The organism is Pseudomonas sp. B12(2026) (genome assembly GCF_057767015.1).
This window is the reverse complement of sequence record NZ_CM173430.1, coordinates 2,187,088-2,298,472: the sequence shown is the minus strand read 5'-3', so window position 1 is coordinate 2,298,472 and position 111,385 is coordinate 2,187,088. Positions and strand designations below refer to the sequence as shown.

Below are 111,385 nucleotides of genomic sequence, written 5' to 3'. Positions count from 1 at the left end.
ACGGCCGAGGCGCTGTACATCCTCGGCGACTTCTTCGAAGCCTGGATCGGCGACGACGGCATGGACGAGTTCCAGCACGCCATCGCCCGCGCCCTGCGCGAACTGTCCGACAGCGGCACGCGCATCTACCTGATGCACGGCAACCGCGACTTCCTGATCGGCCAGGGATTCTGCCGCGAAGCCGGCTGCACGCTGCTGCGCGACCCCAGCCTGATCGACCTGGGCGGTGAAAAGATCCTGCTGATGCACGGCGACAGCCTGTGCACCCTCGACGCGGCCTACATGAAGCTGCGCCGCTGGCTGCGCAACCCGCTCTCGCTGTTCGTCCTGCGCAACCTGCCGCTGGCCACCCGCCACAAGCTGGCGCGCAAGCTGCGCAAGGAAAGCCGCGCGCAGACGCGGATGAAAGCCAGCGAGATCGTCGACGTCACCCCGGCGGAAGTGGAGCGCGTCATGCGCGACAAGGGCGTGCGCATCCTGATCCATGGCCACACCCACCGCCCCGCCGTCCACGAACTGGAGATCGACGGGCGCCCCGCACGGCGCATCGTCCTCGGCGACTGGGACAGCCAGGGCTGGGCCCTGGAAGCCGACGACCAGGGCATGCGGCAGGCGCCCTTCCCGCTCTGAGCCACCAGGCCACCGCAATGGTGGCCTTCCGACGTTAACCCACCCGCACTGCCAGACATTTCCCCTTGACCTGCACCAGCCGCCTTGCGCAGCATCGCCGGTTTGCTCACTCAAGGAAGAAACATGTTCAGCAAGGGAAACCTCATCAAGTTCGGCGCCCTGCCCCTGGCGCTGGTCGCCGCCGCGTTCATCCTGTTCAACGGGGTCTTCTTCTATAACGAAGCCGGCTACATGACCCACGTGCGGACCATCTTCGGCGACGAGAAGATCGTCGACGACGTCGGTTACGCCACCAAGTGGTTCGGCCGTGCCACCACCTGGAAGAAGGCCATCAGCGTGCAGTCCGTGCTGGTCATGGACGAGAACGACAACAACCCGGACAACGACGCCCTGGGCGCCACCATCGAAGCCTTTCCCATCGTCTTCCTTGGCAACGTCGACGCCAAGGTCGAATCCTCCGCGCGCTTCCGCCTGCCCGGCGGCGACCAGTTCCTGAAAATGGCCCAGGAATACCGCAACCCGGACAACTTCATCCGCACCGCGCTGGTCCCGGCGATCAAGGAGACCCTGCAGGCCACCGCCTCGCTGATGACCGCCGACGACTACTACGCCGGCGCGCGCAGCGAATTCGCCGCGGAGTTCGAGAACCAGCTCAACGACGGCCTGTACCTGATCAAGCGCAAGGAAGTCCGCGGCCCGCGCGGCGCCATGCCGCACCAGACCGCAATCCTGCAGGCCGGCACCGAACAGGGCAGCTTCGGCGACAACAACGCCAGTCAGTTCGTCACCGAGAAGGTCACCGACGCCAAGGGCATCCCGGTGCGCAAGCAGCAGCAGTTCCGCAAGTTCGGCGTGGAAGTGGTGGAGGCGCGCATCACCAACGTCGACCCGAACCCGCAGTACAAGCAACGCATGGTCAAGGTCCAGCAGGCGCTGGCCGAACTGGCCGTGGCGCGCCAGAACCGCCTGAAGGAAGAGGAAGAGAAGCTGCTGGTCACCGCCCGCGGCGAGAAGGAAGTGGAAGCCAAGCGCCAGGAAACCCTGCGCGACCAGATCGAGCGCACCACCCAGGCGGAAACCGAGAAGCAGTTGGCGGTGATCAACGCCGAGCGCGAGAAGCAGCGCGCCGAGATCGAAAAGCAGACCGCCGAACTGCTGCGCGACAAGGCCACCGTCACCGCGCAGGCCACCAAGATCACCGCTGACGCCGAGGCCTACGCCCGTGAAGCGGTGATCAAGGCGGACGGCGCGTTGCAGCCCAAGCTGGACGCGCTGATCGCCATCAACAAGGTATGGGCCGAAGCCGCCGCCCAGGCTCCGGTGCCCAGCGTGATGATGGCTGGCGGGCAGACCGGCGCCAGCAGCCGCCAGGACGAGATCGGCCAACTGATGGGGGTGCTCGCCACCAAGGCCGCACGCGACCTGGCGCTGGACCTGAAGGTGAAGGACTGATGCAGGACCTGTAGGAGCGAGCTTGCTCGCGAACCAGCCCAGCACCAAAATCGCCGGGATATTCGTTCGCGAGCAAGCTCGCTCCTACAAAAGAAAAAGAAAAAGCGCCCATCGGGCGCTTTTTTCATTCCAGCAGGCGGGGCGGATCAGGCCGCCAACTCGGCGGGCACGCCGCTGTGGAAGCGGAATTCGCTGTCCGGCGACTGGATCAGTCCGGCTTCCACCTCGCGGATCTCCGCGATTCGACGGTCGATATCGGCGTCATCGCCATAACGCCGCGCCAGGCTCAGGTAGCCCTGGAAATGCCGCGCCTCGGACTTCAGCAGCGAGCCGTAGAACTTGGCCAGATCGGCGTCCAGGTAATCCACCAGCGCGGCGAAGCGCTCGCAGCTGCGGCACTCGATGAAGGCGCCGACGATCAGGGTATCCACCAGCTTGTGCGGTTCATGGTTGCGCACCGTGGCGCGCAGGCCGGAGGCATAGCGGCCTGCGGAGATCGGCCGCAGCGCGATGCCGCGCTTCTTCAGGATCGCCAGCACCTGCTCGTGGTGGCGCAGCTCCTCGCGGGCCAGGCGCGACATGAAGTTCACCAGCTCCTCGTGGGCGCTGTACTTGGCGATCAGCGCCAGGGCGGTGCTGGCGGCCTTGAACTCGTTGTTTTTGTGGTCGATCAGCATCACCGCCTGGTCCCGCAGCGCGGCCTCCACCCACGCATCCGGCGTGGCACAACCGAGGAATTCCCTGATTTCAGACAGCATGCTCGAGACTCCACCGACTCATCGCACCGGCGCGTCGCTGGCCGGTGTCACAAAGGCGGAGCATTATACGAATGCCGTCGCGCGGAGCCAGCGTCCACCCTTGATATGCCTCAACGTCATGACGGCGATATCGCGACTACAGTTGTTCCACATAAACAACGCGCACGAAGGGAGACGATCATGCAAGCCATCCGTAGCATCCTCGTAGTCGTGGACCCCGACCAGCCGGACGGTCTCGCCCTGAAGCGGGCGCGGCTGATCGCCAGCGTCACCCAGTCCCACCTGCACCTGCTGGCCTGCGAGAAGCGCGGCGACTTCAGCGCGGCGCTCGAGGAACTCTGCCAGACGTTGCGCCAGGAAGGCTTCAGCAGCTCCAGCCGGCAAGCCTGGAAGGACAGCCTGCAGCAGACCATCATCGCCGAGCAGCAGGCCGAAGGCTGCGGCCTGGTGATCAAGCAGCACAGCCCGGACAACCCGCTGAAGAAGGCGCTGCTGACGCCCGACGACTGGAAGCTGCTGCGCCACTGCCCCGCGCCCGTGCTGCTGGTGAAAACCAGCGAACCCTGGACCGGGCGCAACATCCTCGCGGCGGTGGACGTGGGCAACAGCGACATCGAGCACCGCACCCTGCACTCCGGCATCGTCAGCAACGCCTATGACATCGCCGGACTGGCCCACGGCGAGCTGCACGTGATCAGCGCCCACCCCTCGCCGATGCTCTCGGCCGCCGACCCGACCTTCCAGCTCAGCGAAACCATCGAGGCGAAGTACCGCGAGGCCTGCCGGGCGTTCCAGGCCGAATACGGCGTCGACGACCAGCACCTGCATATCGAAGAGGGCCCGGCCGACGTGCTCATCCCGCGGGCCGCGCACGACCTGGCGGCCGCCGTCACCGTGATCGGCACCGTGGCGCGCACCGGCTTCTCCGGCGCGCTGATCGGCAATACCGCCGAAGTGGTGCTGGATGCGCTGACAAGCGACATCCTGGTGCTCAAGCCGGACGACATCATCGCCCACCTCGAAGAGCTCGCCGCGCAGCCGTGACGCATCCGTAGGAGCGAGCTTGCTCGCGAAGCGCCCAGCCCCGGAGCCGCCGGGAAAATCCGTCCTACGAAAGACAAAAAAGCCGCCCATCGGGCGGCTTTCTTATTGCAGAGCGAAGATCAGCCCCGCGACTCCAGCCCTTCGGCCAGGAAGCCGGGCGCGATGTAGCGCTCGTAGTGCGCCTCGGAAAGAATGAAGAACTCCCTGTCGATGGCATCGCGCAGTTCCGGCAGCGGCCAGTCGCGGAACTCCGGCAGCAGTGCCAGGCCGTAGGCCTCCAGCTGGTTGATCATCCGCGAGCCGCGGGCGATCAGTTGGTAGGCCCAGCAGTACGGCGACTGTTCGGCAACGTAGCGGATCTGCCGCTGCTCCAGCTGGGCGCGCAGGCGCTGCGGGTCGAAGACTTCCAGCTTGGCCATCATCACCTGGGTCAGCAGCGCCTCCAGGCGGCTCCACACCGAGCGTTTCTCCTCGTCGCCATAGCGGTTCCAGTTCACCACCTCATGATGGAAACGCTTGCAGCCGCGGCAGACCAGATCGCCGTAGACCGTCGAGCAGAGCCCGACGCAGGGGGTTTTGATGCGCTGAGAAGACATGCTGTGACGAGTACAAAGGCAAAGCGGCATCTTAGCCCTTTGTCTAGGCGAGATCACCCTTCCCGCGGCAGCAAACCGGCTTACCAACCCCGGCTTTTTCCATTAGAATCCCTTCGCCTTTTTGGCGTCATTGTCCGAAAGAAGCTGTTTTCAAAGCGTCACGAAGCACAGATTCCGGCAGCCGCGCGGTCTGGGCGCCCCCCTCAAGCGTTCAGACCCATCCGTCCCTGGCCACACCGGCGTAAAACTTTGAAAACAGCTTCTGCCCGGAGATCGCCGGTGCCGTCGTAGGTCAGTGGATTACCGTCCACCATGCCTGACGAATGGATCGGAGAGGTCTCCTGGATACGCGTCCTCCGGGACCACTGATGAGGGAAAAACTGTGCTTGAAGCCTACCGCAAACACGTAGAAGAGCGTGCCGCCCAGGGCGTCGTGCCCCAGCCGCTGAACGCCGAGCAGACCGCTGGTCTGGTCGAACTCCTGAAGAACCCGCCGGCCGGCGAAGAAGAATTCCTCCTCGATCTGATCACCAACCGCGTGCCGCCGGGCGTCGACGAAGCCGCCTACGTCAAGGCCGGTTTCCTCTCCGCCGTCGCCAAGGGCGAAGCCACCTCCCCGCTGCTGAGCAAGACCCGCGCCGTCGAGCTGCTGGGCACCATGCAGGGCGGCTACAACATCGCCACCATGGTCGAGCTGCTGGACAGCGCCGAGCTGGCTGAAGTCGCCGCCGCGCAACTCAAGCACACCCTGCTGATGTTCGACGCCTTCCACGACGTCGCCGAGCGCGCCAAGAAAGGCAACGCCGCCGCCAAGGCCGTGCTGCAGTCCTGGGCCGAAGGCGAGTGGTTCAAGGCCCGCCCGGCTATCGCCGAGAAGCTGACCCTGACCGTGTTCAAGGTCCCCGGCGAAACCAACACCGACGACCTGTCCCCCGCTCCGGACGCCTGGTCGCGCCCCGACATCCCGCTGCACGCCCTGGCCATGCTGAAGATGGCCCGCGACGGCATCGAGCCGGTCCAGCCGGGCGCCGTCGGTCCGCTGAAGCAGATCGAAGCCGTCAAGGCCAAGGGCTTCCCGGTCGCCTACGTCGGTGACGTGGTCGGCACCGGTTCGTCCCGCAAGTCCGCCACCAACTCGGTGCTGTGGTTCTTCGGCGACGACATCCCCCACGTTCCGAACAAGCGCGCTGGCGGCTTCTGCTTCGGCACCAAGATCGCCCCGATCTTCTACAACACCATGGAAGACGCCGGCGCCCTGCCGATCGAATTCGATTGCACCAACCTGGCCATGGGCGACGTCATCGACGTGTACCCGTACGAAGGCAAGGTCGTGCGTCATGACAGCGGCGAAGTGGTCACCACCTTCGAGCTGAAGACCCCGGTCCTGCTGGACGAAGTCCGCGCCGGCGGCCGTATCCCGCTGATCGTTGGCCGTGGCCTGACCGAGAAGGCCCGTGCCGAGCTGGGCCTGGCTCCGTCCGACCTGTTCAAGAAGCCGGAAGCGCCGGCCGACAGCGGCAAGGGCTTCACCCTCGCCCAGAAGATGGTTGGCCGCGCCTGCGGTCTGGCCGAAGGTCAGGGCGTACGTCCGGGCACCTACTGCGAACCGAAGATGACCACCGTCGGTTCCCAGGACACCACCGGCCCGATGACCCGCGACGAGCTGAAAGACCTGGCTTGCCTGGGCTTCTCCGCCGACCTGGTGATGCAGTCCTTCTGCCACACCGCCGCCTATCCGAAGCCGATCGACGTCAAGACCCACCACACCCTGCCAGACTTCATCATGACCCGCGGCGGTGTCTCCCTGCGTCCGGGCGACGGCATCATCCACAGCTGGCTGAACCGCATGCTGCTGCCTGACACCGTCGGCACCGGCGGCGACTCGCACACCCGCTTCCCGATCGGCATCAGCTTCCCGGCCGGTTCCGGCCTGGTCGCCTTCGCCGCTGCCACCGGCGTGATGCCGCTGGACATGCCGGAATCGGTCCTGGTGCGCTTCAAGGGCAAGCTGCAACCGGGCATCACCCTGCGTGACCTGGTCCATGCGATCCCCTACTACGCCATCCAGGCCGGCCTGCTGACCGTCGAGAAGAAGGGCAAGAAGAACATCTTCTCCGGCCGCATCCTCGAGATCGAAGGTCTGAACGACCTGACCGTCGAACAGGCCTTCGAGCTGTCCGACGCCTCCGCCGAGCGTTCGGCTGCCGGTTGCACCATCAAGCTGCCGGAAGAAGCCATCGCCGAGTACCTGAAGTCCAACATCACCCTGCTGCGCTGGATGATCGGCGAAGGCTACGGCGACGCCCGCACCCTGGAGCGCCGCGCCCAGGCGATGGAAGCCTGGCTGGCCAACCCGCAACTGCTGGAAGCCGACAAGGACGCCGAATACGCCGCGGTCATCGAGATCGACCTGGCCGACGTCAAGGAACCGGTACTCTGCGCGCCGAACGACCCGGACGACGCCCGTCTGCTGTCCAGCGTCCAGGGCCGCAAGATCGATGAGGTCTTCATCGGTTCCTGCATGACCAACATCGGTCACTTCCGCGCTGCCGGCAAACTGCTGGACAAGGTCAAGGGTGGCATTCCGACCCGTCTGTGGCTGGCTCCGCCGACCAAGATGGACGCCCACCAGCTGACCGAGGAAGGCTACTACGGCATCTACGGCAAGGCTGGCGCGCGCATGGAAATGCCGGGCTGCTCGCTGTGCATGGGTAACCAGGCTCGCGTACAGACCGGTTCGACCGTGGTCTCCACCTCGACCCGTAACTTCCCGAACCGTCTGGGCGACGCCACCGACGTGTTCCTGGCATCCGCCGAGCTGGCCGCCGTCGCTTCGATCATCGGCAAACTGCCGACCGTCGAGGAGTACATGGCCTACGCGAAGGACATCGACAGCATGTCTGCCGATATCTACCGCTACCTGAGCTTCGACCAGATCGCCGAGTTCCGCGAAGCCGCAGCCAACGCGAAGATCCCGGTCGTCCAGGCCTGAGTGATCCCCGCGTGACGAAAAGCCCCGCCCTGTGCGGGGTTTTTCTTTTCCGGCGCCCGCGTTAGAGCGGGCGGCGCCTGGCTCACGATGGGCCTAATACTTATTGACCGTTGCGACCGCGGCCCGCGCGGCTATGGTGACAGCAGGCCCTGCCGATATCCCTTGCTCAGGTGCCCTTGATGGAACCCTCCAGAGGTGCGCTCCCTTCCTCTGCGCCCCGCCCCTGTGGCGGGGCTTCTTTTTTCCGCCGCGCCTGGCACACCCCTTGCTGTGAGCCCTGCAACAGGCAGCCCAACGGCGGGCCCTGAAAGACGATGGCGTCGCCCCCGTCCATCGACGGCCGGTGGAGCGACGCCCTTTGCCTTCAGAGGTGGACATGATCGACAGCACAAGCGGCCGACCGGACAGCCTGGCCTGGGTCGCCGGTTCCGACGCGCCGGAGAAGAGCGTACTGAACCTGGGCTTCATGGCCCTCACCGATTCCGCATCCCTGGTGGTCGCCGCCACCCAGGGCTTCGCCCAGCCCCACGGCCTGACCCTCAACCTGCAGCGGCAGAGTTCCTGGGCCGGCCTGCGCGACCGCCTGCTCAGCGGCGAGCTGGACGCGGCGCAGGGCCTCTATGGCCTGATCTACGGCATGCAGCTCGGCCTGGGCGGTACACCGGCCACCGACATGGCCGTGCTCATGGGGCTGTGCCAGAACGGCCAGTCGATCAACCTCGCCGCGCCGCTGATGCGCGACGGCGTGACCTGCGCCGAAGCACTCCGGCACCACGTGCGCCACAACGGTGCAGCGCTGACCCTGGCGCACACCTTCCCCACCGGCACCCACGCGCTCTGGCTGTATTACTGGCTGGCCAGCCACGGCATCCACCCGCTGCGCGACGTGCGCTCGCTGGTGGTGCCGCCGGCGCAGATGGTGGCGCACCTCAGGGCCGGGCGCATCGACGGCTTCTGCGCCGGCGATCCGTGGGGGCCGCTGGCGGTGGACGAAGGCCTGGGCTTCACCCTCGCCACCAGCCAGCAGATCTGGCCGGACCACCCGGAAAAGGTGCTGGGCACCACCCGCGCCTTCGTCGAGCAATACCCCAACACCGCCCGCGCGCTGGTCATGAGCATCCTCGACGCCAGCCGCTTCATCGAGGCCAGCGCGGACAACCTGCGCGGCGCCGCCCGCCTGATCAGCAGCGAGGAATACGTCGACGCCCCGCTCCCCAGCATCGAGCCGCGCCTGCTCGGCCACTACCAGGACGGCCTCGGCCACGCCTGGCAGGATGCCCATCCGCTGCGCTTCTTCAACGACGGCCAGGCCAACGTCCCCTGGCTGTCCGACGGCATCTGGTTCATGACCCAGTTCCGCCGCTGGGGCCTGCTGCGCGAGGACGTCGATTACCTCGGCATCGCCCGCCAGGTCCAGCGGCTCGACCTGTACCGCGAAGCCGCCGGCGCCGTGGGCGTGCCCGTGCCGCGCGCCGAGATGCGCGCCTCGACCCTGATCGACGGCCGCGTCTGGGATGGCAGCGATCCGGCCGGCTATGCCCGCGGTTTCGAACTGAACGCCCTGGCGGAGCGAGGTTGAGCATGCTGCGCGTCCTGCTGATCAACGACACCCCGAAGAAGGTCGGGCGCCTCAAGGCGGCGCTGGTGGAGTCCGGCTTCGAGGTGGTCGACGAATCCGGCCTCACCCTCGACCTGGCGCAGCGCGTGGAAGCCCTGCGTCCGGACGTGATCCTCATCGACACCGAATCCCCCGGCCGCGACGTGCTGGAACAGGTGGTGCTGGTCAGCCGCGACCAGCCCCGCCCCATCGTCATGTTCACCGACGAGCACGACCCGCAGGTGATGCGCCAGGCCATCCGTTCCGGGGTCAGCGCCTACATCGTCGAGGGCATCCAGGCCCAGCGCCTGCGGCCGATCCTCGACGTCGCCATGGCCCGCTTCGAGAGCGACCAGGCGCTGCGCGCGCAGTTGCAGGCGCGCGAACAGCAGTTGGCCGAGCGCAAGCGCATCGAACTGGCCAAGGGTCTGCTGATGAAGATGAAGGGCTGCTCCGAGGAAGAGGCCTATACCCTGATGCGCCGCCAGGCCATGGGCCGCCAGCAGAAGCTGGTGCAGGTGGCCGAGCAGATCATCGCGATGCACGAGATGCTCGGCCACTGACCGGCCATCTGCCAGCGGCGGCACCCCGCGATCAGAACGCCAGCCGGCCTGCTGGCCCCCGCCCGCGCGATCGCTGCGTATCCTCCCTGCGCCGCGCGACACGTCGTGCGGCCATCCTCGCTTCCATTGCATGACCATGGAAGTCCGCAGTGCGACCCGCCGGCCAGGAACCCGCCGGTCGCGCCCGAACCCCTCGCGAGCGAGACAGCATGATCGACCTTTCTACCTGGAACCTGAGTGTCCCAACCGATCCCCGCCCCACCGAAATCACCACCCAGCAACTGCTGAACGGCTACCAGAGCAGCTACTTCAAGCGCGTCGACGACAGCGTCGTGTTCTGGGTCCCGGTCACCGGCTCCCACACCGAAGACAGCACCTACCCGCGCACCGAGCTGCGCGAGACCAAACGCGACGGCAGCCTCTACAACTGGTACTACACCGGCGGCGACAACGAACTGCGCGCCACCCTCAGCGTCAACCGCGTGCCCTCGGAGAACAAGGTCATCATCGGCCAGATCCACAGCAAGTCGCCCACCAGCGGCGACGGCGAGCCGCTGGTGAAGCTGCAGTACCACTACGACCCCGACACCAAGACCGGCAGCATCGAAGCCCTGGTGCGCAACCACCCGGATGACAGCGCCAGCAAGAACATCCCGCTGCTCACCGATGTGCGCCTGAACGAGCGCCTCACCTACAGCCTGCGCGTGACCTCCACCGGCCAGATGGGTCTGCGCGCGGAAACCTCCGATGGCGAGAAACAGTACTACCGCCAGGCGCTGAGCTCGACCTGGAGCAAGCAGCTGCTCTACTTCAAGGCCGGCGCCTACATCAACGACAACAAGGGGCCCGACGATGAAGGCGCCCGCGTGACCTTCTACCACGTCAACCTGGCGCACTGACGCACTCGCTCAGCCCGCCGCCCATTCAGCCCGCCAATGGCGCTGCGAAACCGGCGGCGGGCTCCGTACAATGGCGCATCCCCCGTGATCCGAGAGCGCCCCATGGCCCGCCTGAAACTGGAATTTCCCGACGAACGCTTCCTCTACAGCACCCGCCTGACCGTGCGCGTCACCGACATCAACGGCGCCAACCACCTGGGCAACGACTCGATGATCTCGATGATTTCCGAGGCCCGCGCGCGCTTCCTGTTCGACCACGGCATCCGCGAGACCGGCATCATCGTCACCGATCTGGCCACCACCTACCGCGCCGAGGCCCATGCCCGCGACCAGCTGCTGTTCGAGGTCGGCGTCATGGACTTCAACAAGTACGGCGGCGACATCATCTTCCGCATCAGCCGCCCGGCCGACGACACCCTGGTGGCCATGGCCAAGTCCGGCTTCGTGTTCTTCGACTACCAGGCCGGCAAGGTCATGCCGATTCCCGCGGCGTTCCGTGACACATTTCCCAATGTGAACTGGATCGCCTGAGCCGCACCCGGCACGGATACTGGCCACGCGCTATACCTCTGGAGCCGCGAATCCCACTTCATTCGAACCGCGGCGCCATCAGAGGAGAACTCCCAATGCCGTCCTTCCTTCGGGTGGGCGCGCTGTCCAGCTGTCTGTGCCTGCCGATCCTGACCCTGTCCGCGCCGAGCCCGGCGGCGGACACCGATCCCCTGCAACGCGGCCGCTATCTGGTGCAGATCGCCGGCTGCAACGACTGCCACACCCCCGGCTACGCCATGGCCCCCGAGAAGGTGCCGGAAAGCGCCTGGCTCACCGGAGACCAGCTGGGCTGGAGCGGCCCCTGGGGCACCACCTACCCCAGCAACCTGCGCCTGTACATGCAGGGCTACAGCGAGGAACAGTGGCTGGCCACCGCGCACCAGGCGAATTTCCGTCCACCCATGCCGTCCCATGCGCTGCGCGTGATGAGCGACGACGACCTGCGCGGCATCTACCGCTACGTCCGCCAGCTCGGGCCGGCCGGCCAGAGCGCCCCGGCGTACCTGCCGCCGGGCAGCGCGCCCAAGGGGCCGGCGGTGGTCTTCCCCTCCCCGCCCTCGCCCTGAAACACCGCCCCAACGGGGAGCACGCCCGGCTTCCGGGCGCCCCGCTGGGGCACGGCGAACACCTCAAGACCTGCGTCAACTCGTTGGTTTTAAAAGACTTTTTACTCTTGGCCCATACCTTGCTGCACGCAGGGCGATGGTAGTCAACGGCGATTACCCGACTTCGACAAAGGCGTCGCATCCACACCCGCGCACAGCGGTGGGTGGAGCGACGCCTTTTTCGTTTGCCCCGGCGCAGGGGCTGGCAGCACCGGCAGCCGCCAAGGGCGTGCCTGACCGGGGTACTCAACCGTTGCTGACGAGGTGTTCGATGAACACGAGTTTCTGGAAAGCCGGCCATGCGCCGACCCTGTTTGCCGCCTTCCTGTATTTCGACCTGAGCTTCATGGTCTGGTACGTCCTCGGCCCGCTGGCGGTGCAGATCGCCACCGACCTGCAACTGACCACCCAGCAGCGCGCGCTGATGGTCGCCACGCCGATCCTCTCCGGCGCCATCCTGCGTTTCCTCATGGGCCTGCTGGCCGATCGCTGGTCGCCCAAGAGCGCCGGGCTATTCGGCCAGGTCACCGTTATCCTCACCCTGTTCGGCGCGTGGCAGCTGGGCATCCACAACCTTGAGCAAGCGCTGGTCCTCGGCGTACTGCTGGGCATGGCCGGCGCCGCCTTCGCCGTGGCGCTGCCGCTGGCCTCGCAGTGGTACCCGCCGCAACACCAGGGCAAGGCCATGGGCATCGCCGGCGCGGGCAACTCCGGCACCGTGCTCACCGCGCTGTTCGCCCCGGCCATCGCGGCCGCCTTCGGCTGGCAGAACGTCTTCGGCTTCGCCCTGATCCCGTTGCTGGCCGCCCTGGCGGTGTTCGCCCTGCTCGCCCGCAACGCCCCGGAGCGGCCCGCGCCCAAGGCGGTGGGCGACTACCTGAAGGCGCTGGGTGACCGCGACAGCTGGTGGTTCATGTTCTTCTACAGCGTGACCTTCGGCGGCTTCCTCGGCCTTGCCAGCACCCTGCCCGGCTACTTCCACGACCAGTACGGCCTCGACCCGGTGAAAGCCGGCTACTACACCGCCGCCTGCGTCTTCGCCGGCAGCCTGATGCGCCCGCTGGGCGGCGCCCTGGCCGACCGCATCGGCGGCATCCGCAGCCTGCTGGTGATGTACACCGCCGCCTCGATCTGCATCGCCGCCGTGGGCTTCCACCTGCCCAGCGCGGTGGCGGCGCTGAGCCTCTTCGTCACCGCCATGCTCAGCCTCGGCGCCGGCAACGGCGCGGTGTTCCAGCTGGTGCCGCAGCGCTTCCGCCAGACCATCGGGGTGATGACCGGGCTGATCGGCATGGCCGGCGGCATCGGCGGCTTCTGCCTCACCGCCGGCCTGGGCGCGATCAAGCAGGCCACCGGCGACTACCAGCTCGGCCTGTGGCTGTTCGCCAGCCTCGGCGTGCTCGCCTGGTTCGGCCTGCACGCGGTGAAGGCGCGCTGGCGCACCACCTGGGGCAGCGCCGCCGTTACCGCGGCGCGGGTGTAGCCATGACCTGTAGGAGCGAGCTTGCTCGCGAAATGCTTGATGCCGGAGTCGCCGGGAAAACCGTTCGCGAGCAAGCTCGCTCCTACGAAGAGCTGTGCCTGAGCTTCGCCCAGGCCAGCGCCACCGGCCCACGCGACGAGAACCAGGACGCCCTGCGGGTGGTCACCCCGCCCGCAGGGCTGGCGGCGAGCAAGGGACACCTGTTCGCCATCGCCGACGGCGTCAGCCACTGCGCCGACGGCGGCCTGGCCGCGCGCCTGACGCTCCAGGCGCTGGCCGCCGACTACTACGCCACCCCCGAGACCTGGGCCGTCGCCCAGGCCCTCGACCGCCTGCTGATCTCGCAGAACCGCTGGCTGCAGGCCAACGGCGGCGGCCAGCCGCTGCTCACCACCCTCACCGCCCTGGTACTGCGCGGCCGGCGCTTCACCCTCGCCCACGTCGGCGACTGCCGCCTGTACCGCTGGCACGCCGGGCAGCTGGAATGCCTGACCCTGGACCACGTCTGGGAGCAGCCCGGCATGCAGCACGTGCTCAAGCGCGCGCTGGGCCTCGACCAGCATCTGGTGGTGGACTACCGCGACGGCGAGCTGGAGGCCGGGCAATGCTTCCTGCTGGTCAGCGATGGCGTCTGGGCCGCGCTCGGCGACAACGCCATCCAGCGCCTGCTGGAAGACGCGCAATCGCTACAGGCCTGCGCCGACGCCCTGGTCAGCGCCGCGCACCTGGCCGGCAGCCAGGACAACGCCAGCGCCCTGCTCCTGCGCGTGGACGAACTGCCCCCCGCGAGCCTGGGTGACGCCCTCGCCCAGCTCGAGCACTGGCCGGCGCCACCGGCATTGCGGGACGAACAGGAGTTCGAGGGCTGGCAGGTCGCGGGCAAACTGGCCCAGTCCCGCCAGTCGCTGATCTACCGCGTGCGCGACCGGCAGAATCGTCCCTGGCTGCTCAAGACCCTGCCGGCGGCGCTGCGCGACTCGCCCGAGGCCGCCCAGGCCCTGCTGCTGGAGGAATGGTTCCTGCGCCGCGTGCAGGGCCGCTACTTCCCCGAACTGCACAGCCTGCCGCAACGCCAGCACCTCTATTACGTGATGCGCGAATACCCGGGGCAGACGCTGGACGAGCACCTCAGGCTCAACGGCCCGCTGAACCTGCCGGACTGGCTGGACATCGCCCAGCGCCTGCTGCGCGGCCTGGGCCAGCTGCACCGGCGCAACATCCTGCACCGCGACATCAAGCCGGAAAACCTGCACCGCGCCGACGACGGCGAACTGCGCCTGCTGGACTTCGGCCTGGCCTACTGCCCTGGGCTGTCCCGCGACGAGGCGCACGACCTGCCCGGCACGCCCAGCTACCTGGCCCCCGAAACCTTCCAGGGCGCCGCGCCGGATGTCCGCCAGGACCTCTACGCCGCCGGGGTCGCGCTGTACCGGCTGCTCTGCGGGCAGTATCCCTACGGCGAGATCGAAGCCTTCCAGCACCCGCGCTTCGGCACGCCCGCGCCGGTCAGCCGCTACCGCCCGGACGTGCCGGCCTGGCTGGACGACTGGCTGGCGCGGCTGATCGCCGTGCAGCCGCAGCAGCGCTTCGAGACCGCCGAGGAATGCCTGCTGGCCCTGGAACAGGGCGAACGCCAGGCACCGGCACGCCCGCGTCCGCTGCTGGAACGCGAGCCGCTCAGGGTCTGGCGCGGGGTTGCGCTGGCGTCCCTGGCGATCAACCTGGGGCTGATCCTCTGGCTGCTGCATCGCGGTTGAGGCCGCACCAGATCGGTTCAAAACGCATCAGCGCAGTGCAGCCCCCCGGCCGGACACCCGCACTGCCCAGCCGCAAAGCCCGGAAATCAGGGGCCCGAGCAAGTTGGCACAGCCCCTGCAATAGCCTTGGCAACAATCTATAAAAGCGCGTCCCTCAACGAAGAGGCTCGCACTTCCCGATCGATCGGGACTTGGACAAAGGCGTCCTCGCCGGGCAACCGGCGGGACGCCTTTTTTGTTTTCCGCGATTGCGTGACGGAGCCCTGACATGAAAAAGCTCAAGCTCGTACTGATCGGCAACGGCATGGCCGGTGTGCGCACCCTCGAAGAACTGCTGAAAGTCGCGCCCGACCTCTACGACATCACCGTGTTCGGCGCCGAGCCCCACCCCAACTACAACCGCATCCTGCTCTCCCCCGTGCTGGCCGGCGAGCAGGCCTTCGAGGACATCGTCCTCAACGACCTCAACTGGTACAGCGAAAACGGCATCCGCCTGCTGCTCAACCGCAAGGTCACCCGCATCGACCGCCACCGCCGCAAGGTCTACGCCGAGGACGGCAGCGAAGCCGAGTACGACCGGCTGCTGATCGCCACCGGCTCCACCCCGTTCATCCTGCCGGTGCCGGGCAACCGCCTGCGCGGCGTGATCGGCTACCGCGACATCGCCGACACCCAGACCATGATCGACACCGCCGGCAGCCACAGCCACGCGGTGGTCATCGGCGGCGGCCTGCTCGGCCTGGAAGCGGCCAACGGCCTCAAGCTGCGAGGCATGGACGTCACCGTGGTGCACCTCTCCGACTGGCTGCTGGAACGCCAGCTGGACCGCACCGCCGGCAAGCTACTGCAGGGTGCGCTGGAATCGCGCGGCATCCACTTCCGCCTGAACACCCAGACCGAGGAACTGATCGACGACGGCAACGGCCGCGTCTGCGCCGTGCGCTTCAAGGACGGCGAAGTGGTCGCCGCCGACCTGGTGGTGATGGCCGCCGGCATCCGCCCCAACACCGAACTGGCGGAGAAGACCGGCCTGCCCTGCAACCGCGGCATCCTGGTCAACGACACCCTGCAGACCTACGACCCGCGCATCTACGCGCTCGGCGAATGCGCCAGCCACCGCGGCATCGCCTACGGCCTGGTGGCGCCGCTGTTCGAGCAGGCCAAGGTCTGCGCCAACCACCTGGCCATGCTCGGCTTCGCCCGCTACCAGGGCTCGGTGACCTCCACCAAGCTCAAGGTCACCGGCATCGACCTGTTCTCCGCCGGCGAATTCATGGGCGGCGAAGGCACCGAGACGATCACCCTCTCCGACCCCATCGGCGGCGTGTACAAGAAGCTGGTGATCAAGGACGACGTGCTGGTCGGCGCCTGCCTCTACGGCGACACCGCCGACGGCGGCTGGTACTTCCGGCAGATCCGCGAGAACCACAACGTCGCCGAGATCCGCGAGCACCTGATGTTCGGCGAGAGCAGCGTTGGCGATGCCGGCCACCAGGGCCAGAACAGCGCTGCCAGCATGCCCGACAGCGCCGAGGTCTGCGGCTGCAACGGCGTGTGCAAGGGCACCATCGTCAAGGCGATCCAGGAGAACGGCCTGTTCAGCGTCGACGAGGTGAAGAAGCACACCAAGGCCGCCAGCTCCTGCGGCTCCTGCGCGGGGCTGGTGGAGCAGATCCTGATCAGCACCGTGGGTGGCGCGGCGGACGTGAAGCCCAAGAGCGAAAAGGCCATCTGCGGCTGCAGCGACCTCAACCACGGCCAGGTGCGCAAGGCGATCCGCGAGCATCACCTGATTTCCCTGAGCGCCGCCATGCGCTTCATGGACTGGCGCACCGCGGACGGCTGCGCCACCTGCCGCCCGGCACTGAACTACTACCTGATTTCCACCTGGCCGGGCGAAGCCAAGGACGACCCGCAGTCGCGCCTGATCAACGAACGCGCCCACGCCAACATCCAGAAGGACGGCACCTATTCGGTGGTCCCGCGCATGTGGGGCGGCGTCACCAGCGCCGCCGAGCTGCGGCGCATCGCCGACGTCGCCGACAAGTACCAGGTGCCGATGGTGAAGGTCACCGGCGGCCAGCGCATCGACCTGCTGGGCATCAGGAAGGATGACCTGCCGGCGATCTGGAAGGAGCTGGACATGCCCTCCGGCCACGCCTACGGCAAATCCATCCGCACCGTGAAGACCTGCGTGGGCAGCGAGTTCTGCCGCTTCGGCACGCAGAACTCGACCCAGCTGGGCATCGACCTGGAGCACGACCTGTTCAACATGTGGTCGCCGCACAAGGTCAAGCTGGCGGTCTCCGGCTGCCCACGCAACTGCGCCGAGGCCGGCATCAAGGACATCGGCATCATCGGCGTGGATTCGGGCTGGGAGCTGTACATCGGCGGCAACGGCGGGATCAAGACCGAGGTGGCGGAGTTCTTCGTCAAGCTCAAGACCTCCGACGAAGTCCGCGAATACAGCGGCGCCTTCCTCCAGCTCTACCGCGAGGAAGCCTTCTACCTCGAACGCACCGTGCACTACCTGCAGCGGGTCGGCATGGAGCACATCCGGAAGGCCGTGCTGGAAGACGCCGAGAACCGCCAGGCACTCAACGCGCGCCTGCAGTTCGCCCTCTCGCTGGAGCAGGACCCGTGGCAGGAGCGCATCGCCCAGCCGCCGCTGAAGAAGGAATTCGAACGGATTCCGCTCAAGCAGCTGGAAACCGCCTGAGTGCACGCCGGGCCCCGCCGCCGGGGTCCCTCCCAACGCATCGCTGGAGACATCCCATGAACTGGTTCGACATCTGCGCCCTGGACGACATCAACCCGCTGGGCTCGCGCGTCATCGCCGGCCCCAAGGGCGACATCGCGATCTTCCGCACCGCCGACGACGAAGTCTTCGCCCTCGACGACCGCTGCCCGCACAAGGGCGGCCCGCTGTCCCAGGGGCTGATCTACGGCAAGCGCGTGGCCTGCCCGCTGCACAACTGGCAGATCGAGCTGGAAAGCGGCGAAGCCGTGGCCCCCGACCAGGGCTGCGCCCATCGCCACGAGGTGAAGGTCGAGGACGGCCGCGTGCTGCTGGCACTGCGTACGTCAGTCGCCAACTGCGCCTGAGTCAGCCAGCGAGGCCCGTGCCATGAACCCGAACCGTCGCACCACCGCATCCACCTGCTGCTACTGCGGCGTGGGCTGCGGCGTACTGATCGAACACGACGACGAGCGCATCCTGGGCGTGCAGGGCGACCCGCGGCATCCGGCCAACTTCGGCCGCCTGTGCAGCAAGGGTTCGACCCTGCACCTCACCGGCGACCCCGCCGCCCGCGCGCATTTCCCGGAACTGCGCCTGGGCAAGGCACTGGCGCGCAGCCGCACCGACTGGGACACCGCGCTCGATCACGCCGCCGGCATCTTCGCCGAAACCCTCCGCGAGCACGGGCCGGACAGCGTGGCCTTCTACGTCTCCGGCCAGTTGCTCACCGAGGATTACTACGCCTTCAACAAGCTGGCCCGCGCCCTGGTCGGCACCAACAACATCGACAGCAACTCGCGGCTGTGCATGTCCTCGGCGGTGGTCGGCTACAAGCGCAGCCTCGGCGCCGACGCCCCGCCGTGCAGCTACGAGGACATCGAGCTGGCCGACTGCGTGATGATCGCCGGCAGCAACATGGCCTACGCCCATCCGGTGCTGTTCCGCCGCCTGGAAGAAGCCCGCGCGCGGCGCCCGGAGATGAAGCTGATCGTCATCGACCCGCGCATCACCGACACCGCCGAGCAGGCCGACCTGCACCTGGCGATCCTGCCCGGCACCGACGTCGCGCTGTTCCACGGCATCCTGCACATCCTGCTCTGGGAAGGCTGGATCGATCGCGCCTTCATCGACGCCCACACCGAGGGCCTGGACGAACTGAAAGCGCTGGTGCGCGACTACGGCCCGCTGGCCGTGGCGGAAATCTGCGGCATCGCCGTCGATGACCTGCAGCGCGCCGCGCAGTGGATCGGCCAGGCACCGGCCTTCCTCTCGCTCTGGTGCATGGGCCTGAACCAGTCCAGCGCCGGCAGCGCGAAGAACAGCGCGCTGATCAACCTGCACCTGGCCACCGGGCAGATCGGCCGCCCCGGCGCCGGTCCCTTTTCCCTCACCGGCCAGCCCAACGCCATGGGCGGCCGCGAGACCGGCAGCCTGTCCAACCTGCTGCCCGGCCACCGCGAAGCCGGCAATGCCGGGCACCGCGCGGAAGTCGCCGGCTACTGGGGCGTCGAGCAACTGCCGGAGAACCCCGGCCTGAGCGCCATCGAACTGTTCGACGCGGTGCGCGACGGGCGCATCAAGGCCCTGTGGATCGCCTGCACCAACCCGGCGCAGTCCCTGCCGGACCAGACCCGCGTGCGCGAAGCCCTGGCCGCCTGCCCCTTCGTCGTCGTCCAGGAAGCCTTCAGCACCAGCGAGACCTGCCAGTACGCCGACCTGCTGCTGCCCGCCGCCAGCTGGGGCGAGAAGGAAGGCACGCTGACCAACTCCGAGCGACGCATCAGCCATGTGCGCCCGGCGGTTCCCGCCATCGGCGAGGCGCGGGCGGACTGGGCCATCGTCAGCGACTTCGCCCGCCGCCTGGAGCAGCGCCTGCGCCCAGGCGAAGCGAGCCTGTTCGACTTCGATTCGCCTTCCGCGCTGTTCGACGAATACAAACTGCTGACCCGCGGGCGCGACCTCGATCTTTCCGGCATCGATTACGCGCTGCTGGACAGCCGTGGTCCGCAGCAATGGCCGTTCCCCACCGGCGCCACCAGTGGCTCCGAGCGCCTGTATGGCGACGGCCAGTTCCCCACCGCCAACGGCCGCGCCCGGCTGATCGCCGAGCCCTACCGCGCGCCCAAGGAAAAGCGCGATGCGCGCTACCCGCTGATCCTCAACACCGGCCGCCTGCGTGACCAGTGGCACGGCATGACCCGCACCGGCACCGCGCCGCAGCTGTTCGGCCATGTCGAAGAAGCCATGCTCGGCCTGCACCCGGACGAACTGCGCCGCCGCCGCATCAGCGACGGCCAGCTGGTGCGCCTGCACAGCCGCCGTGGCGAACTGGTGCTGCCGGTGCAGGCCGACGAACGCCTGCGCCCCGGCCAGGCCTTCCTGCCGATGCACTGGGGCGACCGTTTCCTCAAGGGCCTGGGGATCAACGTGCTCACCCTGCCGGCGCTGGACCCGCTGTCCCGCCAACCCGAACTGAAACACGCCACGGTGGAAGTCAGCCGTATCGAACTGCCCTGGCAGTTCTTCGCCCTGGTGGAAGGCGATGTGCAGAAGCGCTTCGACGCCCTGCGCCCGCTGTTCGACAACCTGCGCTACGCCAGCTTCAGCCCCACCGGGCGCGAGCGGCCGGCCCTGCTGATCCGCGCCGCGCACCATGAGGCGCCGTGCGCGGAATGGCTGGCCGCCATCGATGCACTGCTCGACCTCAACGAGGGGCCGGTGATGGCCTATGACGATCCCCGCCTCTCGGTCGGCAAGCGCGTGCGCATCGAGCAGTCGCGCATCGTCGCCCTGCGCCTGGCCGGCGAAACCGCCGCCCGCGCCTGGCTGCGCGAACTGTGGAAGGAAGGCCGCGCCGACCAGGAACTGCGCCGCTGGCTGCTCGCCCCGCTCGGCGCGGCGCCGGGCAAGGCCGGTGCCGCCGCCGACAAGACCCTGTGCAACTGCCTGAACGTCAGCCAGAAGCGCATCCAGGCTGGCATCGATCAGGGCCTGGACCTGGACGGACTCAAGTGCGAACTCAAGTGCGGGACCGCCTGCGGCTCCTGCGTACCGGAAATCAAACGTCTGCTGGCCCGGCGTCCGCTGGCAGCGTCGGCCTGAGCTACGCCGCGAACACGGCAGCCCGAGGAGAAGGATATGAGTGGAAAAGTCTGGCTGATCGGCGCAGGTCCGGGCGATCCGGAGCTGCTGACCCTGAAGGCGGTTCGCGCCCTGGCGCAGGCCGAGGTGGTCCTGATCGACGATCTGGTGAATCCGGCGGTGCTGGAGCATTGCCCGACGGCGCGGGTGATCCCGGTGGGCAAGCGCGGCGGCTGCCGCTCCACGCCGCAGGACTTCATCCACCGGCTGATGCTCCGCCATGCCCGCCAGGGGCGGCGCGTGGCGCGCCTGAAAGGTGGCGATCCGTGCATCTTCGGGCGCGGCGGCGAGGAAGCCGAGTGGCTCCGCGCGCGGGGTGTCGAGTGCGAACTGGTCAACGGCATCACCGCCGGGCTGGCAGCGGCGACCCAGTGCGACATCCCCCTGACCCTGCGCGGCGTGAGCCGGGGAGTGACGCTGGTGACCGCGCACACCCAGGACGACAGTCCGCTGAACTGGCGCGGCCTGGCGGAAGGCGGGACGACCCTGGTGATCTACATGGGCGTGGCGAAGCTGGCGGAAATCCGCGATGGCCTGCTGGAAGGCGGAATGCACGCCGACACGCCGGTGGCGATGATCGAGAACGCCTCCCTGCCCAACCAGCGCGAGTACCGCAGCCTGCTGAAGGAGATGCTCGACGACGCCCGGCGCTTCGCCCTGAAAAGCCCGGCGATCCTGGTCATCGGCGAAGTGGCCGCCGCCACGCAGCAGGTCGCGCGGGCCCGCAGCGCCTGAGCCGGCAGCTTTTCGCAGGCAAAGAAAAACCCGGCCAAGGCCGGGTCTTTCTCAGGAGCTCAGACCAATTACTTGGACTGGGCTTCTACTTCGGCTTCTACGCGACGGTTGATGGCGCGGCCTTCAGCGGTTGCGTTGTCAGCAACCGGGCGGCTCTCACCGTAACCAACAGCGTTCACGCGGCCGCCTTCAACACCGTACTCGTTGACCAGTACGTCACGAACGGCGTTGGCACGACGCTCGGACAGCTTCTGGTTGTAGGCGTCGGTGCCGACGGAGTCGGTGTGGCCTTCAACGGTGGTGCTGGTGGACGGGTATTGCTTCATGAAATCAGCGACGTTCTTGATGTCGGCGTAGCTGTTTTCCTTGACCTTGGACTTGTCGAAGTCGAACTTCACGTCCAGCTGGACGCGAACGACTTCAGCAACGGCCGGGCAGCCGTTGGCGTCAACGGTGACGTTGGCCGGGGTGTCCGGGCACTTGTCGACGTTGTCGCAGACGCCATCGTTGTCGGAGTCGGAGCAGACTTCAGCAACCGGCTCCGGAGCCGGGGCGGCGGTCTTGCCACCACCGAAGTTCATGCCGACGCCCAGGCCAGCCATCCACTCGCCCTGGTGGCCGTTCTGGCGCTGTTCCAGGCCGTACTGACCGTCCAGGCTCGCCTTGGCATAGAAGTTCTCGGTGAAGTAGTACTTCAGACCGGTCCCGATCATGGCCATGGTCAGGTTCTGACGGCTGCCGTTGGCGTCGCTGATGTTGGTCAGGCTCTGGTGGCCGATACCTGCCGACACGTACGGACGCAGGTTGCCGGCACCCGGGGTACCGAAGTGGTAGATGGCGTCCAGAGTGCTCAGGTTGCCATGAACCTTCTTGTTGCCGGTCTCGTAGGTGCCACGAACGTCGTGGTACTCACCGTAGGACAGGGCCAGCTCGACGTCGTCGGTCAGGAAGTAGCCAACCGAACCGCCGTACAGGTCCGCGTTCTTCATGTCGCGGGTGCTGTCAGTGAAATAGCGCTTGCCGAAGGCCTCGACCTCGACCGCGCCCTGGCCTTGAGCGAAGGCGTTCATAGCGGAAGCGGCGATTACAGAGCCGACAACGACGCCAAGGGTGTTCTTCAGTTTCATCCGTTAAATCCCCATCTTGGTGGTCAATAAGTTATTCAGCCATAGGCTGTACAACTTGGCTGGCAAGTTTATCAGAACTTCCCGGCCATAGAGACAATATTTACCAAACTAAGATTCCGTCACACCGGAAAACTTTTCGCGCAGTCGATCGAGTGCACGCTTATAGCGCATCTTGGTAGCGCTCAGCCCCATGTGCATGATGTCCGCGATTTCCTGGAACTCCAGTTCCGCCACGAAGCGCAGCACCAGGATTTCCCGATCAATGGGATTGACATGCACCAGCCAACGATCTAGCCCGCCGCGCTCCTCCACTTTCGGGGCCTTCTCTTCGGAGGCCTCCTCAATCGGATCCAGACTCAGCGCATCGAGCAATCGGCGTTTGCGCCGTTCCTTCCGATATTGGGTAATGCACTCGTTGTAAGTGATGCTGTAGAGCCATGTCTTGAACTTCGATTTACCCTCGAAGTTCTTCAAACCATACAGAACCTTCAACATGACCTCTTGACACACATCATCGGCGTCCCGGTCATTGCCCAGATATCGGGCGCAGACATTGAACAGCGTGCGCTGGTAGCGGCGCATCAGCTCTTCATAGGCCCGGGTCACGTGGAACAGTTCCACGTGAGAGCGCTCCACCAGCTCCTCGTCGGTGAGCTGGCGCGGGTCGTAGCGCAAGGGCAGTGATTGCGGCGTATTCAAGTCGGGTCGGGCCAGGTCATGTCAGCGACCGATGCGCTCCAGGGAAGCGGCATCGGCGATCGGTCATCATCTCAGCGACTGGTCACGCGCTGATCGAGCAGGATGCGGTTGGCGATGGACACCAGCTCCCCCTCCTCCGTCAGCAGGATAGTCTTGATGGTCCCAATTTCCTCGATGATGCCTTCGACATCCGCGACTTTCACTTGCTGCCCGACCTGATACAGCTCACGCACGTAAATGCCCGCGATGATCTGGCCGGCGACTTCGCGGCTGCCCAGCCCGAGGGCGAGCGCCGCCGCCAGGCCGATGGTGATCAGCACGATGGCGATGATGTAGTTGAGCAGGTCGGTCTTGACCTCGAGCTGGCCGATGGCCACCGAGATGCTGATGATGATGACCAGCCACTGGGCGACGCGCCCCAGGCCGCTGGAGTATTCGAGGCCGACACCGTCGGCCGCGCCGCGCACCAGGCTGTTGGCCAACTGGGCCAGGAGGATGCCGACGATCAGCACCAGCGCCGCGCCGAAGACCTTCGGCAGGTACAGCGCGAGCATGTCCAGGGTGGCGGAAACGCGCTGCAGCCCCAGCGATTCGGCGGCGGAGACCAGGAACACCAGCAGCACGAACCAGTAGATGATCTTGCCGATCAGGGTCGAGACCGGCACCTGGATGCCGGCGCGGGACATCAGCTTGGTCAGGCCGGTGCCGGCCATCAGGCGATCCAGGCCCAGCTTGGCCAGCAGCTTGGACAGCAGCGCGTCGAGCAGCTTGGCGACGATGAAGCCGAGCAGCACGATCACCAGCGCCGCGAGCAGGTTCGGAATGAACCCGGCCAGCTTGCCCCACAGGGTATTCATGGCGGTCAGCAGGCTTTGCGTCCAGATGTCGAATTGCATGTTCAATCGGCCTTGTCAGCGGAAGGGGCGGAATTCTGCGCGCGACGCGAGACGGGCGCAAGATGCAGGGCGCCGCGACTGACGCCAATCGACAGCGCTTCCAGCCAGTGGCCCATCATGCTGAACAGATCGCCCGCGCCGACCTGGCGGTTGGCGGTCTTGAGCACGCGGTCCAGGCGCGAGTCGTCGCCCGGCTGCTCCGGCGGCATCTTCAGCAGATCACGCAAGGATTCTTCAAATGGGTCGTGCATGCGCACCTCGCCTGTGTGAGGTGCTTGACGCCCTCACCGCCTCAAAAGTCACACCTAGAGCCAACGCAGGCGGCGGAAAATCCACCACTGGAACGCCGCGATGCCGCCGATCAACAGGCAGGCCACCACGAATCCGTAGGGCGCCTGCGCCCCGGGAATGCCGCCGACATTGATGCCCAGAAGCCCCGTCACGAAGCTCATGGGCAGGAAAAAGCCGGTGATGATACCAAGCAGATACATGGTCCGGTTCATCCGCTCGGTGATTCGACGATGTTCGGCCTCCTGGATCAGGCTGATGCGCTCGCGGATCAGCTCCAGTTCCTCCAGGTTGCGGGTCAGGCGGTTGTACAGCTCGTTCCAGTAGTCGGCGTCGTCGGCGACCGTCCAGGACAGCTTGAACTTGATCATCTGCGCGTAGATGTCGCGCTGGGGCGAGAGATACCGCCGCAGCCCCGCCGCCCGCCGGCGCAGGGTGCGCAGCTGGTGCTGGTCGGGAATGCTGCGCTCGTCCTCCTCGATGGCCTCCTCCATGGTGTCGAGCTGGTCGGCCAGGCCGCCGACCAGCGTATCGACCCGGTCGGTGAGGTAGTGCGCCAGGTACAGCACCACTTCCGAGGCGGTCTTCGGGCCGCGCCCGGCCTCGAGGTCGGTGCGCAGGTCGGCCACCGCCCTGAGCGGGCGCAAACGCATGGAAATCACCCGCTGCGACTCGGCATAGACACGCAGCGACACCATGTCCTCCGGCATCGCCCCGGGGTTGAGGTTCACGCCCCGCAGGAACAGCAGCAGGCGCTCGCCGCCCAGATCGACCAGCCGCGGGCGGGTCGCCTCCTCCAGCAGCAGGTCGCAGGCGAACTCGTTGAGCCCGCTGGCCTCGCGCAGCCAGCTCTGCGCCTCCGGAACGCCGCGGTCCCAGTGCACCCAGAGGCTTTCCTCCGGCTTGAGGTCCAGCAACGGCAGCTCCTTGCGGGATATCTCCCGCGCGCCGCCACGCCCATCGAGCACGAAACCGTCGATCAGGCCGCGCTCGCTGCCACCTTCGTATGCCTGCATGCCCTCTCCCACGCCCGCGCCTTCGGGCGCTCCATGAAAAATGCCGGAAGCCTTCGCTTCCGGCATTGACTCGAACCGAGGTCGGAGGTTCGCCTTATTCCGGCATTTTCAGCGCCTGGGGCGAGACGATGATGCCGTTGTTGTCGGCATAGACGAACTCGCCCGGGCGGAAGGTGATGCCGCCGAAGGTCACCGCCACGTTAAGGTCGCCGATGCCGCGCTTGTCGGTCTTCATCGGGTGGCTGGCCAGCGCCTGCACGCCCAGGTCGGTCTGCGCGATCACGTCGACGTCACGGATGCAGCCGTACACCACGATGCCTTCCCAGCCGTTCTTCGCCGCCTTCTCGGCCAGCATGTCGCCCAGCAGCGCGCGGCGCAGCGAGCCGCCGCCGTCCACCACCAGGACCTTGCCCTTGCCGTCCTTCTCGACCTGCTCCTTGACCAGCGAGTTGTCCTCGAAGCACTTGATGGTGACGATCTCGCCACCGAAGGAGTCCCGCCCGCCGAAGTTGCTGAACATCGGCTCGACGACCTGGACCAGCTCCGGGTAGGCATCGCACAGATCGGGGGTGACGTAATGCATGGAGACGCTCCTATTGAAGAAAACGGTTAAGGCAATCCGGCCCTGGCGTGACCGAAAGACTCACTGGCGTCACAGTCTACCCGCTACGGCGCCGGCGCGGAACGCTCAAGCCTGCGCCAGAGCGCCCTGCCCGGCCGGCAACGCACCCTGTTCCAGCCAGTGCCGCAACAGCGGCCAGACTTCACGCTGCGCGCCCTTGCTGATCAGCATCTCGACGTGTCCGTAGTCTTCGGAGAATCCGTGCCGCCGGCCCAGATGCAGGTATTCCCGCACCTCGGCGCCGAACTGCTCCAGCAGCATGCGGCAGGCCCAGGCCGGGTCCTGGTGATCGCCGTCGGAGGCCACCGCCAGCACCGGCACCCTGACATTCTGCAACCCGCCCCACCAGTCGTTGTCCTTCTCGCCGAAACGGCCGAACAGGCTGTACCAGCGCAGGGTTTCCAGCGCCAGGCCGAGCGGCTCGTCCTCCGGTCCGCGCTTGAGCCGGGAACCGGACAGGCCGCCCATACGCTTGAGCAACAAGCGCCCGCCCCAGACCACCGGCGGCAGCTTGAGCGGCCAGTAGGTGCGGCTGATCTGGCTGCCGCACAGCACGACGCTGGCCGCCTGGTCTTGCTCCAGGTAGCCGCCACCCAAGGCGGCCGCCAGGGTGATTCCCCCCAGCGAATGGCCGATCCAGTGCGGCACCTGGCCGCTCTGCTCGACGACGAAGCCGGCGATGGCCGGCAGGTCGAAGCGCGCATAGTCGGCCACGCGGTTGCGGTCATAGTCGTCATTGCGCGGCGACAGGCCGTGGCCGCGCATTTCCGGAATCCACACGTCGAATCCGGCGCGCGCCAGGTAAGGGCCGAAACCGATGCCCTTGGGCGAATACCAGAAGCGCCGGTTGGAGAAGCTGCCGTGCAGGAGGATGACCGGCACGCCACGCGCGCCGTCGCGGAGCCCGAGGCGGGTCAGGACCAGCTCGACGCTGGAATCGGGGCTGTTGCCCGGCTTGAGGCGGTATACGTCCTCGGTGAGGTCACCGCGGAACTCTGCGCTGAGGAGCGCAACGGGGAAGAGTCGACTACTGCTTTGCATGGAATCGCTTGCACAAAAAAGGGCGGGTGAAATCACCCGCCCTTTTCAGGATGGTTGAGGAACCGTCAGGACGGCTGGCCTTCGGCGAGGAAGAACCAGGTGTCGAGGACCGAGTCGGGGTTCAGCGACACGCTCTCGATGCCCTGCTCCATCAGCCACTTGGCGAGGTCCGGGTGGTCCGACGGGCCCTGGCCGCAGATGCCGATGTACTTGCCGGCCTTGTTGCATGCCTGGATGGCGTTGGCCAGCAGCTTCTTGACCGCCGGGTTACGCTCGTCGAACAGGTGCGCGACGATGCCGGAGTCGCGGTCCAGGCCCAGGGTCAGCTGGGTCAGGTCGTTGGAGCCGATGGAGAAGCCGTCGAAGAACTCGAGGAACTCGTCGGCCAGCAGGGCGTTGGACGGCAGTTCGCACATCATGATGACGCGCAGGCCGTTCTCGCCACGCTTGAGGCCGTTGGTGGCCAGCAGGTCGACGACCTGGGACGCCTCGCCCAGGGTGCGCACGAAGGGCACCATCAGCTCGACGTTGGTCAGGCCCATCTCGTTGCGGACCCGCTTCATCGCGCGGCATTCGAGTTCGAAGCAATCGCGGAAGGATTCGCTGATGTAGCGCGAGGCGCCGCGGAAGCCGAGCATCGGGTTCTCTTCTTCCGGCTCGTAGAGCTTGCCGCCGATCAGGTTGGCGTATTCGTTGGACTTGAAGTCCGACAGGCGCACGATGACCTTCTTCGGCCAGAAGGCCGCGGCCAGGGTGCTGACGCCCTCGACCAGCTTGTCGACGTAGAAGCCGACCGGATCGTCGTAACCGGCGATGCGCTTCTCGACGCTGTCCTTGATGTCCGCAGGGAGGCTTGCGAAGTTCAGCAGCGCCTTGGGGTGCACGCCGATCATGCGGTTGATGATGAATTCCAGGCGGGCCAGGCCCACGCCTTCGTTCGGCAACTGGGCGAAGTCGAAGGCGCGGTCCGGGTTGCCGACGTTCATCATGATCTTGAACGGCAGCTCGGGCATGGCGTCGACCGAGTTCTGGCGCACGTCGAAGCCCAGTTCGCCTTCGTAGATCAGGCCGGTGTCGCCTTCGGCGCAGGATACGGTCACGCGCTGGCCATCCTGCAGGACGGCGGTGGCGTTGCCGCAGCCGACGACCGCCGGGATGCCCAGCTCACGGGCGATGATCGCCGCGTGGCAGGTACGCCCGCCGCGGTTGGTGACGATGGCGCTGGCGCGCTTCATCACCGGCTCCCAGTCCGGGTCGGTCATGTCGGAAACCAGCACGTCGCCCGGCTGGACCTTGTCCATCTCGGAAACGTCGTGGATCACCTTCACCGGACCGGCGCCGATGCGCTGGCCGATGGCGCGGCCTTCCACCAGGACCTTGCCCTTTTCCTTGAGCAGGTAGCGCTCCATCACGGTGGCGCTGGTGCGGCTCTTCACGGTCTCGGGGCGGGCCTGGACGATGTACAGCTTGCCGTCGTCGCCGTCTTTGGCCCATTCGATGTCCATCGGACGCTGGTAGTGCTTCTCGATGATCAGGGCCTGCTTGGCCAGCTCGATCACTTCGGCGTCGGTCAGGGCGAAGCGGGCGCGGTCGGCCTTCTCCACGTCGACCACCTTGACCGACTTGCCGGCCTTGGCTTCTTCACCGTAGACCATCTTGATGGCCTTGCTGCCCAGGTTGCGACGCAGGATCGCCGGACGGCCGGCTTCCAGGGTCGGCTTGTGCACGTAGAACTCGTCGGGGTTCACCGCGCCCTGCACCACGGTCTCGCCCAGGCCGTAGGCGCCGGTGATGAACACCACGTCACGGAAGCCGGACTCGGTGTCCAGGGTGAACATCACGCCGGCGGTGCCGGTTTCCGAGCGGACCATGCGCTGCACGCCGGCGGACAGGGCGACCAGCTTGTGGTCGAAGCCCTGGTGCACGCGGTAGGCGATGGCACGGTCGTTGAAGAGGGAGGCGAAGACTTCCTTGGCTGCGCGGATCACGTTGTCCACGCCGCGGATGTTCAGGAAGGTCTCCTGCTGGCCGGCGAAGGAGGCGTCCGGCAGGTCTTCGGCGGTCGCCGAGGAGCGCACGGCGACGGCCATGTTGTCGTTGCCGCCGGCCATCTCGGTGAAGGCCTTGCGGATGTCGGCGTCGAGCTGGGCCGGGAATTCGGCGTCCATCACCCACTGGCGGATCTGCGCACCGGTCTTGGCCAGGGCATTCACGTCATCCACATCGAGAGCGTCCAGCGCAGTATGGATGCGATCGTTAAGGCCGCTCTGCTCGAGGAAGTCACGGTAGGCCTGGGCGGTGGTGGCAAAACCACCCGGCACGGAAACACCGGCGCCGGCGAGGTTGCTGATCATTTCGCCCAGGGATGCGTTCTTGCCCCCCACACGTTCGACATCATGGACGCCGAGCTTATCGAGGGAAACTACGTACTCTACCAAGGTGATCTCTCCACTGAGGTGTTGGAAAAGGTCGTACAGGCCGGCGCGGTGCCACTCGTCTGGCCCAGGCCAGAAAAATGAGTAAGAATGCCCCGGCAAAGGGCCTTGCAAACGCGCGGCCTATCATAGCCAAGAAACGTTCCTACCTTAAGGCCCGCCGCACATATGAAACGAACTGCATTCTTCATTTCCGACGGCACCGGCATTACCGCCGAAACCCTCGGCCAGAGCCTTCTTGCGCAGTTCGAGAACATCAACTTCGTCAAACTGACGCGACCTTACATCGATACCGAAGAAAAAGCGCGCGTCATGGTACAGCAAATCAATACCGCTGCCGAGGCGGACGGGCTGCGCCCGATCATCTTCGACACCATCGTGAACCGCGAGATCCGTTCGGTACTGGCGCAGTCCAACGGCTTCATGATTGACATCTTCTCGACGTTTTTGTCCCCGCTCGAGCAGGAATTATCCTCGGATTCGTCGTATTCCGTCGGAAAATCCCACAGCATCGGCCATAACTCCAACTACATGGAGCGCATCGATGCGGTCAACTTCGCCCTGGACAACGACGACGGCGCCCGCACCCACTACTACGACAAGGCCGACCTGATCCTGGTGGGCGTATCGCGCTGCGGCAAGACCCCCACCTGCCTTTATATGGCACTGCAGTATGGCATCCGCGCGGCAAACTACCCGCTGACCGAGGAAGACATGGAGCGCCTGCAACTGCCCAACGCGCTCAAGCCCTACAAGCACAAGCTGTTCGGCCTGACCATCGACTCGGACCGGCTCACCGCCATCCGCAACGAGCGCAAGCCCAACAGCCGCTACGCCAGCTTCGCCCAGTGCGAGTTCGAGGTGCGCGAGGTGGAGAGCCTGTTCCGCCGCGAAAACATCGCCTACATCAACTCGACGCATTTCTCGGTGGAAGAGATCTCCGCCAAGATCCTGGTCGAGAAAGGCGTGGAACGCCGGCTCAAGTAACCGCCGCGACCTCGCAACCCCTCATCGACGGCCGGTCTCAGCACCGGCCGTTCGACTTTCGGCAGCCTCTCGCCAACGCGCCTATCATTCTGTGGACCCGCGATTCGCCCGCAGCATTTTCATGGATCGGGCATTCATTCGGCACAGGAGAGCGCCATGCGAGAATGTCAGCGTCTGGTTCTGGTCGCCTTGCTGGCATTGGCCGGCTGTGATTCGGACGAGCCGCCCAACGCCAAAGCCATCACTCCCACCACCCCGCCGGCCAGCCAGCCCGCCGCCGCAGCGCCCGCGCCCTCCGCACCGGCACCTGCAGCCGCCCCCGTGAGTGCCGCGCCTCCAGCCACGTCCGCAACGCCCTCCCAGGCGGTGTTCACCGCCGAACAACTCGACCAGATGCTCGCGCCGCTGGCGCTGTACCCCGACTCCCTGCTGGCCCAGGTGCTGATGGCGAGCACCTACCCGGGCAACGTCGCCGATGCGGCAGCCTGGTCGAAGGCCCACCCCGGCGTGACCGGCGACGAAGCCGTGAAGCAGGTGGCCGACCAGCCGTGGGACCCGAGCGTGCAGTCGCTGGTGGCCTTCCCCGTGGTCCTGGCCACGCTCGAGCAGGACCCCGCCTGGGTGCAGCGCGTAGGCGATGCCTTCCTGGCCCAGCCCGACGCGGTGATGGACTCCATCCAGCGCCTGCGCCGCCAGGCCCAGGCCGCCGGCAACCTGCAGTCGAACGAGCAGCAGACCGTCACCATGAAACCGGCCGCCCCACCCGCCTCCGGCGGCGACACGGTGGTGGTGCAACCGGCCCCGGCGCAGACGATCGTCATCGAGCCCGCCAACCCGCAGGTGGTGTACGTCCCCAGCTACAACCCCAACCAGGTCTACGGCACCTGGGCCTACCCCGCCAGCCCGCCGACCTACTACCCGCCGCCACCGCAATACGAATACCCCGTCGCCACCGCACTGGCCACCGGCCTGGCGTTCGGCGCCGGCATCGCCATCGTCAACTCGCTGTGGGGCGACTGCGACTGGGACGACCATGAGATCGACGTGGACGTTGAGCACTACAACAACTTCAACAGCAACCGGAACGTGAACCGCAATGTGAACCGCGAGCTCAACGGCAATCGCGCCACTTGGCGGCACGACCCCACCTATCGCAACGGCGTGCCCTACCGCGACGCCGCCAGCCGCGAGCAGTACAGCCGCCGGCTGGCCGGCGCCGAGCAGCGCGAGGCCCTGCGCGGCTTCGACTCCGCCCGCGCGCAGGAGCGCTCCCGGGCGCGCGAAAGCCTTGCCCAGCGCGGCATCGCCCCGCCCGCGGCGAACAATGCGCAGGCGCGCGAACGCGCCCAGGCCGCCACCCGCGACCTGCGGGACAATCCCCAGGCCCTCCAGCGCGCCCAGCAGGCCAACCGCGAATTGCGCGACAACCCGCAGCAGGCCCGCGAGCGGGCGCAGGCCGCCACCCGCGAACTGCGCAGCGATCCACAGGATCGCCAGCGTGCGGCACAGAACCGCAGCGCACAGTCGCAGCAACGACCACGGGCGCAGAACAACGCACAGGTCCGCGAACAGGCCCGCCAGCAGCACGCCAGAACCCAGGCGCCGCGCAACAACGCCTTCGCCGGCGCCAACAACCCGACGCAATCCCGCGCGCTCGCCAACCGCGGACAGGCCAGCCGCGCCGCCGCCAGCCGGCCGCAGGCGGCACGCGCCGGGCAAACCGTGCAACGTCCCGCCCGCGCGCCGTCCGGCGGCGGACGGCGCAGATAGGAGACCGCTCATGCATGTCGCATCGCGCGTACTCGCGCTTGCCCTCCTGGGGGCGCTGCCCTGCGGCCTGATGGCGCAGGAAACCTTCCCCACCCCCGAAGCCGCCGCCGACGCCTTCATCGTCGCGCTCGGCAGCCAGAAGGCCGATCCCGAACGCCTGGCCGCCCTGCTCGGCAAGGACTGGCGCAGCTACATCCCGCCCGAAGGCATCGACCGCGAGGAGGTGGACGCCTTCCTCGCGCACTACCGGGACAAGCACCAGATCGAGAAGGACGGCCCAGACCGCGCCCATCTGGTGGTGGGCAACGATCCCTGGACGCTGCCCCTGCCCATCCTGCACGAGAAGAAAGGCTGGGCATTCAACGCCAGGGCCGGCGGCGAGGAAATCCGCATCCGCCGCATCGGCCGCAACGAAGAAGCGGCGGTGAGCGCCGTGCAGGCCTACCACGATGCGCAGATGGACTTTGCCGAGACCGACCGCAATGACGACGGCGTACTGGAATACGCGCAGAAGTTCGTCAGCAGCGACGGCCGCCACGACGGCCTGTACTGGCCGGAAGAGGAAGGCGGCGAGGAAAGCCCGCTCGGGCCCCTGTTCGGCGACGAGCTCCCGGGCGACGGCTGGCATGGCTACCACTACCGGATACTCACCGCCCAGGGCCCCTCGGCGCCCGGCGGCGCCTATGACTACCTGATCGGCGGCAAGATGACCCGCGGCTTCGCCCTGGTCGCCTGGCCGGTCCGTTACGGCGACAGCGGCGTGATGAGTTTCATGATCAGCCACGACGGTGAGATCTTTTCCAAGAACCTGGGGCCGGATGGCGGAAAAGTCGCGCTGAAAATGAGTCGTTTCGACCCCGACAGCAGCTGGAGCGAAGTCGCCGTGCCGGAAACACCCTGAGCGACCGCGCAATCCGGCCGGGCTCGGGAACAAGGTCCCGGGCCCGGCCGGAACGGGCGCGCGGTCACGTAGCCGGGACAAAAACCCTGCCAGGTCGCCAACCGACTGTCGCCACTTAAAATCCACATGATAGAATCCGGCGCTTCATTGCCTGGCGCGCCCAGGCCCCGCCTGGTGGCAGTCCGGCCGCTGCCGAACGAGCGAGAACCCACTTTATTCAAGGCTTTGCGGCCACCCACTCATCCAGACCCATGAGATTCCAGCCCACTGCCCTGCTGCTTTGCATCCTCCTGTGTTCCGGCGCCGCCGCTGCTGCCGGCAAGACGGTCTACGGCCTGAACGAATACGCCCGCATCGACGACCTGAGCCTGGAGGTGGCCGCCAAGCTCGACACCGGCGCCAAGACCGCCTCGCTCAGCGCCCGGGACATCAAGCGCTTCAAGCGCGACGGCGAAACCTGGGTGCGCTTCTACCTCGCCACCGACACCAGCGACAGCCAGCCGATCGAGAAGCCGCTGGCGCGCATCAGCAAGATCAAGCGCCGCCATGGCGACTTCGACCCCGACGAAGACAAGGCCTATACCGCGCGTCCGGTCATCGAACTGGACGTCTGCATGGGCAAGACAAGACGCAGCATCGAGGTGAACCTTACCGACCGCAGCGCCTTCCAATACCCTCTTCTGATCGGCTCCGACGCCCTCAAGCGATTTGGCGCCCTGGTCGATCCGAGCCTGAAATACGCCGCCGGCAAGCCCGGCTGCCAACCCGTAGCGAAAACTGCCGAGTAACCCCATGCGCTCTCTTACCCTGCATCTGAAGGTCCTGATCGCCATCCTGGTGACGCTGGGCGTCGCGATCACCGCCTACCAGATCTTCGTCCTCGGCATCCCGATGACCGAAGCCGAGACCGACGACCTGTGGAACATCGACGCCAAGGTCGAGTTCATCGCCACGCCGAAGACCCCGGTGAAGGTGCAGATGTTCGTGCCGCCGCTGACCCAGGACTACGTCAGCCTCAACGAGAGCTTCGTCTCCAACAACTACGGCGTGGGCATCAACCGCGCCGACGGCAACCGCAAGGTCACCTGGTCCTCGCGCCGCGCCAACGGCCAGCAGACCCTCTACTACCGCCTGGTGCTGACCAAGCGCTACGCCGGCGCCAACGAGAAGCCCAAGGAAAAAGGCCCGATCTTCCGTGACAGCCTGCCCCTGGAAGGCCCGGAAAAGATCGCCGCCGAAGCCCTGATCGCGCCCATCCGCCAGCATTCGGCGGACGTCGAGACCTTCGTCAGCGAAGCCATCAAGCGCGCCAACAACCTGGCTGACGACAACGTCAAGCTGCTGCTGGCCGGCGACACCAGCCTGGAAAAGCGCACCTATGTGGTCGAAACCCTGCTGGCGCTGGCCCACGTGCCGCTGGAGCGCGTGCACACCCTGCGCCTGGTGGCCAACCAGCCGCAGCAGCCCGAGCTCTGGCTGCGCAGCTTCAACGGCAAGGAGTGGCTGTACTTCAACCCGGAGAGCGGCGAGCGCGGCCTGCCCGCCGACCGCCTGATCTGGTGGCTGGGCGACGAAAGCCTGCTGTCCATCGAGGGCGGCAAGAAGGCCCAGGTCAGCTTCAGCCTCAACAGCAGCGAGATGAACGCCATCCACCTGGCCAAGCTGTCGGACGAGAACACCGACGCGGCCTTCCTCGAGTACTCGCTGTACGGCCTGCCGCTGTCCACCCAGCAGACCTTCCAGATCATGATCATGATCCCGTTCGGCGTGCTGGTGATCCTGGTGCTGCGCAACCTGATCGGCATCCAGACCCTGGGCACCTTCACCCCCGTGCTGATCGCCCTGGCCTTCCGCGAGACCGGCCTGCAGTGGGGCATCGGCCTGTTCACCGTGATCACCGCGCTGGGCCTGTCGCTGCGCTCCTACCTCGAACACCTGAAGTTGCAGATGCTGCCGCGCCTGTCGGTGGTGCTGACCTTCGTGGTGGTGATGATCGCCGCCATCAGCCTGCTCAGCCACAAGCTCGGCTTCGAGAGCGGCCTGTCGGTGGCGCTGTTCCCGATGGTGATCCTGACCATGAGCATCGAGCGCCTGTCGATCACCTGGGAAGAGCGCGGCGCCGCCCACGCCATGAAAGCCGCCATCGGCACCCTGGTCGCCGCCGCCCTGGCGCACATCCTGATGCGCATACCGGACCTGGTGTACTTCGTGTTCACCTTCCCCGCCGTACTGCTGATCCTGGTGGCGTTCATGCTGGCGATGGGTCGCTACCGCGGCTACCGCCTGACCGAACTGTTCCGCTTCAAAGCCTTCCTCAAGGAATAAGCCATGTTCGGCCTGATCAAGCGATGGAAAGCCCTGAGCGCCCTCGGCATCATGGGCATCAACCGGCGCAACGCGGACTACGTGCTCAAGTACAACCAGCGGCACCTGTACCCGATCGTCGACGACAAGATCATCACCAAGCAGCGCGCCATCGAGGCCGGCATCCATGTGCCGGAGCTCTACGGCATCATCTCCACCGAGAAGGAGATCGAGCGCCTGCCGGAGATCATCGGCGAGCACAACGACTTCGTGATCAAGCCGGCGCAGGGCGCCGGCGGCGACGGCATCCTGGTGATCGCCGACCGCTTCGAAGGGCGCTACAAGACGGTCTCCGGGCGGATCATCAGCCATGAGGAAATCGAGCACCAGCTGTCGAGCATCCTCACCGGCCTGTACTCCCTCGGCGGCCACCGCGACCGCGCGCTGATCGAATACCGCGTCACCCCCGACCAGATCTTCAAGAGCATCAGCTACGAAGGCGTGCCGGACATCCGCATCATCGTGCTCAAGGGCTACCCGGTGATGGCCATGCTGCGCCTGCCGACCCGCCAGTCCAACGGCAAGGCCAACCTGCACCAGGGCGCCATCGGCGTCGGCGTGGACCTGGCCACCGGCATGACCCTGCGCGGCACCTGGCTGAACAACAAGATCGCCAAGCACCCGGACACCACCAACGCGGTGGACGGCGTGCAGCTGCCCTTCTGGGACGGCTTCATGAAGCTCGCCGCCGGCTGCTACGAGCTGTGCGGCCTGGGCTACATCGGCGTGGACATGGTGCTGGACCAGGACAAGGGCCCGCTGATCCTCGAACTCAACGCCCGCCCCGGCCTGAACATCCAGATCGCCAACGACTGCGGCCTGACCCTGCGCACCCACGCCGTCGAGGCGCACCTCGCCGAGCTGGAGGCCAAGGGCGCGAAGGAGACCGTGGAAGAGCGCGTGCGTTTCTCCCAGGAGCTGTTCGGGAACGTGCGGCCGAAGGAAATCTGAGGCGCCCTGCCCCATGAAAAAGCCCGGCGATTGCCGGGCTTTTTTTGTCGCGCCTGTCCCGGCTCCCGTAGGAGCGGAGCTTCTCCGCGATCCGCCAGCAGGCGGTCTGGCTTTTTCGCGGACAAGGTCCGCTCCTACGAGAGCATGGGGCCTGTAGGAGCGAGCTTGCTCGCGAACGGATTTCCCGGCGACTTCGGCGCCAGGCGATTCGCGAGCAAGCTCGCTCCTACGAAGAGCACGGGTCAGCGCACGACGGCCAGCTCGAAGCCGCCCTGGTCGCCGTGCGCGCGCACCTTCATCCCCGCCTCGTTCACCGCCAGGTCCTCCAGCGGGCGCTTGTAGGGCTTGTTGTCGAGGGTCTGCAGGCTGCGGTCCTCGTCGGTGGTGAGCAGCAGCACGTAGCGCTCGCCCTGGTTGGCGCGCACCGGCACCGTGCCTTCGATGAAGGCGTAGCGGTACCAGGTCTCCGGGTTGAGCTTGTACACCGCGTCGCTCACCAGGCGCGTCGGGCGCTTGCGCTCGTCGAGGAACAGCAGCGACGGGTACACCACCTGATGGTTGGCGAAGCTGCGTACGCGCAGGCCGTAGACCCGCTGCGAACTGGGCAGCTTCATCGCCACGAAGTAGCTCTTGCCCATCGGGAAGTCGAAGCTCGGGGAGAACCTGTTCAGCTCCTCGTAGCGCGGCTCCTCCGCGCTCAGCTCGGTGAAGTCGCCGTCGGCCATCTGCTCGCAGCAGCGGCGCTGGAGGTCCTGGTAGAGATCGTCGAGGGTCTTGCCGCTGCCCTTGAGCAGCGCCTTCATGGCGTCAGTCTGCTCGCCGCTGCCGTCCAGGCCGGGCAGGTCCGCCGGGCGCGACTTGAACTCGATCTGCCGCCCCTCGGTGTAGGCGACCTTGCCGCCGCCCGGCTCGCCCCGGCGGAACGCCTCGGCGCGCTGCTCGGCGCTGATCGGCGAGTTGTGCATGCGGCCCTGTTCGTCGACCCAGGTGTAATACGGATTGCCGTTCTCGCTGCGGACGAAGCCCTTGTCCTCGTAGGCCTCGGCGTCGATGTACTCGGCGGAGTGGTCGCCGTTGGGCAGCACGTAGTCGGCGCGCCCCGGCGGCACCTGGCCGGCGGCGTAGAAGCTGTTCTGCAGGTTGCCCTGGGCGTCGACCCAGGTGAAGTAGCGGCGCTTGCTCTCCCCGGCCGGCTGGGTGCCCGGCCACTGGGTGCCGGACGCGTCGAGCTGGCGCGCCCGGTCGCTCTGGTCGATGCGCCTGGCGGCCTGGCGCTGCTGCTGGCTGAAGCCGGCGTCGACGAAGGTGTTGTGCACCTGGCCCTGGTCGTCCACCCAGGACAGGTAGCGGCCACTGGCGGCCTGCGCCGCCGGGGCGGCCAGCGGGGCGGCGATCAGGCAGCTCATCAGCAGGGTCAGCGTGCGCATGTGCGAGGCCCTCAGAAAGTCGTCCGGTAGGTCATGGCGAAGATGTAGGCCTTCACCGTGGTGTCGACGTCGAGCCCGGCGTAGGGGTTGTACACCAGGTTGTCGATGCCGGTGCAGTTCAGGTTGCAGCTGGTGCCGGCCTTGATGCTCTGTTTGGAGACGAAGTAGTTGAAGCCCAGGTCGATCACCGTGTCCTTGTCCCACTGGTAGCCCAGGCCGAGGCCGTAGAGGTCGGCGTCGCCGATCGGCACCAAGGCGTCGGCCTTGTCCTTGGGGATCGCCGAAGGGCGGTACTCGTAGCCGGCGCGCAGTTGCAGGCGGTCGTTGACGTCGTACTGCACGCCCATGGCGTAGCTCCAGGTGTCCTGGTAGCCGCGGTCGAGGATGATGCTGTGGTCGGTGGCGCTGCCGGGCGCGAAGTTCTTGGCGATGCGCAGCAGGTCGAGCTCCCGGTCGAACTCGATCTCCAGGTTGTTCCAGTCGCTGTAGTCGGTCCACTTCAGGTCGAAGTTGAACTGCCACTTGTCGAACGGGCGCAGCTTGATGCCGGTGGAGAAGCTGTCCGGGTTGACCATGTTCAGCGTCGCCACGCCGTGCTCCTCGTCGGCGTTGCCGTAGGGGAACAGCGGGCTGAGGAAGGCGCCGAAGATCGAGTTCTGCAGGCCCGACCAGAAGCCCTGCCAGTCCTGGGTGTAGTCGACCCGGTACTTGCCCTTGAGGTGCATGCGCGACTCGCTCTGGTAGGTCGCGCCCCAGGCGAACCAGTCGTAGGGCTCCCAGAGGATGCCGAGGTTGTAGCTCGGCGAGAGGCTCTGCTGCATGTCCAGCTTCAGGTTGGCCAGCGAGTCGTAGGGGCCGATGCGCCCGCCGCAGACGTTGAACACCAGCTCGACGATCTCCTGCGCGCCCGGCACGCAGGTGGTGTCGTGCAGGGTCTGCAGCAGGCCGGTGAGCAGGCCGGGGTTGCGGAAGTCGGTGTCCAGCGCCATCGCCTGGTGGGAGAAGCCGATGGACAGGCCGACCGAGAGATCGTCGTTGACCTCGTAGCCCAGCGAGGGCGAGAAGTAGGTGATGCGCTGCAGCGAGACCCGGCGCCCCTGGTAGCGCGCCGGATCGCTGTCGGAATCGCGCGAGTAGCCCAGCGCCTGCGGTGCGTAGACGTTGGTGGCGAAGGTGAACTTCGACCCTGGCGGGTTGATCGACAGCCCCGCCAGCGGCGCCACCAGCAGCGGCATGTCGGTCATCCCGCCGAGGCCCGGCAGGTACATGGTCGGCGTCAGGGTGCGGCTGCTGCTGTTGGCCACCGGGTCGTCGTCGAGGCCGAAGGCGGCGTCGCCATAGTTGGGCGGCGCGGTGAAGTCGGCGCGGATGTCCATCACCCCGGTGACCAGCTTGAGCTGGGTCTGCCGGCCCTTGAGCTTGGTCAGCGCGGCGGGGTTGTAGTGCACCGCGTCGATGCCGGTGGAGTCAGCGGTGACGGCGTTGGCCATCGCCATGGCCTTGGGGTTGCCGATGGTCAGGTCGTTGGCCAGTTGGGCGCCGGCCAGCGACGACCAGCCAAGACTCACCCCTGCCATCGCCAGCGCGAGTGGCGAAATGCGCATTGTCATGTGCTGCTCGCTCGTCGGTTACTGGGCCTTGAGGCCTTGGATATCCAGGGGAAGGGAAAGCCCCAGCAGTACATCCGGCGAGTCTTCGGTCAGACCGAAACCGGCGTTCACGTTGACGATGTAGTCGGGCGACGTTCGCAGGCCGAGCGAGAAGTTCATGATCGCGCTGGTCTGCTCGGGCGCCTCCACCGTGCGGTCGTTGAAGTAGTACTTGTTCTTCATCGAGTAGGCCATCTGGTAGGAGGTGGCCAGCGAGACGTCGTAGGACAGCGCGTAGGCCATGCCCATGGCGAAGTTGAGGGTATCGCCGGGCACCACCTTCTCCAGTTCTTCGCCGTACTGGTTCTGGTGGATGTCGTCGACCTGCATGGCGTAGGTGTAACCGAGCGAGCCGTAGAGCACGACCGGGTCGATCACGTAGGACATGTTGGCGCCCACGCCCAGGCTGTAGTAGCCGTTGCCGGTGGAGACGTCGTCCTCCACGTCCATGTCGTAGGGGCTGTCGCCGGTGGGCAGGCCGAGGGTGGCGTAGAGGGTGGTGACCGGGCGCCCGCGGCGCGACTCCCAGGGTTGCCAGCGCAGGGTCCCGGAGATGTCGCCCAGGCTGTAGGCATGGATGTCGCGTTCGGTGTCGTACTTGGCCACGAACGGCAGGCGCATGCTGAAGGTCAGGTTGTCCCAGATGCCGTAGTCGAAGGTGAAGGAGTTGGTGAAGGTGTGCTGCGCCTCGCTCTGCGCCAGCACGCTGTAGATGTTCTGGCCGGAGCGCACGGCCTGGATGCGGGTGTCGCGCATCAGCGCGTAATCGAAACCGTAGGTGAGCTGGCGCTCGCCCTTCTTGAGCAGGGTGTAGCTCTTCTCGGTGGCCTGGAACACCTGTTCCAGTGCCTTGGCGCTGTCGGCGTCGGTGTCCTTCTTGGCCAGCGCATCGCGCGCATCGGCGGGCGACGCATCGTCCGCCACGGCGGCGGTGCTGACCAGCAAGGCCAGAGCAGCAGCGCTCGCAAACCCCTTCAAATCCATCTCGCTATCCCCTGGTCTTGTTCTTATTCGTCCGGGCCGATCAGGCAATCATTTGCGGCGGATGTACTGCACATCCCCGCCAGAGGCGGCCTCGCCGATCTGGTTCTGGGTGAACTTGCTCATTTCCGGGAACTCCCGGAACGCCAGCAGGCTGACGGTGCGGTCATCCACCAGGCGCAGGTCGGCGTCCTTGAGCGCCAGGGCATTCCTGGGCTCCTGGCCACTGGGGTAGATGACGAACAGGACGTTCTGGTCCCAGATATCCTCGAAGCGGGCGCGGGTGAAACTGATGTTGCCCAAGGCGGGATCGGCAACGAAGACGTGGTCGTTGTAGACGTCGCGGACCACGACGAAATGCTTGAAGCCGGCATAGTGGATCGGCACCAGCGCCGGGTGTTCGAGCGAGTCCAGGTCGGAGAACTCGGCACGGAAGCCGCCACTCTTGTAGCCGAGCGCGGCGGCATAGCGCTTCATGTCCAGAAGCGAGAATCCACGGCGCTGGACGATCTTGTCGGCCTCGCCGTACTTGATCAGGCCCTCCATGACCTGACGTTCTTCCAGGTTGCGCCCCAGGTAATAGTCCAGCAGCGTGGTCAGCGCCGCCGAGCCGCAGCTGTAGTCGTAGGCCTGGTGGATGACGTTGCGGAACTGCACCTGGCTCATCGGTTCGAGCTGCACCGATTCGCGAAACGGACCATTGGGCGTGAGCGGCTGCGAGATGTTCACTGTGCCCTGCTGTTGCGGCCTGGTATCCACGGCCTGGGTAAATCCGAACAGCCCCAGCAGGCTTCCCAGCAGAATCTCGAACATCCACCCCTCCTCGATCGGGAAAAGCCTTGCCGGCTGGACGCCGGCAAGGCTCGCCTGGAACTACGCGCGGCCGATCAGTGACCCCAGATGCGGACCTGGGAACCGGCCAGGTTCAGGTTGGAAACGGTCAGCGAACCGATGCTCGCGCCGGTGGCGCCGACCTTGACGGCATCGACGGTGACGTCGCCGGTCACGCTCGGCAGGCCCAGTTGCAGTTGCTGGGTCGGAGTGGAGCCGATGGTAGTGGTCACCACGTCGACGGTCATCGGGGCGTCGTCGGCGATGGTCACGCTCGGCAGGTGGATGCCCTGGAGCACCAGGGAACCGCCGTTGGTGTCGGCGTCGGTGTAGGTGACCGCGCCGATCTGGGCATTGAAGGTACCGGCGATGCTGATGCCGTCCTGGCCGGTCACGCCGGACAGTGCGGCGTCATCCATGGACTTCATGTCGGCGTGAGCGAGGAACGGAGTAGCCAGAACTGCACTTGCAAGAACCAGTTGCTTGATTTTTTTCATTGTTATTTCTCTCCAGTGTTCAGGTGGGTTGCCCCCAGGCCCTGCAAGGGGCGTCCTGCCCCGCTGCAGATCGACCGGCTACGCCGGTCCTCCAGACCCGCGGCTGCTTCCCTAGGCGCAGCGGGCATGGATTCGTGAAGCACCAGGCTTCGCGTCCTGATCTCCAAGCTACTGACCCGCCCCCCACCTGCCAGCCCATCCAAGGGATGGCGCAAAGCCGACCCTCCCGCTCAGGCTTCGCTGAGCAATCCCAGGCTCTTGCCCTTGAGTACCGCCTGGGTCCGGCTGCGCACGCCGAGCTTGGCGAACAGGTTGTGCAGGTGCCACTTGATGGTGGCCTCCGAGAGATGCACCGCCTGGGCGATATCGCGGTTCGACAAGCCCGCCGCCACCAGCCGCAGGATCTCCCGCTCGCGGTGGCTAACATCCTGATTTTCATCGAAACTTTCAGGATCGACGGAGAGCCTCCGGCACTGCTCGCGAAGCAGTTCCGCCACGCCCTGCCAGGCCGCGGCGCGCTTCGGCTCGGCGACCTTCCAGGCCTCCCACAGCGGCAGCAGCCACAGGGCGTCGTCCTGGAACAGCCGGCGGTAGCCCAGGTTCCAGGCTTCCTCCAGCGTCGGCGCGAACAAGGCGAAGGCCTTTTCGCTGTTACCTTTCTGCCAGAAGGCCACAGAAAGTAACAACGACAGACGCAGCCGCCGGTCGCGCTGGAAGGGCGAGGTATAGCTCGCCAGGCAGGCCTCCAGACGCTGCTGCGCGCGCTCGGCATGGCGCTCGGACAGCGCCAGCCGCGCCTCGGCCATCACCAGCGCGGCCTGGGCGTCGGCGTAGCGCTCGGCGCTGAGCCCGGAGAGATGCCGCGCCAGTTGCAGGCACACCCGCTCCGCCTCGTTCGGCCGGCGCATCCACAACAGCAGCTGCACCTTGCAGCTCATCGCCAGCGCATTGACCCGTTCATAGCCCGGCGACTGCAGGCCAACCAGCCATTCGTCGAGCTGGGCCAGCCCCTGCTCCGCCTCGCCGGCGAAGAAACGCGCCCTGGCCATCACCAACTGGCCGCGGCTGAGCAGCTCCACCGGCGTGGCGACATCGCGCCAGGTGGTCGCCAGCGGCAGTTCGGCGAGGATCGCCGCGTGGCGGTCCTGCTCGTAGAGAATGTCCGCGTAGGCCAGCGACAACGGCCCGCCGACCCGGCTGCGGCGGCCGAACACCCGCTCCACCCGGCTGCGCGCGCTCTCGGCGATGGTGCGGCCGCGCTCCAGCTCGCCGCGCTCCCGGCAGATCAGCGCCTCGATCATGCTCGCCACCACCTGCAGGTATTCGCTGTCGGCCATGCGCAGGCATTCCCGCGCCACGCCGATGGCGCTCGCCGCCTCGGCGTAGTCGCCCAGCAGCGCGTAGGCCGCCGCCTGGATGCACGCCAGGCTGGCGCGGAACACCGGCTGGTTGCCCGGCACCAGCGCCAGCCACTGGCGGGACACCTTCAGGCTGGCCTCCAGCTTGTCCTGGTAGAGCAGCACCAGCGCCTTGAGCACCTGGGCCACCGCCAGCAACTCGGCCAGGGCGAAGTTGCGCACCTTGCCCTGCCCCTGCAGCAGACGGACGCTGAGTTCCTCGATCAGCGCCTCGGCCTCGGCGAACTTCTGCTCGAAGGCCAGCTGCCAGGCATAGAAGATCTGGAACACCGGATGCTCGCGGATCACCTCCGCGGGAATGCTGCCGAGCATGCCGAGGATGCCGTAGACGCGGTTGCCGGCGATCAGCCGGGCGCCCTGGCGCTCCAGCAGGTCGGCGGCGAAGCCGTAGTCGCGCGCCCGCAGCGCATAGCGGATCGCCCGGTCGGCCATGTCGCGGCTCTCGCACCAGCGCGCGGCGGCATGCAGCAGCGGCGCCGGGTCCGCGTGGCGGGCCAGCCGGCCCTGGAGGAACTCGGCGAACAGGTGGTGATAGCGGAACCACTCGCGCTGGTCGTCCAGGGGGATGATGAACAGCTGCTCGTTCTGCAGCCGCATCAGCATGTCCAGGCCATCGCGGCGGCCGGTCAGCGCGTTGCACAGCTCGGCGTTGAACTCCTCCAGCACCGAGGTCTGATCGAGGAACTGCTGCAGCGATTCGGGCAGGCTGCGCAGCACGTCTTCGGTCAGGTAATCGGCGAGATCGCGCTCGGAGCCGGAGAGCCCCTTGAGGAACGCCGTGCGGTCCGGGTGCCGCGCCAGCGCCAGCGCCGCCAGGTGCAGCGCGGTGATCCAGCCCTCGGTGCGCTTGTGCAGCAGCCGGAGCTCGGCGTCGCTGAGCGACAGCCCCTTGAGCTCGGTGAGGTAGGTGTCGGTCTCTTCGCGGGTCAGGCGCAGGTCGTCGCCGCTCAGGCAGAAGGACAGCGGCGCGAGCGCCGGTTCGTCGACCAGGAAGCGCGGGCGGTAGCGGGTGCTGGTGACCAGCCGGACGTTGTCTGGCAGGTGCTCGATCAGGTAGCGCGCGCCCAGGGCCAGCGCCGGGTGGCGAATCCGGTGGAAGTCGTCGAGCAGCAGGTACAGCGGGCCGTCCAGGCGCCGCAGGTCGGCGAGGAAGGCATCGAGGATGCCCTCCAGCGGCAGGGCCACGTCCGAGCGCAGGAGGTTCGAGGTGTTGGCGCCGAAGCCGTCCTCGACGCTGTTGATGCTCGCCACCAGGTACTGCACCAGCCGCTGCGGCTCGCTGTCGCCCTCGTCGCAGGACAGCCAGGCCACCCGCGCCCCGCTCTCTTGCAGGCGCTGGCGGAACAGGCTGAGCGCGGTGCTCTTGCCGAACCCCGCCGGCGCGCTGAGCACCAGCACCCGCTGCTGGCGGGCGGCGAACAGCCGGTCGATGAGCGCACGGCGCGGCAGCAGCAGGCTGCTGTCGGTGCGCGGCGGGAACAGTTTGGTACGCAGCAGCGGCATCGGCGGCTGCGGCAGGGAAGTCAGGGTCGTCATTCAGAGCAGACTCAGCTCGCGGGCACGGCGGATCGCCTGGGTGCGATTGCGCACCTTGAGCTTCTCGTAGATGTTGTGCAGGTGCCATTTGACGGTGCCGAGGGCCAGCGCCAGCTGCCGGCCGATCTCCTCGTTGGAGAGCCCCTGCGCGGCCAGGCACACCACCTCGCGCTCGCGGTCGGTCAGACCTTCCTCCAGCGCTTCGGGCGACCTGCGTGCTTCCTGCCCCGGCCAGACGCCCAGCAGGCCGCGGATGAACGCCTGCAGGGCCGGTTGCCGCTCGGTGGATTCGAGCTGCTGCAACAGCTGGCGGATCCCCTCGCCTTCTTCGATGAAGAGGCTCCGCACCCCTTCCCGCTCGGCGCCGACCAGGCATTGCCCGAGCAGGCTCAGGGAGCGCTCCTGGTAGCCCAGGCGCTGGTAGCTCAGCGCCGCCAGCAGGTCCAGGCGCAGGCGTTGCAGGCCGTGCCAGCCCGGCTGCAGCATGCCGCGCAGCTGGGTGATCTCGTGCAGCGCCTCGCTGAAATGCCCCCGCGCCTGCAACAGGCGCACGCGGCTGATGCCCAGCACCCAGAGCACCGGGTTGAACGGCATCTGCTTGTAGTGACTGGCCAGTTTCTGCCAGTCGATGGCCTTCAGGCGCTGCTCGGCACGCTTGCAGCGGTCGGCGGCCGGCTCCTGCAGGATCAGGTTGATCTCCTCGCCCACCGCCATGGCGAAGAAGCGCCAGGAGTGGTTGCGCGAGGCCAGGGTCTGCATCAGCCCGAGCGTTGCCAGCGCCTCCTTGCCGCGCCCCTGCAAGCGCTGGATGCGCGCCAGGCACTGCATGCCCTGGGCGTAGAGGTCGATCGGGTTGATCACGTCGACACGTCCCAGCGCCCAGCGCAGGCGCTCTTCGAGTCCGTCGATGTCGGTGCGGTAATAGGCGGTCAGCGCCTCGGCGATGGTGGGCAGCGCCAGGGCCTGGGAGCGCTTGTCGAACAGCGGCATGGCCTGCTGGCGGAGGCGCTCGATGAGCAGTTGGGCCTGCTTGACCTGGCCCTGCTCCAGCGCCAGCAGCACTTCGATGGTGCACAACTGCATGTGCAGGTAGCGGCCGTCGAGGAAATGGTTGCGCTGCTGCGCCAGCCCCATCAGCCGCCGCGCCTGCTCGGCCTGCCCGCGCACCACCTGGGCGAAGGCGGCGACCAGCAGGACCGCGCCTTCGAGGAAGGCGGAATTCTGCCCCAGCTGGCTCTCCACCCGCCGGGCCAGGGTGATGCATTGCTCCAGGTCGTCCTTCTGCAACGCCAGCACGGCCTTGACCGCCAGCGCGGAAAGATACTGGTCGCCCATCGGCCCGCCGCCCTTGTGCTCGCCCCAGCGCGCCAGCAGCTCGTCGATCATGCGGTTGGCCTCGGGCAGGCTGAGCTCCGAGGCGCGGGTCCAGACGTCGGCGAGCACCAGGATCGGGTAGCGCGCGGCGATCTCGTCCGGCACATGCCGGCGCCAGCGCGAGATCAGGTACAGCTGGCCGCGGTTGATCAGCTCCAGGCCGCAGCCATCCACCAGCGCGGCGAGCATCTCCGGGTCCTCGGCCAGGCACGCGTGCTCGATGGCCAGGGTCGGCATGTGGTGGTTGGTGAACCACAGGCTGGCGTTGAAGTGCAGTTGCTTGAAGCGTTCCGGATCGCGCTCGCGCAGGCGCGCGCGGAGGAAATCGGCGAACAATTGGTGAAAGCGGTACCACTGGCGGTCGCGGTCCAGCGGCAGGAGGAACAGCTGCATGCTGTCCAGATGCTCCAGCAGCGCCTGGCCGTCCTGGCGGCCGGTCAGGGTGTTGGCCAGGTCGCCGCTCAGGCGGTTGGCGATGCCCAGCGCCAGCAGCGCATCCTGGATGTCGCCCGGCAGACGCTCGAACACCGCCCGCAGCAGGTAATCGCCGACCGCGGCCTTGTCGCTGCTGAGCGGCTTGAGGCACTCGGAAGCCCCCGGCTGCTGGCGCAGCCACAGGCTGACCAGGTGCACGCCGGCCATCCAGCCTTCGGTCTGGCTGTGCAGGTTGTGCAGGCAGGCGTCCTCCAGTTGCAGGCCGTCGCGGGCGAGGTACTGGCGGGTTTCGTCCTCGCTCAGGCGCAGCTCGTCCTGGCCGATCTCCAGCAGCAAGCCCTTGGCGCGCCAGGTGGCGAGGTTCAGCGGCGGTTGCGAGCGGCTGCCGATGGCCAGGGTGAGCCCGGGCGGCGCGTACTGCACCAGGCGGTTGAGGCCGGCGAAGACATCGGCGTGACTGATCGCATGCAGGTCGTCGAGCACCAGCAGGACCTTGCGCTCATCGCGCGAGAGGTCCATCAGCAGGCTTTCCATCACCGCCACCACCGGCACGCGCATGGTGTTCTGCAGGTAACCCAGGGCGTCCTCGCCGGTGCCCGGCAAGGCCCCGGCCAGCGCCTGGATGAGTTTCAGGCAGAAGCGGCCGGGGTCGTCGTCCTGTTCTTCGAGCGAAATCCAGGCGACGGTATGGCCGTCCAGTTCGCGTGCCCTGGCCAGCGCCGCCAGGGCGGTGGTCTTGCCAAAACCGACCGGCGCGGTGAACGACAGAACGGGGGAGTAAGGATGGCGATCCAGAGCGTTCTGGAGTCGGGGACGAATCAAATAATCAGCAGGCACCTGGGGGGGTGTTAATCTGGAGCGCAGAAGGCTGCCGGCTGCGGGTTCGAGCACTAAATCCACGGCCTGTATCCCTATGTCATTATCATTGTGGTACGGAGCATAATCTCCGCGGGATAATTCAATTCTTAGCAGAATGCGTTTCCTACGTAAACTGAAGAAATCGCTCTAGGATCGACGATTCAGACGGTCCGAAATCTCCCATTTCGCCTTGCACGCTTTCACTCATGCCTCAGTGTTTCCTACACCCACTTCCCTATCGGGAAGACCCTGGTGACCACTTCGCCCTGATCCATCGAGCCCCCGGCGCCGTCCTGCTGGACGCCGGTCGACCCTTCGCCACCCGTGGACGCTATGACCTTCTGAGCGCCTGGCCATTGGCAGAACTGGCACCGACCGCCGACGAATCGGCCAAGCGCTTCTTCGCCCGGGTGCGAAGCGCGCTGCAGAGCCTGGGCGAAGCCCGGCTGCCGGATGGGCGGGAGCTGCCATTCGTCGGCGGAGTGATCGGCTACCTGGGCTACGACTTCGGCCGGCGCATCGAACGCCTGGACGCCCCGGCGCGCGACGACCTCGGCCTGCCCGACGCCCGCCTCGGCCTCTACGCCTGGGCGCAGGTCACCGACCACCAGGAACGCACCAGCCAGCTGGTGTTCCACCCGGCCCTGGCGGCGAGCGAGCGCGAACGGCTGATCGCCCTGTTCAGCGGCGACACGCAGGGCGAACCGCTGCCGCCCTTCCGCCTCGGCACGCCGTTCCGCCCGGACCTCGAACGCGAGCACTACCGCGCAGCGCTGGAGCGCGTGCACCGCTACATCCTCGACGGCGACTGCTACCAGGTGAACTACACCCAGCGCTTCCGCGCGCCTTGCAGCGGCTCGCCGTGGCTGGCCTACCGGGCCTTGCGCGAAGCCTGTCCCACGCCGTTCGCCGGTTACCTGGAATTGCCTGAAGGCGCCGTCCTCAGCCTGTCGCCGGAGCGCTTCATCCAGCTCCACGGCCGCCAGGTGGAAACCCGCCCGATCAAGGGCACCCGCCCGCGCGGCGCCACGCCGGACGCGGACCGGGACAACGCCGAGGCGCTGCTGGCCAGCGCGAAGGACCGCGCCGAGAACCTGATGATCGTCGACCTGCTGCGCAACGACCTGGGCCGCAGCTGCCGCCCCGGCAGCGTGCGGGTGCCGGAGCTGTTCGCCCTGGAGACCTACCCCAACGTCCACCACCTGGTCAGCAGCGTCTGCGGCGAACTGGCGGAGGACAAGGACGCCCTGGACCTGCTCGAAGGCAGCTTCCCCGGCGGCTCCATCACCGGCGCGCCGAAGGTGCGCGCCATGCAGATCATCGACGAACTGGAGCCGACCCGGCGCAGCATCTACTGCGGCAGCCTGCTCTACCTCGACGTGCGCGGGGAGATGGACAGCTCCATCGCCATCCGCACCCTGCTGGTCAAGGACGGCCAGGTCAGTTGCTGGGGCGGCGGCGGCATCGTTGCCGACTCGGACTGGCAGGAGGAATACGAGGAGTCGCTGACCAAGGTCGGCGTGCTGCTGCGCACGCTGGAGAACCTGTGAAATCGGTGACAGGGAACCGGTAGGAGCGAGCTTGCTCGCGAACCTCTTTGCATCAGAGCCGCCGGATGGTCCGTTCGCGAGCAAGCTCGCTCCTACAGAAAGCAAAAAGCCCCGCGGATGCGGGGCTTTTCGTCACAGCCGGTCTTACAGGCTGAGCTGGCGAGCGGACGCCTTGAGGAATTCCTGCTTCAGGTCCTCGTAGGTGTGCACCGCCGGGAACTGCGGGAACTCGCGGATCACGTTCTCCGGGGCATGGAACAGGATGCCGGCGTGGGCCTCGGAGAGCATGGTGGTGTCGTTGTAGGAATCGCCAGCGGCGATCACCCGGTAGTACAGGCTCTTGAAGGCGATGACCGACTGGCGCTTCGGGTCCTTCTGGCGCAGCTGGTAGCCGACCACGCGGTTGGTCTCGTCGGTGATCAGCTTGTGGCAGAGCAGGGTCGGGAAACCGAGCTGGCGCATCAGCGGCTGGGAGAATTCGTAGAAGGTGTCGGAGAGGATCACCACCTGGAAGCGCTCGCGCAGCCAGTTGACGAACTCCACCGCGCCGTCCAGCGGCTTCAGGGTGGCGATCACTTCCTGGATGTCGGACAGCTTCAGGCCGTGCTCGTCGAGGATGCGCAGACGCTGCTTCATCAGCACGTCGTAGTCCGGAATATCGCGAGTCGTCGCCTTGAGCGCATCGATACCGGTTTTTTCAGCGAAGGCGATCCAGATTTCCGGAACCAGGACCCCTTCCAGGTCGAGACAGGCGATTTCCACGAACGATTTCCCCGCAGGTTTGAGGTAAAAGCCGGCACTCTAGCCGCTCGCCCGGGGCGGTGCAACGCGGCACTTATACCCAAACACCACAGTGCACCTTCCTCAAGGTTATTTAGGGGCATATCCGCCTCTTTGCTACCATTCTCGCCACAGCGTGCGCAACGCCACTAAAACCAGGAATACCGCCCGATGAGCCACCCGTTCGACATCGCGGAAATCGCCGCGAGCTATGCCAGCAAATCCCCCCAGGACATTCTGAAGTTCGCCTTCGAGCACTTCGGCGACGACCTGTGGATCTCCTTCAGCGGCGCCGAGGACGTGGTGCTGGTGGACATGGCCTGGAAGCTCAACAAGAACGTCAAGGTGTTCAGCCTGGACACCGGCCGCCTGCACCCGGAGACCTACCGCTTCATCGAGCAGGTGCGCGAGCACTACGGCATCGCCATCGAGGTGATGTCGCCCGATCCGCGCCTGCTGGAAGCCCTCGTCAAGGAAAAGGGCCTGTTCAGCTTCTACAAGGACGGCCACGGCGAGTGCTGCGGCATCCGCAAGATCGAGCCGCTCAAGCGCAAGCTCGCCGGCGTGACCGCCTGGGCCACCGGCCAGCGCAAGGACCAGAGCCCCGGCACCCGCAGCCAGGTGGCCGTGGTGGAGCTGGATGGCGCCTTCTCCACTCCTGAGAAGCCGCTGTACAAGTTCAACCCGCTGGCCAACATGAGCAGCGAGGAAGTCTGGGCCTACATCCGCATGCTGGAACTTCCCTACAACAGCCTGCACGAGCGCGGCTTCATCAGCATCGGCTGCGAGCCCTGCACCCGCCCCGTGCTGCCCAACCAGCACGAGCGCGAGGGCCGCTGGTGGTGGGAAGAAGCCACGCAGAAGGAATGCGGCCTGCACGCTGGCAATTTGATCAGCAAGGCCTGAAGCCTTACCCTCTCGGCTGACAGAAGTTTCCCACGTCAGCCCGCAGCCCAGGATCGGACGCCTGCAGCCCTGCGGTGGAGCCGATCCCATGCGCATCACCCTGGTGAAGAAAGTCCTGGCCGACGGCCAGGACTGCCGCAAGTGCCGCGAAGTCCACGAACGTCTGGAAAAAGGCGGCTACCTCGGCCGCATCGACCGCACCCTGGTCGCCGACGAACGCAACCCGGCCAGCGCCGGCTGGATGGTCGCCGCGCAGTATGGCGTGGAGACCGCGCCCTTCTTCGTCGTCCGCCACGATGACGGCCGCGAGGTCGTCTATACCGTGTTCATGAGCTTCCTCCGCGAAGTGCTCGAAGGCCGTGGCGAGCAACCGCTGGAGTCCCGCGAGGCGCTGGCGGAACTGGCCAGCCGGGACGACCTCGACCGCCTCTGAACGCGCCGGCTTGACGCTTTCTTGATTCCCCGTCGGCGATACTGACCGCCCCCGCATCGCACAAGGACGTCGGCCATGCCCGATGGTTCGGAACGCCCCCGCCCCCGCATTCCCGGCACCGTCTGGGCGCTGGGCTTCGTCAGCCTGTTCATGGACGTCTCGTCCGAGCTGCTGCACAGCCTGCTGCCGCTGTTCCTGGTCGGCAGCCTGGGGCTGAGCATGGTCACGGTCGGGCTGATCGAAGGCATCGCCGAAGCCACCGCGCTGATCGTCAAGGTGTTCTCCGGCGCCATCAGCGACTTCCTCGGCCGGCGCAAGGGCCTGGTGCTGTTCGGCTATGGCCTGGCGGCGCTGTCCAAGCCGCTGTTCCCGCTGGCGACCTCCGGCGAAACCATCTTCGCCGCGCGCCTGCTCGACCGCATCGGCAAGGGCATTCGCGGCGCGCCCCGCGATGCGCTGATCGCCGACGTGGCGCCGGCGTCGATTCGCGGTGCCTGCTTCGGCCTGCGCCAGTCCATGGACACCGTCGGCGCCTTCGCCGGCCCGCTGCTGGCGATCGCCCTGATGCTCTGGCTGGGTAATGACCTGCCGCTGGTGTTCTGGTTCGCCTGCATTCCGGCGGGCCTCGCGGTGCTGGCAATCGTGTTCTTCGTCGAGGAGCCGGAGCACGCCGAAGGCAGCCACCGCTTCCGCTCGCCGATCCACCGCGACGCGCTGCGCAGCTTCCCGGCCCGCTACTGGTGGGTGGTCGGGATCGGCGCGGTGTTCACCCTGGCCCGCTTCAGCGAGGCCTTCCTGGTGCTGCGCGCGCAGAACCTGGGCCTGCCGATGGCCTGGACGCCGGTGGTGATGGTTGTGATGGCGCTGCTGTTCATGCTCTCGGCCTACCCGGTGGGCTGGTGGTCGGACCGCACCGACCGCACCGGCCTGCTGGGCATCGGCATGCTCCTGCTGGTGGCGGCGGACCTGCTGCTGGCCTGGGCCGACTCCACTCCCTTGATGCTGCTCGGCGTGGCGCTCTGGGGCCTGCACATGGGCTTCACCCAGGGCCTGCTGGCCGCGCTGATCGCCGACACCACGCCGGCCGACCTGAAGGGCACCGCCTTCGGCGTGTTCAACCTCGCCAGCGGTCTCGCCATGCTGCTCGCCAGCATACTGGCCGGCTGGCTCTGGCAGCGCTTCGGCGCCAGCGCCACCTTCCTCGCCGGCGCGGGGCTGGCCTTCGTCGCTGCGTTGCTGCTGCGCTGGCGCATCCGCTGAAACGACAAAGCCCGGCGGATGCCGGGCCTTTCATTGGTGCGGAAGCGATCAGTACACCGGCAGCTCGATGCCTTCGAACAGCTCGTCCAGCTCGCTCTTGTTGTGGCACTGCACGGCCTTGGCCAGCAGGTCGCGGGTCAGGTGCGGGGCGAACTTCTCGATGAAGTCGCACATGAAGCCGCGCAGGAAGGTGCCGCGGCGGAAACCGATCTTGGTGATGCTGGATTCGAACAGATGGCTGGCGTCGAGCATCACCAGGTCGCTGTCGAGCTTCGGGTCGACCGCCATGTGGGCGACGATGCCCACGCCCAGGCCCAGGCGCACGTAGGTCTTGATCACGTCGGCGTCGGCGGCGGTGAACACCACCTTCGGCACCAGGCCGCGCTGGTTGAAGGCTTCGTCGAGCTTGGAGCGGCCGGTGAAGCCGAACACGTAGGTGACGATGGGCTGCTCGGCGAGCAGCTCCAGGGTCAGCTTCGGCACCTTGGTCAGCGGGTGGCCCTGGGGCACGATCACGCAGCGGTTCCAGCGGTAGCACGGCATCATGATCAGGTCGCCGAACAGCTCCAGCGCCTCGGTGGCGATGGCGAAGTCGACGGTGCCGTCGGCGGCCATTTCGGCGATCTGCATCGGCGTGCCCTGGTGCATGTGCAGGGAGACGTCCGGATACTGCTTGATGAAGCCGCTGATCACGCCCGGCAGCGCATAGCGCGCCTGGGTATGGGTGGTGGCGATGGACAGGGTGCCCTTCTTCTCGTTGGAGAATTCCTGGGCGATCTGCTTGATGCTCTCGACCTTGCGCAGGATTTCGCCGGCGGTATTGATGATGCGCTCGCCGGCCGGGGTGACGCGGGTCAGGTGCTTGCCGCTGCGGGCGAAGACTTCGACGCCCAGTTCGTCCTCGAGCAGGCGGATCTGCTTGCTGATGCCGGGCTGGGAGGTGTACAGGCTTTGCGCCGTGGCCGAAACGTTGAGATCGTGGTGCGCGACTTCCCAGATATAACGCAATTGCTGGAGCTTCATGGAATTTCCTCGGAAAGAATGTCGCGACCCGCGATCAGGGGGCTTGGTTTTATAACCATATTAATGGTTTAAGGAATAAAGCTAGACGTTTTTTTTCGCCCTGCACGCCATTCGTCTAAAGCCACGAGGAAATTCGGGAGTCGCCCGACGCGCTGTCACAATGGGTTCAACGGTGCTGGAGCATCGGTACCAGGTACACCGGAACCTCCGCCAGCTGCACCAGGCGCGCCGCCGTGCGCCCCAGCGGCGTGTTCAGCCCCTCCCCGTGGCTGTGGCTGCCGGCCACGATCAGGTCCACCTCCAGACGCCGCGCCTCGTCGAGAATCACCATCGGCGGGTCCCCCTGAATGACCCGCACGGAATGGATCAGCTCGGCATCCTGGCGCAGTTCCCCCAACTCGTCGCGGAACCCCTCCATCACGCGCTGCTCGATGCTGCCCATGACGTTGTCCAGGCCATTGGCACGCATCTCCTTGAGGGTGCCCTCGTCCAGGTAGGTCTGCAGCACCGACTCGGCGAACAGCCCGAGCGGCTCCACGGCATGCACCACATACAGCTGGACCCCATAGGCGCGGGCCAGCGAGAGGGCATGCTGGAGGACGTAGGGCGCGTAGAGACCAAGGTCGGTGGCGTAAAGAATCGATCGGATCATGCGGCCTCCTCGACTGCCTGCGCGGCGGGCCTATCAGCAGCGTAGCAGCAGAATGCGCGGCGCTCCGCAGGACCGGGTGTCGCGGCCGGGCGGCTATCCGGCGGTCTGTTTCTCGTTGCTCACACCGTGCGGCACATGCCCGGTGGCGACCACCTCGCGGGCCTTTTCGCAGTGCCCCGCCTGGTCGTCGAAGAACACGTCGGCGGCGAAGGCTTCAAGGAACGCGGCCTTGTCCAGGCCGCCGAGGAACAGCGACTCGTCGAGGCGGATGTCCCATTCGCGCAGCGTGCGGATCACCCGCTCGTGGGCTGGCGCCGAACGCGCGGTGACCAGCGCAGTGCGGATCGGGCAGGACTCCTGCGGGAACGCCTGCTGCACCCGGTTGAGCGCCGCCAGGAAGGGCTTGAACGGCCCGCCGCCCAGCGGCTCGCGGGCGGATTCGCGCTCGTGGGTCTGGAACGCCTCCAGCCCGCCCTGCTGGTAGACGCGCTCGGAGTCGTCGGAGAACAGCACCGCGTCGCCGTCGAAGGCGAAACGCAGCTCGCCGCTGGCCTCGCGCCGGGTGCCGCCGGAAAGGATGGTGGCGGCGGCGAAACCGGCCTCCAGCGCATTGCGCACATCGTCGATATGGGTGGAGAGGAACAGATGGCAGTTGAATGCCTTCAGGTACGGATAAGGGCTGCGGCCGCCGACGAAGGCGGCGCGGGAAATGCCCAGGCCGTAGTGCTGGATCGAGTTGAACACGCGCAGTCCGGTATCGGCGCTGTTGCGCGACACCAGGATGACTTCCACCGGCGCACTGTCCGCGTCGCCGTTGAGCGCCAGCAGCTTGCGCACCAGGGCGAAGGCGTCGCCCGGCGGCAGCACCTCGTCCTCCCGGGCGATCTGGTACTGGCGATAGGCCTCGACGCCTTCGCGTTCGTACACCTGATGGCTCTCGCGCAGGTCGAACAGCGCCCGCGAGGAAATCGCCACCACCAGCTTGTCACCCAGTCCCTTCGCCATGTCGCTCTCCGGTGATGCGGCTCAATGAGCCTGGTTGCGCGCGTCGATGAAGCGCAGCGCGCGGTACAGCGCCGCGATCTTCGGCAGTTCGCGCCCCGCCTCGCGTGCGGCGTCCAGCGGCGCGGCGTAGATCGCGCCCAGTTCCAGCGGGCGGTGCTGCGCGAAGTCGTGATACATGCTCGGCAGGTAGTCGGGCATGGCATCGGTCGACGCCAGCATCGCGCCGACGATGTTCGGCGGCAACGCGTGGCCGCACGCCGCCGCGCCCGCCACCACCTCCTCCATCAGCTCGGCCACCAGCGCCCGGCTGTCGGGGTTGTCCATGATCGCCCGGGTGCCGCTGTCGAGCAGCACCGAGAGGCCGTTGTAGGGAATGTTCCAGACCAGTTTCTGCCAGCGCGCATGCGCCAGGCTGGGCATGGCGTTGGAGTCCAGCCCGGCGCTGCGGAACAGCCCGACGCCTTCCTCGACGATCGCCTGGCGCGCCGCCTCATCGTCCGTCGGCCCCAAGTGATAGCCGATGTTCACCGCGCCGAAGGCCTGGTGCTCGACGACGCCCGGCGCGGTGCGATGCACGCAGATGAAGCAGAGGCCGCCGAGCAGATGCAGCTGATCCGGTAGCAGCGCCCGCAGTTCGTCCTCGACGGCCAGGCCGTTCTGCAGCAGCAGGACCCTGGCGCCCCGGGCGGCGGCGCGGGCGATCAGCGGCGCCAGTTCGGCATTGCTGGTGGTCTTGGCGCCGACCAGCAGCCAGTCGCATGGCGGCATCCTGGCGACGTCGTCGTAGGCGTTCACCGGCGCCAGGCTCAGCGCGCCGTGCACCTGGCTGTTCAGGCGCAGGCCGTCGCGTACCACGGCCGGGTATTCGCTGCGCAGCAGGAAATGCACGTCGTGGCCGGCGCGGGCCAGCATCAGGCCGTAGAAACCGCCGATGGCGCCGGTTCCAATGATGCCGATTCGCAGATTCTTCAAGGCAACTCCTCAGCCGGGCGCGACAGGCCATCGCGCAGGGCGTCGATCAGGGATTCGGGACGCAGGGCGGCGTGGACCGGCCCGAGGAAATGGCCGTCGCGCACCAGGAACAGGGCCGGCAGGTGGAACACACCGTAGCGCGCCACCAGTCCGCCGCTGTGGCCGGCATCGATCCAGCACAGGCGGTCGACGGGGAGTCCGAACTCCGGCAGCTTCGCCCGCGCCCAGCGGCAGGACGAGCAGCCCTCGCTGGTGAACACCAGCAACGACACGCCAGGCAGGGAAAGCAGCCGGCGGTCGGCGTCCAGGTCGGTCAGCTCCAGGGCCGGCACTATACTCAAGTGGCCAAGACTAGAAAGATTGCAGTCGGAGCATTCCGTCATGCGTCAGTTCCTGCGTCACCCTTGTGACCTTCCGGTTGAGCTGGTCATCCGCAAGCAGACCTTCCTGCCGCGCCAGCGCCTGCACAATATCAGCCTCGGTGGTGTGGCGTGCAACTCGCCACGGGGCTTTCGCCGTGGCACGGCCATCGAGCTGCGCATCCCCCTGCTGGGCGACGCCGCGCGCTGTCCCGGCGTGGTGGCCTGGAGCCGCAAGCAGAACAGCGACTACCTCGTGGGCATCGCCTTCATCGACGAAGACACGCTGTTCCGCGCCCGCATGGTCGAGCAGGTGTGCCAGATCGAGCACTACCGGCGGCAGCGCGAACGGGAGCTGGGCTACGCCCAGCCGGTCGAGGACCTTGCCCTGGAATGGATCGCGCGCAACGCCACGGACTTCCCATTGTTTTGCGCGGTCTGACGCGGCTCGCGCAGAAAGTCGCGCAAAAGCCCGTGGTCCGGGCATTTTCCTGCGCCAGGCCATTGTCGAGCCGGCGCCGGACCGGTTAAGGTTCGGGTTCCCCTTAGCGACACATCTGCCTGCGCCCCATCGCACGGGGAATCCTGGCGGCCGGCACCCGTGACCTGATTGAGTACCACGATGGCTGATTTACAGATCGACGACCTTAACGTTGCCTCCAACGAGACCCTGATCACGCCGGAGCAGCTCAAGCGCGAAATCCCCCTGACCGACGCCGCCCTGCGCACCGTCGCCAACGGCCGCCAGGTCGTCCGCGACATCCTCGACGGCAAGGACCACCGCCTGTTCGTGGTGATCGGCCCCTGCTCGATCCACGACATCAAGGCCGCCCACGAATACGCCGAACGCCTCAAGGTGCTCGCCGCGGAAGTCTCCGACACGCTGTTCCTGGTGATGCGCGTGTACTTCGAGAAGCCGCGCACCACCGTCGGCTGGAAAGGGCTGATCAACGACCCCTACCTGGATGACTCCTTCAAGATCCAGGACGGCCTGCACATCGGCCGCCAGCTGCTGCGCGACCTCGCCGAGATGGGCCTGCCCACCGCCACCGAGGCCCTCGACCCGATCTCCCCGCAGTACCTGCAGGACCTGATCAGCTGGTCGGCCATCGGCGCGCGCACCACCGAATCCCAGACCCACCGCGAGATGGCCTCCGGCCTGTCGTCGGCGGTCGGCTTCAAGAACGGCACCGACGGCAGCCTGACCGTGGCGATCAACGCCCTGCAGTCGGTCTCCAGCCCGCACCGCTTCCTCGGCATCAACCAGCTGGGCGGCGTGTCCATCGTCACCACCAAGGGCAACCCCTATGGCCACGTGGTGCTGCGCGGCGGCAACGGCAAGCCGAACTACGATTCGGTCAGCGTCGCTCTGTGCGAGCAGGAGCTGAACAAGGCGAAGATCCCGCTGAACATCATGGTCGACTGCAGCCACGCCAACTCCAACAAGGACCCGGCCCTGCAGCCGCTGGTGATGGACAACGTCGCCAACCAGATCGCCGAGGGCAACAACTCCATCGTCGGCCTGATGGTGGAAAGCCACCTGGGCTGGGGCAACCAGCCGATTCCGAAGGATCTCTGCCAGCTGCAGTACGGGGTTTCCGTCACCGACGCCTGCATCGACTGGGACACCACCGAGAAGGCCGTGCGCAGCATGCACGCCAAGCTCAAGGACGTCCTGCCCAAGCGTCAGCGCGGCTGAGGCTTCACGGGCACGAAAAAGCCGGGCACTGCCCGGCTTTTTTGTTGGCCAGACGACTCCGACGCATGACTGGCTTTTTGTAGGCGCGAGCTTGCTCGCGAACTGATACCCCGTTGAGCTCGGCGCCGAGGTTCGCGAGCAAGCTCGCTCCTACGAAGCGCAAAAGAAAAAGCCGGGCATGAGCCCGGCTTTTCATGGCGCTGATCCGAAGATCAGAGCGCGGTATCGGTATGACGCTGACGGCGCTCCAGGTAGCGCTCCACATAGGAGCACGACGGGATCACGCTGTAGCCCTTGCGCTCGGCATACTGCAGGGCATGCTCGGTGAGGGCGGCGGCGATGCCGCGGCCACGCAGGCTGTCGGGGACGAAGGTGCGGTAGATGTCGAGCGTCTGCTTGCCCAGATCCATGTAGGCCAGATAGGCACGATGGCCGTCCACCGTCGTGACGAACTGGTGGCTGGTTTCATCATGATGGATGGACAACGACTCACTCACTTGCTCTCTCCTTCTGGGGGCCTCACAACATGACCCGCACCTGATTGATCTTGTTCAGGCGGAGGAACATTTCCGCCGAGCCGGTCCCCATCAGGACGGTGATATAGGCTCGGCCGTTCTCCACCTTGTGCAGCACACCCTGGTAATAGGCACCATCGAACGTGATGAACTGCAGGCGCTTGCCGGTGTACTGGGCAAGGCTGTCAACGTTAACGAACTCATATTGCTGCGTTCTAGGCTTCGACTCAACCGTTTCTTCAACCGAAACCATTTGAAGGTCGTTTTCCGGGGCGATTTCGCGTTTCAGCGGATCGACCCAGGTGAAGCCCAGTTGCGACACGGGCTCCTGGTTGACCAGGATGCTCGGGCGCAGCATGCCGATCACGTCCTTGGGCTCGAAGAACTCTAGACCATTCCAGGCCATGCCCTCGGTGGGGGTCAGTTCGATGCGCAGCGAACGGGGGTCGATCAGGTAACGGCCGTAGGCGTCGAGCAACGGCTTGCCCAGGGCCACACGCTGCTGGCGCAAGGCCTTGTCGAACTGCTCCAGGGACAGCGCCAGGTAGGCCTGCTGGTCGAGCCCGAGCTTGCCACGGCAGAACTCGCTGACCCGGCGCTGGTACTGGTTGTCGTCCACCTCCACGGTGACCTGCGAGATCCGCGGCGGGTTCACGCGCATGTCGCCGGGACGCTCGGACACGTTGGCCAGCGACATGCCCACGCGCAGGTCCGCCATGTCGCGGACATCGTTGCGCAGGTTGAAGGTGAGCTTCTGCGCGCCGGGCTCGAAGCGGTAGGAGAACTCGAGGTCCGACTCCAGGGTGCGATAGCCCATCTGCAACAGCTCGTCGACACCGATATTGCGGACATTCCCGCAGGCCACTTCGCTCATCGCGGTGAAGGCGCTCTTCTCGGCGGGCTCGGCGTACAGCTGCTGCACGAACGGACCGTGCACCTCCAGTTCCACGCCCTGCAGCTCCAGCGCCAGTTGCTCGGGCAGCTTGCGCTCGGCCAGGCGTTCCTTGAAGCGCAGCAGCTCGCGCAGGCCATTGAACTTCAACTGGGCATGGGCCACCTTGAGGCTGTCGCCGGCCATGGGCACGTTGATCACGACGTTCTGCAGCCCGACCCGGCCATCGAAGGACGAGGAAATGCCGCCGTAGCGGATCTCCATCACCGGCGACAACGCGGCGACCGCATCATTGACGATACTGCGCACTGAGAGCCACAACGACGCCTTGATGATCAGGGCGACGGCGACCACGGCGAGAAACAGCCATTTGATGAGTTTCGACATGAAGCGGCGATCCTTGCGAAAGCGGGGATGTCACGGGCAATAGTGGCAGCTTAACAGCACCCTCGAACTCCCTCCACGATGGTTTCCCGGAAATGCGTACGACTCCCCACACAGCCACGGATTACGGGTGACCCGCCGGTCAGCCAAAGTGCTTTACGCCCACTCCCCCCATCAGTATGTTCTGGCCCACTTCAACCAAGGACTACCGCCATGAGTGAGCTGATCACCTACCGACTCGAAGACGGCATCGCCACCCTGACCCTGAACAATGGCAAGGTGAACGCGATCTCCCCCGCCGTCATCGAGGCCTTCAATCAGGCACTGGATCAGGCGGAACAGGATCGGGCCGTGGTCATCGTGACCGGCCAGCCGGGCATCCTCTCCGGCGGCTACGACCTGAAGGTAATGACCTCCGGCCCGGAAAACGCCGTCAACCTGGTGGCCGCCGGCTCCACCCTGGCGCGCCGCATGCTCGCCCACCCCTACCCGGTCATCGTCGCCTGCACCGGCCATGCGGTGGCCAAGGGCGCCTTCCTGCTGCTGTCGGCGGACTACCGCGTCGGCGTCGAGGGGCCGTTCCAGATCGGCCTCAACGAAGTCGCCATCGGCATGACCATGCACCACGTCGGCATCGAACTGGCCCGCGACCGCCTGCGTCGCTCGGCCTTCACCCGCTCGGTGATCAACGCCGAGATGTTCACCCCGCGCGATGCCGTGGACGCCGGCTTCCTCGACAAGGTGGTGCCGGCCGAACAGTTGCAGGAGGCTGCCCTCGAAGCGGCGCGCCACCTGAAGAAGCTCAACATGACGGCACACCGCAACACCAAGCTGAAAGTGCGCAAGCAGTTGCTGGAGACCCTCGAGCGCTCCATCGAGCTGGACAAGAAGCACCTCGGCTGAAGCCCGCGGTGCAAAAAAGCCCGGCCCCGTGCCGGGCTTTTTCATGTCGGCAAGGTGAACCTGCGCTCTGATTGTTGCGCTTTCCGAACAACTGATTGAACAGATTTGGTATTTTTCAAAAATTATTGCGGATTAACCTATTGATGAATCCAGACAAACCCCATTGGAGGTGTTCATCATGAAACTCAAGGCTATCGCCGCAACCCTCTTCGCCGCTGCCACGGTCCTCGCCGCCCAGGCCAGCTTCGCCGAAGAGTCCTCGCTGATGCAGAACCGCATGCTCAACCTGACCCAAGCTGCCGTTCAGCAACCTGCCGAGCAGTCGGCCAGCGCTCCCGCGACCGTGGAAAACGGTGCCAAGCAAGGCTAACGCCTGCATCCCACCGCAGGTGACAGCATGCCGTCGAGCCCGATGCGAAAAGCCCAGCTGCGAGCCGGGCTTTCCACGGGCGATGAAGCGCCGTCACCCGGCGGCGGCCACGCCCTTGCGATAGACCTCGTAGACCAGCACCTCGCTGCCCGGATCAGCCAGGTGGCGCTCCACCCGCGGCTTCACTTCCTCCCAGTCGAGCCCGCCCACACCGGTCGCCAGACGCCGCAGCGCCACGCTGCTCATCCTTGTTACGCCCGGCAGCTTCCCCACTTTTGACGCGGGTCAAACGCCCATGAGCGCTGTCCAGCTCTCAGAAATTTCCGAGCATTCAGACCGAGTTCCGCGGGAACCTGCCCCCGGGACACTCATCAATTTCCCTGATACTCGAAAGCAACCGGCTTCGTTATTCAGCGAGCGGGGCGACAGCGACACTGAGCCATCGCCGTCAACCGCCCGAGCCGCCACCATGAATCGCCAGGTCCATCGCTACGCCCGCAACGGCGCCCTCGCCGCCCTGGGGCTCTATACCGTCGTGATCCTCGTGTTCATGGCGCTGGCCGCCGGCTACGACAGCGTTCGCCGCGCCCCCGTGGACAACATCGACCGGGCCGGGCTCTTCAACCGCGTCAACCAGGCGCTGCCGGTGGCCCTGCAAGGCCTGCAGAACGCGCTGCGCCCCCACTCCTGATGCCGCCCGGCTGGCGCGGCCGGCCGCCATGTCCAACACTGTCGGCGTGAGAGTCTGCGTCGCGGGGACGAGCGAACCCGCGCGCCAGCCAGTTGCGAGGGGGCACCATGGGCCGAATCATCGCATCCGCCGTCTACAGCAAAGGCCGCAAGGTCGCCGACATTCCCCTGGAGGACGGCTACCGCTGGGCCTGCCAGCCCGACCACTTCGTCTGGACAGGACTGCAGGAACCCACCCCGGCGGAAATCCTCAACCTGCAACGGCAGTTCAACCTGCATGAACTGGCCATCGCCGACGCCCTGGAAAAGCACAGCCGGCCGAAGCTGGAAACCTTCGGCGACGCGCTGTTCATGGTGATCTATTCGCCGATCCGCGCCGACAACCGGCTGATGTTCGTGGAAACCCACCTGTTCGCCGGCGTCGGCTACATCATCAGCGCCCGCCACGGCTTCTCCCAGTCCTATTCCCAGGTACGCCAGCGCTGCGAGGCGCGGCCGCTGCTGCTGGCCCACGGCACCGACTTCGTGCTCTACGCCCTGCTGGACTTCGTGGTCGGCAACTACGAGCCGGTGGTGGAAGCGATCCGTACGGAAATCGAGGAACTGGAGCAGGAGGTGCTGCGCAGGCCGCTGACCCAGGAGCAGATCGAGAAGATCTACGGCCTGCGCCGCGAGGTGCTGAAGCTCAAGCACTATGCCGCGCCCATGGTGGAGATCTGCCAGGAGCTGCAACGCCTGGACTTTCCCTTCATCGACAAGCAGATGCGCCCGTACTTCCGCGACGTGGCGATCCACGTCAACCGCCTGCTGGAGGACCTGACCACCCTGCGCGACGTGGCCAGCCAGACCATCGAGGTCGGCCTGCTGCTGGAGTCCTCGCGGCAGAGCGTGGTGCAGCGCAAGTTCGCCGCGTGGGCAGCGATCCTCGCGTTCCCCACGGCGGTGGCGGGCATCTACGGGATGAACTTCGAATACATACCGGAGCTGCAGTGGCACTACGGCTACTTTCTGGTGATGGGCCTGCTGGCGCTGGGCTGCGTCGGGCTGTACATCAGCTTCAAGCAGGCGGACTGGCTTTGACCGGACTGGCCGGATCGCGGGCAACCACGAGAGCCGCACATTGCGCAGGAGCAGGCTCCGTCCGCAATCCGGTCAGGCACCGCGCAAGGTCCATCGCGGACAAGGTCCGCTCCTACGAGAGCCGTTATCCCGACCAGGCCCGCGACTGACGCAGCCGCACGAACGAAAACGCCGCTCCAGGGAGCGGCGTTTTCACGAGGCGCGGCAGGAATCAGGCGGCGCTTTTCTTCTTCTCGTCACGGCCCTGTTGCACGAAGCGCATCATCCACTCGGCGACGGTGGTGCCCTGGTGCGGACGGCCGAGGCTGTCGATGCCCGCGCGGAACACCGGCTCGGTGAAGAACTCCCTGCGCAGTTCGAGGATCGCCTGGGAGTAGTCGCTGATGAACTCCGGGTGGCCCTGGAAGCACAGCACCTGGTCGCCGATGGCGTAGGCGGCGTTCGGGCAGAAGTCGCTGGAGGCGATGCGGCGCGCGCCGTCGGGCAGCTCGGTGACCTGGTCCTGGTGGCTGACCAGCAGGGTCAGGCCATCGCCCAGCGACGGGCTCATCCACTCCGGCTGTTCCTCGATGCGGTAGTTGTGGGTGCCCACGCCCCAGCCCTGGTTGGCGCGCTCGGTCTTGCCGCCCAGCACCAGCGCCAGCAGCTGGTGGCCGAAGCACACGCCCAGCAGCTTGTCGCCACGCGCATAGAGCTTGAGCACGTAGTCCTTGAGGGTCTGGATCCAGGGATCAGTGCCGAAGGAGTCCGCCTTGCTGCCGGTCACCAGGTACGCGTCGAACTTCTCATCGTCGGGCGGGTAATGCCCTTCCACCACGTTGTAGACCTTGAACTCGGCCGGAACGGGTTGCTTGGCGAACAGTTGCTGGAACATCCAGCCGTAGCCTTTGTACTGGTCGATCAGTTCGGGGCGGAGGATGTCGGTTTCCAGAATGCAGATGTGCAACGACATGCAGTGGGGATTCCTGGGGGGTTGGCGGCTGATAAGAATGGTTTTCCTGGGACTGACGAAACGCGCGTGAAAATTACACCCTATTTTTTCACCACACAAGACGCCGGGACGGATTCTTGCGCGGGAATTTCAGGGGAAATACCGCAAAAGCCGCCGTCCTTCAATTGCGTGGGCGCACAGGGGTGACGGCCGGTCGGCAAGGATTCACGACAGGGACAGCGCGCGCAGGATCGAGCCGGCCTCCAGCACCTGCGCGTACTCGCCCTGCAGGTTGCCCAGCGACATGGCGTGGACCTCCTCCGCGCTGCGCAGCACGCCGCTGAAATCGTGCCTGGCGAAGGCGAAGCAGGCGTCCGCCGCGACATAGGTGACGAAGCCCAGATTGCCCGCGCTGCGCGCCGTGGCCTCCACCGAGTTGTTGGTGCTGACGCCGCAGATCGCCACCGAGTCGATGCCGCGCACCCGCAGCCAGCGCTCCAAGCCGCTGTTGACGAAGGCATCGGGGACGTTCTTCTCCAGCACCTGCTCGTGCTCCAGCGGCGCCAGGGCCTCCTGGAACTCCGCCCCCGGCTGCCCCGGCCAGAACGGCGAACCCGGCGTGCGCGAGATGTGGCGGACGTGCACCAGCGGCCAGGCGGCCCTGCGCCAGGCTGCCAGCAGCTCGCCGACGCGCTGCTCCGCCTGCGGGTTGTTGCGCGGTTCGGGGCTGTCGCGCATGCCTTTCTGCATGTCGATGATCAACAAGGCGGGAGGCGTCATCGGGGCATTCCTGATGGGGGAAGGCGCCATCCTACGGTTTGCGCGGGCAAGAAAAAACCGGCCACAAGGGCCGGCCGCTTTTCGTAGGAGATTCTATGTCTACCCCGCCGTATCACCCGCAGGTCGGTACGGCTGTTGGGTGGTCATCAGGGCAAAGGAGATTCTCGCCAGCTTGCGTGCAAGGATGGTCAGCGCCTGGGTTTTCTTCAGCCCCCGCGCCAGGTAGCTCTGGTAGAGATCGCGCCAGCGGTGGGTCCGGGCAGCGGACATCGCGGCGTTGTGCAGCAGGCGTCGCACTTCGGGGCTCCCTTGCTTGGTCAGCTTGCGCTGGCCGCAATAGCGGCCCGACTCCTTGACCCGCACATCCAGTCCCAGAAACGCGATGAATGCATCACCGTTGCGAAAGCTGCCGCGCAGAAAGGCCATGTTCAGGGCCGCCGCGGTCAATGGGCCGATACCCTCGATGGCCTGGCAGCGTTGGCTCTGCTCGCCCAGGCCGGCGTCGTGCAGGGCAGCCTGAATGAGCTTCTCCAGGCGCAGCTCCAGCACCGCCATGCGCCGCAGGACCGGTTTGAGTGCTCTCTTGAGCTCGCCATCCTGGGCAAAGCCCTGCCGCAGGGCCGTCGCGCTGCGAACCAGGAGGCTGCGGCGGTGCAGCAGGGTCTGCAGGCGGGTGTAGGTCTTGCTGGGCGGCTGCCAGGGCTCAAGCTGCGCGTGCTCGTGAGCCAAATAGCGGGCCAGGAGTTGGGCATCGCTGCGATCATCCTTGTTACGACCGCCAATCCCCTTGCGGTAGTTGCTCAAGCGATAGCCGTTGATGAGGTAGACCCGGTGCCCCTTGGCATACGCCAGGGTCGCTGCCGCCACGTGATAGGTGCCAGTGGCTTCGATGGCGATGGCGCAGCCGGCGGGCAGCTCCTTGAGCCAAGCCTTGATCGCGCGGACCTCGTTGGGCAACTCGCTGACTTCGCCTGAATGGGCATGGCAGAGACTCAGCGAGTCCTTGCCAACATCGATACCGATAACGGGGACCTGGCTTGTCATGGCGTACTCCGACGGGGAAGATGGAACAACCTGTCGGGGCTCACATCAGCGCAGGCTTGCCGGTATTGTCGGTCTGAGCTGCTACTCAGTTTCCGATGGATTCCTTATCGGCGCTTGGCGTGAGCGCGTGGGTGGGAGAAGTCTCCTACCGTCTGGTTTGCAGAAGCGAGCTTGGTCCCTCCACCCCCGACAGGTTCCTACCCTACGCCATACAAGCGAGCTTGCTCGCGAACCCAGCCTCGCAGCGGGGCATGTTCGCGAGCAAGCTCGCTCCTACAAAGAGCCCCCTCAGAAGGTCTCGCCCCGCGCCGCCTTCTCCAGCAACAGCGCCGGCGGCAGGAAGCGCTCGCCGTACTGCTCGGCCAGGTACTCGGCGCGGGCGATGAAGTCCTTCAGGCCGTACTGGTTGATGAACTGCAGCGCGCCGCCGCTCCAGGCCGCGAAGCCGATGCCGAAGATCGAGCCGATGTTGGCGTCGGCGGTGGAGGTCAGCACGCCCTCCTCCACGCAGCGCACCGTCTCGATGGCCTGCACGAAGAGGATGCGGTCGCGCACGTCGTCCGGGGAAATCTGCGCGTCGGCCTTCTCGAAGCGCTGCTTCAGTTCCGGCCACAGGTGCTTCCTGCCGTTGGCGGGATAGTCGTAGAAACCGGCGCCGGCGGCTTTGCCCGGGCGCTTGTACTCGTTGACCATCAGGTCCACCACGGCGAAGGCCGGGTGCCTGGGCAACTGCTTGCCTTCGGCCTCCAGGTCCTTGCGGGTCTGCTCGCGGATGTGGCTCATCAGGCTCATCGACACTTCGTCGCTGATCGCCAGCGGGCCCACCGGCATGCCGGCCTGGCGCGCCTGGTTCTCGATCATCGCCGCCGACACGCCCTCGCCGAGCATGGCCAGGCCTTCGTTGGTGAAAGTGCCGAACACGCGGGAGGTGAAGAAGCCGCGGCTGTCGTGGACGACGATCGGGGTCTTCCTGATCTGCAGGACGTAGTCGAAGGCCCGCGCCAGGGTGGCGTCGTCGGTCTTCTCGCCGCGGATGATCTCCACCAGCGGCATCTTGTCCACCGGGCTGAAGAAGTGCAGGCCGATGAACTTCTGCGGCTGCGCCACCGCCTGGGCCAGGCCGGTGATCGGCAGGGTCGAGGTGTTGGAGGCGATCACCGCGTCCGCCAGCGCGGCGGCTTCGGCGGCGGCGCTGACCTTGGCCTTCAGGCCACGGTCCTCGAACACGGCTTCGATGATCAGGTCGCAACCCTCGAAATCGGCGTCGCTGGCGGTCGGCTTGATCAGCGCGAGGAAGGCGTCGCGCTTCTCGGCGCTCATCTGGCCCCGGCCGACCTTCTTGTCCAGCAGGCCGGCCGAGTAGGCCTTGCCCTTCTCGGCCGCTTCGATGGAGACGTCCTTGAGCACCACCTCGATGCCGGCGGCGGCCGACACATAGGCGATGCCCGCGCCCATCATGCCGGCGCCGATCACCCCGACCTTCTTCGTCGGCTGCGGCGCGATGCCCTGCGGGCGGGACTTGCCGGCGTTGATCTCGTTGAGCTGGAACCAGAAGGTGCCGATCATGTTCTTCGCCACCTGGCCGGTGGTCAGCTCGGTGAAGTAGCGCGCCTCGATCAGCTGCGCGGTGTCGAAGTCCACCTGCGCGCCTTCGACGGCGGCGCACATGATCTTCTCCGGCGCCGGGAAGCAGCCCTTGGTCTTGTCGCGCAGCACGGAGGGGGCGATGGCCAGCATCTGCGCCACGTTCGGGCTGGACGGGGTGCCGCCGGGAATCTTGTAGCCGGCGCTGTCCCACGGTTGCCTGGCGGCCGGGTTGGCGGCGATCCACTCACGGGCCTTGGCCAGCATCTCCTCGCGGCTGGAGGCCACTTGGTGGATCAGGCCGGCCTTGAGCGCCTGCTCCGGGCGCACCTTCTTGCCTTCGACCAGGTACGGCAGGGCCTTCTCCAGGCCGAGCAGGCGCACCATGCGCACCACCCCGCCGCCGCCGGGCAACAGGCCGAGGGTGACTTCCGGCAGGCCGAGCTGGACATGGCTTTCGTCCAGGGCGATGCGGTGGTGGCAGGCCAGGCAGATTTCCCAGCCGCCGCCCAGGGCCGCGCCGTTGATGGCGGCGACCACCGGCTTGCCGAGGCTTTCCAGGCGGCGCAGCTGGCCCTTGATGCCCAGCACCATCTGGTAGAAGGCAGCAGCGTCAGCCTTGGTGACCTTGATCAGCTCATTCAGGTCGCCGCCGGCGAAGAAGGTCTTCTTGCCCGACGTGATGATCACACCGGCGATGCTGTCCTTCTCGGCTTCCAGGCGCGCCACGGTGGCGGCCATGGCCTCGCGGTACACCGCGTTCATGGTGTTGGCGCTCTGGCCGGGCATGTCCATGGTCAGGACGACGATATTGTCCTGGCCTTTCTCGTAACGGATGGCGTCAGTCATTTTTGTTCTCTTCCCAAGGGTGGGAGACCTGTAGGAGCGAGCTTGCTCGCGAAGCGCTGGGCGGTTCGCGAGCAAGGACCAGCGTCCCCTCGCTCCTGCACGGTCAGATTCGTTCGATGATGGTGGCGATGCCCATGCCGCCGCCCACGCAGAGGGTGGCCAGGCCGTAGCGCAGGTTGCGCCGCTCCAGTTCGTCGAGCAGGGTGCCGAGGATCATGCAGCCGGTGGCGCCCAGCGGATGGCCCATGGCGATGGCGCCGCCGTTGACGTTGACCTTGCCCTCCGGCACGCCCATGTCCCTCATGAACTTCATCACCACCGAGGCGAAGGCTTCGTTCACTTCATAGAGGTCGATGTCCTCCGCCTTCAGCCCGGCCTTGGCCAGCGCCTTGCGGGTGGCCGGCGCGGGGCCGGTGAGCATGATGGTCGGGTCGGTGCTGGTCACCGCGGTGGCGACGATGCGCCCGCGCGCCTTCAGGCCCAGCTCGCGACCCTTGGCCTCGGAGCCGATGAGCATGGCGGTGGCGCCGTCGACGATGCCGGAGCTGTTGCCCGGCGTGTGCACATGCTCGATGCGCTCGACATGGCTGTACTTGCGCAGCGCGGTGGCGTCGAAGCCCATCTGCCCCATCATCTCGAAGCTGGGCTTGAGCGCGCCGAGGCCCTCGAGGGTGGAATCGGCGCGGATGAATTCGTCATGGTCGAGCAGGACGATGCCGTTCTGGTCGGTCACCGGCACCAGCGATTTGCCGAACAATCCTTCGGCGCGGGCCTTGGCGGCCTTCTGCTGGGAACGCAGGGCGAAGGCGTCGACGTCGGCGCGGCTGAAGCCTTCCAGGGTGGCGATCAGGTCGGCGCCGATGCCCTGGGAGATGAAGCTGGTGTGCAGGTTGGTTTCCGGGTCCAGCGCCCAGGCGCCGCCGTCGGAGCCCATGGGCACGCGGGACATGGATTCCACGCCGCCGACCACCACCAGGTCCTCGAAACCCGAGCGCACCTTCATCGCGCCCAGGTTGACCGCTTCCAGGCCCGAGGCGCAGAAGCGGTTGATCTGCATGCCGGCAACCTGTTCATCCCAGTCCGCCACCAGCGCGGCGGTCTTGGCGATGTCCGCGCCCTGGTCGCCCACCGGGGTCACGCAGCCCAGGACGATGTCGTCGACCTGCGCGGTATCCAGCTGGTTGCGCTGCTGCAGCGCGCGCAGCACGCCGGCCATCAGGTTGACCGGCTTGACGCTGTACAGCGCGCCGTCCTTCTTGCCCTTGCCGCGGGGAGTACGCACCGCGTCGTAAATGAATGCTTCGGTCATGGCGTTCTCTCTTGGAGTTGTCGTCACGCAGGCGTGGCGTGTCGGCCTACCTTAGCGGCGCGACGGCCACCGGCAATGACCGCAGCGCTCAGGCGCATTGACCGCCACGCTCAGCCGCCGACCGGCGGGCAACGGGCCGCGGGCTCTATGCAGGGTATGCGGCGGGCACCGGACAAACGGTCGACAGGCGGGCCAGAGCTGTCACGCTGCGGTCATATAGGTGGAATATGCCTGGAGCTGCAGGACTTGCTGCCAGATGGTCTAAGCCCGCGCCGCACTAGGCTTAGACTCCATTTTGCAGACACTGCGAACAGTGCCGTCGCCGGGGTTTTGCCGGGGCGGCTACGGAACCAGAAGCCAAGGCGCTGGCTCCACTGCCGACAGGCCGTGCGTGCGGACCGGAACCGCGCCAACAACAAGAAAGGCAGAAGGCCATGATCAACCAACAACCCAGAAAATGGCGTCAGGCTAGCCTGATCGTCTTCGCCACCACCGTACTGCTGATAATCCCCAATCTGAGTCGTCTGGTCGGCTAGGGACGACAAGCCGGCGATCCCGTTGCTGCGCACCGCGTGCCGCTACCCGCGCGCCACGGTCAACGCAGCGCGGGAGAAGCCACCACCCTGCTTCACCGCGTCGGCGTCTGCTATGGTTCGGCGGCCCTCTCCCGCCCACCGGAACCGACCATGCGCCCACTGCTGCTGACGCTGCTCCTGCTCTGCCCCGCCGCCTTCGCCGGCACGCTCGCCCTGGAACTGCCCAAGGGCAACCACACACTCACCCGCGAACAACTGCTGGCCAACCCGGCGACACAGGACATCGAGATTCCCGGCGACGTCTCCTACCACCGCACCATGCACTATCGTGCGCTGCCGCTGGCGAAGCTGCTGAGCGGCATCGGCCCGGGCGACCACCTGCAGGTCGTCGCGCTGGACGGCTTCGCCGCCGAACTGCCGGCCGCGCCGCTGCTGGCGGAAACCGGCGCGCGCGCCTGGCTGGCCATCGAGGAGAAGGACAAGCCCTGGCCGCCGCTGGGCGACGGCAAGCCGTCCGCCGGGCCGTTCTACCTGGTCTGGAGCAACCCCGGCGCCGCCGGCATCGGCTCGGAGCAATGGCCCTTCCAGGTCGCCGCCATCCGCTACATCAAGCCGGTGGCGGAACGCTTCCCCGCCCTGCTGCCGGCCAGCGATGCGCCGCGGCCGGTGCAGGACGGCTTCGCCCAGTTCCAGAAGAACTGCCTGGCCTGCCACCGCCTCAATGGCGCCGGCGACTCGCAGTTCGGCCCGGACCTGAACATTCCGCACAGCCCGACCGAGTACTTCGCCGCCGGCTACCTCAAGCAGTACATCCGCGACCCGCAGAGCCTGCGGCGCTGGCCCGAGGCGCGGATGAAGGGCTTCGCCCCGGAGGCGATCAGCGATGCGCAGCTGGAGCAGATCGTCGCCTACCTGAAACACATGGCGCAGCGGAAGGTAAAAGCCGGTAGCTGATCGCACGCCCCCTGTAGGAGCGGAGCTTCTCCGCGAAATCCCGGCGCAGCCGGGACAGTGCCTCGGACAGAAGCGCCGACCTGCCGGTCGGATTCGCGGAAAGGTTCCGCTCCTGCAAAGGCACTCCGCGCGACTGGCGAATCCGCCGCGAACCGCGCCCTCCTTGCGGCCACGAGCCGCGCCGAAGCTCGCTTGTCAGCCACAAGGGCCAGAACTACGCTGCAAGAGCGCCCCTCGCGACAGGGGCATATCGCTATCAAACGGGTGCCGCCTTACGGCGCGGTACGGCCGCAGAGGCTCCAACAACGAAGAACAACAGGAGTCCGTCCATGTCATCAGTGAAATTCGCCGCGCTGGCCTTCGCCGGCGTCGGCCTGCTCAGCAGCGCATCCCTCCAGGCCGCCGATGCGCTCAAGCAACTGGGCCAGCCCGAAGGCGCCCTCGACATCATCGCCTGGCCGGGCTACATCGAACGCGGCGAGAGCGACAAGAACTACGACTGGGTCACCCGCTTCGAGCAGGACACCGGCTGCAAGGTCAACGTGAAGACCGCCGCCACCTCCGACGAGATGGTCAGCCTGATGGCCAAGGGCGGCTACGACCTGGTCACCGCCTCCGGCGACGCCTCGCTGCGGCTGGTCTATGGCAAGCGCGTGCAGCCGATCAACATCGCCCTGGTCCCCAACTGGAAGAACGTCGACCCGCGCCTGCAGAACGCGCCGTGGCACACGGTGGACGGCAAGCACTTCGGCACGCCCTACCAGTGGGGCCCGAACGTGCTGATGTACAACACCAAGGTCTTCCCCAAGGCGCCGCAGAGCTGGAACGTGGTGTTCAGCGAGCAGAAGCTGCCCGACGGCAAGAGCAACAAGGGCCGCGTGCAGGCCTACGACGGGCCGATCTACATCGCCGACGCCGCGCTCTACCTGAAGACCACCAACCCCGCGCTGGGCATCCAGGACCCCTACGAGCTCAACGAGGAGCAGTACGCCGCCACACTCAAGCTGCTGCGCGAGCAGCAGAAGCTGGTCCACCGCTACTGGCATGACGCGACGGTGCAGATGAGCGACTTCAAGAACGAAGGCGTGGCCGCCTCCGGCTCCTGGCCCTACCAGGTCAACGCGCTGGTGACCGAGAAGCAGCCGATCGCCTCGACCATCCCGGTCGAAGGGGTGACCGGCTGGGCCGACACCACCATGCTGCACGTCGACGCCAAGCACCCGACCTGCGCCTACAAGTGGCTGAACTGGTCGCTGGAGCCCCAGGTGCAGGGCGACGTGGCCGCCTGGTTCGGCTCGGTCCCCGCCTCCCCCGCCGGCTGCACCGGCAGCCAGCTACTCGGCGCCCAGGGCTGCGCCACCAACGGCTACGACCAGTTCGACCGTATCGCCTTCTGGAAGACCCCGCAGGCCAAGTGCGGCCAGGGGCAGTGCGTGCCGTACAGCCGCTGGACGCAGGACTACATCGCGATCATGGGCGGGAGGTGATGTAGCCTGCGCCTGCCGCTTGCTCGCGAACCTTGGCTGATCGCGCGCATGGCGCGCACCTACAGGTTTGCACCGCCATGAAAAGGCCCCGCTCGTGCGGGGCTTTTTTGCTTTCTTCGTAGGAGCGGAGCTTCTCCGCGATGCTTTTGTAGTTCGGTGTTTATGCGCCGCTTCGGCGTGTGCTGGAAGATTTTGTTTCGCCCCCTCGGGCGACCTACTTTGCCAAACGACGCAAAGTAGGCAAAGGTCTGTGCCCCATCATCCGGCCCCGGCTTCGCCGGGGTTCCCTCGCTCCATCGGAGTTTCAGGGGCCCGCGTTGACGGGCCATCCCTGGCCCGACAACGCTCTCGCGGCATCCATGCCGCTCGACCCCTGAAACTCCGATTCCACTCGGCCTCCTGAAGGGGCGCTCCGGCGCGCGCGGAGATTCCTCTGGAAGTCTTCAAAAGCCAAAGCCCAAAGCACAGCGTGCCCGGGATTTGCTCGTGTAGGAGCGGACCTTGTCCGCGATCAGCCCCGTTCAAGAGCTTCGCGGACAAGGTCCGCTCCTACGAAAAGCATCTCGGCACAAATCATCGATGGGTATCGCTTCGCTCCACGCCATCCTACGAAAAGCCGCTCCCAGCATGGAGCCGCCAAGGTTTCAGGCGCGCGCAGAGTCCCGTCAGGAGGCCGAGTGGAGGTATTGCGCAGAGGGGCGAGCGGCATGGATGCCGCGAGAGGCGTAAAGGGCCAGGGACGGCCCTTGTACGCCGACCCTCGGAGCAATGCCGGAGCGAGGGCAGTCTGAGCGAAGCGAAGACCCGGATGCCGGGACGGGCCCTTTTGGTTCCTTTTGGGGCCCCAAAAGGGACTCGCCCGGGAGGGCGAAACCAAATCTTCCAGCACACGCCGAAGCGGCGCAGAAACACCGATCACAAAGAACGGTGGATAACGCTTAGCGTCATCCCCCTACAAACAGCAAAAGCACTGCGAAAACGACCGTTGCCCCCGGCGAAAAGCCCTCCCCTCCCGCCATAGCCGGGACGTCGGCAAGCACCCCCGCCCCCATGCGCTACCTTTTCTGATGCAGCCCCGCCACTCAGGTAGCCAGCAGCATGACCACAGCCGTCCAGTTCACCGAGGTGAGCCGTCATTACGGCGACGTGCGCGCCGTCGACCAGGTGTCCATCGAAATCCGCGACGGCGAGTTCTTCTCCATGCTCGGTCCCTCCGGCTCGGGCAAGACCACCTGCCTGCGCCTGATCGCCGGTTTCGAGCAGCCGACCTCCGGCTCCATCCGCATCCACGGCCACGAAGCCGCCGGGTTGCCGCCCTACGAGCGCGACGTCAACACGGTGTTCCAGGACTACGCGCTGTTCCCGCACATGAACGTGCTGGACAACGTCGCCTACGGCCTCAAGGTGAAGGGCGTGGCCAAGGCCGAGCGCTTGAAGCGCGCCGAAGAGGCCCTGGGCATGGTCGCCCTGGGCGGCTATGGCGGCCGCAAGCCGGCGCAGTTGTCCGGCGGCCAGCGCCAGCGCGTGGCGCTCGCCCGCGCCCTGGTGAATCGCCCGCGCGTGCTGCTGCTGGACGAACCCCTCGGCGCACTGGACCTCAAGCTGCGCGAACAGATGCAGGTGGAGCTGAAGAAACTGCAGCGCCAGCTGGGCATCACCTTCATCTTCGTCACCCACGACCAGGGCGAGGCGCTGTCCATGTCCGACCGCGTGGCGGTGTTCAACAAGGGCCGCATCGAACAGGTCGACACCCCCGGCAATCTCTACCGCCGCCCCGCCACGCGCTTCGTCGCCGAGTTCGTCGGCACCGCCAACGTGCTGCGCGGCGAGCTGGCGCAGCGCCTGCTCGGCGAGCCCCGCCCGCACTCGCTGCGCCCCGAGCACGTGCGCTTCGGCCGCGCCGGCGAGGGCGAGCTGGAAGTCAGCGGCACCCTGTTCGACGTGCAGTACATGGGCGCCAGCAGCCGCTACGAAGTCGAGCTGGACAACGGCGCGCGCCTGGTCGTCGCGCTGCCCAACGGTGAACGCGAGGAACGCCGGCCGCAACCGGGCGAACCGGTCACCGCCTGCTGGGCGCGCAGCGCGCTGGTGCCGCTGCTGGAGGAACCGGCGCCATGAGCGCGATGCGCGGAATCTCCAGCTTCCTCTACCGGCGCGGCACGCTGTACCTGCTGATGCTGCTGATTCCGCCGCTGCTGTGGTTCGGGGTGGTCTACATCGGCTCGCTGTTCGCCCTGCTCTGGCAGAGCTTCTACACCTTCGACGACTTCACCATGGCGGTGACGCCGGAGCTGACCCTGGCCAACTACAAGGCGCTGTTCAACCCGGCCAACTACGACATCGTGCTGCGCACCCTGGGCATGGCCATCAGCGTCTCCGTCGCCAGCGCCATCCTCGCCTTCCCCATCGCCTACTACATGGCGCGCTACGCCGGGCCCAAGGAAAAGGCCTTCTTCTACATCGCGGTGATGCTGCCGATGTGGGCCAGCTACATCGTCAAGGCCTACGCCTGGACGGTGATCCTGGCCAAGGGCGGCATGCTCTACTGGGTGATCGAGCGCCTGCACCTGCTCGGCCTGCTGGGCCTGCTGCTGGACGTGCCCGGCGTCGGCGGCAACACCCTGTCCACCTCGCACATCGGACGCTTCTGGGTGTTCACCTACATCTGGCTGCCGTTCATGATCCTGCCGATCCAGGCCGCCCTGGAGCGCCTGCCGCCGTCGCTGCTGCAGGCCTCGGCGGACCTCGGCGCGCACCCGCGGCAGACCTTCTTCCAGGTGATCCTGCCGCTGGCCTTCCCCGGCGTGGTGGCCGGATCGATCTTCACCTTCAGCCTGACCCTGGGCGACTTCATCATCCCGCAGCTGGTCGGTCCCAGCGGGCTGTTCATCGGCACCATGGTCTACGTGCAGCAGGGCGCGATCGGCAACATGCCGCTGGCGGCGGCCTTCACCCTGGTGCCCATCGTGCTGATCGCCGTCTACCTGTCCATCGCCAAGCGGCTGGGGGCCTTCGATGCGCTCTGACGACAACCGCCCCTCCTGGTTCCTGCGCCTGGCCGCCTGGGGCGGGCTGGTGTTCCTGCATTTCCCGATCCTGGTGATCCTGCTCTACGCCTTCAACACCGAGGAGTCGGCCTACAGCTTCCCGTTGCAGGGCTTCACCCTGAAATGGTTCAGCATCGCCTTCGCCCGTGGCGACGTGCTCGACGCCATCTGGCTGTCGGTGAAGATCGCCTGCATCGCCACGCTGATCGCCATGGTCCTCGGTACCCTGGCCGCCGGCGCGCTGTACCGGCGCGACTTCTTCGGCAAGGAGAGCATCTCGCTGATGCTGATCCTGCCCATCGCCCTGCCCGGCATCATCACCGGCATCGCCCTGCTCTCGGCGTTCAAGACCCTGGGCATCGACCCCGGCTTCCTGACCATAGTCATCGGCCACGCCACCTTCTGCGTGGTGATCGTCTACAACAACGTCATCGCGCGCTTCCGCCGCACCGCGTTCAGCCTGATCGAGGCGAGCATGGACCTGGGCGCCGACGGCTGGCAGACCTTCCGCTACATCATCCTGCCGAACATCGCCACGGCGCTGCTGGCCGGCGGCATGCTGGCCTTCGCCCTGTCGTTCGACGAGATCATCGTCACCACCTTCACCGCCGGCCACGAGCGCACCCTGCCGCTGTGGCTGCTCAACCAGCTGACCCGCCCGCGCGACGTGCCGGTGACCAACGTGGTGGCGATGCTGGTGATGCTCGCCACCATGCTGCCGATCCTCGGCGCCTACTACCTGACGCGCGGCACCAGCGACGTGGCGGGCAGCGGCAAGTGACCGGCGAACCAACAACCGCACACGCACGCAACGGCACCTGCACGGAGGACACGCGATGCAAACCAAACTCCTGATCAACGGCCAGTTCGTCGCCGGCGAAGGCGAGCAGCTGGACATCCTCAACCCCGCCACCGGCGAGGTGCTCGGCCAGGTCGCCGAGGCCAGCGAAGCCCAGGTGGACATTGCCGTGCGCGCCGCCGACGCGGCTTTCGACGGCTGGTCGCAGACCGCGCCGAAGGACCGCGCCATGCTCCTGCTGCGCCTCGCCGAGCGCATCGAGGAACACGCCGGGGAGCTGGCCCGCCTGGAATCCGACAACTGCGGCAAGCCCTATGCCGCCGCGCTGAACGACGAGATCCCGGCCATCGCCGACGTGTTCCGCTTCTTCGCCGGCGCCTGCCGCGTGCTGCCCGGCTCCGCCGCCGGCGAATACCTGCCCGGCTTCACCTCGATGATCCGCCGCGACCCGGTGGGCGTGGTCGCCTCCATCGCGCCGTGGAACTACCCGCTGATGATGGCCGCGTGGAAGCTCGGCCCGGCGCTGGCCGCCGGCAACTGCGTGGTGCTCAAGCCGTCCGAGCAGACCCCGCTGACCGCCCTGCGGCTCGCCGAATTCATCGCCGAGCTGTTCCCCGCCGGGGTGGTGAACCTGGTCTTCGGCCGCGGCCCGAGCGTCGGCGTGCCGCTGGTGGGCCACGAGATGGTGCGCATGGTGTCCCTCACCGGTTCGATCGGCACCGGCAAGTCGATCATCCGCAGCGCCGCCGACAGCGTGAAGCGCCTGCACATGGAACTGGGCGGCAAGGCCCCGGTGATCGTCTTCGACGACGCCGACCTGGAGGACGTGGTGGCCGGCATCCGCACCTTCGGCTTCTACAACGCAGGGCAGGACTGCACCGCCGCCTGCCGCATCTACGCCGGCAGGAAGATCTACGACAACTTCGTCGCCGACCTCGCCAGCGCGGTTTCGAGCCTGAAGACCGGCCTGCAGAACGACCCGGCCACCGAACTCGGCCCGCTGATCAGCGCGGCGCAGCGCGAGCGCGTGTCCGGCTTCGTCGAACGGGCCAAGGCCAGCCCGCACATCCGCATCGCCACCGGCGGCAATGCCGTGAGCGGCACGGGCTTCTTCTACGAACCGACGGTGGTGGCCAACGCCCAACAGGACGACGAGATCGTCCGCCGCGAGGTGTTCGGCCCGGTGGTCTCAGTGACGCCCTTCAGTGATGCGGAGGAAGCGATCCGCTGGGCCAACGACTCCGACTACGGCCTCGCCTCCTCGGTGTGGACCCGCGACGTCGGCCGCGCCTCGCGGGTGGCCGCGCGCCTGCAGTACGGCTGCACCTGGGTGAACACCCACTTCATGCTCTGCAGCGAGATGCCCCACGGCGGCTTCAAGCAGTCCGGCTACGGCAAGGACCTGTCGATGTACGGCCTGGAGGACTACACCGTGGCGCGGCACATCATGATCAAGCATTGACCCGCACGGGCATGCTTTACCTGTAGGAGCGAGCTTGCTCGAGAACAAACTCCGCTGCGGAGCTGGGGTTCGCGAGCAAGCTCCTACGAAGAGCACCACGCTCCGTGCACCATCAATGGGTCGGACACGTAGGATGGGTGGAGCGCAGCGATACCCATGCTGACGGACGCGTGGCATTGATGGGTATCGCTGCGCTCCACGCCATCCTACAACGTGCGCCATGCACCATGGGTGTGGAGCGAGGCGCCGATCAGACCAACCCGGCCAGCTTCAGCCAGTGGGCGTAGAACCCCTCCGCCACGCGGTTCATCGCCGCGACCTTCTGCGGCAGGTCGGCCAGCATCACCTCCGCGCTTTCCTGGCTCGGCTGGCTCGGGTCGAGGTATTCGGGGAAGCCATTGACCCAGCCGCTGACCAGCGCCTCGGTCATTTCCGGGTGCCCCTGCAGGCCGAGGATGCGCTCGCCGAAGCTGAACGCCTGGTTCGCGCACCAGGGGCTGGAGAGCAGGTGTGTCGCCCCCTCGGGCAGGTCGAAGGTATCGCCGTGCCACTGGTAGACCGGGAATTCGTCCGGCAGGTGCGCCAGCCACGGGCTCTGCGACTCCAGGCGGCGCATCGGCTGCCAGCCCATTTCGGTGTAGGGCATGCGCCGGATGCCCGCGCCCAGCGCCTTGGCCAGCAGTTGCCCGCCCAGGCAGTGGCCGATCATCGGCACATCGCGCTCGACGAAGCGGCGGATCGCCGCGATCTCCGTGCGCAGCCACGGCGTGTCGTCGTTGACGCTCATCGGCCCGCCCATGATGGCGACCGCCTTCGGCCGCTGCAGGTCGCAGCCTTGCAGCTCGCCGAGGTCGGCGCGGCGCACCTCGAACGACAGGCCGTGACGCTCCAGCACCGTGGCCAGGTGGCCCGGCGGGCAGAAATCGGCATGGGTCAGGATCAGGATATCGGTCATGGTCACCTCCGCGCGGCAGTCTGCCGCATCGGTGGCGCCGGGGAAACCTGGCGTGTCCGCAAGGTTGTCCTTGCATGGCCGCCGTGCAGGGAGGGAACACGCGCCGTCACTGCTGGCGGCGGCGCGCTTCGGTTTTTGCGGATCGGCCGTCGCGAGACGGCTCCAGGACGTGTTGCGCTCAGCGCAGGGAAGTGACCTCCTGGGTCACGCCCCAACCATCGAGAATACCGCCCAGTGGCACCACGACTTCCTCAAGGTCGTGCTCGAAATCACCGATGGCGGCGTGGGTGGCGAACATCACCTTGCTGATCTGCAGGCTCCAGCCGCCGTCATCGCGGGCTTCGACCTGGGCTCTCAGCGATTCCCCGCGAAACTGCCGGGCAGCTTTGCGGGCGTTCTGTTCATCGGGAAAGATGGCGAAAAAGTCGATGGGATGAATGCGAGCGAAATCGAAGCCACCTTCCTTCATCCGGCGCAACACGTTGACGCTGATATCCTCCGAGAGGGGCTTTTCCATGGTACGCACCTCCTGTCGAGACGTTCAGAGTTGTTCCCCGCCAACGAACGCACCCTGCCGACGGCGAGGATGCGTTCCGGGCACTTCTATGTGCCATAGGAAACGCCAATTGAATCAACGTCCCCCAACTGGCAGCCAAATCCGCCGAACGTGCTGAAGGGCACGTTCCCGTGACGGACTTCACAGGCCACAGTTCCAGCGTAGCGTCTCTGCCAGCGAGTTGCCGCTCCGTCACCGCGTCGGCCCCGGCGGCGGCGACAGGCGGCAATCCGGCGCGACGCATGCCCGCTACCGGGCCGCTGAACGGCCCGGAACGGCAGCGGAGCAGGAGGAACGGCGGAATGCCGCCCGGCAGGGCCTCAGGCGCGGCTGAGCCAGGCCATCACCCAGCGGTTGAGCGCCGGCGGCGACAGTTGGCCGGACCAGTACATCGCCCGGAACAGCGCGCCGATCGGCCGGTGCACTGCGCGGCTCTGCGCCTGGCGCCAGGCCGCCGCGGCGATGTCCTCGGCGCTCAGGGTCACGCCCAGGCGGCGCAGCACCGGCGGTTCGACGACCTGGCTGGCGACCATCGGCGTGCGCACGAACGGCGGCATCAGGTCGGCGACGCGGATGCCGTGCTCGCGCCACTCCAGCTCCAGCGCCTCGGTCAGGCCGCGCACGGCGAACTTGGAAGCGGAATAGCTGGCCATCTGCGGCACGCCGTACAGGCCGGAGGCCGAGCCCATGTTCAGCACCTGCGCGCCCGGCGTGCGCTTGAGGTACGGCAGCGCGGCGTAGCAGCAGTTGAGCACGCCCTGCACGTTGATCGCGATGATCCGCTGGTGATCGGCCAGGCTGATGTCCTCGAAGCGGCCGAACCGCAGGATGCCCGCGCAGTTGAACAACAGCCGCAGCCCGCCGCCGACCTCGGCGAACTCGCTCACGGCCAGCTTCACCGCCTCGCCGTCGGTGACGTCCAGCACCCGCTGCCAGGCGCCGTTCAGCTCCGCGGCGAGCGCCGCCAGCGGCTCGGGGTCCAGGTCGACCAGGCCGACCCGCCAGCCGCGCTGGTGGAACAGCCGCGCCGTGGCGGCGCCGATGCCCGAGGCGGCGCCGCTGATCAGGATGGAATTCATCGACGCCCTCCCCGCAGGTGCTGGGCGACGAAATCGGCGGTGTCCTGCAAGGCGCGGTCGGCCACCTTCAGCACCCCGGCGTGGAACTGGAACACGTGCCAGCAGTGGGGGAAGCGCTGCAGCTGCACATGGACGCCCTGCTTCTGCGCCGCCGCGGCGAAGCGCAGGCTGTCGTTGCGCAGCAGTTCGTCCTCGCCGACCTGGATCAGCAGCGGCGGCAGGCCGGCGAGATCGGCGTGCAGCGGCGACAGCTGCGCATCGCTGCGGGGCACATCCGGCGGACAGAACATCGCCATGGCGCTTTCCAGCCAGGGCCGGGTGAGCAGCGGGTCGCCCGCCGCCGGCACGTGCAGGTGCTCGAAGGAGAGGTCCGTCACCGGCGAGAAGGTCACCAGCGCGCCGGGCGCCGGCAGGCCGAGCGCCTTCACCTGCAGCGCCAGTTGCAGGGTCAGGTGGCCGCCGGCGGAATCCCCGGCGACGGCGATGGCGGCCGGCGCGATGCCCTTGTCCAGCAGCGCGCGGTAGGCCGCCACGGCGTCGTCGCGCTGGGCCGGGAAGCGATGCTCCGGCGCCAGGCGGTAATCCACCACCCAGACCTCTGCCCGGCAGCGCCGCGCCAGGTTGGCGGCGACGGTGCGGTGGGTGGCCGGCGAGCCGATCAGGTAGGCGCCGCCGTGCAGGTAGAGGATCACCCGGTCGCCGCCCGCCTCCGCGCGCCAGACTTCGGCGGGCAGCCCGCCGAGGGTCGTCCGCTCGCGCTGGGTGCCGCGCGGCGTCAGCGTGGTGGCGGTCATCCCGCGCAGCAGCGCGCGCTGCGCCGGCACCGGCAGGTTCGGCCCCATCATGCCGTGGAACAGCTTGAGCGCGCCGCGCAGGACGGCGGTGAGCAGCTTCTGGCCGGTGGACAGCGGTACCACGGGTTCAACGGATGCAGTCATAGTCGGCGAACTCCGGCTGACGGGTCTGTTGGCGGTAACGGAAGGTGAAGCCCGGCCAGTTGACGGTATTGCGCCCGCTGGCGGTCTTGTACCAGCTGGTGCAGCCGCGCTCCCAGACGGTGTGGCCGAGCTCGCGTTGCAGGCGCTGGTTGAAGCGCTGCTGCACCTGGGGTTTCACGTCCAGGTATTTGAGCCCCTCGCGGCGAATCCGCTGCAGGCAGGCCAGCACGTAGGGGAACTGGCTTTCCAGCATGTAGATGATCGAGTTGTGCCCCAGGTTGGTGTTCGGCCCGTAGAGGATGAACAGGTTGGGGAAGCCGCTGACGCTGATGCCCTTGTAGGCTTCCGCGCCATCCCGCCAGGCCTGGCTCAGCTCGCGCCCGCCCAAACCCTGGACGCGCATCGGCGCGAGGAACTCGGTGGCGGCGAAGCCGGTGCCGTAGATGAGGGTGTCCACCGGATGGCGCTGGCCGTCGCGGGTGACGATGGCGTCCTCGGTGACTTCGCGGATGCCCGTGTCGACCAGCTTCACGTTGCTGCGCGCCAGCGCCGGGTAATAGTCGTTGCTGATCAGGATGCGCTTGCAGCCCAGCGGGTAGTCCGGCTGCAGGCGCGCGCGCAGGCCGGCGTCGGGGATGCCGCGGTGCAGGTGGCGGTGGAAGCCCAGGCGCATCAGCTTCATCAGCGGCGGAAATACGCTGAAGGCCAGCGCCCGCGCCTCGTGCTGGACGTACTTGAGCCCCCGGTCCAGGCGTTGCAGCCACGGCAGGCGCGCCTTCAGGCGGCGCTCCCAGGCGGCATAGGGGCGGTCCGGCTTGGCGATCACGTAGGCCGCGCTGCGCTGGAACAGCAGCAGCTCGGCGACCTTCGGCGCGATCTGCGGCACGAACTGGATGGCGCTGGCGCCGGTGCCAATCACCGCCACCCGGCGCCCCTCCAGCGGCGCCCCGTCGTCCCATTGCGCGGAATGGAAGGCCTTGCCCCGGAAGCGCTCGATGCCCGGCAGCCGCGGAATCAGCGGACGGCTCAGCTGGCCCAGCGCGCACACCAGCGACTGGGCGCGCAGTTCCTCGCCGTTGGCGCAGGTCACCCGCCACTCCCCGGCCGCTTCGTCGAAGCTCGCCGCGCTGACTTCGCAGTGGAAGCGGATGCGCTCGCGCAGGCCGTACTTGTCCGCGCAGTGCCGCGCGTAGCCGAGGATTTCCGCCTGCGGGGCGAACTTGCGCGACCAGTCGGCCTTGGGTTCGAAGGAGAAGGAATACAGGTGCGAAGGCACGTCGCAGGCGGCGCCCGGATAGCGGTTCTCGCGCCAGCAGCCGCCGACGTCGGCGGCCTTTTCGAGGATCAGGAAGTCGTCGATGCCCGCCTGTTTCAGACGGATCGCCAGGCCCAGGCCGGCGAAGCCGGCGCCGATGATCAGCACGCGCACGGCCGCCGACCCCGGGGAAGTGTTTGTCATTGTTGTGCTCCCGGTGGTGTGCTCCGCCCGATGGCGGATGGGAACATCCTAGGGCTTCATTCGCCCGCGGGTTATGGCATAGTCGGACATAAAATTGTGACTTTCGGTCAGATTGTCCGACGAGGATTCCGATGCCTGCCACGCCCCCCTGGTCGCCCCGCCGCAGCGCGGTCAGCGTGCAGCTGCTGACGCAGTTCGCCCTGGACCACGGCCTGAACCTGGAGCAGTGCCTGGATGGCACCGGCCTGGACATCGGCGTGCTCGCCGATCCCGGCGCGGAGGTGGCCGCCGAGCAGGAGCTCGCCCTGGTGCGCAATCTGGTGCGGCACCTGCGGCACATCCCCGGCATCGGCCTCAAGGCCGGCCTGCGCTACCACCTCAACACCTACGGCATCTGGGGCTTCGCCCTGCTCAGCAGCGCCACCTTCCTCAGCGCCGCGCGCCTGGGGCTGCGCTACCTCGACCTGACCTACGCCTTCCACCGCATGCGCCTGGAGGAGCACGACGACGAGGCGCACCTGCTGCTGGACGACACGGCCGTGCCGGAAGATTTGCGCGACTTCCTGATCGAACGCGACGGCGGCGGCGTGCTGCGCATCCAGCGCGACCTGACCAACCAGCGGCCGCCCGTCCACCAGGCCAGTTTCCGCCGCGAGGCCCCCGCCGACGTGCAGCCCTATATCGACGAACTGGGTGTGCGCCCGCTGTTCGGCCAGGCGGAGAACCGCATCATCTTCGACCGGCGCATCCTCGACCTGCCGCTACCGGGGGCCAACCCGGAAGTGGCGCGGCGCTGCGAGGAACAGTGCCGCGCCCTGCTCGCCCGCCGCCAGGTGCGCACCGGGCTGTCCGGGCAGATCCGCGACCGCCTGCTGGCCACGCCGGGGCGCCTGCCGGACATGGAGCAGGTGGCCGGGGCCATGCACATGACCTCGCGCACCCTGCGCCGCCGCCTGGAGGCCGAGGGCAGCAGCTTCCGCGCGCTGGTGGACGAGGTGCGCCAGGCGCTGGCCGAGGAGCTGCTGGGCACCGGCGCGATCTGCCTGGAGGAAATTGCCGAGCGGCTCGGCTATGGGGAGGTGTCGAACTTCATCCACGCCTTCCGCCGCTGGAAAGGCGTGCCGCCGGGGCGTTTCCGCCGGGGATAGAAACCCGCGGGCTGGAGCAGAGCCCGGGCAGGTTTTAGAAGACCAGCTTGTAGCCGATCGACGCCAGCATCACCGCCAGGCACGGACGCAGCACGCCGTCCGGAATGCGGCCGGCCAGGTGGCTGCCCATGTAGATGCCCGGCAGCGAGCCCGTCAGCAGGTAGCCGAGCAGGCTCCAGTCCATGTTGCCCATGCTGGCGTGGCCGAGGCCGGCGACCAGGGTCAGGGGCACGGCGTGGGCGATCTCGGTGCCGACCAGGCGGCGGGTGGCGAGAAAGGGATAGAGCGTGAACAGCGCCACGGTGCCCAGCGCGCCGGCGCCGATGGAGGTCAGCGCGACCATGGCGCCGAGGACGATGCCGGTGATGACGGTCAGGCTGGTCAGCTTCGGGCCGCTGAAGTGGAAGCTGTCGCCGGCATGGCGCTGGGCGAAGGCCAGCACCTGCTTCTTGAACAGCACGGCCAGCGCGGTGAGCAGCAGGACCATGCCCAGGGCGTGCTTGATGATGCTGTCCATCGCCGCGGTGTCGGCGTGCAGGCTGCGCAGGAACAGCAGGGTGAGCGCCGCCGCCGGCACGCTGCCGAGCGCGAGCCAGCCGGTGATGTGCCAGTCGATGTTGTCGTTCTTGCGATGAACCAGGACGCCGCCGGACTTGGTGATGGCGGCATACAGCAGGTCGGTGCCCACCGCGGCGGCGGGGTTGATGCCGAACCAGAGCAGGATGGGGGTCATCAGCGAGCCGCCGCCAACGCCGGTCATCCCGACGATGAAGCCAACGACAAGACCCGCGATCACGAAACCGATATTGCCAACATCCATCTACGCGTCCTGACTGGCGAAACTGATCACCTCGTGGTGTGGGCGGCAGGATAACGACTTTTCTTATAATCCATTAGACCGATGTGGTCTTAATTTATAACCGATTCACACAAGTTCGCCGCCCGGAAAATCCCCGCCCAACGCCTCTGGCACGGCGCTTTCCCTGTTGGAGCGAGCTCACTCGCGAACCCTCGGAATCCCGCGCGGGGATGTTCGCCAGCACGCCAGGATGCAGGCATGAAAAAGGGGCCCGAAGGCCCCTTTTTCGCTTACCCGAGCGTCACTTCGCATCCACCACGCCGGTGGTGTTGTCCAGCAGGCTCCTGGTCGCGGTCTGGATGAAGGATTCCAGGCGCAGGCGCAGGTCCTCCTGGTCCGGCGCGTTCTCCACGCGGGTCACGCCGAAGTCCTTGCCGACCTTGTAGTCGTAGACGCGGATGTCGCCTTCCTTGGGTTTGATCAGGATGCGGTTGCCGTCGATGATCGCCACCACCTGCTCGCTGCCGGAGGGCTTGATCACGCCGAAGCCCTTGTCGCCTTCGGGCAGGTTCAGCAGGTCGCGGCCCCAGCACTGCTGGCGCACGTCGCCGCCCAGGCGGCCCATGATGGTCGGCACGATGTCGATCTGGGTGCCGACGGTATCGCGGGTGGCGCCGAACTTCTCCTGGATGCCCGGAGCGATCATCAGCAGCGGCACGTTGAAGCGGAACAGGTCCATCTCGGTCAGTTGCTCCGGCGCGCCGAAGCCGTGGTCGCCGACCACGATGAACAGGGTGTCCTTGTAGTACGGCGACTTCTTCGCCTTCTCGAAGAACTGGCCCAGCGCCCAGTCGGAGTAGCGCATGGCGGTCAGGTGCTCGTCGAGGCTGCCGTGGCCGGTCACGCGCTCCACCGGCAGGTCCTTGGGCAGTGCGTAGGGCACGTGGTTGGAGAGGCTCTGCAGCAGGGCGTAGAACGGCTTGCCGGTGGCTTCGAGCTTGTCCAGTTCCTCGTTGCCGCGGGAGAACATGTCCTGGTCGGACACGCCCCAGGTCGGGTCGGAGAACACCGGATTGACGAAGTCGTTGCGGCCGATGAAGGTGGTCATGCCCTGGTTGGCGAAGAAGCCGGACTGGTTGTCCCAGGCGAAATCGCCGTTGTAGACGTAGACGTCCTCGAACTTGCGTGCCGACAGCAGCTGCGGCAGGCCGGAGAACTTGTGGCCGCCCTCGGGCGTCTGCATCAGGTACTCGAAGCCCGGCAGGTTGGGAAAGCACGCCATGGTGGCGAACATGCCCTGATGGGTGTGGGTGCCGTTGGAGAAGAACTGGGTGAACAGCAGACCCTCCTTCGACAACTGGTCGAAGTACGGGGTGATGTTGCCCGGGGCGCCCAGCGCGCCGACGAAGTGGCCGGCGAAGCTCTCCAGCAGGATCACCACCACGTTCTTGATCGGCAGGGTGCCATCGGCCGGCGGCGTGTAGTCGCGGCGGATCGCGGCGCTGCCGGCGTCGACCAGCTTGTCGGCCGGCATCAGCAGCATCTTGCGCACGGTCTCCTGGGCCTGGGCGTCGGGCAGCGTGGCTTTCCAGATGTTGTCGCGCTCCTCGGAGAAGCGGCTTTCGGCGGCCTTGATCAGGCTCAGGGTGCCGTTCAGGCCCAGCTGGTTGGCGAACATCGAGTCGGTGGTGAAGGCGTCGCCCCAGCGCAGCGGCGGGCCCTGGCGCAGGGTGCCGCGGGCGGCGACGACGCAGACGCCGATGACCACCAGCATGACCACCGCGCGGAGGTACCAGGCAGCGGCGGACGAGCCACTGGCGCTCGGCCGGGTCGCGCGGTCGATGCCGCGGAACAGCCGGTACAGCACCCAGGTGGCGAAGGCCCAGGCCAGCAGGTAGCGGACCACCGGGTAGCCGTACCAGATCATGCTCATGACCGTCTTCGGGTCTTCGGACATGTACTGGAACACCAGGCTGTTCAGGCGCTGGTGGAATTCACGGTAGAAGTCCATCTCCAGCACGCCGAGGAACAGCGTCAGGCTCGCGGTGACGGTCAGCCACGCCTTCCACAGCCAGCGCCAGCCCATGGCGCGGGCGCTGGCGATGGCGAACACCAGCGGGGCGACGATGTAGACCACCACGCGGATGTCGAAGCGCATGCCGGTAATGAAGGCCTCGACGAAGGTGGCCGCCGGCGTGCCGTCGATCAGCTCGCGGTTGTAGACGAACAGCGCAAGACGCAGCAGAGAGAACATCGCCATCAGCGCGACGGCGCTGAGCGCGGTGAACGCCAGATGGCTGGAGACGGTAGGCCGCGCAAGGCTCGCACCGGTCTGGCGATTGGTCAGGACTTCTGGTTGGCCCATTTCTAGGTTCCGTTGTAAACGTGTGGGTTCGCCGGCGCGCCACCCGTACGGGGACTGGCGCGAGCGCGAAAGACTGCGGCATTACACCGCAAACGCAGCGGTGGCGCATTTTATTCGGCGCCGCTTAAGCCGGGGCGTGCAATCGTTTCGGGATGATACGGGTCCCCGCCGGCGGCGCCGCGACCACCGGACGGCGGGTAGCCTGCCGGACCACAGGTGAAGAAACTGTCATGTCCGGCCGCCGCCCGGCCCCGCGCCGCGGCAGGGCGGCGGCGCGAATCCGCTGTCAGTCGTTGGCCGGCTTGCCGATGGCCTGCAGCACGTACTGCGGCAGGGCGAAGGCGCCCTGGTGGATCGCCGGGTTGTAGTAGCGGGTCTGGATGCCGCTGGCGGCGAAGCGTTGCGCCAGGGTGGCGGTGTCGACGTGGCGCAGCGCCGGGTTGGTCGAGCCCCAGGCGAAGGTCATCGCGCCGCCGATGTAGGTCGGCACCGCCGCCTGGTAGAAGTGCCAGTCGGCGAACAGGCCGTTCATCCGGCCGGCGGTGTTGCGCACGGTGTCCAGCTGCATGAACGGCGTGCCGTTCTGCGTCACCAGCACGCCGCCGTCGTTCAGGCAGCGGTGGCAGGCCTGGTAGAAGTTCTCCGAGAACAGCACCTCGCCCGGGCCGATCGGGTCGGTGGAGTCGGAGATGATCACGTCGAACGTCTCCGTGGTGGTGGCGACGAAGCGCATGCCGTCGTCGATCACCAGGTTCAGCCGCGGGTCGTCGAAGGCGCCCTGGGAATGGTTGGGCAGGAACTCCCGGCACATGTCGACCACGGTGCCGTCGATCTCGACCATGGTGATGTGCTCGACGCTGGCGTGCTTGGACACCTCGCGCAGCATGCCGCCGTCGCCGCCGCCGATGATCAGCACGCGCCTGGCCGCGCCGTGGGCGAGGATCGGCACGTGGGTGAGCATCTCGTGGTAGATGAACTCGTCCGCCTCGGTGGTCTGGATCACCCCGTCCAGCGCCATCACCCGGCCCATGCGGGCATTCTCGAAGATCACCAGGTGCTGGTGCTCGGTGCGCACCTCGTGGAGCATCCTGTCGACGCTGAAACGCTGGCCATAGCCGTCGTAGAGGGTTTCCTGGTAATCGTGCATGGAGGGGGCTCCCGTCGGGACAAGACAAAAGGAGGGGACGGCCGCGCCGCCCCGGAAAGGCGCGCATTCTACGTGCCCGGGGATGACAGGTCGAACCCTGCCGTCGCCCGGCCGCCCGGACGGGCAGTTTGAAAGTCAGCGCCGGGAGGACAGCCGGGCGCGCAACGGGTAAGGTCGCCGGATGAAAACCACAGCACCTGCACTGCACCTCCGCCTGCCCTACCGCGCGCCGTGGAGCTGGCAGCAGTTCCACGAGCACTTCGCCCTGCGCAGCCTGGCCGGCGTCGAATGCCTGTCGCCCCGGCGCTACGCGCGCAGCGTGCGGCTGGGCGCCGACAGCGGCTGGTTCAGCGTCGCCCCGCGGGACGACGCGGCGGAACTGGAGCTGGAACTGCACCTCCCGGCCAGCCACGCCGACGCCCTGACGGCGCGGGTGCGCAGGATGTTCGACCTGGACAGCGACCCCGCCCGGATCGCCGAACACCTGGGCAGCGACCCGCTGCTCGGCCCGCTGCTCCGGCGCACGCCGGGGCTGCGCCTGCCCACGGCGTTCGACCCGTTCGAGCAGGCGGTGCGCGCCATCGTCGGCCAGCAGGTCACGGTGAAGGCGGCGGTGACCATCGTCGGCCGGCTGGTCCAGCGCCTCGGCGAGCCGCTGCCCGGCGGGGTCGAAGGCCAGCCGAGCCGCCTGTTCCCCACGCCCGAGGCACTGGCCGACGCCGACCTCGCCGGCATCGGCATGCCCGGCAAACGGGTGGAAACCCTGCAGCGCTTCGCCGCCGCCTGCGCCAGCGGCAGCCTGGCGCTGCACGTCGACGACGGCGCCGACGACCTGGTGAAGCGCCTCTGCGCCCTCCCCGGCATCGGCCCCTGGACCGCCGAATACGTCGCCCTGCGCGCCTTCGGCGATCCGGACGCCTTCCCCGCCGCCGACCTCGGCCTGCTCAAGTCGCCGGTGTGGGGCGCCGAAGGCATCGCCGCCCGCGACCTGCAGCGCCGCGCCGAAGCCTGGCGGCCGTGGCGCGCCTACGCCGCCGTCTATCTCTGGCACGCCTACGCCCTGGGCGGCCGCAGCGGAGGATGAACATGCACTATCGCTACCACGACAGCCCCACCGGCCGCCTGCTGCTGGCCGGCGACGAAAGCGGCCTGAGAATGCTCTACATGGACCTGGAGCAACGGCACTACCCCGCGCCGGACTGGCAGCAGGGCAGCCCGCTGCTCGACGAAGTGGCGCGCCAGCTGGACCAGTACTTCGCCGGCAAGCGCCAGCGCTTCGAGGTGCGCCTGAACACCGGCGGCACCGAGTTCCAGCGCCTGGTCTGGCAGGCGCTCGTCGAAATCCCCTACGGCTACACCACCGTCTACGCCGAACTGGCGCGGCGCATCGGCCGGCCCCGGGCGGTGCGCGCGGTGGGCGCGGCCAACGGCGCCAACCCGATCAGCATCATCGTGCCCTGCCACCGGGTGATCGGCAGCGACGGCAGCCTCACCGGCTATGCCGGCGGGCTGGCGCGCAAGGAGCTGCTGCTGCGCCTGGAAGGCGCGCTCGAACGGGGCTAGAAGTCGAAGGAGGTCTGCGCCGCCTGCGGGTCGGCGTCGACGCCTTCCAGCGCCAGCATGCGCAACTTGGCGTCGCGGCCGCCGGGCGCGGAAAAGCCGCCGGTCCTGCCGCCGCTGGCAAGCACGCGGTGGCAGGGGATGATCAGCGGGATCGGATTGCTGCCCATCGCCTGCCCCACCGCGCGGGACAGGCCGACGTCGCCCAGGCGCCGGGCGATCTCGCCGTAGGTCGTGGTCTCGCCGCGGCCGAGCCCGAGGATGTCGTCGTAGACGCGGCGCTGGAACTCGCCGACGGCCGACAGGTCCAGCGGCAGGCTGTCGAAGCACACCGCCTCGCCCCGCGCATAACCGAGGATCAGCGCGCGCGCCGCGTCGATGAACGCCGGCCACTGGGCGGTTTCGCTGGCCAGCTTGTCGAGCCGGGCGCGCAGGCTGTGCACTGACTCCCCCGGCAGGCAGGTGCGCACGATGCCCCGCGGGCTCCAGGCGAGCCCGAACCAGCCGAGTTCTGTTTCGATCAGGCAGTAATGCATCGGCCGAGTGTCCGCCGAGGACGGCGCGACCGCAAGCTCAGAGCCGCACGTCCCCGCGCGGCCCGGCGATGGCCCAGATCAGCAGGCCCAGCGCCGGCAGCAGGAGGATCACCAGCACCCAGAGGATCTTGATCGGCACCTGGGCGCCGCTTTTCAGCACATTGAGGATCGCCCAGATATCCAGGCCGAGGAGGATCACGCTGATCAGGCCACTCATGGTCGAACCCATGATGTCGCTCTCGCTGCAGAAGGATTGACCCGTTCAGCATAGCCGCCCGGAGCCGCTCCACGGCGGCGCTGCTCAGGGCCGCGCGGGATCGATCAGCGCGAAGCTGGCGACGCTGTCGTGGCCCTCCAGCGCACCGCCCTCGCGGGCCAGGCCGACGGTCTGCAGGCCGGCCTGTTGCGCGGCGTCCAGCTCCTGCACCACGTCGGAGAGGAAGAGGATTTCCTCGCCCGGCAGGCCGATGGCGGCGGCGATGCGGCGGTACGAGTCGGCCTCGCGCTTGGGCCCGCTGGTGGTGTCGAAGCAGCCGGAGAACAGCGGCGTCAGGTCGCCCGCCTCGGAGCAGCCGAAGATCAGCTTCTGCGCCTGGATCGAGCCGGAGGAATAGACGTAGAGCCTGAAACCCTCGGCGTGCCAGTGGCGCAGCGCGTCCACCGCGTCCGGGTAGACGTGGCCCTTGAGCTGGCCGGCGCGGTAGCCCTGCTCCCAGACCATGCCCTGCAGCGCCTTGAGCGGCGTGGCCTTGCGGTCTTCGGCGATCCAGCCGAGGAGGATCTCGATGCAGCGTTCGCGGCCGGCGTCCGCCTCGCCGCTGTCGGCCCGCACGGCGGCCAGTTGCTCGGCCACGGCGGGCTCATCGGCGTGCTCGCGCACGAAGTCCGGCAGGTGCGCGGCGGCATAGGGGAAGAGCACATCGAAGACGAAGCTGACCGCGCTGGTGGTGCCTTCGATGTCGGTGAGGATGGCTTTGATCGGCATGGAAACTCCAAAGGCCCGCCTCTGACGCAGGCGGGAAGGTGTGGCCGTGTAGGAGCGAGCTTGCTCGCGAACGAGCCCCGCTGCGGAATCTGTTCGCGAGCAAGCTCGCTCCTGCGAAGAGCAAGGAACGCCCCCGCAAGACCGCCGCTGTGATTCAGTCTTCCAGCAACGGGAAGCGCTTGGCGATGTCGTCGCCGGTGAACCTGGCGACCCAGCCTTCGGCATTGTTGAACAGACGGATGGCGACGAAATGCGGGCGCTCGCCCATGTCGAACCAGTGGCGGGTGCCGGCCGGCACCGAGATCAGGTCGTTCCGCTCGCACAGCACGGCGTAGACGTGATCCTCGATGTGCAGGGTGAACAGGCCGCGGCCGGCGACGAAGAAGCGCACTTCATCCTCGCCGTGGCGGTGTTCGTCGAGGAACTTGGCGCGCAGCTCGTCCTTCTGCGGGTGATCGGCGGTCAGGCTGACCACGTCGACGGTGACGTAGCCCTCCTCCTCCTGCAGGCGGCGGATTTCGTCGCGGTAGGCGGCGAGCACCTCGTCCTGGCTGGCGCCGGGGGCGATGGGCGCGCTGGCCTGCCAGCGCTGGAAGCGCACGCCGACCTCGCCCAGGGTCGCGGCGATGTCCTCGGCATGAGTCAGCAGCTTCAGCGGCTGCTCGGGGCTCGATTCGTGGTAGACGGTCAGGCTGCTCATGGTCGGGCTACTCGATTCTCAGGGTTGTTCAGCGGGCGCCGCGAAGGCTCAGGACTTTCAGTTCGCACTCGAAGAGGAATTCGAAGGCTTCCACCTGGCGCAGCGCGTCGCTCATGCGCGGCCCCCAAGTGTACAGGCCGTGGCCGCGGATCAGATAACCGGGGCAGTCCGGATGGGCGTCGAGCCAGGGCTGCACCTTCTGCGCCAGGCGGGCGATGTCCTGGTCGTTGTCGAAGATCGGTACGGTGACGCGGCCTTCGTGGGTGGTGACGCCGGCGAAGGCCTTCTGCAGCTCGTAGTCCTCCAGCTCCAGGCGGTCGCCGGCGGTCAGGCGCGAGAGCACGGTGGCGTTCACCGAATGGGTGTGCAGCACCGCGCCGATCTCCGGGCGCCAGGCGTAGAGCTGGGTGTGCAGCAGGGTTTCCGCCGAAGGCTTCTTGCCCGGCTCCAGGCTGTTGCCGGCCAGATCGGTCTCCAGCACGTCGTCGACGCCGAGCTGGCCCTTGTGCCTGCCGGACACGGTGAGCAGCGCGCGGTCGGCGGCCAGGCGCGCGGAGTAGTTGCTGCTGGTGGCCGGCGACCAGCCGCGGCCATGGAGGAAGCGACCAGCGTCGATGATCTGCTCTGTCAGTTGCTCACGGGTGTCGTTCATGCGGGTCCTCGTTCAGACGGGTCCAGATGATGAAGGCGGCGGCCAGCGCGGCGACGCTGGCGATGGCGAAGGTCCAGGCCGGGCCAAGGCTACCCCAGCTGTAGCCGGAGTAAAGCGCGCCCAGCGCACCGCCCGTCCCCGCCAGCGCGGCGTAGAGCGCCTGGCCCTGCCCCTGCTGGCGCGCCTGGAAGCTGCGCTGGACGAAATGGATGGCGGCGGCGTGGAAGCTGCCGAAGGTCGCCGCGTGCAGCAGCTGGGCGAACAGCAGCACCGGCAGGTGCCCGGCCAGGGTGCCCAGCAGCAGCCAGCGCAGCGCCGCCAGCAGGAAGCTCGCCGCCAGCACCTGGCGCAGGGAGAAGCGCTGGAGCAGGCGCGGCATCACCAGGAACAGCAGCACCTCGGCCACCACCCCCAGCGCCCAGAGCTGGCCGATCAGCCCGCGGGCGTAGCCGAGCGCCTCCAGGTGCAAGGTCAGGAAGGTGTAGTACGGGCCGTGGGACAGCTGCATCAGGCACACGCACAGGTAGAAGGCGAGCACGCCGGGGCGCAGCAGTTGCCTGAGGAAACCGCCGGCACTGGCCTCGTCGTGGCGCGCCGGCGGCTGCGCGTTGGGCACCCACCAGCTGGCGCCGACGATGCCCAGCATGATCGCCAGCAGCGCCAGCGGGTAGGCATCCAGGCTGGCGAACTCGAACAGCCAGCCGAGGCCGACCACGGTGCAGATGAAGCCGATCGAGCCCCACAGGCGGATGCGGCTGTAGCTCTCGGTGCGCCCGCTCAGGTGCGCGAGGGTGATCACCTCGAACTGCGGCAGCACCGCATGCCAGAAGAACGCGTGCCCGGCCATCACCAGCGCCAGCCAAACGTAGCTGTGGCCGAGGAAGATGCCGGCGAAGCTCAGCGCCGTGCACACCGCGCCGAAGCGCACGATGGCCAGTCGCTGGCCGCTGCGGTCGCCCAGCCAGCCCCACAGGTTCGGCGCCACGCAGCGCATCAGCATGGGAATGGCGACCAGCTCGCCGATGCGCGCGCTGGAGAAGCCCAGGTGATGGAAATACAGCGCGAGGAACGGCGCCGTCCCGCCCAGCAGGCAGAAGTAGAAGAAGTAGAAACTGGACAGCCGCCAATAAGGAACAGCCATGAGCGGCAAGCTTGAAGCTGCAAGCGAAGAGCCAGGAGTAGCACCGGCTTGCAGCTTGTGGCTCAAAGCTGGCCGAGCACGGGCGTATGCACTTTCACGTCGGCATTCTGCGCGCGGTTACGCAGCAGGTGGTCGAGCAGCACGATGGCCATCATCGCCTCGGCGATCGGGGTGGCGCGGATGCCCACGCACGGGTCATGGCGGCCCTTGGTGACCACCTCCACCGGGTTGCCGTCGACGTCGATGGAACGGCCGGGGGTGGTGATGCTGGAGGTCGGCTTGAGCGCCAAGTGGGCGATGATCGGCTGGCCGGAGGAAATGCCGCCGAGGATGCCGCCGGCGTTGTTCGACAGGAAGCCTTGCGGGGTCAGCTCGTCGCGGTGCTCGGTGCCGCGCTGGGCGATGCTGGCGAAGCCGGCGCCGATCTCCACGCCCTTCACCGCGTTGATGCTCATCAGCGCGTGGGCCAGTTCCGCGTCCAGGCGGTCGAAGATCGGCTCGCCCAGGCCCGGCGGCACGCCTTCGGCGACCACGGTGATCTTCGCGCCGACCGAATCCTGGTCGCGGCGCAGCTGGTCCATGTAGGCCTCCAGCTCCGGCACCTTGGCCGGGTCGGGGCTGAAGAAGGCGTTCTCTTCGACGCTGTCCCAGGTCTTGAACGGAATCTCGATCGGGCCGAGCTGGCTCATGTAGCCGCGCACGCGGATGCCCATGCCCGCCAGGGCCTTCTTGGCGATGGCGCCGGCGGCCACGCGCATGGCGGTCTCGCGCGCCGAGGAACGGCCGCCGCCACGGTAGTCGCGGACGCCGTACTTGTGGTGGTAGGTGTAATCGGCATGGGCCGGGCGGAACAGGTCCTTGATCGCCGAGTAGTCCTTGGACTTCTGGTCGGTGTTGCGGATCAAGAGGCCGATCGGGGTGCCGGTGGTCCTGCCTTCGAACACGCCGGAGAGGATTTCCACCTCGTCGTCTTCCTGGCGCTGGGTGGTGTGGCGGCTGGTGCCGGGCTTGCGGCGGTCCAGGTCGCGCTGCAGGTCTTCCAGCGAGAGCTCAAGGCCGGGCGGGCAGCCGTCGACGATGGCGACCAGCGCCGGGCCGTGGCTTTCGCCAGCGGTGGTGACGGTGAACAGCTTGCCGTAGGTGTTGCCGGACATGCGAGGCTCCGCAAAGACAGGGGATCGAGAAGGCCGAGCAGTATACCTGCGTCAATCCGCCCTGCGAACCTTCGCCGGCCTTGGGGATCAAAGCGCCATCAGCCCCATCGTGAAGCCTTCGATGCGCCGTCTCGCCCTGTTCCTGCTCTTCCTGCTCGGATCGACCGCGCAGGCCGCCCCCACCAGCATCCTGCAGCGCCCCTACGACCTGGACACCGGCCACGGTGTGCTGCGCGGCACCCTGCTGCTGCCGCAGAGCGAGACCCCGCCGCCGGTCGCCCTGCTGATCGCCGGCTCCGGCCCCACCGACCGCGACGGCAACAACCCGGAGGGCGGCAACAACGCCTACCTGCGCAAGCTGGCCGAGGCGCTGGCGGAACACGGCGTCGCCAGCGTGCGCTACGACAAGCGCGGCGTGGCCCGCAGCCTGCCGGCGGCGCCGCGCGAGGAGGAACTCAGCGTCGAGGGCTACGTCGCCGACGTGGTCGCCTGGAGCGCCAGGCTGGCGCGCGACCCGCGCTTCGGCCGCCAGGTGCTGATCGGCCACAGCGAGGGTGCGCTGATCGCCAGCCTGGCGGCCCCGGCGTCCCACGCCGACGCCGTGGTGTCCATCTCCGGCAGCGCCCGGCCGATCGGCGAGGTGCTGCGCGTGCAGCTGCAGGGCCGACTGCCGCCGCCCCTGCTGGCCGAGGCCGACCGCCTGATCGACGGTCTCAACGCCGGCCGGCTGCAGCCACGGGTGCCGCAGCCGCTGCTGGTGCTGTTCCGCCCCAGCGTGCAGCCCTACCTGATCTCGCTGTTCCGCCAGGACCCGGCCCGGGCCTTCGCCGCGCTGAAGATGCCGACGCTGATCCTCCAGGGCCGGCACGACATCCAGGTCGGCGAGGAAGACGCGCTGGCGCTCAGGCAGGCCAAGCCCGACAGCGCGCTGCACCTGATCGACGGCATGAACCACGTCCTGCGCATCGTGCCGGCCGGCGGCCCGCAGCAGCTGGCCTCCTACAACAACCCCAACCTGCCCCTGGCGCGGGAGCTGGTGCAGCACATCGTCGACTTCGTGAAGGCCACCCGGACCCTGCCCGACGCCACCCTGGCGTCGTCCGGGGCGGACGTCTCAAGAAACGCCGCGATCCGTCGATAACCTCGGGACAGCCCCGGTCACGCCCACCGGGCCCGAGGACCGTCCCATGAGCCAAGCCGAACCCACTCCCGCCGCCGAGAATGCCGCCGAGAGCCCCGCCCGCCCGCACCCCTGGGCGGAACTGGGCCCGGAGCACTACCGCCTGCTGCGCCTGGCGCCGCTGCCCACCGACCGCTCGACCGGCGCGCGGCCGCTGCGCTTCTTCCAGCTCGGCCGGGTGGAGCGGCACAGCGCCGAGCAGAGCCTGCTGCGCCTGAGCATCCAGTTGCCCGGGCAGGTGCTGCGCAAGGAAGTGAACCTGCTGGAGGTCTGGGCGGACCACCGCAACAAGGAAATCCGCTTCGGCGCCGACTCAGGCTTCGCCACCGAACCGCTGAACCGCGGCCTGGGGCGTTTCCTGCTGGCCCAGGGCGTGGCCTGGGCGAAGAAGAAATGGGCGCACTACCGCGTCGAGGGCGGCGCGCTGGCGATGAAGGACGTGACGAACGAAGAGGCCCGCCAGCGCCGCGACCACTTCCTGCGCGCCCAGGGCTTCGAGGTGACCTACGAGGACCCGCGGCTGCTCAAGGCGCGCTACGGCGCCGGCCGGGTCAGCGAGCTGTACGACGACTGGCACAAGGAGAAGGTGCAGATCCTGCCGCTGCTGGACGCCGCCGCCATGCTCGAACAGGCCGACCAGACGCTGGCCACCCAGTCCAACGAAATCCGCCGCCTGGAACAGCGCCTGGAGACCTTCCGCCGCGACGACACCAGCCTGCGCTTCACCATCGCCTGCCTGACCGTGTTCGCGGTGTTCCAGGCGGGGCTGCTGATCTGGATCGCCACGCACTGAGGCGTGGCTAGTAAGCTCTGCGTAGGAGCGAGCTTGCTCGCGAACCGGTGTGATCCTGGCCGACCGGTGCGGGATGGAAAGACTTCGCGGACAAGGTCCGCTCCTACGGAAGTAGATCGGCGCGCGTGTAATCGCTCTTCGTAGGAGCGGACCTTGTCCGCGATCAGCGCCGAAGCCCGCGTCCGATTACCGGCAGGGCGCGGTTCACCAGCACAGGCTCATCCCCGCCAAACGCCTCAGCCCTTCACCCGCGCCTTGAACAGGTCCTGATGCCGCCGGCACTGCTCGGCCGAGAGCAGGAACACGCCGTGGCCGCCGTATTCGAAGTCGAACCAGGTGAAGTCCACTTCCGGGTACAGCTCCGCGACGTGCACCTGGCTGTTGCCCACCTCGACGATCAGGCTGCCGCGCTCGGTCAGGTGGTCGGCCGCCTCGGCCAGCATGCGCCGCACCAGGTCCAGGCCGTCCTCGCCGCAGGCCAGGCCCAGGGCCGGCTCGTGGTGGTATTCGGCGGGCATGTCGGCGAAGTCCTCGGCGTCGACATAGGGCGGGTTGGACACGATCAGGTCGAAGCGCTGCCCCGGCAGGCCAGCGAAGCCATCGCCCTGCACGGTGTAGACGCGCTCGCCCAGCTCGTGGCGCTCGATATTGATGTTGGCCACTTCCAGCGCCTCGAAGGACAGGTCGCCCAGCACCACCTCGGCCTCGGGGAAGGCCTTGGCGCAGGCGATGCCGATGCAGCCCGAGCCGGTGCAGAGGTCGAGGATGCGCGCCGGATCGGCCGCGAGCCACGGCTCGAACTGGCGCTCGATCAGCTCGGCGATGGGCGAGCGCGGCACCAGCACGCGCTCGTCGATCACGAACGGCAGCCCGCAGAACCAGGCCTCGCCCAGCAGGTAGGCGGTCGGCACGCGCTCCTCGATGCGCCGACGCAGCAGGTGCATCAGGTACTCGCGCTCGTCGTCCTCGAGGCGGCAGTCGAGATAGGCATCGGCCACCTCCCACGGCAGGTGCAGCGCGCCGAGCACCAGTTGGCGCGCCTCGTCCCAGGCGTTGTCGGTGCCATGACCGAAGAACAGCTCCTCGGCGTGGAAACGGCTGACCGCCCAGCGGATGTGGTCACGCAGGGTCAGCAGACGGGATTGGGTCACGGCGCAGTCCTCGCAGCTCGCAAAAAGGGGCGCATTCTAACGGAACGGCAACGCGCTGGGGCGCCCCCAACCAGCTATCGTTGATCTTGCCAATACCACGATGGAGCGATTTCGCAAAGATTCACAGGGGGCGCGTTACAGCCCACAATGGTGGCACTTGGATTATCAGGAGTTGAGTCATGTCCCATCCGCTCAGCATGCTGCAGATCAGTGGCCGCGGGTACCCGCCGGCCACGCTGCGCCAGAGCACTCTGTTGATCATCGACGCCCAGGAAGAGTACCGCAGCGGCGTGCTGGCGCTGCCGGACCTGGACGCGGCGGTGGCGCAGATCCGCCTGCTGCTGGAGTCGGCCCGGGCCATGGGCACCCCGATCGTCCACGTGCACCACCTCGGCGTGCGTGGCGGCGTGCTCGACCCGCAGGGGCCGCGCGGCCAGTTCCTCCCCGAGCTCGCCCCGCTGCCGGGCGAAGTGGTGGTGGACAAGCGCCTGCCCAACGCCTTCGCCGGCACCGACCTGCATGACCGCCTGCAGGCCGGCGGCCGCCTGGACCTGATCGTCTGCGGGTTCATGACCCATTCGAGCATCAGCACCACCGTGCGTGCCGCCAAGGATTACGGCTACCGCTGCACCCTGGCGGACGCCGCCTGCGCCACCCGCGACATCCCCACCCCGGAAGGCGGCGTGCTCGCCGCCCGCGACCTGCACCGCGCGGAAATGGCCGCCCTGGGCGACAACTTCGCCGCGGTGGTCGCCCAGGTCCAGGCCCTGGTCTGACGCCGTCCGTCCCGACGGGCGGCAACCACAGCCGCCAGCGGTTAGGCTCAGCTTAGGCGCTGAGCCCGCGGCCCGGCTGGAAACCGGGTCCGCCGCCTCCCGACCCCGGGGTTGGAACCCCCTCCCGCCCTGACCGGTCATAGCCTCGTTCAACAGATGAGGAAGTCGGGATGAAGTCGTCCGGTAGTTTCAATCCGCGCTCCTTGCGTCCCAAGCGCCCGGGACGCTGGCGCTGGCGCTTCGCCGCCGCCCTGGCCGCGGTGATCGCCACCCTCGGCATTCTGTCCGCGATGGCCGGCGTCGCCGCCCTGCTGCGCCGCCAGCCCGCCGTGGGCGTGCTGCACATCGAGCCGGGCGCCGGCGCCGTGCTGCTGGTCATCGGGCTGTTCGGCCTGTGGCTGGGCGTGATGTTCTGGCGCGCCGCCCGCCGCCGTGCGCGCGGCCGCGAGGGCCTGAGCCTGTCGCCGCGGCTGATGAAGAAGCGCGACTGAGCGTTCCGCGGGCTCCCGCAAGCTCCGCGTGATCCGCTAAACTGCGCGGCTCTTCGTGGAGGTGCGCATGCAAGACGACGATTTTTCCCTGTTCAGCCGCGAGATGCGCGGCGTCAAGCGCATCACCGTGGACCAGGCCGACACCGGCAAGCCCAAGGCCGACCGCCAGCAGCTCAAGGAGCTGCGGCAGAACGCGACCGTGCGCACCGAAAACATCCGGGTGGACGGCCTGTCCGATCAGTTCGTCATCGACGTCGGCCCCGAGGACGAACTCTACTGGGCCCGTGACGGCGTCCAGGAAGGCCAGATGCGCAAGCTCAAGGCCGGCCAGATCGGCTTCGAGGGCAGCCTCGACCTGCACGGCATGAAGATCGAAAAGGCCCGCGAGACCCTCTGGGACTTCCTCGCCGAGGCCAGCCGCTTCGAGGTCCGCTGCGTCCGCGTCACCCACGGCAAGGCGGCGCGCATCGACGGCAGGAGCCCGATGATGAAGAGCCACGTGAACACCTGGCTGCGCCAGCATCCGCAGGTGCTCGGCTTCGCCTCCTGCCTGCCGAAACATGGCGGCACCGGCGCCATCTACGTGATGCTGCGCCGCACCATGCTCGAAGGCCGCGACGAGTAATAACGCCGCCGCGCCAGCGGGCACGCCGCCCTTGCCAGCCAGGGCCGCGCGCCCTACCCTGCGCCACGGTTCTCATATTTGCCATTGCCACAGGTAGATCCATGTCCCTGGAACAACACTACTCCGCGATCCTCAGCCAGCTCGGTGAGGACGTCACCCGCGAAGGCCTGGTCGACACGCCCAAGCGTGCCGCCAAGGCCATGCAGTACCTCTGCCGCGGCTACCAGCAGACGCTGGAGGAGATCGTCAACGGCGCCCTGTTCAGCTCCGACAACAGCGAAATGGTGCTGGTCAAGGACATCGAGCTCTACTCGCTGTGCGAGCACCACCTGCTGCCCTTCATCGGCAAGGCCCACGTCGCCTACATCCCCAACGGCAAGGTGCTGGGGCTGTCGAAGGTCGCACGCATCGTCGACATGTACGCCCGCCGCCTGCAGATCCAGGAAAACATGTCGCGGCAGATCGCCGAGGCCGTGCAGCAGGTCACCGGCGCGCTGGGCGTGGCCGTGGTGATCGAGGCCAAGCACATGTGCATGATGATGCGCGGCGTGGAGAAGCAGAATTCCGCGATGGTCACCTCGGTGATGCTCGGCGAGTTCCGCGAGAACGCCGCCACCCGCAGCGAGTTCCTCAGCCTGATCCGCTGACGCCGGACCGCCGCCATGAAAAAACCGGCCCGAGGGCCGGTTTTTTCATGCCTGCGTTTTACCCCGGTCAGCGCGTGTAGTAGCCGACCGCGACCATGTAGTGGCCGACCTTGCGCAGGAAGGCGTGCTTGTTCTCCACCTTGCTGGTCACCGGGTTGCGCCACTGGTATTCGAACTCCCCTTCGCCCTGGCCGCGGGCCAGCTCCAGCATGGCGTGGCCGACCGGGTTGCCGCCCGGGTCCTTCAGCGAAGCGAAATCGGTGCCGACCATGCGGCTGTTGAAGCCGTGGGCGACGAATTTCGAGGTATCGAGATCGACGGCGAACACGTAGAGATCGTCCTCGATGAAGCTGCTATCGAGCGCATTGATCTTGCGGAAGGTGCCGTCCGGGTCGGACTCGACGGCCTTCACCGCCTTGTCCAGCATCGCCACCGCCCGCTCCGGCGTGGCGCGCGGCAGGTAGTAGCCGGTCGCGATGAAGCGGTCGCCGACCCGCTGGTAGTACACGTGCTTGCGCTCGGAGCGGCCGTCGGCCCAGTTCTGCCAGCGGTACTCCGCCTGCTGCACCTTGCCGGTCGCCGGCTCGGCGAGCGTCCTGGCGAACTGCTCGCGCAGGGCCGGGTCGAGCGTCGTCGACACGTCGCGGCCGATCAGCACCACCGAAGGCCCGCCGCTGGCCAGCATGGTGCCCTTGCCGTCCACCACGAAGACATACAGGTCGCCATCGACGAATTCGCCCTGGCGGCTGAATGCCGCGAAGGCCTTGTCCCCCTCCGCCTTGTAATAGGCCACGGCCTTGCCCAGCAGCGCCTGGGCGCGCTTCGCCTCATCCGGGGCGGCGGCCTGCGCGGCGAACAGCGAAAAGGAAGAGATCAGCAGGGAAACCAGCAACAGCGATTTCAACAGCGTTTTCATACCGATGAACCCCCAGGCATGCCTTGTCGTCATGTAGCACTGAGCATAGATAGCCTTGGGGGATTCGCGTCGGCAAAGGGCCGAATAAGCCGATGAATCAGCCGAAGAAGCGCTTCATCGAGCGCGACAGCCAGCCCCCGTGGCTCTGGTCGCTGGTCAGCTCGTGCATGCTGGCCCGCACCGCTTCCACGTAGTTGGCGTCGTCGTTGCGGATGTGATTGAACAGCCAGCGGCCGAGCAGGCCCTTGAGCTCATCGGTCACGTCCTCGCCGGACTCGAAGCGCATGCGGTAGTCGGACACCCGCTTGATGAACAGCTCATGCACCTTCTTGTGGGCACGGGTGAACTGGTAGCCGGAGTCCTCCAGCAGGGTCTCCTCGAAGGCGAAATGCGAAAGGGTGTAGTCGACCAGTTCCTCGATCACGTTGCCCAGCAACGACCGGTCATGGTGCGCCTGCGCGTCGTGCAGCTGATTGATCATCTCGACGATGCGCTTGTGCTGCGAATCGATTACCTGAATCCCGGTATTGAGATCGTCCTGCCAGACCAGATAGGCCATCATTCCCCCTCATCCGCCGGGCGACGACACTGCCTGCCTATCGCGCCCGGCCACATCGGTACGTTCGCGTGGCAGCCCGGCCAGATTAGGGAAGGTGACAAAACGCCGCCATGATGCCGGTCAACCGGAAAGCCCCGGAACACGCGGCCTTGAGCGGATTTTTAGGATTTTTCTGATGGCACTTCGCCTTCTTTCACCACCGCGAACCCGATCTCATTCAGGGGAATAACCTGCCGCGAACGGAATGAAAAACGCCGCTTCCCGGGAAGCGGCGTTTTCAGGTGGCGGACCGAAGGCTCAGTCCTGCATGCCCACATGCCGGGGATGGTCGGCCACCCGTGCCAGCCAGGCGTTGATCGCCGGGTAGCCCGACAGGTCGAAGCCGCCCTGGTGCGCCACGTGGGTGTAGGCATACAGGGTGATGTCGGCGATCGAATACTGGTCGCCGACCAGGTATGGCGTCTGCTGCAGCTGCTTCTCCATCACCGCCAGCGCCTTGTAGCCGGCCTTGTGGCAACGCTCGTACTCCTCGCGGCGCTCCTCGGGCAGGCCGAGGTAGAACTCGATGAAGCGCGCCACCGCCACGTAGGGTTCGTGGCTGTACTGCTCGAAGAACTGCCACTGCAGCACCTGGGTGCGCAGGCGCGGTTCGCTCGGCAGCAGGTCGGTGCCGTCGGCGAGGAAGTTGAGGATGGCGTTGGACTCCCACAGGCAGGTGCCGTCTTCCAGCTCCAGCACCGGCACCTTGCCGTTGGGGTTCTTCGCCAGGAATTCGGGCGTCTGGGTCTCGCCCTTGAGGATATCGACATCCTGCCAGCGGTACGGCAGGCCGAGCAGATGCAGGGCCAGCTTGACCTTGTAGCAGTTACCCGACAGCCGATCGCCGTAGACGGTGTACATCCTGCCTCCTCAGACGGCCTTGGCGGCCTGTGCGTCGCGGATCACCGAGGCCAGCCGGCGCAGGCCCTCGCCCAGGCGCTCCGGCGCCACGTGGCTGAAGTTCAGCCGCAGGTGGCCGGGGTTGGCGTCCGGATCGGTGAAGAAGGGTTCGCCGGGCATGAAGGCCACGTTCTGCTGCAGCGCCGGGTCGAGCAGCGTGCGGGTGTCCAGCGGCTGCTTGAGGGTCAGCCAGAAGAACAGGCCGCCCTGCGGCACGTTCCACTCGGCCAGGTCGGCGAAGTGCTCCTCCAGCTGCGCCTGCATGGCGTCGCGGCGGATGCGGTAGAAGTCGCGAAGCTCGGCCAGGTGGCCACTGTAGGCTTCGGTGCCGAACCACTGCAGCGCCTGCCACTGGCCGATGCGGTTGGTGTGCAGGTCGGCGGACTGCTTCAGGCGCAGCAGGTGCGGGAAGAGGTCCGGGGTGGCGATCAGGAAGCCCACGCGCAGGCCCGGCAGCAGGGTCTTGGAGACGGTGCCGGTGTAGATCCAGCTGGCCTTCTTCAGGCGGCTGACCAGCGGGGTCGCGGCGCCCGCATCGAACACCAGCTCGCGGTAGGGTTCGTCCTCGATCAGGGTCACGCCGAACTCGTCGAGCAGGGCGGCGACCTCATCGCGGCGCTGCTCGGTGTAACGCACGCCGGACGGATTCTGGAAAGTCGGGATCAGGTAGGCGAAGGACGGCTTGTGCTGCTCCAGGCGCTGGCGCAGGACGGCGACGTCCGGGCCTTCGGCGCCCAGCGGCACGGTCACGCAATCGGCGCCGAACAGCTGGAAGGCCTGCAGCGCGGCGAGGTAGGTCGGCGCTTCGAGCAGCACCTCGGTGCCCGGATCGATGAACAGCTTGCTGGCCAGGTCCAGGGTCTGCTGCGAGCCGCTGACGATCAGCACCTGGCTCGCCTCGCAGGGCACGCCCAGCTTGCGCGCTTCGGCGGCGATGGCCTCGCGCAGGGCCGGCTCGCCCTCGCTCATGCCGTACTGGCCCATGCTCGCCGGCATCGCGTCCCACTCGACCTTCGGCAGCATGGGTTCGGCCGGCAGGCCACCGGCGAAGGACATCACTTCCGGACGCTGCGCCGCGGCAAGGATTTCACGGATCAAGGAGCTTTTCAGGCGGGCAATGCGTTCGGAGAAGGCCATGGGGTCACCGGTAGCGTAGGCAAGGAAAAATGAGTCAAACTGCTTGACCGAAGCTACGACGCGCTGACCGGACACGTCAATATGCCTGACCTTATAAAAAGCAGTCTGCAGCTCCAGGCCATGGAAACCTTCTTCCGCAGCTACCGGGCCTTTACCGCCAAGCCCGACGAAATGCTCGCCCGCCGCGGGCTTGGCCGCGTCCACCACCGCATCCTGTTCTTCATCGCGCGCAACCCGGGCCTGAGCGTCAGCCAGCTGCTCGCCGCCCTGGGCGTGACCAAGCAGGCGCTGAACGTTCCGCTGCGCCAGTTGCTGGAGCGCAAGCTGATCCGCAGCGAAGCCGCCGACAGCGACAAGCGCAAGCGCCTGCTGGGGCTGACGCCCGAAGGCAGCAAGCTGGAGAAAGCTCTGCGCCGCGAGCAGGACCGCCTGCTGCAGCGCGCCTTCGGCGAGGCCGGCGAGGAAGCGGTCATGGGCTGGATGGCGGTGAACCGCGCCATCGCCCAGCCGCAGGAGCGCGGCTAACCCGCCGCGCCGTCCAGCTCCCGCGCCCCGCGCAGGAACATCAGCGCCATCGGCAACAGCGCCACCACCTCCAGCAGCACGCCCGGCAGGAACAGCAGCACGCTGAGCAGGCACACCCCCGCCGCCACGTTCAGCCAGCCCAGGGCCTTCACCGACGGATACGGCAGGCCGATCTTCAGCAGGCGGATGCCGTACCACAGGGTGGCGATGCCGCTGGGCACGAACATCGCCATGAAGCCGATCAGCACGCCGTTCAGCTCACCGCGCAGGTGCTCGTCGAGCAGCACGCTGTAGAGCTCCATCGTCACCGCCAGGACGATCGACAGCCCCACCGGCCAGCCCAGCCCGTGCGCGCCGAAGCGGTCTTCGAGAAAATGCTTGCTGCGCCACAGGACGAAGCAGCCCAGCAGGGTGCACAGCGCGCCCATCCACAGCTCGTAGCGCTGCCAGGCCGGCGCGCCGCTCAGCGGCGTGGCGAAGGACAGGCCGAACAGCACCAGATCGCCGAGCAGCAGCGCCAGGCTCAGGCCGGCGAGCAGGCGCAGGCGGCCGGGATTCCAGCGGCCATCGACGAACGCCCGCGGAGCGCTCTGGTCCACCAGCTCGACCTTGGGGGCGGCGTAAGGGTTCTGTTCCATGGCGGCGTGTCCAACGTTGTGTGGCATTCCCGCACCATACCGGGGCCCCGGGAGGGCTGCCAGCGCCGCGACTGTACGGGCCACTCGGCGCCTGTCTGTTATGGGACAGCCCGGAGCCGGCGGATTAGTCTGCGGGAACAACAAGACTCGGGTCCTCCGCCATGCCCCTCGAACTCTTCGGCGCCTTCGTGCTGTTCGCCTTCGTCACCTCCATCACCCCCGGCCCCAACAACATGATGCTGCTGGCCTCGGGCGTGAACTTCGGCGTGCGCCGGACCATCCCGCACATGCTCGGCATCAGCATCGGCTTCCTGCTGCTGGTGGTGGCCGTCGGCACGGGCCTGCACCAGCTGTTCGAGCGCTTCCCGCCGACCTACACGGCACTGCGCTACGCCGGCGGCGCCTACCTGCTCTACCTGGCCTGGAAGATCGCCCGCGCCGGCGCCCCCGAGGCCGCCGAGGCGCAAGGCGGCACGCCGATGAGCTTTCTCCAGGCCGCCGCCTTCCAGTGGGTCAACCCCAAGGCCTGGGTCATGGCGGTGGGCGCCATCGCCACCTACCTGCCGCCCGACGCCTTCATCGGCAACGTGATCCTCCTGGCCACCCTGTTCGCCGTGGTCAACCTGCCCAGCGTGGGCGTCTGGACCGTCCTCGGCAGCCTGCTGCGGCGCTGGCTGGAAGACCCGCGGCGGCTGCGCCTGTTCAACCTCGGCATGGCCGGCCTGCTGGTCGCCTCGCTCTACCCGCTGCTCGGCAGCGCCTGACGGAGTCCGCGCATGACTGACACCGCTCCCGCCCCCGCGCGCCTGCGCCCGCTGGCCGACTCCTCCCCCGCCGCCATCGTCGCGGGCTTCGTCGCCATGCTCACCGGCTACACCAGCTCGCTGGTGCTGATGTTCCAGGCCGGCCAGGCGGCGGGCCTCTCCACCGCGCAGATTTCCTCGTGGATCTGGGCGCTGTCCGTCGGCATGGCGCTGACCACCATCGGCCTGACCCTGCGCTACCGCACGCCCATCGTCATCGCCTGGTCCACCCCCGGCGCCGCGCTGCTGATCAGCAGCCTGCCCGGCGTGCCCTACGGCGAGGCCATCGGCGCCTTCATCGTCTGCGCCGCGCTGATCACCCTGTGCGGCGTCACCGGCAGCTTCGACCGTCTGATGCGCCAGGTGCCCGGCTCGCTGGCCGCCGCCCTGCTGGCCGGCGTGCTGTTCCGCATCTGCGTGGAAATCCTCCACGCCGCCGAGCAGCAAACCCTGCTGGTGGTGGCGATGTTCCTCAGCTACCTGCTGGCCAAGCGCCTGTCGCCGCGCTACGCGGTATTCGCCGCGCTGCTGGTCGGGGTCGCCCTGGCCGGCTTCCTCGGCCTGCTCGACTTCAGCCAGTTCCAGCTGGAAGTCGCGCGCCCGGTGTGGACCGCCCCGAGCTTCTCCCTGGCCGCCACCATCAGCATCGCCATCCCGCTGTTCATCGTCGCCATGGCCTCGCAGAACATGCCGGGGCTGGCCGTGCTGCGCGCCGACGGCTACCAGGTGCCGGCCTCGCCGCTGATCTCGGTGACCGGCATCGCCTCGCTGCTGCTGGCGCCCTTCGGCTCCCACGGCATCAACCTGGCGGCGATCAGCGCGGCCATCTGCACCGGCCCGGAAGCCCACGAAAACCCGCACAAGCGCTACACCGCCGCGCTCTGGTGCGGGCTGTTCTACGGCACCGCCGGCATCTTCGGCGCCACCCTGGCCGCGCTGTTCGCCGCGCTGCCCAATGCCCTGGTGCTGTCCATCGCGGCGCTGGCCCTGCTCGGTTCGATCACCAACGGCCTGAGCAACGCCATGGCCGACGCCCGCCAGCGCGAAGCGGCGATGGTCACCTTCCTGACCACCGCCTCGGGCTTCACCCTGTTCTCCGTGGGCTCGGCCTTCTGGGGGCTGGTGGCGGGCCTGCTGACGCAACTGGTGCTGAACTGGCGCCGCGCGCCCTGAGGCTCTCAGCGCGCCAGAGCGTCTCTTCAGGAAAGCGGAATGAAATTAAGGCATCACGGAAAGGACGGTTGCTCCCACGACCAAGGACCGCGCCAATGCGCGGTTTCGCAGAAGCAACTGTCGTCCTGGGTTCCCGCGTCGCCGAATCAGATCGCCGTCGCCCCGCCATCCACCGGCAGCGCGATGCCGGTGGTGAAGCCGGCGTTGTCGCTGCACAGGTAGAGCACCGCGGCGGCGATTTCCTCGACGCGGCCGACGCGGCCCACCGGGTGCATGGCGGCGGCGAACTCGGCCTTCTTCGGGTCGGCCTCGTAGGCGCGGCGGAACATGTCGGTGTCGATCACAGCCGGGCACACGGCGTTGATGCGCACCTTCTTCTTCGCGTATTCGATGGCGGCGGACTTGGTCAGGCCGATCACCGCGTGCTTGGAAGCGGCGTAGATGCTCATCTTCGGCGCGGCGCCGAGGCCGGCGACGGAAGCGGTGTTGACGATGGCGCCGCCGCCCTGGGCGAGCATCAGCGGAATCTGGTGCTTCATGCACAGCCAGACGCCCTTGACGTTGACGCCCATGATGGCGTCGAACTCGCGCTCCTCGCCGTCGGCCAGCTTGCCCTTCTCGATCTCGATGCCGGCGTTGTTGAAGGCGTAGTCCAGGCGGCCGTAAGCGGCGACGGTGCCGTCGACGAGCGCCTTGACCTCGGCGTCGCGGGTCACGTCGCAGCGAATGAAGGTGGCCTCGCCGCCCGCCGCGCGGATCAGCTCGACGGTGGCTTCGCCGCCCTTGGCGTCGACGTCGGAAACCACGACCTTCACGCCCTGCTGGGCGAAGGCCTGTGCAGTGGCGCGACCGATGCCGGCGCCCGCGCCGGTGACCAGGGCGACCTGGCCGGAAAGCAGCTGACTCATGAGCGAACCTCGAAACGATGTGGGGTGAACCGTCGCAGTCTAGCCAGCGCTCCGGCGGCGCGAAGCACTATCAGGCGGCGCGACGTCCCTGCATCCACGACAATGATGATGCAGACGAGGCTAGATCACTCAGACCGATGAGCAGGCATTCCTCCGGCGGACGGAACTTGCCGCCGCGGGATGCGCGGACTATCACCTAGGCTTTCCCCTCCATGAGTCCACTGCCATGACCGCCCAGATCAACCGCCAGTTCCAGCTCGCCCAGCGCCCGGTCGGCGCCGCCACCCGCGAAACCTTCAGCTATGTGGAAACCCCGGTCGGCGAGCCCGGCCCCGGGCAGATCCTGGTGAAGAACCAGTACCTGTCGCTGGACCCGGCCATGCGCGGCTGGATGAACGACGCCAAGTCCTACATCGCCCCGGTGGCCATCGGCGAGGTGATGCGCGCCCTGGGCGTGGGCCAGGTGATCGCCTCGCAGCACCCGGACTTCAAGGTCGGCGACGAGGTGAACGGCGCCCTCGGCGTGCAGGACTACTTCCTCGGCGAGCCCAAGGGCTTCTACAAGGTGGACAGCCAGCGCGCGCCGCTGCCGCTGTACCTGTCGGCGCTGGGGATGACCGGCATGACCGCCTACTTCGGCTTCCTCGACGTCGGCCAGCCCCGGGCCGGCGACACCGTGGTCATCTCCGGCGCCGCCGGGGCGGTGGGCAGCGTGGTCGGGCAGATCGCGAAGATCAAGGGCTGCCGCGTGGTCGGCATCGCCGGCGGCGCCGACAAGTGCCGCTACCTGGTGGACGAACTGGGCTTCGACGGCGCCATCGACTACAAGTCCGAGGACGTCAACGCCGGCCTCAAACGCGAATGCCCCAAGGGCGTGAACGTGTTCTTCGACAACGTCGGCGGCGACATCCTCGACGCCGTGCTGGCCCGCCTGGCGCCCAAGGCGCGGGTGGTGATCTGCGGCGCGATCAGCCAGTACAACAACAAGGAAGCGGTGCGCGGCCCGGCCAACTACCTGTCGCTGCTGGTCAACCGCGCGCGCATGGAGGGCATGGTGGTGATGGACTACGCCAGCCGCTTCCCGGAAGGCTTCAAGGACATGGCGGGGTGGATCGCCGAGGGCAAGCTGAAGTCGAGGGAAGACATCGTCGAGGGGCTGGAAACCTTCCCCGAGACCCTGGCGAAACTGTTCAGCGGGGAGAACTTCGGCAAGCTGGTGCTGAAGGTCTGACGGCTCACGCCAATCCTCTCTTGTAGGAGCGAGCTTGCTCGCGAACCCGCTTGACGCCGGCCTTGCCGGCGGATCGCGGATAAGATCCGCTCCTACAAAAGCGGCGCACTTGCATAGGAGAGGACTTCGTCCGCGATGCTCTTGCTCTGCGTAGGGGGTTAACACGCAGCGTTATCCCCTGATGGGTATCGCTTCGCTCCACGCCATCCTACGAAGTGCAAATCCTTCACCCCCGGCTCTGTCTGTCACACCGAAACATCCGGCGCGCGCGGGGTCCCGTCAGGAGGCCGAGTGGAGGTATTGCGCAGAGGGGCGAGCGGCATGGATGCCGCGAGAGGCGTAAAGGGCCAGGGACGGCCCTTGTACGCCGACCCTCGGAGCAATGCCGGAGCGAGGGAAGTCTGAGCGAAGCGAAGACCCGGATGCCGGGACGGGCCCTTTTGGTTCCTTTTGGGGCCCCAAAAGGGACTCGCCCGGGAGGGCGAAACCAAATCTCCCAGCACACGCCGAAGCGGCGCAGAAACACCCAACCAAAAGCATCGCGGATAAGATCCGCTCCTACGAAAGCGGTGCACCTCGCAGGTGTAGGAGCGGACCTTGTCCGCGATCCGCCGGCAGGGCCGGCGTCAGGCCGTTCGCGAGCAAGCTCGCTCCTACGCAGAGCCCAGCGTGCCAGAAGCATCCGGCTCCACGGCAGACAAAAAGCCTCGCGAGCAAGAACCGACCATCTCCCTCTGTGCACACCGCTGCCCGCTCCTATCCCACTGATTTTCGACAAGCTTCGCGGCCTCTTTCCATCTAAGCTCTCTGCCTGGTCGTACCCAAGGAAGACTCATCGATGCCCCTCGCCCGCTGGCTGCCCGGCCTGCACAGCCTGTTGCACTATCGCCGTGACTGGCTGCCCCGCGATATCCAGGCCGGCCTGTCGGTCGCCGCCGTGCAGATTCCCACCGCCATCGCCTACGCGCAGATCATCGGCTTCCCGGCCCAGGTCGGGCTCTACGCCTGCATCCTGCCGATGCTGATCTACGCCCTGGTGGGCAGTTCGCGGCAGTTGATGGTCGGCCCGGACGCCGCCACCGCCGCCATGGTCGCCGCCGCCATCACACCGCTGGCGGCCGGCGATCCGCAGCGCCTGCTGCAACTGTCGATGATCGTCGCGGTGATGGTCGGCACGCTGTCCATCGCCGCCGGGTTCGCCCGCGCCGGGTTCGTCGCCAGCTTCCTCTCGCGGCCGACGCTGGTGGGCTATCTCAACGGCATCGGCCTGAGCCTGATCGCCGGCCAGCTCGGCAAGCTGCTGGGCTACCAGAGCGAGACCAGCGGCTTCCTCCGCGGCCTGTTCGCCCTGTTGCGCAATCTCGGCGACACCCACTTGCCGACCCTGGCGCTGGGCGTCTCCACGCTGCTGCTGATGATCGTCCTGCCGCGCTTCTACCCGCGGGTGCCCGGCGCCCTGGTCGGCGTGCTGTTCGCCACCCTGGCGGCGGCCCTGCTGGGGCTCGACCAGTACGGCATCAAGCTGCTCGGCGCGGTGCCCCAGGGCCTGCCCACGCTGGCCCTGCCGCACACCACCATCGAGGAGCTGGGCAGCCTGTTCCGCGATGCCATGGGCATCACCATCATCAGTTTCTGCAGCGCCATGCTCACCGCGCGCAGCTTCGCCGCACGCCACGGCTACAGCGTCGACGCCAACCACGAGTTCATGGCGCTGGGCATGGCCAACATCGGCGCGGGGATTTCCCAAGGCTTCGTGATCAGCGGCGCCGATTCGCGCACCGCGGTGAACGACATGGTCGGCGGCAAGAGCCAGATGG

Annotated in this window: 103 protein-coding genes and 1 pseudogene (2 of these 104 running past the window's edge); 51 read left to right on the top strand and 53 right to left on the bottom strand. The window is 67.2% G+C overall.

Annotation, left to right across the window (positions count from 1 at the left end):
- Both lpxH and AC3B6A_RS10765 read left to right on the top strand, forming a co-directional pair.
- A protein-coding gene (gene lpxH, locus AC3B6A_RS10770) for a UDP-2,3-diacylglucosamine diphosphatase (protein WP_488402644.1) crosses the window boundary here: on the top strand, positions 1-630 show its 3' portion. 93 nt of this gene lie to the left of the window's left edge; 630 of the gene's 723 nt are visible here — the last part of the coding sequence; its start codon lies beyond the left edge, outside the window; the stop codon is at positions 628-630.
- A 123-nt stretch (positions 631-753) separates the two neighbouring features.
- Positions 754-2,082 carry an SPFH domain-containing protein gene (locus AC3B6A_RS10765; RefSeq protein ID WP_488402642.1) on the top strand — a complete coding sequence of 443 codons (1,329 nt, stop codon included), beginning with the start codon at positions 754-756 and terminating at the stop codon, positions 2,080-2,082.
- Between the two features lie 146 nt (positions 2,083-2,228).
- Here the strand turns inward: AC3B6A_RS10765 and AC3B6A_RS10760 are convergent, their stop codons facing one another.
- On the bottom strand, positions 2,229-2,840 hold the full coding sequence (locus AC3B6A_RS10760) for a MiaE family protein (RefSeq protein WP_488402640.1): 612 nt from the start codon (positions 2,838-2,840) through the stop codon (positions 2,229-2,231).
- A gap of 180 nt (positions 2,841-3,020) precedes the next feature.
- Here AC3B6A_RS10760 and uspL point away from each other — a divergent pair, with 180 nt between their 5' ends.
- Positions 3,021-3,884 (top strand): universal stress protein UspL, encoded by an 864-nt coding sequence (gene uspL, locus AC3B6A_RS10755; protein WP_488402638.1) that lies wholly within the window; start codon positions 3,021-3,023, stop codon positions 3,882-3,884.
- A gap of 119 nt (positions 3,885-4,003) precedes the next feature.
- Here uspL and AC3B6A_RS10750 read toward each other — a convergent pair whose 3' ends face one another.
- Positions 4,004-4,480 carry a DUF1289 domain-containing protein gene (locus AC3B6A_RS10750; RefSeq protein ID WP_488402637.1) on the bottom strand — a complete coding sequence of 159 codons (477 nt, stop codon included), beginning with the start codon at positions 4,478-4,480 and terminating at the stop codon, positions 4,004-4,006.
- A 382-nt stretch (positions 4,481-4,862) separates the two neighbouring features.
- On the opposite strand from AC3B6A_RS10750, the gene acnB reads away from it, so the two are divergent.
- The 12 genes from acnB (at position 4,863) to cobA (ending at position 21,544) form a co-directional block, all read left to right on the top strand.
- Positions 4,863-7,472, top strand: a complete 2,610-nt coding sequence (acnB, locus tag AC3B6A_RS10745) for a bifunctional aconitate hydratase 2/2-methylisocitrate dehydratase (RefSeq protein WP_488402635.1) — start codon at positions 4,863-4,865, stop codon at positions 7,470-7,472.
- A gap of 376 nt (positions 7,473-7,848) precedes the next feature.
- Positions 7,849-9,051, top strand: a complete 1,203-nt coding sequence (locus tag AC3B6A_RS10740; protein WP_488402633.1) for a CmpA/NrtA family ABC transporter substrate-binding protein — start codon at positions 7,849-7,851, stop codon at positions 9,049-9,051.
- A 2-nt stretch (positions 9,052-9,053) separates the two neighbouring features.
- Positions 9,054-9,632, top strand: a complete 579-nt coding sequence (locus tag AC3B6A_RS10735) for an ANTAR domain-containing response regulator (RefSeq protein ID WP_488402632.1) — start codon at positions 9,054-9,056, stop codon at positions 9,630-9,632.
- A 209-nt stretch (positions 9,633-9,841) separates the two neighbouring features.
- Positions 9,842-10,531 carry a polysaccharide lyase family 7 protein gene (locus AC3B6A_RS10730; RefSeq protein WP_488402630.1) on the top strand — a complete coding sequence of 230 codons (690 nt, stop codon included), beginning with the start codon at positions 9,842-9,844 and terminating at the stop codon, positions 10,529-10,531.
- A gap of 102 nt (positions 10,532-10,633) precedes the next feature.
- Positions 10,634-11,062: a thioesterase family protein gene (locus AC3B6A_RS10725; RefSeq protein WP_488402629.1), complete on the top strand. Its 429-nt coding sequence runs from the start codon at positions 10,634-10,636 to the stop codon at positions 11,060-11,062.
- Between the two features lie 95 nt (positions 11,063-11,157).
- Positions 11,158-11,649, top strand: a complete 492-nt coding sequence (locus AC3B6A_RS10720) for a c-type cytochrome (RefSeq protein ID WP_488402628.1) — start codon at positions 11,158-11,160, stop codon at positions 11,647-11,649.
- Positions 11,650-11,959: 310 nt separating this feature from the next.
- Positions 11,960-13,171, top strand: coding sequence for a nitrate/nitrite transporter (locus AC3B6A_RS10715; protein WP_488402627.1), 1,212 nt, complete (start codon positions 11,960-11,962; stop codon positions 13,169-13,171).
- Positions 13,172-13,203: 32 nt separating this feature from the next.
- Positions 13,204-14,928, top strand: coding sequence for a bifunctional protein-serine/threonine kinase/phosphatase (locus AC3B6A_RS10710; RefSeq protein ID WP_488402626.1), 1,725 nt, complete (start codon positions 13,204-13,206; stop codon positions 14,926-14,928).
- Positions 14,929-15,196: 268 nt separating this feature from the next.
- Positions 15,197-17,647: a nitrite reductase large subunit NirB gene (gene nirB / locus AC3B6A_RS10705; protein ID WP_488402625.1), complete on the top strand. Its 2,451-nt coding sequence runs from the start codon at positions 15,197-15,199 to the stop codon at positions 17,645-17,647.
- A gap of 56 nt (positions 17,648-17,703) precedes the next feature.
- The gene (gene nirD / locus AC3B6A_RS10700) at positions 17,704-18,033 is read left to right on the top strand and encodes a nitrite reductase small subunit NirD (RefSeq protein ID WP_488402624.1); all 330 of its coding nucleotides are present in this window, start codon (positions 17,704-17,706) and stop codon (positions 18,031-18,033) included.
- 22 nt (positions 18,034-18,055) lie between these two features.
- Positions 18,056-20,770: a nitrate reductase gene (locus AC3B6A_RS10695; protein ID WP_488402623.1), complete on the top strand. Its 2,715-nt coding sequence runs from the start codon at positions 18,056-18,058 to the stop codon at positions 20,768-20,770.
- 36 nt (positions 20,771-20,806) lie between these two features.
- Complete coding sequence (cobA, locus tag AC3B6A_RS10690; RefSeq protein WP_488402622.1) at positions 20,807-21,544, top strand: uroporphyrinogen-III C-methyltransferase; 738 nt, start codon at positions 20,807-20,809, stop codon at positions 21,542-21,544.
- Between the two features lie 68 nt (positions 21,545-21,612).
- On the opposite strand, the gene AC3B6A_RS10685 is transcribed toward cobA, so the two are convergent.
- The 8 genes from AC3B6A_RS10685 to ppsA form a co-directional block, all read right to left on the bottom strand.
- Positions 21,613-22,671 carry an OmpA family protein gene (locus AC3B6A_RS10685; protein ID WP_488402621.1) on the bottom strand — a complete coding sequence of 353 codons (1,059 nt, stop codon included), beginning with the start codon at positions 22,669-22,671 and terminating at the stop codon, positions 21,613-21,615.
- A gap of 108 nt (positions 22,672-22,779) precedes the next feature.
- Positions 22,780-23,370 (bottom strand): RNA polymerase sigma factor SigX, encoded by a 591-nt coding sequence (gene sigX, locus AC3B6A_RS10680; RefSeq protein ID WP_488402620.1) that lies wholly within the window; start codon positions 23,368-23,370, stop codon positions 22,780-22,782.
- Between the two features lie 71 nt (positions 23,371-23,441).
- Positions 23,442-24,266, bottom strand: coding sequence for a mechanosensitive ion channel family protein (locus AC3B6A_RS10675; RefSeq protein ID WP_488402619.1), 825 nt, complete (start codon positions 24,264-24,266; stop codon positions 23,442-23,444).
- A 2-nt stretch (positions 24,267-24,268) separates the two neighbouring features.
- Positions 24,269-24,517, bottom strand: coding sequence for a CrfX protein (locus AC3B6A_RS10670; protein ID WP_488402618.1), 249 nt, complete (start codon positions 24,515-24,517; stop codon positions 24,269-24,271).
- Between the two features lie 54 nt (positions 24,518-24,571).
- Positions 24,572-25,570, bottom strand: a complete 999-nt coding sequence (gene cmaX / locus AC3B6A_RS10665) for a divalent cation transporter CmaX (RefSeq protein WP_488402617.1) — start codon at positions 25,568-25,570, stop codon at positions 24,572-24,574.
- Positions 25,571-25,664: 94 nt separating this feature from the next.
- The gene (gene rraA / locus AC3B6A_RS10660) at positions 25,665-26,153 is read right to left on the bottom strand and encodes a ribonuclease E activity regulator RraA (protein WP_090262113.1); all 489 of its coding nucleotides are present in this window, start codon (positions 26,151-26,153) and stop codon (positions 25,665-25,667) included.
- A gap of 105 nt (positions 26,154-26,258) precedes the next feature.
- Positions 26,259-27,233, bottom strand: coding sequence for an alpha/beta fold hydrolase (locus AC3B6A_RS10655; protein ID WP_488402616.1), 975 nt, complete (start codon positions 27,231-27,233; stop codon positions 26,259-26,261).
- Between the two features lie 65 nt (positions 27,234-27,298).
- Positions 27,299-29,671, bottom strand: coding sequence for a phosphoenolpyruvate synthase (gene ppsA / locus AC3B6A_RS10650; RefSeq protein WP_488402615.1), 2,373 nt, complete (start codon positions 29,669-29,671; stop codon positions 27,299-27,301).
- Between the two features lie 165 nt (positions 29,672-29,836).
- Between ppsA and ppsR the strand changes: the two genes are divergently transcribed.
- From ppsR to AC3B6A_RS10620, 6 genes are all read left to right on the top strand, one after another.
- A complete protein-coding gene (ppsR, locus tag AC3B6A_RS10645; RefSeq protein ID WP_488402613.1) occupies positions 29,837-30,655 on the top strand; it encodes a posphoenolpyruvate synthetase regulatory kinase/phosphorylase PpsR in 819 nt (272 codons plus the stop codon).
- Between the two features lie 156 nt (positions 30,656-30,811).
- Positions 30,812-32,425 carry a DUF3300 domain-containing protein gene (locus AC3B6A_RS10640; RefSeq protein WP_488402612.1) on the top strand — a complete coding sequence of 538 codons (1,614 nt, stop codon included), beginning with the start codon at positions 30,812-30,814 and terminating at the stop codon, positions 32,423-32,425.
- Between the two features lie 10 nt (positions 32,426-32,435).
- Positions 32,436-33,326: a DUF2950 domain-containing protein gene (locus tag AC3B6A_RS10635; protein WP_488402611.1), complete on the top strand. Its 891-nt coding sequence runs from the start codon at positions 32,436-32,438 to the stop codon at positions 33,324-33,326.
- Positions 33,327-33,577: 251 nt separating this feature from the next.
- Positions 33,578-34,114: a retropepsin-like aspartic peptidase RloA gene (gene rloA, locus AC3B6A_RS10630; protein WP_488402610.1), complete on the top strand. Its 537-nt coding sequence runs from the start codon at positions 33,578-33,580 to the stop codon at positions 34,112-34,114.
- Positions 34,115-34,118: 4 nt separating this feature from the next.
- Positions 34,119-35,651 carry an osmotic stress tolerance membrane protein RloB gene (gene rloB / locus AC3B6A_RS10625; RefSeq protein ID WP_488402609.1) on the top strand — a complete coding sequence of 511 codons (1,533 nt, stop codon included), beginning with the start codon at positions 34,119-34,121 and terminating at the stop codon, positions 35,649-35,651.
- Positions 35,652-35,654: 3 nt separating this feature from the next.
- Positions 35,655-36,641: an alpha-L-glutamate ligase-like protein gene (locus AC3B6A_RS10620; protein ID WP_488402608.1), complete on the top strand. Its 987-nt coding sequence runs from the start codon at positions 35,655-35,657 to the stop codon at positions 36,639-36,641.
- A 242-nt stretch (positions 36,642-36,883) separates the two neighbouring features.
- Here AC3B6A_RS10620 and AC3B6A_RS10615 read toward each other — a convergent pair whose 3' ends face one another.
- From AC3B6A_RS10615 to AC3B6A_RS10585, 7 genes are all read right to left on the bottom strand, one after another.
- Entirely contained in the window at positions 36,884-38,068 is a 1,185-nt protein-coding gene (locus tag AC3B6A_RS10615; RefSeq protein WP_488402607.1) for a MalM family protein, read from the bottom strand.
- 11 nt (positions 38,069-38,079) lie between these two features.
- Complete coding sequence (locus AC3B6A_RS10610; protein WP_488402606.1) at positions 38,080-39,678, bottom strand: outer membrane protein transport protein; 1,599 nt, start codon at positions 39,676-39,678, stop codon at positions 38,080-38,082.
- A gap of 18 nt (positions 39,679-39,696) precedes the next feature.
- On the bottom strand, positions 39,697-40,701 hold the full coding sequence (locus AC3B6A_RS10605; protein ID WP_488402605.1) for a transporter: 1,005 nt from the start codon (positions 40,699-40,701) through the stop codon (positions 39,697-39,699).
- 48 nt (positions 40,702-40,749) lie between these two features.
- Entirely contained in the window at positions 40,750-41,511 is a 762-nt protein-coding gene (locus AC3B6A_RS10600) for a C39 family peptidase (RefSeq protein WP_488402604.1), read from the bottom strand.
- 74 nt (positions 41,512-41,585) lie between these two features.
- On the bottom strand, positions 41,586-42,026 hold the full coding sequence (locus tag AC3B6A_RS10595) for a DUF6160 family protein (protein ID WP_488402603.1): 441 nt from the start codon (positions 42,024-42,026) through the stop codon (positions 41,586-41,588).
- 230 nt (positions 42,027-42,256) lie between these two features.
- Positions 42,257-44,980: a winged helix-turn-helix domain-containing protein gene (locus AC3B6A_RS10590; RefSeq protein ID WP_488402602.1), complete on the bottom strand. Its 2,724-nt coding sequence runs from the start codon at positions 44,978-44,980 to the stop codon at positions 42,257-42,259.
- Positions 44,981-47,689, bottom strand: coding sequence for a winged helix-turn-helix domain-containing protein (locus tag AC3B6A_RS10585; protein WP_488402600.1), 2,709 nt, complete (start codon positions 47,687-47,689; stop codon positions 44,981-44,983).
- 164 nt (positions 47,690-47,853) lie between these two features.
- Between AC3B6A_RS10585 and pabB the strand changes: the two genes are divergently transcribed.
- Positions 47,854-49,197 (top strand): aminodeoxychorismate synthase component I, encoded by a 1,344-nt coding sequence (gene pabB, locus AC3B6A_RS10580; protein WP_488402599.1) that lies wholly within the window; start codon positions 47,854-47,856, stop codon positions 49,195-49,197.
- A gap of 144 nt (positions 49,198-49,341) precedes the next feature.
- Here pabB and thrH read toward each other — a convergent pair whose 3' ends face one another.
- Positions 49,342-49,959, bottom strand: a complete 618-nt coding sequence (gene thrH / locus AC3B6A_RS10575) for a bifunctional phosphoserine phosphatase/homoserine phosphotransferase ThrH (RefSeq protein ID WP_488402597.1) — start codon at positions 49,957-49,959, stop codon at positions 49,342-49,344.
- 189 nt (positions 49,960-50,148) lie between these two features.
- Here thrH and AC3B6A_RS10570 point away from each other — a divergent pair, with 189 nt between their 5' ends.
- The 3 genes from AC3B6A_RS10570 to AC3B6A_RS10560 all read left to right on the top strand — a co-directional run bounded on the left by AC3B6A_RS10570 (position 50,149) and on the right by AC3B6A_RS10560 (position 52,576).
- Entirely contained in the window at positions 50,149-50,883 is a 735-nt protein-coding gene (locus tag AC3B6A_RS10570; protein WP_488402595.1) for a phosphoadenylyl-sulfate reductase, read from the top strand.
- Positions 50,884-50,971: 88 nt separating this feature from the next.
- The gene (locus AC3B6A_RS10565; protein ID WP_488402593.1) at positions 50,972-51,316 is read left to right on the top strand and encodes a hypothetical protein; all 345 of its coding nucleotides are present in this window, start codon (positions 50,972-50,974) and stop codon (positions 51,314-51,316) included.
- Positions 51,317-51,391: 75 nt separating this feature from the next.
- Positions 51,392-52,576 carry an MFS transporter gene (locus AC3B6A_RS10560; RefSeq protein WP_488402592.1) on the top strand — a complete coding sequence of 395 codons (1,185 nt, stop codon included), beginning with the start codon at positions 51,392-51,394 and terminating at the stop codon, positions 52,574-52,576.
- Positions 52,577-52,624: 48 nt separating this feature from the next.
- Here the strand turns inward: AC3B6A_RS10560 and cysB are convergent, their stop codons facing one another.
- The 5 genes from cysB to AC3B6A_RS10535 form a co-directional block, all read right to left on the bottom strand.
- A complete protein-coding gene (cysB, locus tag AC3B6A_RS10555) occupies positions 52,625-53,599 on the bottom strand; it encodes an HTH-type transcriptional regulator CysB (RefSeq protein ID WP_488402591.1) in 975 nt (324 codons plus the stop codon).
- 166 nt (positions 53,600-53,765) lie between these two features.
- Complete coding sequence (locus tag AC3B6A_RS10550; protein ID WP_488402590.1) at positions 53,766-54,251, bottom strand: universal stress protein; 486 nt, start codon at positions 54,249-54,251, stop codon at positions 53,766-53,768.
- Between the two features lie 93 nt (positions 54,252-54,344).
- On the bottom strand, positions 54,345-55,256 hold the full coding sequence (locus AC3B6A_RS10545; RefSeq protein ID WP_488402589.1) for a 5'-nucleotidase: 912 nt from the start codon (positions 55,254-55,256) through the stop codon (positions 54,345-54,347).
- Positions 55,257-55,277: 21 nt separating this feature from the next.
- On the bottom strand, positions 55,278-56,168 hold the full coding sequence (locus tag AC3B6A_RS10540) for a putative 2-dehydropantoate 2-reductase (protein ID WP_488403564.1): 891 nt from the start codon (positions 56,166-56,168) through the stop codon (positions 55,278-55,280).
- A gap of 56 nt (positions 56,169-56,224) precedes the next feature.
- On the bottom strand, positions 56,225-56,611 hold the full coding sequence (locus AC3B6A_RS10535) for a YbbN family protein (RefSeq protein ID WP_488402588.1): 387 nt from the start codon (positions 56,609-56,611) through the stop codon (positions 56,225-56,227).
- Here AC3B6A_RS10535 and AC3B6A_RS10530 point away from each other — a divergent pair.
- Positions 56,610-57,029, top strand: coding sequence for a PilZ domain-containing protein (locus AC3B6A_RS10530; RefSeq protein ID WP_488402587.1), 420 nt, complete (start codon positions 56,610-56,612; stop codon positions 57,027-57,029). The genes AC3B6A_RS10535 and AC3B6A_RS10530 overlap by 2 nt on opposite strands.
- Before the next feature lie 180 nt (positions 57,030-57,209).
- The gene (locus AC3B6A_RS10525) at positions 57,210-58,286 is read left to right on the top strand and encodes a 3-deoxy-7-phosphoheptulonate synthase (RefSeq protein ID WP_488402585.1); all 1,077 of its coding nucleotides are present in this window, start codon (positions 57,210-57,212) and stop codon (positions 58,284-58,286) included.
- Between the two features lie 212 nt (positions 58,287-58,498).
- On the opposite strand, the gene AC3B6A_RS10520 is transcribed toward AC3B6A_RS10525, so the two are convergent.
- Both AC3B6A_RS10520 and AC3B6A_RS10515 read right to left on the bottom strand, forming a co-directional pair.
- A complete protein-coding gene (locus AC3B6A_RS10520) occupies positions 58,499-58,783 on the bottom strand; it encodes a GNAT family N-acetyltransferase (RefSeq protein WP_488402583.1) in 285 nt (94 codons plus the stop codon).
- Between the two features lie 22 nt (positions 58,784-58,805).
- Entirely contained in the window at positions 58,806-60,080 is a 1,275-nt protein-coding gene (locus AC3B6A_RS10515; protein ID WP_488402582.1) for a hypothetical protein, read from the bottom strand.
- Between the two features lie 210 nt (positions 60,081-60,290).
- Between AC3B6A_RS10515 and AC3B6A_RS10510 the strand changes: the two genes are divergently transcribed.
- Both AC3B6A_RS10510 and AC3B6A_RS10505 read left to right on the top strand, forming a co-directional pair.
- Positions 60,291-60,980 carry a crotonase/enoyl-CoA hydratase family protein gene (locus AC3B6A_RS10510; RefSeq protein WP_488402580.1) on the top strand — a complete coding sequence of 230 codons (690 nt, stop codon included), beginning with the start codon at positions 60,291-60,293 and terminating at the stop codon, positions 60,978-60,980.
- 178 nt (positions 60,981-61,158) lie between these two features.
- The gene (locus tag AC3B6A_RS10505) at positions 61,159-61,350 is read left to right on the top strand and encodes a hypothetical protein (protein WP_488402578.1); all 192 of its coding nucleotides are present in this window, start codon (positions 61,159-61,161) and stop codon (positions 61,348-61,350) included.
- Between the two features lie 93 nt (positions 61,351-61,443).
- On the opposite strand, the pseudogene AC3B6A_RS10500 reads toward AC3B6A_RS10505, so the two are convergent.
- Positions 61,444-61,596: pseudogene (locus tag AC3B6A_RS10500) on the bottom strand (macro domain-containing protein); the annotation flags it as partial.
- 223 nt (positions 61,597-61,819) lie between these two features.
- On the opposite strand from AC3B6A_RS10500, the gene AC3B6A_RS10495 reads away from it, so the two are divergent.
- Together AC3B6A_RS10495 and AC3B6A_RS10490 are read left to right on the top strand one after the other, a co-directional pair.
- Entirely contained in the window at positions 61,820-62,041 is a 222-nt protein-coding gene (locus tag AC3B6A_RS10495; protein WP_488402577.1) for a hypothetical protein, read from the top strand.
- Between the two features lie 107 nt (positions 62,042-62,148).
- On the top strand, positions 62,149-63,120 hold the full coding sequence (locus AC3B6A_RS10490) for a magnesium and cobalt transport protein CorA (protein ID WP_488402575.1): 972 nt from the start codon (positions 62,149-62,151) through the stop codon (positions 63,118-63,120).
- A 211-nt stretch (positions 63,121-63,331) separates the two neighbouring features.
- Here the strand turns inward: AC3B6A_RS10490 and AC3B6A_RS10485 are convergent, their stop codons facing one another.
- The 5 genes from AC3B6A_RS10485 to AC3B6A_RS10465 all read right to left on the bottom strand — a co-directional run bounded on the left by AC3B6A_RS10485 (position 63,332) and on the right by AC3B6A_RS10465 (position 69,617).
- Positions 63,332-64,072, bottom strand: coding sequence for an amidotransferase (locus AC3B6A_RS10485; RefSeq protein WP_488402573.1), 741 nt, complete (start codon positions 64,070-64,072; stop codon positions 63,332-63,334).
- Between the two features lie 204 nt (positions 64,073-64,276).
- Positions 64,277-64,831: a cysteine hydrolase family protein gene (locus tag AC3B6A_RS10480; protein ID WP_488402571.1), complete on the bottom strand. Its 555-nt coding sequence runs from the start codon at positions 64,829-64,831 to the stop codon at positions 64,277-64,279.
- 99 nt (positions 64,832-64,930) lie between these two features.
- On the bottom strand, positions 64,931-65,875 hold the full coding sequence (locus AC3B6A_RS10475; protein ID WP_488399821.1) for an IS110 family transposase: 945 nt from the start codon (positions 65,873-65,875) through the stop codon (positions 64,931-64,933).
- 288 nt (positions 65,876-66,163) lie between these two features.
- On the bottom strand, positions 66,164-68,308 hold the full coding sequence (locus AC3B6A_RS10470) for a 3-hydroxyacyl-CoA dehydrogenase NAD-binding domain-containing protein (protein ID WP_488402570.1): 2,145 nt from the start codon (positions 68,306-68,308) through the stop codon (positions 66,164-66,166).
- A gap of 103 nt (positions 68,309-68,411) precedes the next feature.
- Positions 68,412-69,617 (bottom strand): acetyl-CoA C-acetyltransferase, encoded by a 1,206-nt coding sequence (locus tag AC3B6A_RS10465; RefSeq protein ID WP_488402569.1) that lies wholly within the window; start codon positions 69,615-69,617, stop codon positions 68,412-68,414.
- A gap of 686 nt (positions 69,618-70,303) precedes the next feature.
- On the opposite strand from AC3B6A_RS10465, the gene AC3B6A_RS10460 reads away from it, so the two are divergent.
- From AC3B6A_RS10460 to AC3B6A_RS10435, 6 genes are all read left to right on the top strand, one after another.
- Complete coding sequence (locus tag AC3B6A_RS10460; RefSeq protein ID WP_488402568.1) at positions 70,304-71,107, top strand: cytochrome c; 804 nt, start codon at positions 70,304-70,306, stop codon at positions 71,105-71,107.
- Positions 71,108-71,436: 329 nt separating this feature from the next.
- Positions 71,437-72,594 (top strand): putative ABC transporter substrate-binding protein YdcS, encoded by a 1,158-nt coding sequence (gene ydcS, locus AC3B6A_RS10455; RefSeq protein ID WP_488402566.1) that lies wholly within the window; start codon positions 71,437-71,439, stop codon positions 72,592-72,594.
- A 1,098-nt stretch (positions 72,595-73,692) separates the two neighbouring features.
- Positions 73,693-74,712, top strand: a complete 1,020-nt coding sequence (locus AC3B6A_RS10450; protein WP_488402565.1) for an ABC transporter ATP-binding protein — start codon at positions 73,693-73,695, stop codon at positions 74,710-74,712.
- Positions 74,709-75,620, top strand: a complete 912-nt coding sequence (locus AC3B6A_RS10445) for an ABC transporter permease (protein WP_488402563.1) — start codon at positions 74,709-74,711, stop codon at positions 75,618-75,620. Before AC3B6A_RS10450 ends, AC3B6A_RS10445 begins: the two co-directional genes overlap by 4 nt.
- Positions 75,610-76,422: an ABC transporter permease gene (locus AC3B6A_RS10440; RefSeq protein ID WP_488402562.1), complete on the top strand. Its 813-nt coding sequence runs from the start codon at positions 75,610-75,612 to the stop codon at positions 76,420-76,422. Before AC3B6A_RS10445 ends, AC3B6A_RS10440 begins: the two co-directional genes overlap by 11 nt.
- Before the next feature lie 55 nt (positions 76,423-76,477).
- A complete protein-coding gene (locus AC3B6A_RS10435; protein WP_488402560.1) occupies positions 76,478-77,902 on the top strand; it encodes a gamma-aminobutyraldehyde dehydrogenase in 1,425 nt (474 codons plus the stop codon).
- Between the two features lie 250 nt (positions 77,903-78,152).
- Here AC3B6A_RS10435 and AC3B6A_RS10430 read toward each other — a convergent pair whose 3' ends face one another.
- From AC3B6A_RS10430 to AC3B6A_RS10410, 5 genes are all read right to left on the bottom strand, one after another.
- Positions 78,153-78,857: a type 1 glutamine amidotransferase gene (locus AC3B6A_RS10430; RefSeq protein ID WP_488402558.1), complete on the bottom strand. Its 705-nt coding sequence runs from the start codon at positions 78,855-78,857 to the stop codon at positions 78,153-78,155.
- A 178-nt stretch (positions 78,858-79,035) separates the two neighbouring features.
- Positions 79,036-79,374, bottom strand: coding sequence for a ribonuclease E inhibitor RraB (locus AC3B6A_RS10425; RefSeq protein ID WP_488402557.1), 339 nt, complete (start codon positions 79,372-79,374; stop codon positions 79,036-79,038).
- 359 nt (positions 79,375-79,733) lie between these two features.
- Positions 79,734-80,492 carry an SDR family oxidoreductase gene (locus tag AC3B6A_RS10420; RefSeq protein ID WP_488402555.1) on the bottom strand — a complete coding sequence of 253 codons (759 nt, stop codon included), beginning with the start codon at positions 80,490-80,492 and terminating at the stop codon, positions 79,734-79,736.
- Entirely contained in the window at positions 80,489-81,430 is a 942-nt protein-coding gene (locus tag AC3B6A_RS10415) for an alpha/beta hydrolase (protein WP_488402553.1), read from the bottom strand. Before AC3B6A_RS10415 ends, AC3B6A_RS10420 begins: the two co-directional genes overlap by 4 nt.
- Complete coding sequence (locus AC3B6A_RS10410; protein ID WP_488402552.1) at positions 81,414-82,889, bottom strand: flavin-containing monooxygenase; 1,476 nt, start codon at positions 82,887-82,889, stop codon at positions 81,414-81,416. Before AC3B6A_RS10410 ends, AC3B6A_RS10415 begins: the two co-directional genes overlap by 17 nt.
- A gap of 131 nt (positions 82,890-83,020) precedes the next feature.
- Between AC3B6A_RS10410 and AC3B6A_RS10405 the strand changes: the two genes are divergently transcribed.
- Positions 83,021-84,037 carry an AraC family transcriptional regulator gene (locus tag AC3B6A_RS10405; protein ID WP_488402550.1) on the top strand — a complete coding sequence of 339 codons (1,017 nt, stop codon included), beginning with the start codon at positions 83,021-83,023 and terminating at the stop codon, positions 84,035-84,037.
- 34 nt (positions 84,038-84,071) lie between these two features.
- Here AC3B6A_RS10405 and AC3B6A_RS10400 read toward each other — a convergent pair whose 3' ends face one another.
- The 3 genes from AC3B6A_RS10400 to speE form a co-directional block, all read right to left on the bottom strand.
- Complete coding sequence (locus AC3B6A_RS10400) at positions 84,072-84,857, bottom strand: sulfite exporter TauE/SafE family protein (RefSeq protein WP_488402548.1); 786 nt, start codon at positions 84,855-84,857, stop codon at positions 84,072-84,074.
- A 280-nt stretch (positions 84,858-85,137) separates the two neighbouring features.
- Entirely contained in the window at positions 85,138-87,201 is a 2,064-nt protein-coding gene (locus tag AC3B6A_RS10395; protein ID WP_488402547.1) for an LTA synthase family protein, read from the bottom strand.
- A 286-nt stretch (positions 87,202-87,487) separates the two neighbouring features.
- On the bottom strand, positions 87,488-88,348 hold the full coding sequence (gene speE / locus AC3B6A_RS10390) for a polyamine aminopropyltransferase (RefSeq protein WP_488402545.1): 861 nt from the start codon (positions 88,346-88,348) through the stop codon (positions 87,488-87,490).
- Positions 88,349-88,529: 181 nt separating this feature from the next.
- On the opposite strand from speE, the gene AC3B6A_RS10385 reads away from it, so the two are divergent.
- Positions 88,530-89,432: a DNA-3-methyladenine glycosylase family protein gene (locus AC3B6A_RS10385; protein WP_488402543.1), complete on the top strand. Its 903-nt coding sequence runs from the start codon at positions 88,530-88,532 to the stop codon at positions 89,430-89,432.
- Between the two features lie 2 nt (positions 89,433-89,434).
- Entirely contained in the window at positions 89,435-89,911 is a 477-nt protein-coding gene (locus tag AC3B6A_RS10380) for a methylated-DNA--[protein]-cysteine S-methyltransferase (RefSeq protein ID WP_488402541.1), read from the top strand.
- On the opposite strand, the gene AC3B6A_RS10375 is transcribed toward AC3B6A_RS10380, so the two are convergent.
- The 7 genes from AC3B6A_RS10375 to aroC all read right to left on the bottom strand — a co-directional run bounded on the left by AC3B6A_RS10375 (position 89,908) and on the right by aroC (position 95,076).
- Positions 89,908-90,444 (bottom strand): methylated-DNA--[protein]-cysteine S-methyltransferase, encoded by a 537-nt coding sequence (locus AC3B6A_RS10375; RefSeq protein ID WP_488402540.1) that lies wholly within the window; start codon positions 90,442-90,444, stop codon positions 89,908-89,910. The genes AC3B6A_RS10380 and AC3B6A_RS10375 overlap by 4 nt on opposite strands.
- 37 nt (positions 90,445-90,481) lie before the next feature.
- Positions 90,482-90,673: a PLDc N-terminal domain-containing protein gene (locus AC3B6A_RS10370; RefSeq protein WP_488402538.1), complete on the bottom strand. Its 192-nt coding sequence runs from the start codon at positions 90,671-90,673 to the stop codon at positions 90,482-90,484.
- A gap of 72 nt (positions 90,674-90,745) precedes the next feature.
- Complete coding sequence (mtnC, locus tag AC3B6A_RS10365) at positions 90,746-91,429, bottom strand: acireductone synthase (protein WP_488402536.1); 684 nt, start codon at positions 91,427-91,429, stop codon at positions 90,746-90,748.
- Positions 91,430-91,583: 154 nt separating this feature from the next.
- Positions 91,584-92,129 carry a 1,2-dihydroxy-3-keto-5-methylthiopentene dioxygenase gene (locus AC3B6A_RS10360; protein ID WP_488402535.1) on the bottom strand — a complete coding sequence of 182 codons (546 nt, stop codon included), beginning with the start codon at positions 92,127-92,129 and terminating at the stop codon, positions 91,584-91,586.
- A gap of 28 nt (positions 92,130-92,157) precedes the next feature.
- Positions 92,158-92,781, bottom strand: a complete 624-nt coding sequence (locus AC3B6A_RS10355; RefSeq protein ID WP_488402533.1) for a methylthioribulose 1-phosphate dehydratase — start codon at positions 92,779-92,781, stop codon at positions 92,158-92,160.
- Positions 92,765-93,922, bottom strand: a complete 1,158-nt coding sequence (locus tag AC3B6A_RS10350; RefSeq protein WP_488402531.1) for an MFS transporter — start codon at positions 93,920-93,922, stop codon at positions 92,765-92,767. The genes AC3B6A_RS10355 and AC3B6A_RS10350 overlap by 17 nt, the downstream gene beginning before the upstream one ends.
- 62 nt (positions 93,923-93,984) lie before the next feature.
- On the bottom strand, positions 93,985-95,076 hold the full coding sequence (gene aroC, locus AC3B6A_RS10345) for a chorismate synthase (protein ID WP_488402529.1): 1,092 nt from the start codon (positions 95,074-95,076) through the stop codon (positions 93,985-93,987).
- A 121-nt stretch (positions 95,077-95,197) separates the two neighbouring features.
- Between aroC and AC3B6A_RS10340 the strand changes: the two genes are divergently transcribed.
- Both AC3B6A_RS10340 and AC3B6A_RS10335 read left to right on the top strand, forming a co-directional pair.
- Positions 95,198-96,217, top strand: a complete 1,020-nt coding sequence (locus AC3B6A_RS10340) for an alpha/beta hydrolase (protein ID WP_488402527.1) — start codon at positions 95,198-95,200, stop codon at positions 96,215-96,217.
- Positions 96,218-96,263: 46 nt separating this feature from the next.
- On the top strand, positions 96,264-97,049 hold the full coding sequence (locus AC3B6A_RS10335; RefSeq protein WP_488402525.1) for a hypothetical protein: 786 nt from the start codon (positions 96,264-96,266) through the stop codon (positions 97,047-97,049).
- A 236-nt stretch (positions 97,050-97,285) separates the two neighbouring features.
- Here the strand turns inward: AC3B6A_RS10335 and prmB are convergent, their stop codons facing one another.
- Positions 97,286-98,200, bottom strand: coding sequence for a 50S ribosomal protein L3 N(5)-glutamine methyltransferase (gene prmB / locus AC3B6A_RS10330; RefSeq protein ID WP_488402523.1), 915 nt, complete (start codon positions 98,198-98,200; stop codon positions 97,286-97,288).
- 179 nt (positions 98,201-98,379) lie between these two features.
- Here prmB and AC3B6A_RS10325 point away from each other — a divergent pair, with 179 nt between their 5' ends.
- The 4 genes from AC3B6A_RS10325 (at position 98,380) to folE (ending at position 100,739) form a co-directional block, all read left to right on the top strand.
- The gene (locus AC3B6A_RS10325) at positions 98,380-98,976 is read left to right on the top strand and encodes a cysteine hydrolase family protein (RefSeq protein ID WP_488402521.1); all 597 of its coding nucleotides are present in this window, start codon (positions 98,380-98,382) and stop codon (positions 98,974-98,976) included.
- Between the two features lie 170 nt (positions 98,977-99,146).
- Complete coding sequence (locus tag AC3B6A_RS10320) at positions 99,147-99,467, top strand: hypothetical protein (RefSeq protein WP_488402519.1); 321 nt, start codon at positions 99,147-99,149, stop codon at positions 99,465-99,467.
- A 67-nt stretch (positions 99,468-99,534) separates the two neighbouring features.
- The gene (locus AC3B6A_RS10315) at positions 99,535-100,092 is read left to right on the top strand and encodes a Smr/MutS family protein (RefSeq protein ID WP_488402518.1); all 558 of its coding nucleotides are present in this window, start codon (positions 99,535-99,537) and stop codon (positions 100,090-100,092) included.
- A gap of 101 nt (positions 100,093-100,193) precedes the next feature.
- A complete protein-coding gene (gene folE, locus AC3B6A_RS10310; RefSeq protein WP_488402516.1) occupies positions 100,194-100,739 on the top strand; it encodes a GTP cyclohydrolase I FolE in 546 nt (181 codons plus the stop codon).
- A gap of 67 nt (positions 100,740-100,806) precedes the next feature.
- Here folE and AC3B6A_RS10305 read toward each other — a convergent pair whose 3' ends face one another.
- From AC3B6A_RS10305 to AC3B6A_RS10290, 4 genes are all read right to left on the bottom strand, one after another.
- On the bottom strand, positions 100,807-101,655 hold the full coding sequence (locus tag AC3B6A_RS10305; protein ID WP_488402515.1) for a cache domain-containing protein: 849 nt from the start codon (positions 101,653-101,655) through the stop codon (positions 100,807-100,809).
- A gap of 97 nt (positions 101,656-101,752) precedes the next feature.
- A complete protein-coding gene (locus tag AC3B6A_RS10300; protein ID WP_488403563.1) occupies positions 101,753-102,214 on the bottom strand; it encodes a bacteriohemerythrin in 462 nt (153 codons plus the stop codon).
- 297 nt (positions 102,215-102,511) lie between these two features.
- A complete protein-coding gene (locus tag AC3B6A_RS10295) occupies positions 102,512-103,114 on the bottom strand; it encodes a glutathione S-transferase family protein (RefSeq protein ID WP_488402514.1) in 603 nt (200 codons plus the stop codon).
- A 9-nt stretch (positions 103,115-103,123) separates the two neighbouring features.
- Positions 103,124-104,290 (bottom strand): aminotransferase-like domain-containing protein, encoded by a 1,167-nt coding sequence (locus AC3B6A_RS10290; RefSeq protein ID WP_488402512.1) that lies wholly within the window; start codon positions 104,288-104,290, stop codon positions 103,124-103,126.
- A gap of 81 nt (positions 104,291-104,371) precedes the next feature.
- On the opposite strand from AC3B6A_RS10290, the gene AC3B6A_RS10285 reads away from it, so the two are divergent.
- Positions 104,372-104,815, top strand: coding sequence for a MarR family winged helix-turn-helix transcriptional regulator (locus AC3B6A_RS10285; RefSeq protein ID WP_488402511.1), 444 nt, complete (start codon positions 104,372-104,374; stop codon positions 104,813-104,815).
- On the opposite strand, the gene AC3B6A_RS10280 is transcribed toward AC3B6A_RS10285, so the two are convergent.
- Positions 104,812-105,453 (bottom strand): hypothetical protein, encoded by a 642-nt coding sequence (locus tag AC3B6A_RS10280; RefSeq protein ID WP_488402509.1) that lies wholly within the window; start codon positions 105,451-105,453, stop codon positions 104,812-104,814. The two genes, AC3B6A_RS10285 and AC3B6A_RS10280, sit on opposite strands and share 4 nt — an antisense overlap.
- Positions 105,454-105,614: 161 nt before the next feature.
- Between AC3B6A_RS10280 and AC3B6A_RS10275 the strand changes: the two genes are divergently transcribed.
- Both AC3B6A_RS10275 and AC3B6A_RS10270 read left to right on the top strand, forming a co-directional pair.
- The gene (locus AC3B6A_RS10275; protein ID WP_488402507.1) at positions 105,615-106,217 is read left to right on the top strand and encodes a LysE family translocator; all 603 of its coding nucleotides are present in this window, start codon (positions 105,615-105,617) and stop codon (positions 106,215-106,217) included.
- A 12-nt stretch (positions 106,218-106,229) separates the two neighbouring features.
- Entirely contained in the window at positions 106,230-107,429 is a 1,200-nt protein-coding gene (locus AC3B6A_RS10270; protein ID WP_488402505.1) for a benzoate/H(+) symporter BenE family transporter, read from the top strand.
- A 146-nt stretch (positions 107,430-107,575) separates the two neighbouring features.
- Here the strand turns inward: AC3B6A_RS10270 and AC3B6A_RS10265 are convergent, their stop codons facing one another.
- Positions 107,576-108,337, bottom strand: coding sequence for an SDR family oxidoreductase (locus AC3B6A_RS10265; protein ID WP_488402504.1), 762 nt, complete (start codon positions 108,335-108,337; stop codon positions 107,576-107,578).
- A gap of 226 nt (positions 108,338-108,563) precedes the next feature.
- On the opposite strand from AC3B6A_RS10265, the gene AC3B6A_RS10260 reads away from it, so the two are divergent.
- Entirely contained in the window at positions 108,564-109,568 is a 1,005-nt protein-coding gene (locus tag AC3B6A_RS10260; protein WP_488402502.1) for an NADP-dependent oxidoreductase, read from the top strand.
- 838 nt (positions 109,569-110,406) lie between these two features.
- A protein-coding gene (locus AC3B6A_RS10255) for a SulP family inorganic anion transporter (RefSeq protein ID WP_488402501.1) crosses the window boundary here: on the top strand, positions 110,407-111,385 show its 5' portion. 758 nt of this gene lie beyond the right edge of the window; only the first 979 of its 1,737 coding nucleotides appear in the window; it begins with the start codon at positions 110,407-110,409; the stop codon falls past the right edge of the window.

Excerpts from the sequence above, each read along its gene's own strand:
- AC3B6A_RS10430 (WP_488402558.1), bottom strand. The coding sequence starts at position 78,857 with ATGACCGATATCCTGATCCTGACCCATGCCGATTTCTGCCCGCCGGGC.
- AC3B6A_RS10485 (WP_488402573.1), bottom strand. The coding sequence starts at position 64,072 with ATGTCGTTGCACATCTGCATTCTGGAAACCGACATCCTCCGCCCCGAA.
- ydcS (WP_488402566.1), top strand. The coding sequence starts at position 71,437 with ATGTCATCAGTGAAATTCGCCGCGCTGGCCTTCGCCGGCGTCGGCCTG.
- AC3B6A_RS10545 (WP_488402589.1), bottom strand. The coding sequence starts at position 55,256 with ATGGCGAAGGGACTGGGTGACAAGCTGGTGGTGGCGATTTCCTCGCGG.
- AC3B6A_RS10565 (WP_488402593.1), top strand. The coding sequence starts at position 50,972 with ATGCGCATCACCCTGGTGAAGAAAGTCCTGGCCGACGGCCAGGACTGC.
- AC3B6A_RS10375 (WP_488402540.1), bottom strand. The coding sequence starts at position 90,444 with ATGCATTACTGCCTGATCGAAACAGAACTCGGCTGGTTCGGGCTCGCC.
- AC3B6A_RS10640 (WP_488402612.1), top strand. The coding sequence starts at position 30,812 with ATGCGAGAATGTCAGCGTCTGGTTCTGGTCGCCTTGCTGGCATTGGCC.
- AC3B6A_RS10495 (WP_488402577.1), top strand. The coding sequence starts at position 61,820 with ATGAATCGCCAGGTCCATCGCTACGCCCGCAACGGCGCCCTCGCCGCC.
- AC3B6A_RS10425 (WP_488402557.1), bottom strand. The coding sequence starts at position 79,374 with ATGGAAAAGCCCCTCTCGGAGGATATCAGCGTCAACGTGTTGCGCCGG.
- AC3B6A_RS10525 (WP_488402585.1), top strand. The coding sequence starts at position 57,210 with ATGGCTGATTTACAGATCGACGACCTTAACGTTGCCTCCAACGAGACC.
- AC3B6A_RS10610 (WP_488402606.1), bottom strand. The coding sequence starts at position 39,678 with ATGACAATGCGCATTTCGCCACTCGCGCTGGCGATGGCAGGGGTGAGT.
- AC3B6A_RS10445 (WP_488402563.1), top strand. The coding sequence starts at position 74,709 with ATGAGCGCGATGCGCGGAATCTCCAGCTTCCTCTACCGGCGCGGCACG.
- AC3B6A_RS10560 (WP_488402592.1), top strand. The coding sequence starts at position 51,392 with ATGCCCGATGGTTCGGAACGCCCCCGCCCCCGCATTCCCGGCACCGTC.
- AC3B6A_RS10410 (WP_488402552.1), bottom strand. The coding sequence starts at position 82,889 with ATGACAAACACTTCCCCGGGGTCGGCGGCCGTGCGCGTGCTGATCATC.
- AC3B6A_RS10300 (WP_488403563.1), bottom strand. The coding sequence starts at position 102,214 with ATGGCCTATCTGGTCTGGCAGGACGATCTCAATACCGGGATTCAGGTA.
- AC3B6A_RS10635 (WP_488402611.1), top strand. The coding sequence starts at position 32,436 with ATGCATGTCGCATCGCGCGTACTCGCGCTTGCCCTCCTGGGGGCGCTG.
- AC3B6A_RS10395 (WP_488402547.1), bottom strand. The coding sequence starts at position 87,201 with ATGGGCCAACCAGAAGTCCTGACCAATCGCCAGACCGGTGCGAGCCTT.
- AC3B6A_RS10765 (WP_488402642.1), top strand. The coding sequence starts at position 754 with ATGTTCAGCAAGGGAAACCTCATCAAGTTCGGCGCCCTGCCCCTGGCG.
- AC3B6A_RS10730 (WP_488402630.1), top strand. The coding sequence starts at position 9,842 with ATGATCGACCTTTCTACCTGGAACCTGAGTGTCCCAACCGATCCCCGC.
- AC3B6A_RS10510 (WP_488402580.1), top strand. The coding sequence starts at position 60,291 with ATGAGTGAGCTGATCACCTACCGACTCGAAGACGGCATCGCCACCCTG.
- AC3B6A_RS10290 (WP_488402512.1), bottom strand. The coding sequence starts at position 104,290 with ATGGCCTTCTCCGAACGCATTGCCCGCCTGAAAAGCTCCTTGATCCGT.
- AC3B6A_RS10405 (WP_488402550.1), top strand. The coding sequence starts at position 83,021 with ATGCCTGCCACGCCCCCCTGGTCGCCCCGCCGCAGCGCGGTCAGCGTG.
- AC3B6A_RS10285 (WP_488402511.1), top strand. The coding sequence starts at position 104,372 with ATGCCTGACCTTATAAAAAGCAGTCTGCAGCTCCAGGCCATGGAAACC.
- AC3B6A_RS10370 (WP_488402538.1), bottom strand. The coding sequence starts at position 90,673 with ATGGGTTCGACCATGAGTGGCCTGATCAGCGTGATCCTCCTCGGCCTG.
- AC3B6A_RS10270 (WP_488402505.1), top strand. The coding sequence starts at position 106,230 with ATGACTGACACCGCTCCCGCCCCCGCGCGCCTGCGCCCGCTGGCCGAC.
- AC3B6A_RS10685 (WP_488402621.1), bottom strand. The coding sequence starts at position 22,671 with ATGAAACTGAAGAACACCCTTGGCGTCGTTGTCGGCTCTGTAATCGCC.
- AC3B6A_RS10320 (WP_488402519.1), top strand. The coding sequence starts at position 99,147 with ATGAAGTCGTCCGGTAGTTTCAATCCGCGCTCCTTGCGTCCCAAGCGC.
- AC3B6A_RS10335 (WP_488402525.1), top strand. The coding sequence starts at position 96,264 with ATGAGCCAAGCCGAACCCACTCCCGCCGCCGAGAATGCCGCCGAGAGC.
- rraA (WP_090262113.1), bottom strand. The coding sequence starts at position 26,153 with ATGCATTACGTCACCCCCGATCTGTGCGATGCCTACCCGGAGCTGGTC.
- AC3B6A_RS10600 (WP_488402604.1), bottom strand. The coding sequence starts at position 41,511 with ATGTTCGAGATTCTGCTGGGAAGCCTGCTGGGGCTGTTCGGATTTACC.
- AC3B6A_RS10535 (WP_488402588.1), bottom strand. The coding sequence starts at position 56,611 with ATGACGGAATGCTCCGACTGCAATCTTTCTAGTCTTGGCCACTTGAGT.
- AC3B6A_RS10350 (WP_488402531.1), bottom strand. The coding sequence starts at position 93,922 with ATGGCTGTTCCTTATTGGCGGCTGTCCAGTTTCTACTTCTTCTACTTC.
- AC3B6A_RS10695 (WP_488402623.1), top strand. The coding sequence starts at position 18,056 with ATGAACCCGAACCGTCGCACCACCGCATCCACCTGCTGCTACTGCGGC.
- AC3B6A_RS10295 (WP_488402514.1), bottom strand. The coding sequence starts at position 103,114 with ATGTACACCGTCTACGGCGATCGGCTGTCGGGTAACTGCTACAAGGTC.
- AC3B6A_RS10590 (WP_488402602.1), bottom strand. The coding sequence starts at position 44,980 with ATGACGACCCTGACTTCCCTGCCGCAGCCGCCGATGCCGCTGCTGCGT.
- AC3B6A_RS10260 (WP_488402502.1), top strand. The coding sequence starts at position 108,564 with ATGACCGCCCAGATCAACCGCCAGTTCCAGCTCGCCCAGCGCCCGGTC.
- AC3B6A_RS10530 (WP_488402587.1), top strand. The coding sequence starts at position 56,610 with ATGCGTCAGTTCCTGCGTCACCCTTGTGACCTTCCGGTTGAGCTGGTC.
- nirD (WP_488402624.1), top strand. The coding sequence starts at position 17,704 with ATGAACTGGTTCGACATCTGCGCCCTGGACGACATCAACCCGCTGGGC.
- speE (WP_488402545.1), bottom strand. The coding sequence starts at position 88,348 with ATGCACGATTACCAGGAAACCCTCTACGACGGCTATGGCCAGCGTTTC.
- AC3B6A_RS10385 (WP_488402543.1), top strand. The coding sequence starts at position 88,530 with ATGAAAACCACAGCACCTGCACTGCACCTCCGCCTGCCCTACCGCGCG.
- AC3B6A_RS10475 (WP_488399821.1), bottom strand. The coding sequence starts at position 65,875 with ATGACAAGCCAGGTCCCCGTTATCGGTATCGATGTTGGCAAGGACTCG.
- AC3B6A_RS10275 (WP_488402507.1), top strand. The coding sequence starts at position 105,615 with ATGCCCCTCGAACTCTTCGGCGCCTTCGTGCTGTTCGCCTTCGTCACC.
- AC3B6A_RS10450 (WP_488402565.1), top strand. The coding sequence starts at position 73,693 with ATGACCACAGCCGTCCAGTTCACCGAGGTGAGCCGTCATTACGGCGAC.
- aroC (WP_488402529.1), bottom strand. The coding sequence starts at position 95,076 with ATGTCCGGCAACACCTACGGCAAGCTGTTCACCGTCACCACCGCTGGC.
- AC3B6A_RS10515 (WP_488402582.1), bottom strand. The coding sequence starts at position 60,080 with ATGTCGAAACTCATCAAATGGCTGTTTCTCGCCGTGGTCGCCGTCGCC.
- AC3B6A_RS10655 (WP_488402616.1), bottom strand. The coding sequence starts at position 27,233 with ATGCAAAGCAGTAGTCGACTCTTCCCCGTTGCGCTCCTCAGCGCAGAG.
- AC3B6A_RS10540 (WP_488403564.1), bottom strand. The coding sequence starts at position 56,168 with ATGCTGGCCCGCGCCGGCCACGACGTGCATTTCCTGCTGCGCAGCGAA.
- AC3B6A_RS10615 (WP_488402607.1), bottom strand. The coding sequence starts at position 38,068 with ATGCGCACGCTGACCCTGCTGATGAGCTGCCTGATCGCCGCCCCGCTG.
- rloB (WP_488402609.1), top strand. The coding sequence starts at position 34,119 with ATGCGCTCTCTTACCCTGCATCTGAAGGTCCTGATCGCCATCCTGGTG.
- AC3B6A_RS10360 (WP_488402535.1), bottom strand. The coding sequence starts at position 92,129 with ATGAGCAGCCTGACCGTCTACCACGAATCGAGCCCCGAGCAGCCGCTG.
- AC3B6A_RS10740 (WP_488402633.1), top strand. The coding sequence starts at position 7,849 with ATGATCGACAGCACAAGCGGCCGACCGGACAGCCTGGCCTGGGTCGCC.
- AC3B6A_RS10505 (WP_488402578.1), top strand. The coding sequence starts at position 61,159 with ATGAAACTCAAGGCTATCGCCGCAACCCTCTTCGCCGCTGCCACGGTC.
- AC3B6A_RS10735 (WP_488402632.1), top strand. The coding sequence starts at position 9,054 with ATGCTGCGCGTCCTGCTGATCAACGACACCCCGAAGAAGGTCGGGCGC.
- AC3B6A_RS10380 (WP_488402541.1), top strand. The coding sequence starts at position 89,435 with ATGCACTATCGCTACCACGACAGCCCCACCGGCCGCCTGCTGCTGGCC.
- AC3B6A_RS10605 (WP_488402605.1), bottom strand. The coding sequence starts at position 40,701 with ATGGATTTGAAGGGGTTTGCGAGCGCTGCTGCTCTGGCCTTGCTGGTC.
- AC3B6A_RS10570 (WP_488402595.1), top strand. The coding sequence starts at position 50,149 with ATGAGCCACCCGTTCGACATCGCGGAAATCGCCGCGAGCTATGCCAGC.
- AC3B6A_RS10620 (WP_488402608.1), top strand. The coding sequence starts at position 35,655 with ATGTTCGGCCTGATCAAGCGATGGAAAGCCCTGAGCGCCCTCGGCATC.
- AC3B6A_RS10465 (WP_488402569.1), bottom strand. The coding sequence starts at position 69,617 with ATGACCGAAGCATTCATTTACGACGCGGTGCGTACTCCCCGCGGCAAG.
- folE (WP_488402516.1), top strand. The coding sequence starts at position 100,194 with ATGTCCCTGGAACAACACTACTCCGCGATCCTCAGCCAGCTCGGTGAG.
- rloA (WP_488402610.1), top strand. The coding sequence starts at position 33,578 with ATGAGATTCCAGCCCACTGCCCTGCTGCTTTGCATCCTCCTGTGTTCC.
- AC3B6A_RS10415 (WP_488402553.1), bottom strand. The coding sequence starts at position 81,430 with ATGACTGCATCCGTTGAACCCGTGGTACCGCTGTCCACCGGCCAGAAG.
- AC3B6A_RS10720 (WP_488402628.1), top strand. The coding sequence starts at position 11,158 with ATGCCGTCCTTCCTTCGGGTGGGCGCGCTGTCCAGCTGTCTGTGCCTG.
- nirB (WP_488402625.1), top strand. The coding sequence starts at position 15,197 with ATGAAAAAGCTCAAGCTCGTACTGATCGGCAACGGCATGGCCGGTGTG.
- AC3B6A_RS10440 (WP_488402562.1), top strand. The coding sequence starts at position 75,610 with ATGCGCTCTGACGACAACCGCCCCTCCTGGTTCCTGCGCCTGGCCGCC.
- AC3B6A_RS10355 (WP_488402533.1), bottom strand. The coding sequence starts at position 92,781 with ATGAACGACACCCGTGAGCAACTGACAGAGCAGATCATCGACGCTGGT.
- AC3B6A_RS10460 (WP_488402568.1), top strand. The coding sequence starts at position 70,304 with ATGCGCCCACTGCTGCTGACGCTGCTCCTGCTCTGCCCCGCCGCCTTC.
- uspL (WP_488402638.1), top strand. The coding sequence starts at position 3,021 with ATGCAAGCCATCCGTAGCATCCTCGTAGTCGTGGACCCCGACCAGCCG.
- ppsR (WP_488402613.1), top strand. The coding sequence starts at position 29,837 with ATGAAACGAACTGCATTCTTCATTTCCGACGGCACCGGCATTACCGCC.
- AC3B6A_RS10420 (WP_488402555.1), bottom strand. The coding sequence starts at position 80,492 with ATGAATTCCATCCTGATCAGCGGCGCCGCCTCGGGCATCGGCGCCGCC.
- AC3B6A_RS10550 (WP_488402590.1), bottom strand. The coding sequence starts at position 54,251 with ATGATCCGATCGATTCTTTACGCCACCGACCTTGGTCTCTACGCGCCC.
- cysB (WP_488402591.1), bottom strand. The coding sequence starts at position 53,599 with ATGAAGCTCCAGCAATTGCGTTATATCTGGGAAGTCGCGCACCACGAT.
- pabB (WP_488402599.1), top strand. The coding sequence starts at position 47,854 with ATGCCTCAGTGTTTCCTACACCCACTTCCCTATCGGGAAGACCCTGGT.
- AC3B6A_RS10325 (WP_488402521.1), top strand. The coding sequence starts at position 98,380 with ATGTCCCATCCGCTCAGCATGCTGCAGATCAGTGGCCGCGGGTACCCG.
- AC3B6A_RS10340 (WP_488402527.1), top strand. The coding sequence starts at position 95,198 with ATGCGCCGTCTCGCCCTGTTCCTGCTCTTCCTGCTCGGATCGACCGCG.
- cmaX (WP_488402617.1), bottom strand. The coding sequence starts at position 25,570 with ATGCAGGCATACGAAGGTGGCAGCGAGCGCGGCCTGATCGACGGTTTC.
- AC3B6A_RS10715 (WP_488402627.1), top strand. The coding sequence starts at position 11,960 with ATGAACACGAGTTTCTGGAAAGCCGGCCATGCGCCGACCCTGTTTGCC.
- AC3B6A_RS10725 (WP_488402629.1), top strand. The coding sequence starts at position 10,634 with ATGGCCCGCCTGAAACTGGAATTTCCCGACGAACGCTTCCTCTACAGC.
- AC3B6A_RS10280 (WP_488402509.1), bottom strand. The coding sequence starts at position 105,453 with ATGGAACAGAACCCTTACGCCGCCCCCAAGGTCGAGCTGGTGGACCAG.
- AC3B6A_RS10490 (WP_488402575.1), top strand. The coding sequence starts at position 62,149 with ATGGGCCGAATCATCGCATCCGCCGTCTACAGCAAAGGCCGCAAGGTC.
- AC3B6A_RS10480 (WP_488402571.1), bottom strand. The coding sequence starts at position 64,831 with ATGACGCCTCCCGCCTTGTTGATCATCGACATGCAGAAAGGCATGCGC.
- AC3B6A_RS10675 (WP_488402619.1), bottom strand. The coding sequence starts at position 24,266 with ATGCAATTCGACATCTGGACGCAAAGCCTGCTGACCGCCATGAATACC.
- AC3B6A_RS10265 (WP_488402504.1), bottom strand. The coding sequence starts at position 108,337 with ATGAGTCAGCTGCTTTCCGGCCAGGTCGCCCTGGTCACCGGCGCGGGC.
- AC3B6A_RS10305 (WP_488402515.1), bottom strand. The coding sequence starts at position 101,655 with ATGAAAACGCTGTTGAAATCGCTGTTGCTGGTTTCCCTGCTGATCTCT.
- cobA (WP_488402622.1), top strand. The coding sequence starts at position 20,807 with ATGAGTGGAAAAGTCTGGCTGATCGGCGCAGGTCCGGGCGATCCGGAG.
- AC3B6A_RS10470 (WP_488402570.1), bottom strand. The coding sequence starts at position 68,308 with ATGACTGACGCCATCCGTTACGAGAAAGGCCAGGACAATATCGTCGTC.
- AC3B6A_RS10760 (WP_488402640.1), bottom strand. The coding sequence starts at position 2,840 with ATGCTGTCTGAAATCAGGGAATTCCTCGGTTGTGCCACGCCGGATGCG.
- AC3B6A_RS10315 (WP_488402518.1), top strand. The coding sequence starts at position 99,535 with ATGCAAGACGACGATTTTTCCCTGTTCAGCCGCGAGATGCGCGGCGTC.
- AC3B6A_RS10710 (WP_488402626.1), top strand. The coding sequence starts at position 13,204 with ATGCTTGATGCCGGAGTCGCCGGGAAAACCGTTCGCGAGCAAGCTCGC.
- AC3B6A_RS10750 (WP_488402637.1), bottom strand. The coding sequence starts at position 4,480 with ATGTCTTCTCAGCGCATCAAAACCCCCTGCGTCGGGCTCTGCTCGACG.
- AC3B6A_RS10670 (WP_488402618.1), bottom strand. The coding sequence starts at position 24,517 with ATGCACGACCCATTTGAAGAATCCTTGCGTGATCTGCTGAAGATGCCG.
- AC3B6A_RS10400 (WP_488402548.1), bottom strand. The coding sequence starts at position 84,857 with ATGGATGTTGGCAATATCGGTTTCGTGATCGCGGGTCTTGTCGTTGGC.
- mtnC (WP_488402536.1), bottom strand. The coding sequence starts at position 91,429 with ATGCCGATCAAAGCCATCCTCACCGACATCGAAGGCACCACCAGCGCG.
- AC3B6A_RS10435 (WP_488402560.1), top strand. The coding sequence starts at position 76,478 with ATGCAAACCAAACTCCTGATCAACGGCCAGTTCGTCGCCGGCGAAGGC.
- AC3B6A_RS10595 (WP_488402603.1), bottom strand. The coding sequence starts at position 42,026 with ATGAAAAAAATCAAGCAACTGGTTCTTGCAAGTGCAGTTCTGGCTACT.